This is a genomic window from Pseudomonas sp. ICMP 8385 (assembly GCF_002699915.1).
Classification (GTDB): domain Bacteria; phylum Pseudomonadota; class Gammaproteobacteria; order Pseudomonadales; family Pseudomonadaceae; genus Aquipseudomonas; species Aquipseudomonas gessardii.
Genome location: NZ_LKBY01000146.1, coordinates 115,343 through 215,118, shown reverse-complemented (window position 1 = coordinate 215,118; position 99,776 = coordinate 115,343). Strand labels below are relative to the sequence as shown.

Annotated in this window: 67 protein-coding genes and 1 pseudogene; 34 read left to right on the top strand and 34 right to left on the bottom strand. The window is 60.6% G+C overall.

What is annotated here, in order from left to right; all coding sequences use genetic code 11:
• Positions 1-203: 203 nt before the first annotated feature.
• From AO268_RS29405 to AO268_RS29390, 3 genes are all read right to left on the bottom strand, one after another.
• The gene (locus AO268_RS29405; protein ID WP_141562857.1) at positions 204-3,977 is read right to left on the bottom strand and encodes a hypothetical protein; all 3,774 of its coding nucleotides are present in this window, start codon (positions 3,975-3,977) and stop codon (positions 204-206) included.
• A gap of 113 nt (positions 3,978-4,090) precedes the next feature.
• Positions 4,091-4,996 (bottom strand): AraC family transcriptional regulator, encoded by a 906-nt coding sequence (locus AO268_RS29395; protein ID WP_076961007.1) that lies wholly within the window; start codon positions 4,994-4,996, stop codon positions 4,091-4,093.
• A gap of 72 nt (positions 4,997-5,068) precedes the next feature.
• On the bottom strand, positions 5,069-6,361 hold the full coding sequence (locus AO268_RS29390; RefSeq protein ID WP_099170693.1) for a glycosyltransferase: 1,293 nt from the start codon (positions 6,359-6,361) through the stop codon (positions 5,069-5,071).
• A 168-nt stretch (positions 6,362-6,529) separates the two neighbouring features.
• On the opposite strand from AO268_RS29390, the gene tpx reads away from it, so the two are divergent.
• The 7 genes from tpx (at position 6,530) to AO268_RS29355 (ending at position 19,352) form a co-directional block, all read left to right on the top strand.
• Entirely contained in the window at positions 6,530-7,030 is a 501-nt protein-coding gene (gene tpx, locus AO268_RS29385) for a thiol peroxidase (protein WP_099170692.1), read from the top strand.
• A gap of 233 nt (positions 7,031-7,263) precedes the next feature.
• A complete protein-coding gene (locus AO268_RS29380) occupies positions 7,264-8,568 on the top strand; it encodes an MdtA/MuxA family multidrug efflux RND transporter periplasmic adaptor subunit (protein WP_099170691.1) in 1,305 nt (434 codons plus the stop codon).
• Positions 8,565-11,666, top strand: coding sequence for an MdtB/MuxB family multidrug efflux RND transporter permease subunit (locus AO268_RS29375; RefSeq protein ID WP_099170690.1), 3,102 nt, complete (start codon positions 8,565-8,567; stop codon positions 11,664-11,666). Before AO268_RS29380 ends, AO268_RS29375 begins: the two co-directional genes overlap by 4 nt.
• On the top strand, positions 11,663-14,770 hold the full coding sequence (locus tag AO268_RS29370) for an efflux RND transporter permease subunit (protein ID WP_099170689.1): 3,108 nt from the start codon (positions 11,663-11,665) through the stop codon (positions 14,768-14,770). Before AO268_RS29375 ends, AO268_RS29370 begins: the two co-directional genes overlap by 4 nt.
• A complete protein-coding gene (locus AO268_RS29365) occupies positions 14,767-16,218 on the top strand; it encodes an efflux transporter outer membrane subunit (protein WP_076961001.1) in 1,452 nt (483 codons plus the stop codon). Before AO268_RS29370 ends, AO268_RS29365 begins: the two co-directional genes overlap by 4 nt.
• A gap of 206 nt (positions 16,219-16,424) precedes the next feature.
• A complete protein-coding gene (locus tag AO268_RS29360) occupies positions 16,425-18,518 on the top strand; it encodes a putative bifunctional diguanylate cyclase/phosphodiesterase (protein WP_099170688.1) in 2,094 nt (697 codons plus the stop codon).
• Between the two features lie 87 nt (positions 18,519-18,605).
• Positions 18,606-19,352: an SDR family oxidoreductase gene (locus AO268_RS29355; protein ID WP_099170687.1), complete on the top strand. Its 747-nt coding sequence runs from the start codon at positions 18,606-18,608 to the stop codon at positions 19,350-19,352.
• Positions 19,353-19,384: 32 nt separating this feature from the next.
• Here AO268_RS29355 and AO268_RS29350 read toward each other — a convergent pair whose 3' ends face one another.
• The 4 genes from AO268_RS29350 to AO268_RS29335 all read right to left on the bottom strand — a co-directional run bounded on the left by AO268_RS29350 (position 19,385) and on the right by AO268_RS29335 (position 23,733).
• On the bottom strand, positions 19,385-19,846 hold the full coding sequence (locus AO268_RS29350) for a hypothetical protein (protein ID WP_257154480.1): 462 nt from the start codon (positions 19,844-19,846) through the stop codon (positions 19,385-19,387).
• A gap of 97 nt (positions 19,847-19,943) precedes the next feature.
• Positions 19,944-21,353 carry a GntR family transcriptional regulator MpaR gene (gene mapR, locus AO268_RS29345; protein WP_076960998.1) on the bottom strand — a complete coding sequence of 470 codons (1,410 nt, stop codon included), beginning with the start codon at positions 21,351-21,353 and terminating at the stop codon, positions 19,944-19,946.
• A gap of 122 nt (positions 21,354-21,475) precedes the next feature.
• Positions 21,476-22,891: a cytochrome c oxidase accessory protein CcoG gene (gene ccoG, locus AO268_RS29340; RefSeq protein ID WP_099170686.1), complete on the bottom strand. Its 1,416-nt coding sequence runs from the start codon at positions 22,889-22,891 to the stop codon at positions 21,476-21,478.
• 224 nt (positions 22,892-23,115) lie between these two features.
• Positions 23,116-23,733 carry a hypothetical protein gene (locus AO268_RS29335; RefSeq protein ID WP_076960996.1) on the bottom strand — a complete coding sequence of 206 codons (618 nt, stop codon included), beginning with the start codon at positions 23,731-23,733 and terminating at the stop codon, positions 23,116-23,118.
• 594 nt (positions 23,734-24,327) lie between these two features.
• Between AO268_RS29335 and AO268_RS29330 the strand changes: the two genes are divergently transcribed.
• The 4 genes from AO268_RS29330 to AO268_RS29315 all read left to right on the top strand — a co-directional run bounded on the left by AO268_RS29330 (position 24,328) and on the right by AO268_RS29315 (position 36,389).
• A complete protein-coding gene (locus tag AO268_RS29330) occupies positions 24,328-26,301 on the top strand; it encodes an alpha-1,4-glucan--maltose-1-phosphate maltosyltransferase (protein WP_099170685.1) in 1,974 nt (657 codons plus the stop codon).
• Positions 26,302-26,456: 155 nt separating this feature from the next.
• Positions 26,457-29,771, top strand: coding sequence for a maltose alpha-D-glucosyltransferase (gene treS, locus AO268_RS29325; RefSeq protein ID WP_099170684.1), 3,315 nt, complete (start codon positions 26,457-26,459; stop codon positions 29,769-29,771).
• Between the two features lie 43 nt (positions 29,772-29,814).
• Positions 29,815-32,043: a 1,4-alpha-glucan branching protein GlgB gene (glgB, locus tag AO268_RS29320; RefSeq protein ID WP_099170683.1), complete on the top strand. Its 2,229-nt coding sequence runs from the start codon at positions 29,815-29,817 to the stop codon at positions 32,041-32,043.
• Positions 32,044-32,222: 179 nt separating this feature from the next.
• Positions 32,223-36,389, top strand: coding sequence for a hypothetical protein (locus AO268_RS29315; RefSeq protein ID WP_141562856.1), 4,167 nt, complete (start codon positions 32,223-32,225; stop codon positions 36,387-36,389).
• A 9-nt stretch (positions 36,390-36,398) separates the two neighbouring features.
• Here the strand turns inward: AO268_RS29315 and AO268_RS29310 are convergent, their stop codons facing one another.
• The 9 genes from AO268_RS29310 to AO268_RS29270 all read right to left on the bottom strand — a co-directional run bounded on the left by AO268_RS29310 (position 36,399) and on the right by AO268_RS29270 (position 52,392).
• Positions 36,399-38,975 carry an autotransporter family protein gene (locus tag AO268_RS29310; RefSeq protein ID WP_099170681.1) on the bottom strand — a complete coding sequence of 859 codons (2,577 nt, stop codon included), beginning with the start codon at positions 38,973-38,975 and terminating at the stop codon, positions 36,399-36,401.
• Positions 38,976-39,216: 241 nt separating this feature from the next.
• Entirely contained in the window at positions 39,217-39,978 is a 762-nt protein-coding gene (locus AO268_RS29305; RefSeq protein ID WP_099170697.1) for a PIG-L deacetylase family protein, read from the bottom strand.
• 230 nt (positions 39,979-40,208) lie between these two features.
• Positions 40,209-42,350 carry a glycogen debranching protein GlgX gene (gene glgX, locus AO268_RS29300; RefSeq protein ID WP_076960990.1) on the bottom strand — a complete coding sequence of 714 codons (2,142 nt, stop codon included), beginning with the start codon at positions 42,348-42,350 and terminating at the stop codon, positions 40,209-40,211.
• 96 nt (positions 42,351-42,446) lie between these two features.
• Positions 42,447-42,677, bottom strand: coding sequence for a DUF2934 domain-containing protein (locus AO268_RS29295; RefSeq protein ID WP_076960989.1), 231 nt, complete (start codon positions 42,675-42,677; stop codon positions 42,447-42,449).
• Between the two features lie 23 nt (positions 42,678-42,700).
• On the bottom strand, positions 42,701-45,454 hold the full coding sequence (locus AO268_RS29290; RefSeq protein WP_099170680.1) for a malto-oligosyltrehalose synthase: 2,754 nt from the start codon (positions 45,452-45,454) through the stop codon (positions 42,701-42,703).
• Positions 45,451-47,535, bottom strand: coding sequence for a 4-alpha-glucanotransferase (malQ, locus tag AO268_RS29285; protein ID WP_099170679.1), 2,085 nt, complete (start codon positions 47,533-47,535; stop codon positions 45,451-45,453). The genes AO268_RS29290 and malQ overlap by 4 nt, the downstream gene beginning before the upstream one ends.
• A complete protein-coding gene (treZ, locus tag AO268_RS29280; RefSeq protein ID WP_099170678.1) occupies positions 47,532-49,289 on the bottom strand; it encodes a malto-oligosyltrehalose trehalohydrolase in 1,758 nt (585 codons plus the stop codon). The genes malQ and treZ overlap by 4 nt, the downstream gene beginning before the upstream one ends.
• A gap of 14 nt (positions 49,290-49,303) precedes the next feature.
• On the bottom strand, positions 49,304-50,863 hold the full coding sequence (gene glgA / locus AO268_RS29275; protein ID WP_099170677.1) for a glycogen synthase GlgA: 1,560 nt from the start codon (positions 50,861-50,863) through the stop codon (positions 49,304-49,306).
• A 515-nt stretch (positions 50,864-51,378) separates the two neighbouring features.
• On the bottom strand, positions 51,379-52,392 hold the full coding sequence (locus tag AO268_RS29270; RefSeq protein WP_076960984.1) for an alpha/beta fold hydrolase: 1,014 nt from the start codon (positions 52,390-52,392) through the stop codon (positions 51,379-51,381).
• A 77-nt stretch (positions 52,393-52,469) separates the two neighbouring features.
• Between AO268_RS29270 and AO268_RS33590 the strand changes: the two are divergent.
• Positions 52,470-52,628 (top strand): annotated as a pseudogene (locus AO268_RS33590) (CopG family ribbon-helix-helix protein); the annotation flags it as partial.
• 25 nt (positions 52,629-52,653) lie between these two features.
• On the opposite strand, the gene AO268_RS29260 reads toward AO268_RS33590, so the two are convergent.
• From AO268_RS29260 to AO268_RS29250, 3 genes are all read right to left on the bottom strand, one after another.
• Complete coding sequence (locus AO268_RS29260) at positions 52,654-53,085, bottom strand: YqaA family protein (protein WP_099170676.1); 432 nt, start codon at positions 53,083-53,085, stop codon at positions 52,654-52,656.
• 3 nt (positions 53,086-53,088) lie between these two features.
• Positions 53,089-53,535: a DUF411 domain-containing protein gene (locus AO268_RS29255; protein WP_099170675.1), complete on the bottom strand. Its 447-nt coding sequence runs from the start codon at positions 53,533-53,535 to the stop codon at positions 53,089-53,091.
• A gap of 166 nt (positions 53,536-53,701) precedes the next feature.
• Positions 53,702-54,151 carry an SRPBCC family protein gene (locus AO268_RS29250; protein WP_099170674.1) on the bottom strand — a complete coding sequence of 150 codons (450 nt, stop codon included), beginning with the start codon at positions 54,149-54,151 and terminating at the stop codon, positions 53,702-53,704.
• Between the two features lie 230 nt (positions 54,152-54,381).
• On the opposite strand from AO268_RS29250, the gene AO268_RS29245 reads away from it, so the two are divergent.
• The gene (locus AO268_RS29245) at positions 54,382-54,807 is read left to right on the top strand and encodes a hypothetical protein (RefSeq protein ID WP_141562855.1); all 426 of its coding nucleotides are present in this window, start codon (positions 54,382-54,384) and stop codon (positions 54,805-54,807) included.
• Between the two features lie 55 nt (positions 54,808-54,862).
• Here AO268_RS29245 and AO268_RS29240 read toward each other — a convergent pair whose 3' ends face one another.
• The 12 genes from AO268_RS29240 to arnC all read right to left on the bottom strand — a co-directional run bounded on the left by AO268_RS29240 (position 54,863) and on the right by arnC (position 67,889).
• Complete coding sequence (locus tag AO268_RS29240; RefSeq protein ID WP_099170672.1) at positions 54,863-56,014, bottom strand: acyl-CoA dehydrogenase family protein; 1,152 nt, start codon at positions 56,012-56,014, stop codon at positions 54,863-54,865.
• Between the two features lie 3 nt (positions 56,015-56,017).
• Entirely contained in the window at positions 56,018-57,124 is a 1,107-nt protein-coding gene (locus AO268_RS29235) for an enoyl-CoA hydratase/isomerase family protein (protein ID WP_099170671.1), read from the bottom strand.
• A gap of 159 nt (positions 57,125-57,283) precedes the next feature.
• Positions 57,284-57,988, bottom strand: coding sequence for an HPP family protein (locus tag AO268_RS29230; protein WP_076960977.1), 705 nt, complete (start codon positions 57,986-57,988; stop codon positions 57,284-57,286).
• 223 nt (positions 57,989-58,211) lie between these two features.
• Complete coding sequence (locus AO268_RS33405) at positions 58,212-58,439, bottom strand: type VI secretion system contractile sheath small subunit (RefSeq protein WP_236309876.1); 228 nt, start codon at positions 58,437-58,439, stop codon at positions 58,212-58,214.
• A gap of 153 nt (positions 58,440-58,592) precedes the next feature.
• A complete protein-coding gene (locus AO268_RS29220; RefSeq protein WP_099170670.1) occupies positions 58,593-60,200 on the bottom strand; it encodes a glycosyltransferase family 39 protein in 1,608 nt (535 codons plus the stop codon).
• A 3-nt stretch (positions 60,201-60,203) separates the two neighbouring features.
• Complete coding sequence (locus AO268_RS29215; protein WP_099170669.1) at positions 60,204-61,577, bottom strand: UDP-glucose dehydrogenase family protein; 1,374 nt, start codon at positions 61,575-61,577, stop codon at positions 60,204-60,206.
• Complete coding sequence (arnF, locus tag AO268_RS29210; RefSeq protein WP_099170668.1) at positions 61,574-61,978, bottom strand: 4-amino-4-deoxy-L-arabinose-phosphoundecaprenol flippase subunit ArnF; 405 nt, start codon at positions 61,976-61,978, stop codon at positions 61,574-61,576. The genes AO268_RS29215 and arnF overlap by 4 nt, the downstream gene beginning before the upstream one ends.
• Positions 61,975-62,322, bottom strand: coding sequence for a 4-amino-4-deoxy-L-arabinose-phosphoundecaprenol flippase subunit ArnE (arnE, locus tag AO268_RS29205; protein ID WP_076960973.1), 348 nt, complete (start codon positions 62,320-62,322; stop codon positions 61,975-61,977). The genes arnF and arnE overlap by 4 nt, the downstream gene beginning before the upstream one ends.
• Positions 62,319-63,974, bottom strand: coding sequence for a lipid IV(A) 4-amino-4-deoxy-L-arabinosyltransferase (gene arnT / locus AO268_RS29200; protein WP_099170667.1), 1,656 nt, complete (start codon positions 63,972-63,974; stop codon positions 62,319-62,321). The genes arnE and arnT overlap by 4 nt, the downstream gene beginning before the upstream one ends.
• Positions 63,971-64,858, bottom strand: a complete 888-nt coding sequence (arnD, locus tag AO268_RS29195) for a 4-deoxy-4-formamido-L-arabinose-phosphoundecaprenol deformylase (protein ID WP_373562160.1) — start codon at positions 64,856-64,858, stop codon at positions 63,971-63,973. Before arnD ends, arnT begins: the two co-directional genes overlap by 4 nt.
• Positions 64,855-66,858 (bottom strand): bifunctional UDP-4-amino-4-deoxy-L-arabinose formyltransferase/UDP-glucuronic acid oxidase ArnA, encoded by a 2,004-nt coding sequence (gene arnA / locus AO268_RS29190; protein WP_099170665.1) that lies wholly within the window; start codon positions 66,856-66,858, stop codon positions 64,855-64,857. The genes arnD and arnA overlap by 4 nt, the downstream gene beginning before the upstream one ends.
• Positions 66,855-67,889, bottom strand: coding sequence for an undecaprenyl-phosphate 4-deoxy-4-formamido-L-arabinose transferase (arnC, locus tag AO268_RS29185; RefSeq protein ID WP_076960969.1), 1,035 nt, complete (start codon positions 67,887-67,889; stop codon positions 66,855-66,857). Before arnC ends, arnA begins: the two co-directional genes overlap by 4 nt.
• 451 nt (positions 67,890-68,340) lie before the next feature.
• Here arnC and AO268_RS29180 point away from each other — a divergent pair, with 451 nt between their 5' ends.
• The 11 genes from AO268_RS29180 (at position 68,341) to AO268_RS33400 (ending at position 83,558) form a co-directional block, all read left to right on the top strand.
• Positions 68,341-69,141 (top strand): M949_RS01915 family surface polysaccharide biosynthesis protein, encoded by an 801-nt coding sequence (locus tag AO268_RS29180; RefSeq protein WP_099170664.1) that lies wholly within the window; start codon positions 68,341-68,343, stop codon positions 69,139-69,141.
• A 108-nt stretch (positions 69,142-69,249) separates the two neighbouring features.
• Complete coding sequence (locus AO268_RS29175) at positions 69,250-70,164, top strand: site-specific integrase (protein WP_099170663.1); 915 nt, start codon at positions 69,250-69,252, stop codon at positions 70,162-70,164.
• Positions 70,165-70,305: 141 nt separating this feature from the next.
• A complete protein-coding gene (locus AO268_RS29170; protein ID WP_076960966.1) occupies positions 70,306-70,848 on the top strand; it encodes a fimbrial protein in 543 nt (180 codons plus the stop codon).
• A gap of 99 nt (positions 70,849-70,947) precedes the next feature.
• A complete protein-coding gene (locus AO268_RS29165) occupies positions 70,948-71,718 on the top strand; it encodes a fimbria/pilus periplasmic chaperone (RefSeq protein WP_099170662.1) in 771 nt (256 codons plus the stop codon).
• A 148-nt stretch (positions 71,719-71,866) separates the two neighbouring features.
• Positions 71,867-74,449 (top strand): fimbria/pilus outer membrane usher protein, encoded by a 2,583-nt coding sequence (locus AO268_RS29160; RefSeq protein ID WP_218927893.1) that lies wholly within the window; start codon positions 71,867-71,869, stop codon positions 74,447-74,449.
• A 10-nt stretch (positions 74,450-74,459) separates the two neighbouring features.
• On the top strand, positions 74,460-75,614 hold the full coding sequence (locus AO268_RS29155; RefSeq protein ID WP_099170660.1) for a fimbrial protein: 1,155 nt from the start codon (positions 74,460-74,462) through the stop codon (positions 75,612-75,614).
• Positions 75,615-75,754: 140 nt separating this feature from the next.
• Positions 75,755-76,972, top strand: a complete 1,218-nt coding sequence (locus tag AO268_RS29150; protein ID WP_076960963.1) for an EAL domain-containing response regulator — start codon at positions 75,755-75,757, stop codon at positions 76,970-76,972.
• A gap of 95 nt (positions 76,973-77,067) precedes the next feature.
• Positions 77,068-79,926 carry a response regulator gene (locus tag AO268_RS29145; protein WP_099170659.1) on the top strand — a complete coding sequence of 953 codons (2,859 nt, stop codon included), beginning with the start codon at positions 77,068-77,070 and terminating at the stop codon, positions 79,924-79,926.
• A 55-nt stretch (positions 79,927-79,981) separates the two neighbouring features.
• A complete protein-coding gene (locus AO268_RS29140) occupies positions 79,982-82,276 on the top strand; it encodes a hybrid sensor histidine kinase/response regulator (RefSeq protein ID WP_099170658.1) in 2,295 nt (764 codons plus the stop codon).
• Positions 82,273-82,923 (top strand): response regulator, encoded by a 651-nt coding sequence (locus AO268_RS29135; protein ID WP_186353216.1) that lies wholly within the window; start codon positions 82,273-82,275, stop codon positions 82,921-82,923. Before AO268_RS29140 ends, AO268_RS29135 begins: the two co-directional genes overlap by 4 nt.
• A gap of 389 nt (positions 82,924-83,312) precedes the next feature.
• Positions 83,313-83,558 (top strand): hypothetical protein, encoded by a 246-nt coding sequence (locus tag AO268_RS33400; protein WP_257154479.1) that lies wholly within the window; start codon positions 83,313-83,315, stop codon positions 83,556-83,558.
• A 210-nt stretch (positions 83,559-83,768) separates the two neighbouring features.
• On the opposite strand, the gene AO268_RS29125 is transcribed toward AO268_RS33400, so the two are convergent.
• Positions 83,769-84,605 carry a hypothetical protein gene (locus AO268_RS29125; RefSeq protein WP_076960958.1) on the bottom strand — a complete coding sequence of 279 codons (837 nt, stop codon included), beginning with the start codon at positions 84,603-84,605 and terminating at the stop codon, positions 83,769-83,771.
• A gap of 452 nt (positions 84,606-85,057) precedes the next feature.
• On the opposite strand from AO268_RS29125, the gene AO268_RS29120 reads away from it, so the two are divergent.
• The 7 genes from AO268_RS29120 to AO268_RS29090 are packed head-to-tail and all read left to right on the top strand — an operon-like array spanning position 85,058 to position 94,925.
• A complete protein-coding gene (locus AO268_RS29120; protein ID WP_090412700.1) occupies positions 85,058-85,741 on the top strand; it encodes an HpcH/HpaI aldolase family protein in 684 nt (227 codons plus the stop codon).
• Between the two features lie 18 nt (positions 85,742-85,759).
• Entirely contained in the window at positions 85,760-87,865 is a 2,106-nt protein-coding gene (locus AO268_RS29115) for a TonB-dependent receptor family protein (RefSeq protein ID WP_099170657.1), read from the top strand.
• A gap of 23 nt (positions 87,866-87,888) precedes the next feature.
• Positions 87,889-89,085 carry an ATP-grasp domain-containing protein gene (locus AO268_RS29110; protein ID WP_099170656.1) on the top strand — a complete coding sequence of 399 codons (1,197 nt, stop codon included), beginning with the start codon at positions 87,889-87,891 and terminating at the stop codon, positions 89,083-89,085.
• A complete protein-coding gene (locus tag AO268_RS29105; protein ID WP_257154478.1) occupies positions 89,082-90,851 on the top strand; it encodes an IucA/IucC family protein in 1,770 nt (589 codons plus the stop codon). Before AO268_RS29110 ends, AO268_RS29105 begins: the two co-directional genes overlap by 4 nt.
• Positions 90,836-91,978 carry an MFS transporter gene (locus AO268_RS29100; protein ID WP_099170654.1) on the top strand — a complete coding sequence of 381 codons (1,143 nt, stop codon included), beginning with the start codon at positions 90,836-90,838 and terminating at the stop codon, positions 91,976-91,978. The genes AO268_RS29105 and AO268_RS29100 overlap by 16 nt, the downstream gene beginning before the upstream one ends.
• Positions 91,975-93,744: an IucA/IucC family protein gene (locus tag AO268_RS29095; RefSeq protein ID WP_099170653.1), complete on the top strand. Its 1,770-nt coding sequence runs from the start codon at positions 91,975-91,977 to the stop codon at positions 93,742-93,744. Before AO268_RS29100 ends, AO268_RS29095 begins: the two co-directional genes overlap by 4 nt.
• Positions 93,741-94,925: a type III PLP-dependent enzyme gene (locus tag AO268_RS29090; protein WP_076960952.1), complete on the top strand. Its 1,185-nt coding sequence runs from the start codon at positions 93,741-93,743 to the stop codon at positions 94,923-94,925. Before AO268_RS29095 ends, AO268_RS29090 begins: the two co-directional genes overlap by 4 nt.
• A gap of 62 nt (positions 94,926-94,987) precedes the next feature.
• On the opposite strand, the gene AO268_RS29085 is transcribed toward AO268_RS29090, so the two are convergent.
• Entirely contained in the window at positions 94,988-95,452 is a 465-nt protein-coding gene (locus AO268_RS29085; protein WP_076960951.1) for a transketolase, read from the bottom strand.
• A gap of 39 nt (positions 95,453-95,491) precedes the next feature.
• Entirely contained in the window at positions 95,492-96,508 is a 1,017-nt protein-coding gene (locus AO268_RS29080) for a 1-aminocyclopropane-1-carboxylate deaminase (protein WP_099170652.1), read from the bottom strand.
• Positions 96,509-96,706: 198 nt separating this feature from the next.
• Here AO268_RS29080 and AO268_RS29075 point away from each other — a divergent pair, with 198 nt between their 5' ends.
• The 3 genes from AO268_RS29075 (at position 96,707) to AO268_RS29065 (ending at position 99,710) form a co-directional block, all read left to right on the top strand.
• Positions 96,707-97,192: an Lrp/AsnC family transcriptional regulator gene (locus AO268_RS29075; protein ID WP_099170651.1), complete on the top strand. Its 486-nt coding sequence runs from the start codon at positions 96,707-96,709 to the stop codon at positions 97,190-97,192.
• Positions 97,193-97,259: 67 nt separating this feature from the next.
• Complete coding sequence (locus AO268_RS29070; protein WP_076960948.1) at positions 97,260-97,634, top strand: RidA family protein; 375 nt, start codon at positions 97,260-97,262, stop codon at positions 97,632-97,634.
• A 72-nt stretch (positions 97,635-97,706) separates the two neighbouring features.
• Positions 97,707-99,710 (top strand): peptidase U32 family protein, encoded by a 2,004-nt coding sequence (locus AO268_RS29065; RefSeq protein ID WP_099170650.1) that lies wholly within the window; start codon positions 97,707-97,709, stop codon positions 99,708-99,710.
• Positions 99,711-99,776: the final 66 nt, after the last annotated feature.

Below are 99,776 nucleotides of genomic sequence, written 5' to 3'. Positions count from 1 at the left end.
CTCGTCGAATTGATTGTTTTTTGATCATTTGGCGAGTTTAAAAGTTGCGCTAGGTGGTATGCCGGGGAAATACATGGCTACTTCAGACCATCCCTAGTGGGCAGGAGTTTGATGAGGGCATTGGAAAGTGCCAGTGATACCCTGCAGTTACACCGAGGCCCCAGCATTTTCGCTGGGGCCTCGGTCTTTTAACACCGCAGAAATTACTCCTCCAGATCGGTCCCCGATGGATAAGGACGCTGTTGTACTTTGATGTCATCAAAATCGTAGATGCCACCGTCTGCCGGGTTGACTACAGAGATTGAAAGTTCAAAGGATTGACCCGGCACAAAGCCCGTCTGCACATCGGCATTGAGCCATGTATTGATGCTGGGGATGACAACATTGTTTTGCCAGTTTCTGGTATGCACCAAGATACTGGTCGGCCCACCAATATTGGCAAACTTGCTGATCTTGTATCTAAATCTAATTCGATAGTATCCCGCTGCATAAGGGAAATAGACCTTGTAGATCCTGACACCACTGCCCGTATAGGGAACGGATTGCAGGTAATAGTTGGCATTTGTCTCGCGGCGGATGCCCACATTGGGCCATTGGCTGAGCCAGTGATTGAAGTAGTATTCGTCGAACGTGGTCTCGTCGTTAATCATCCGGCTGCGTATGCTGTACACCACCGGCGGGAACTCAATGGCCTTCGATTCATCGGTACTGCTCGTTAACGCCGCCTTGAGTTGCATGGTCAGTTGGGTCGCATTGCCCAGATCAATCAGGTACGTATTCAGTATCGCTTTCTGCTGATACCCAAGGTTCAACCAGGCATCGGTCACCCGATCACCGTCGGCACCGTTGAGCAGGGTCAGGTTATGGGCCGCACCGTTGGGTTTGTTACCGAACAAACGTAGCCACACGGGCTGGTTCCTGGCAATGAACGGCCAGGTTCCCACCGTTGCCGTTGCATTACCGACCAATTCACCCACATCGAGTACACCGCCGATCGCTTCATCGATACGCAGCAGGGTTCTTTTCAGCTCTGCTTGGGGAATTGCCTTGAGCGTTACGGTCAACACTGCTGACGGCTGGAAGGTGCCATTGCGCAGGACGGTATATTTCACGGTGAAGAGGGTGTCTTTATTGCCTATGTTTGCGGCAATAAGCGCCTCCGACAAGTTGAAGGTGACCGTGCCGTCGGCTTCTCCGTTGATTGGCCCCTGTTGCCCCGAACCCGCTCCTGGGGCCCCCATCACCTCCAGGGTAATGAAGTCGGTGACATACATCGGGCTGTAGGACACGTCTACCGTTGCACCGAATCGCGCATCCAGCGGGGCTAAGGTCACTGAAGAGCCAGAGCCCGTGGCCTGTCGCAACGTCGGCACCGGGAACTGGGCCGGGATGGCCTGAATGGTGTACCGGCGTTCCGGGAACCACAGGGCATTGGACTCAATGGCCGTTTGGTCAAAGGTCACCCCGAAGCGCATCAGCAATTGCGAGCCATCCTTGAGTTGACGCAGCTCGCTCACTGGCGCCGTTGGGCGGATACCGTTCTGCTCGCCGTTAAAGGTCACCGGGTCGCCGTTGTAGAAGGTTGCGTAGAAATCTGTGCCATTGGCATAGGTGCCCCGCAATTCAAACCACATCCGTTGATTGCGGTTGATAAAGCTCCAGCGATCGACCATGGCGCGCTCGCTACCGAGCAAGGTGCTGATGTTCAGCACGCTGCTGGTATGGCCTTCGATGTAGGGCTGCGGGAGGACGGGAGGCAGCAGGTTCAGGCTCAGCACGGGCGAAGGTGTTTGATGGACACCCAAGAGCACGAAGTACTGCACCTCGATATAGCGTCCATATCCATTGAGGCTGGCGCCAATGACCTCTGCGGGCACCTCGAAGTGCAAGGTTTTGGACGTATTGCCATCCTTCGTTTCGCAATGGGTACCTATCCCGGGAATACCGGTCCAGCAGGCCTGGATGCGATGACTGGGCAGCATCTGTAGATAGGAGACGGCGATGGTCGCCCCGGACAGCGCGGCTTCGGGGACCAGTTGGTCGGGGTAACGCTGGGCTTGCAATACCTCTGGCCGCAACAGGTCCAGGGCCTCCCCCACAGTGACGATCAAGACTTGCGAATAGCGTGTGCCACCACCACTTGCAGGCACCAGCGAATAACTGAGGCGAATTTCGCCATTCTTGCTGGCAACAATCAGCGCCTCCTCCAGGTAGAACTGCACGGGCCTGCCTGCCGTTCCGGTGTTGAGGGGGATCTCCTCACTGGCGGATCCGTTGCTGTTAGCCCCCAGCAAGGTCCACTTGAAAATATCGTCTGGCACCGTCCGCGTATACGGCAGGGTCACCTGGAGCTGGCCGCCCTTTATGCGTGCCGGGTCCAGATTATTGAACTCGTCCACATATTGCAGCTGCGGCTCTGGCAGTTCGGCATCGCGCTGGCCAAAGGTCACTTCCAGCACATCGGACTTGCGGATGGTCTGGATGCCGGGGCTCATGATCCGCACCTTGCCATCATCTACCAGGTAAAACACCTGGACGGCGCCAATCCCGACAAAACGCGCGAAGTTTTCCTGGGTGACAATACGGTAACGCTCCGGCGGTGGCTCCTGGCCTGCCAATGCGCTCTCTTCATAAAACACCAGGCCGCCCCCTGGCCGTACCGCCTCCATCCGCAACGTCACATTGTAGTGGCGATCATAAGGGGTGTAGCGCGGAAAGAAGACTTTGATAAAGGGATGCGCAGGGTCAATGTTGCCGCCTTCGTTCTGCTCGATGATCATCGCCGGCATCGTGCTTTTGGTGCCGAAGACCGTGATATTCCGGCGCCGGGATTTGCCCAGGGGCACGTGGGTGGCCGTGGTCAGCGTGTATTCAAACTGCATATGGCCGTTGAGCACCGCCACCAGGTGTTTGCGGTCCACTGGGGCCGTGGCCGACAGCCCAATACGTGCCGGAAACGCTGGCAATGTGGTTTCAAAGGGCAAGCCCTCGGCATCGGCGCCTTTCAAGGTCATGATGATCAAGGCACCAGCAGGGGTCAATGTTCCACTTGGCAGCCTTCTGGGAATAACCACTTCGACCTCGAAGAAGGCATCGCCATGGGTGTCGAGGTTCAGCTTCATGACAGACTCCCCATCCACCACAAAGTGTGGAATAGGGAGCAGGAGGGGGTCCAGATCGCTGTCCACCGTGACGTGATCCGACCACTGTTGGACCTCTCCGGAAAAGTTGAACACCTTGTCATACAGCCGGAAGCGAATAATGACGTCGCCGCTGCCACCATCAATGATGGTCGACTCAGGGATCAATACCGTAATGGGTTTGATGCCGGCGACATGCTCGTCATCAATCCGAAGGATCGTCAGATGGCCGTTCCAATACACCTCGGCGGTGTCGCCTTCCGTGATATTAGGGTAGCGGTCGATCGTCAGTTCTACTCCCTCCTTGGCGCGCTCGGGGTCCAGCACGTTGCCCACCAGGTCCGGCGGCAGGTGTATCACCAGTTCGGTGTGATAGGGCAATGCCGGGTCTTTACTGACCCCACCCGGGCGAGTGCGTTTGACATACCAGGTTTCACGGGGGGAAGTACTGGGGGTGCCACTGCCTCTGCGGATAACCTCGCAAAACGTAGGGTAGGTAAACCCCTCCGGAATATGCTCGGGCAGGATGACCAACCGCAAAACAGCCTTGTCCAGATCCTCTGCCCTGATCTCATCCGAAGCAATGGCAAAGCGATCATTGCCCATATAGAACTTATAGGTATCGCCTGGACTGAGACTGGTCCAGCGTGGAAAATTTACCGTCATCCAGGGCATCGTATGGCGAATACCCAGCCCACGTGCGGCTCCCGGCAGCGGGATCACCTCGTCGCTGACGAAGGGGGGGAGCAGTTCGTCTGCATCACTCGGTTGTCCGGGGGCCGGGTGATGAGGCAGGCAAGGTAACGAGGGCGGGGTGGATGGCGCAGGCTTCTTCATCGTGGATGCTCCTTGGGCGGGCAACTGAACAAGGACATCACACACCCAAGGCGGGGGCGCATATAACTGTCAAGATTGACAGTGGCGACGAATGGTTACCCATCCACGGCGGCTCAGGCCAGGTTCTGCTCCGTCAGGCGCTGGACCGCCAGGCGCCGGTAGTGCGAGGGCGTCATGCCTTTGAGCTGTTGGAAGCGCCGGTTGAAGTTGGAGATATTGTTGAACCCCGACTCAAAGCACACCTCGGTCACGGCCTTGTCGCCATCGGCCAGCAACTCGCAGGATTTGCTGATGCGCAGGCGGTTGACGAACTCGATGAAGGTGCGTCCGGTGGCCTGCTTGAACACCCGGGAGAAGTAGGTGGGTTTCATCCCCAGGTACTGCGCGACCTCTTCCAGCGGCAGCTCCCGGGCGTAATGGGCAAAGATGTAGTCCACGGCACGGTTGGTCCGGTCGATGCTGTGCTCATCGGCCAACTGCGCCGTGGTCCCTCCTGACAGCAACTGGTAGTCCTCACACGCGCTGAGGGCCTCCAGCAAGATAAAGAAGTGCCCCAGTCGCGCCATGCCTCGGGCGTCCTCGATGTGTTGCATCAGGGTCATGGCCTGGGCGATGGTCTTTTTGCAGCGGAATTCGATGCCGTACTGCGCCCGTTCCAGCAGCGGTGCCAGGCTCTTGAGCTCAGTGAAGATCTGGCTGGCGCCCTCCAGCAATTCATCGGTGAAATTCACCAGCATGTCGCGCTTGGGCACCACTTCGTCTTCCGCCACCTGGCTGATCCAGTTGTGGGGCAGGTTGGGGCCGGTGAGGAACAGGCTTTCCGGGTGGAAATTGCCGATATAGTCGCCGATAAACACCTTGCCGGCGCTGGCGATAATCAAGTGCAGCTCGTATTCCTTGTGAAAGTGCCAGCGCACCAGCGGGCAGGGGAAGCCATGCTGGCGATAGATGATGGACAGGCCGTTGTGGTCGTCCATCAGCTCGTAGGAAGGGTCGGTGATTCGCGCTGCCCGGGTCATGCTGCCGTCGCTTTTAGTGGAGGTGCGCAACCGATAATGCCCCGTTGCACGCCACCTCGCCAGCGCCGCTGCCTACAGCGCGCGGTTTTTTGCTTCGATCCACTGCGCCATGTACTGGGTACTTTTGTGCAGATGGTGGCGCAGCATGCTGCCGGTAAAGTTGTTGCGTCGATGTTGCGCCAGTGTCGCGCGGCAATGTTGCAGGCGCTCCACCAGCGCCGGGCCGTGGATCTGTGAGGCATAGCGACGGGCCAGTAGCGCACGCCCCTGTTCCTGGGCCTGGGTCCAGGCGTGCCGGTCTTCGTACAGGGCCACGGCGGCAGCGGCCAGGGCCGTGGTGCTGTGGGCGACCGCCCCGGGCCAGGGCTGCCCGTCGCCCATGCCTTCGGCGCCGATGGGCGTGGTGATGCTCGGTGTACCACAGAGCATGCCATCGGCCAGCTTGCCCTTGATCCCGGCGCCAAAGCGCAGCGGCGCCAGGCAGATACGCGCGGCCGACATCACTTGCAGGGCGTCCTCGGCCCAGTTCATCACATGAAAGCCCTGGGCCGGGTTGTGCAAGGCCGTGGCCTTGGGCGGCGTGTAGGCGCCATAGATATGCAGCTGGGCGCCAGGCAGTTGCTGGCGAATCAACGGCCAGAGGCTGTTTTTCATCCACAACACGGCGTCCCAGTTGGGGGCATGGCGGAAGTTGCCGATGCTCAAGAAATGCGCGCGATCCTCATAAGGGGTAAAGGTCTCGCTGGGCGCATCGACCATCAAGGGGCACCAGTGGAGCAGGGCGGCGGGCACCTTGAAGTGTTCGGTGAGCAACTGGATCTCCACATCGGAAATCATCAGGCTGATATCACAGCGGTAGATCGCCGCGATCTCGCGCTTGGCCAGGTCGGTGTCGGCCATCATCTGGAACGCTTCGTCCAGGGCGGGGGCGAATAACGGGCTGAAGTCGTCAGCATCCGGCTGATGCTTGAGGTAATCCTTGAGGCGCTGCTGGCGGGCATCGCGCAGGCTCTGCAAGTCCGAGGTTTCCAGCACGCGCAGGGCCTGGGGGCAATGCTTTTCCACGCGCCAGCCGAATTGTTCCTCCATCATGAAACGGTCGAACAGCACAATGTCCGGGGCCAGTTCGCGGATAAAGTCGTCGAAACTGCTGCTATTGAGCTCGATGGCGCATTCGCCGATGCCCAGTGCCGCGAGGTCGGCCTTGTGCTCGCCGATAGCGGCCGGGCTGCTGAAGGTGATCTTCCAGCCTTGGGCCAGAAAACTTTCCAGGATCTGCATCATATGCCCGCCGGCAGCCGAGGAGCGGGGCTCCGGCCAGACATAACCGATGACCAGGACGTGGGTGGCAGGCGGAGTGTTCAACGATGGATTCCTTCAAGGGCAGGGCGACAGCGGCGCAATTAAACCACAGCGGCCCGGCGCGGGCGCAGTCATGACATTTTGTGTTAGGGCATAGGTGTCAATCGCACTTTGTGGTTAACTTCGGCCTCTCGAATTCGTTTCATCCAACTCAGCATAAGGATTCCGTTCATGGCTCAAGTCACCCTCAAAGGCAACCCGGTCCAGGTTGAAGGCCAGTTGCCGCAAGTTGGCACCCAGGCCCTCGACTTTTCCCTGACGGCAGGCGATCTGTCGGACGTCACCCTGGCGACTTTCGCCGGCAAGCGCAAAGTACTGAACATCTTCCCAAGCGTTGACACCCCGACCTGCGCCACATCGGTGCGCAAGTTCAATGCCCAGGCCAACGCGCTGGATAACACCGTTGTACTGTGCATCTCCACCGACCTGCCATTCGCCCAGGCCCGCTTCTGCGGTGCCGAAGGCCTGGAAAACGTGAAGAACCTGTCGGACTTCCGCAGCGCCGACTTTGCCGTTGACTACGGTGTCTCCATTGCCGATGGCGTCCTCAAGGGCCTGACCGCTCGCGCCGTGGTGGTCCTGGACGAAAACGACAAGGTGCTGCACAGCGAGTTGGTGGGCGAAATCGCCGAAGAGCCAAACTACGACGCGGCCCTGGCTGTACTGAAGTAATTGCGGCTGCGCATTACTGTCGCTTTGCAGTAACACGTATGATGCATGCTTGCGGCCTGGCCTAGTCCAGGCCGTTTTTATTTGTGCTTCAGCGGTTTAGGTCAAATAGCTGATGTTTCACCGCGAAAAGTAAATGTTTGTAAGCCCGAAGGTAAATAGCCGGTAAAGGCGCTTTTCTAAACGCGCCCCAGTGCTTATCTTTCAGCCTCCCACAGTAGAAGCCCTCGCCTCCAATGGTTGATCAATCCATGCAATCGTCCCCCCGTAGTTCCCGCCGCTGGCTGTTTGGCTTGCTCGTGCTGTTGGTTGTTGCCTTCCTGTGCTGGAAATTCTGGCCGACCGGCACCGCCCAAAAGGACGCGCCAGCCGCCAGGACCAGCAAGACCGGGATGATGCGTCCCGGCTTCGGTGGCTCCGGTGCGGCAGTGCCGGTGCGTGTCGCGCCGGCGGTCACGGGGGACTTCCCGCTGTACTACAAGGCGCTGGGGACCGTGACGGCCTTGAACACCATCAACGTGCGCAGCCGGGTCGGGGGAGAGCTGGTCAAGATCGCCTTTGAAGAAGGGCAGATGGTCAAGGCTGGCGACCTGTTGGCGCAAATCGACCCGCGCAGCTACCAGAACGCCTTGCTCCAGGCCCAGGGCACGCTCCTGCAAAACCAGGCCCAGCTCAAGAACGCCCAGGTTGACCTGGAGCGCTATCGCGGCCTGTATGAACAAGACAGTATCGCCAAGCAGACCCTGGACACCGCCGCCGCGCTGGTCCTGCAATACCAGGGCACGGTCAAGACCAACCAGGGCGCGGTGGATGACGCCAAGCTCAACCTCGAATTCACCCGCATCCGCGCGCCGATTTCCGGGCGTGTCGGCCTGCGCCAGTTGGATGTCGGCAACCTGGTGGCGGCCAATGACACCACCGCCCTGGCGATCATCACCCAGACCCAGCCGATCAGCGTGGCCTTTACCTTGCCGGAGAACAGCCTGCAAACCGTATTGGCCCGCTACCGCAGCGGCAACAAGTTGCCGGTACAGGCCTGGGATCGTGGCGATGTGCAATTGCAAGCCACCGGGGTGTTGCAGAGCCTGGACAACCAGATCGACGTCACCACCGGCACCCTGAAATTCAAGGCACGCTTCGATAACCAGGACCAGGTGCTGTTCCCCAACCAGTTCGTCAATGTGCGCCTGTTGGCCGACACCCTGAAAAACGTGGTGCTGGTGCCTTCGGCGGCGATCCAGTTCGGCACCAATGGCACCTTTGTCTACGCCCTGGACGGTGACAAGAAGGTCAAGATCCGCCCCCTGGTCATCGGTGATACCGATGGCCAGAACACCGTGGTCAAGGAAGGCCTGGCGGCAGGCGATCGCGTGGTACTGGAAGGCACCGACCGTCTGAAGGACGGCACCGATGTGGAAGTGGTCAACGACGGCAACCAGGTCCCCACCACCCCGACCGAACACTTGCAGGGCAAGCCCGCGGCACCAGGCGACAGCAGCCCGGCGGCGGATGCCGGCAAGGCGCCAAAGGCCGGCGCATGAACCTGTCACGCCTGTTTATCCTCAGGCCCGTCGCCACCACCCTGAGCATGCTGGCCATTGTCCTGGCCGGCCTGATTGCCTATCGCCTGATGCCGGTGTCGGCCTTGCCCCAGGTGGATTACCCGACCATCCGCGTCATGACCCTGTACCCCGGTGCCAGCCCGGACGTCATGACCAGCGCGGTCACCGCACCCCTGGAGCGCCAGTTCGGGCAAATGCCCGGCCTCACGCAGATGGCGTCCACCAGTTCCGGTGGCGCCTCGGTGCTGACCCTGCGCTTCAGCCTGGACGTCAATATGGACGTGGCCGAGCAACAGGTGCAGGCGGCGATCAACGCGGCCAGCAACCTGCTGCCCTCGGACCTGCCGGCGCCACCGGTGTACAACAAGGTCAACCCGGCCGATACCCCGGTGCTGACCCTGGCCATCACCTCCAAGACCATGCTGCTGCCCAAGCTCAATGACCTGGTCGATACGCGCATGGCGCAAAAGATCGCGCAGATCAGCGGCGTGGGCATGGTCAGCATCGCCGGCGGCCAGCGCCAGGCGGTGCGGATCAAGGTCAACCCCGAGGCCCTGGCCGCCAATGGCTTGAACCTGGCGGACGTGCGCAGCCTGATCGCCGCCTCCAACGTCAACCAGCCCAAGGGTAACTTCGACGGCCCGACCCGGGTGTCGATGCTCGATGCCAACGACCAGTTGGTCTCGCCCGAGCAGTACGCCGAACTGATCCTGGCCTACAGCAACGGCGCGCCGCTGCGCCTCAAAGATGTCGCACAGATTGTCGATGGTGCCGAAAACGAACGCCTTGCCGCCTGGGCCAATGAAAACCAGGCCGTGCTGCTCAATATCCAGCGCCAGCCGGGGGCCAACGTGATCGAGGTGGTGGACCGCATCAAGGCGCTGCTGCCGAGCATCACCGACAACCTGCCGGCCGGCCTCGATGTGACGGTACTCACCGACCGCACCCAGACCATCCGCGCCTCGGTCACCGATGTGCAGCATGAATTGCTGATCGCCATTGCCCTGGTGGTGATGGTCACGTTCCTGTTCCTGCGCCGTTTCAGCGCCACCCTCATCCCCTCGATTGCCGTGCCGTTGTCCCTGATCGGCACCTTTGGCGTGATGTACCTGGCCGGGTTCTCCATCAACAACCTGACCCTGATGGCCCTGACCATCGCCACCGGGTTTGTGGTGGACGATGCCATCGTGATGCTGGAGAACATCTCCCGCTATATCGAGGAAGGCGAGACACCGATGGCGGCCGCGCTCAAGGGCGCCAAGCAGATTGGCTTTACCCTGGTGTCCCTGACCCTGTCGCTGATCGCGGTATTGATCCCGCTGCTGTTTATGGCCGATGTGGTTGGGCGGCTGTTCCGCGAATTTGCCATCACCCTGGCGGTGGCAATCCTGATTTCCCTGGTGGTGTCCCTGACCCTGACGCCGATGATGTGCGCGCGCCTGCTCAAGCGCGAACCCAAGGAAGAAGAACAGGGCCGCTTCTACAAGGCCAGCGGCGCCTGGATCGACTGGCTGGTCGCCGCCTACGGCCGCAAGCTGCAGTGGGTGCTCAAGCACCAGCCGCTGACCCTGCTGGTGGCCATCGCCACCCTGGGCCTGACAGTGGTGCTGTACCTGGTAGTGCCCAAGGGTTTCTTCCCGGTGCAGGACACCGGGGTGATCCAGGGTATTTCCGAGGCGCCGCAGTCGATTTCCTTCGCGGCCATGAGCCAGCGCCAGCAGGAACTGGCGAAGATCATCCTCGAAGATCCTGCGGTGGAAAGCCTGTCTTCCTACATTGGGGTCGATGGCGATAACGCCACCCTCAACAGTGGCCGCCTGCTGATCAACCTCAAGCCCCATAAAGAGCGGGACTTGAGCGCCGTCGAGGTGATCGCACGCCTGCAACCGACGCTGGACAAACTGGTAGGCATCCGCCTGTTCATGCAGCCGGTGCAGGACCTGACTATCGAAGATCGCGTCAGCCGCACCCAGTACCAGTTCAGCATGTCCTCCCCGGATGCCGACCTGCTGGCCCTGTGGAGCGGCAAACTGGTACAGGCCCTGAGCCAGCACCCGGAACTCACCGACGTGGCCAGCGACCTGCAGGACAAAGGCTTGCAGGTGTACATGGTGATCGACCGCGATGCCGCCTCGCGCCTGGGCGTGTCGGTGGCCAATATCACCGACGCCCTGTACGACGCCTTCGGCCAGCGGCAGATTTCCACGATCTACACCCAGGCCAGCCAGTACCGCGTGGTGCTGCAGGCCCAGTCCGGCGAAAGCCTGGGGCCGGACGCGCTGAACCAGATCCACGTAAAGACCACCGACGGCGGCCAGGTGCGCCTGTCGAGCCTGGCCCGCCTCGAACAGCGCCAGGCGCAGTTGGCGATTACCCATATCGGCCAGTTCCCGGCGGTGATGATGTCGTTCAACCTGGCGCCCGGTGTGGCCCTGGGCAAGGGTGTGGAGCTGATCAACCAGGTGCAGAAGGAGATCGGCATGCCGATCGGCGTGCAGACCCAGTTCCAGGGCGCCGCCCAGGCGTTCGAGGCGTCGCTGTCGAGCACCTTGCTGCTGATCCTGGCGGCGGTGGTGACCATGTACATCGTGCTCGGCGTGCTGTACGAGAGCTATATCCACCCGATCACCATCCTCTCGACCTTGCCGTCGGCCGCGGTGGGGGCGTTGCTGGCGTTGTTGCTTACGGGCAATGACCTGGGGATGATCGCGATCATCGGCATCATCCTGCTGATCGGCATCGTGAAGAAGAACGCGATCATGATGATCGACTTCGCCCTCGACGCCGAACGCAACCAGGGCCTGGACCCGCAGACCGCGATCTACCAGGCGGCGCTGCTGCGCTTCCGGCCGATCCTGATGACCACCCTGGCGGCGCTGTTCGGGGCCGTGCCGTTGATGCTGGCCACGGGCTCCGGCGCCGAGTTGCGCCAGCCCCTGGGCCTGGTGATGGTGGGTGGCTTGCTGTTGAGCCAGATCCTTACGCTGTTTACCACGCCGGTGATCTACCTGTACTTCGACCGCCTTGGCCGTCGCTGGCGCAAGAGCCCCGAAGCGCTGGAGCCGGTTGAACCATGAACCTGTCCGGACCTTTTATTCGCCGGCCGGTAGCCACCATGCTGCTGAGCCTGGCGATCATGTTGCTGGGCGGTGTCAGTTTCAACCTGTTGCCGGTGTCGCCGTTGCCGCAGATCGACTTCCCGGTGATCGTGGTGTCTGCCAGCCTGCCTGGTGCGAGCCCGGAAGTGATGGCGTCTACCGTGGCCACGCCCCTGGAGCGTTCCTTTGGCGCGATTGCCGGGGTCACCACCCTGAGCAGCTCGTCCAGCCAGGGCTCGACCCGGGTGATCCTGGCCTTTGACTCCGACCGCGATATCAACGGCGCGGCGCGGGAAGTGCAGGCGGCGATCAATGCCTCGCGCAACCTGCTGCCCAGCGGCATGCGCAGCATGCCCACCTACCGCAAGATCAACCCGTCCCAGGCGCCGATCATGGTGTTGTCGCTGACCTCGGACGTATTGCCCAAGGGGCAGCTGTACGACCTGGCCTCGACCATCCTCTCGCAAAGCCTGTCCCAGGTGCAGGGGGTGGGCGAAGTGCAGATCGGCGGCAGCTCCCTGCCAGCGGTGCGCATCGAGCTGGAACCCAAGGCCCTGGACCAGTACGGCGTGTCCCTGGATGAAGTGCGCGACACCATTGCCAATGCCAACGTGCGCCGGCCCAAGGGCTCGGTGGAAGATGGCGAGCGCAACTGGCAGATCCAGGCCAACGACCAGCTGGAAAAAGCCAAGGACTATGAGCCGCTGCTGATCCGCTACCAGGACGGCGCCGCCTTGCGCCTGAGTGACGTGGCGAAGATCAGCGATGGCGTCGAAGACCGCTACAACAGTGGTTTCTTCAACAATGATGCGGCGGTGTTGCTGGTGATCAACCGCCAGTCCGGCGCCAACATCATCGAGACCGTCAAGCAGATCAAGGCCCAGTTGCCGGCGTTGCAGGCGGTGCTGCCGTCCAGCGTCAAGCTCAACCTGGCCATGGACCGTTCGCCGGTGATCACCGCCACCCTGCATGAAGCGGAAATGACCCTGCTGATTGCCGTGGCCCTGGTGATCCTGGTGGTGTACCTGTTCCTCGGTAACTTCCGCGCCTCGCTGATCCCTACCCTGGCGGTGCCGGTGTCGCTGGTGGGCACCTTTGCCATCATGTACCTGTATGGGTTTTCCCTGAACAACCTGTCGCTGATGGCCCTGATCCTCGCCACCGGCCTGGTGGTGGACGACGCCATTGTGGTGCTGGAGAACATCTCCCGGCATATCGACGACGGTATCGCGCCGATGAAGGCGGCGTACCTGGGGGCCAAGGAGGTCGGTTTTGACCTGCTGTCGATGAACGTGTCGCTGGTGGCGGTGTTCCTGTCGATCCTGTTTATGGGCGGGATTGTCACTAGCCTGTTCCGTGAGTTCTCCATCACCCTGGCGGCGGCGATCATCGTGTCGCTGGTGGTTTCCCTGACCCTGACCCCGATGCTCTGCGCGCGCTGGCTCAAGCCCCATGTCAAAGGGCAGCAGACTGGCTTGCAGCGCTGGAGCCAGAAGGTCAACGACCAGATGGTCGCGGGTTATGCCCGCAGCCTCGACTGGGTGCTGCGACACAAGCGCCTGACCCTGCTCAGCCTGCTGCTGACCATCGGCGTGAATATTGCGCTGTATGTGGTGGTGCCCAAAACCTTTATGCCGCAGCAGGACACCGGGCAACTGATCGGTTTTGTGCGCGGCGATGACGGCCTGTCATTCAGTGTCATGCAGCCGAAGATGGAGATCTTCCGCAAGGCCGTGCTGCAAGACCCGGCCGTGGAAAGCGTGGCCGGCTTTATCGGTGGCAGCAACGGCACCAACAACGCGGTGATGCTGGTACGCCTCAAGCCGATCAAGGAACGCAAGCTGTCGGCCCAGGCGGTGATCGAGCGCCTGCGCAAAAACGTGCCCCCGGTGCCCGGTGGCCGCTTGATGCTGATGGCCGACCAGGACCTGCAATTTGGCGGTAGCCGCGACCAGACGTCCTCGCAGTATTCCTACATCCTGCAAAGTGGCGACCTGGCCGCCTTGCGCCTGTGGTACCCGAAAGTGGTCGCCGCCTTGCGCGCCTTGCCAGAGCTGACCGCCATCGACGCCCGCGAAGGCCGGGGCGCGCAGCAGGTGACGCTGATTGTCGATCGCGACCAGGCCAAGCGCCTGGGCGTGGACATGAACATGGTCACCTCGGTGCTGAACAACGCCTACAGCCAGCGGCAGATTTCCACCATTTATGACAGCCTCAACCAGTACCGGGTGGTGATGGAGGTCAACCCCAAATACGCTCAGGACCCGATTACCCTCAATCAGGTGCAGGTGATTACCGCTGACGGCGCGCGGATTCCGCTGTCGACCATCGCCCACTACGAAAACAGCCTGGCCGACGACCGCGTCAGCCACGAAGGGCAGTTTGCCTCTGAAGACATTGCCTTCGACATGGCGCCCGGGGTCACGGTGGAGCAGGGCACGGCCGCTATCGAGCGGGCGATTGCCAAGGTCGGCTTGCCCGAAGATGTGATCGCCAAGATGGCCGGCACCGCCGACGCCTTCGCCGCCACCCAGAAAAGCCAGCCGTTCATGATCCTCGGCGCGTTGGTGGCGGTGTACCTGGTGCTGGGGATTCTCTATGAAAGCTACATTCACCCGCTGACCATCCTTTCGACCTTGCCCTCGGCCGGGGTCGGCGCGCTGCTGTCGATCTATGTGCTGGGCGGCGAGTTCAGCCTGATCTCGTTGCTGGGCCTGTTCCTGCTGATCGGCGTGGTGAAGAAAAACGCGATCCTGATGATCGACCTGGCCCTGCAACTGGAACGCAAGGAAGGCATGCAGCCCCTGGAATCGATTCGCAGCGCTTGCTTGCTGCGCCTGCGGCCGATCCTGATGACCACCCTGGCGGCGATCCTCGGTGCCTTGCCTTTGCTGCTGAGCAGCGCCGAAGGCGCGGAAATGCGCCAGCCCCTGGGCCTGACCATTATCGGCGGCCTGGTCTTCAGCCAGATCCTGACCCTTTACACCACCCCGGTGGTTTACCTCTATCTCGACCGCCTGCGCCATCGTTTCAACGACTGGCGCGGGGTGCGTACCGACGCTGCCCTGGACACTCCGTTATGACCGAATCAACTGTTTTCCGGGCCCCTGCATTGGCGGTGATTGTGTGCGGCGCGCTCCTCAGCGCCTGCGCCGTAGGCCCCGATTACCAGCGCCCGCCAGTCGCCGAGCCGGCGCAGTACAAACAAGCCCAGGGCTGGCGCCAGGCCGCCCCCAGCGATGCCCTGGCCCGTGGCGCCTGGTGGGAGTTGTATGGCGACCGGCAACTCAACAGCCTGGTGGACACACTCAACACGGCCAACCAGACCGTGGCCCAGGCCGAAGCCCGCTACCGCCAGGCCCAGGCCACCGCACGCAGCGCCCGCGGCGCGTTCTTCCCGACCGTTGACCTGAGCGCCGGGAAAACCCGCGCCAGCCAGGGCACCGGCAGCAGTAATGCGAGCTTGAGCAGCTCCAGCAGCGGTATCCGCAACACCCTCAACACCCAGCTGGGGGTGAGCTGGGAGGCCGATATCTGGGGCAAGTTGCGCCGTGGCCTGGAGGCCAGCAATGCCAGTGAGCAAGCCAGCGCCGCCGACCTGGCCGCCATGCGCCTGAGCCAGCAGTCGGAGTTGGTGCAGAACTACTTGCAGCTGCGGGTCATGGACGAACAGACGCGCTTGCTGCAAGCCACCGTCGAGACCTACCAGCGCTCGCTGCAAATGACCCAGAACCAGTACCGCGCCGGCGTGTCCGGCAAGGACGCCGTGGCCCAGGCCCAGACCCAGCTCAAGAGTACCCAGGCCAGCCTGATCGACCTGATCTGGCAGCGTGCGCAGCTGGAAAACGCCATCGCGGTGCTGATCGGCGAGCCCCCGGCCACGTTCAACCTGGCGGTGAGCCAGGACATTCCCGCCTTGCCGCAGATTCCTGCCAACCTGCCATCGCAACTGCTGGAGCGCCGCCCGGACATCGCCTCGGCCGAGCGTGCGGTGATCGCTGCCAACGCCAATATCGGCGTGGCGAAAACCGCCTACTACCCGGACCTGACCCTGAGCCTGGCCGGTGGTTATTCCAGCAGTACCTACGCCGACTGGATCAGCCTGCCCAACCGTTTCTGGTCGGTGGGGCCCAAACTGGCGATGACCTTGTTCGACGGTGGGCAACGCTCGGCGGAAGTCGACCGTGCCGAAGCGTCCTACGACGAAACCGTGGCCAAGTACCGCCAGACCGTGCTCGACGGTTTCCGCGAAGTGGAAAACTATATGGTTCAGCTCAAGGTCCTGGAGGACGAGGCGGGCGTGAGCAACGAGGCCCTGGAGTCCGCGCGCGAATCCCTGCGCCTGACCCAGAACCAGTACAAGGCGGGCCTGATTGCCTATCTGGATGTGGTTAACGTGCAGGCCACGGCCTTGAGCAACGAACGCACGGTCTTGACCTTGCTGCAAACCCGGCTGGTGGCCAGTGTGCAACTGATCGCGGCGTTGGGTGGTGGTTGGGATGGCCAGCTGGAGCCGCAAGAAAAACCCTGACCCCTGCGGGAGCCAGCGCCCACAGGGGGATCGGCCACACCGCCGTTACCGCAACCACGGATATGTACTGTTGGGGCCCGTTACGCGATACATTGCCAGTAATGGCGTTATGGCAATATTCCAACTGCCCAAGAATTATTCTCGCTACAATCTCCAGCTTTTCCACGGCATGGACGCCGTTCGCATTATCAGCCTCGAGAAGACCCATGCTGACCGGCAGTTATTCCCCCGCACTGGTGCTGATCTCCCTGTTTGTGGCGATCCTGGCTTCCTATACCGCCCTGGACATGACCGGGCGTATCGCCACCGCCAAGGGCCGGGCGGCGCAATTGTGGATGGCCGGTGGCGCCCTGGCCATGGGGATTGGCGTCTGGTCGATGCACTTTATCGGAATGTTGGCGTTTCGCCTGCCCATCACCCTGGGCTATGACATCGGTATAACGGCGCTGTCGCTGCTGATCGCCGTGTTGTCCAGCGGGTTCGCCCTGTGGCTGGTCAACCAATCGCGCCTGCCGGCCTGGCAACTGGGCCTGGGAGCCTTGATCATGGGCGCGGGCATCAGTGCCATGCACTACACCGGCATGGCCGCTATGCGCATGATGCCGGGCATCGACTACGATCCCACGTTATTTGGCGCCTCGCTGCTGATTGCCGTGGGCGCCTCGGCCGCCGCGTTGTGGATTGCCTTTAAGCTGCGGCGCAATACCCCCTATGTGCGCCTGGCACGGGGCGGCGCGGCGGTGGTGATGGGCGTGGCCATCGTCGGCATGCATTACACCGGCATGGCGGCGGCGCGCTTTGCCGATGGCAGCTTTTGCGGGGCCTCGGTGGATGGCCTGAGCGGCAGCGGCCTGGATAACCTGGTCTTGGTGACCACCCTGGCGGTCTTGGCCATCGCCCTGTTGACCTCGTTGCTCGACGCCCGGCTGGAAGCGCGCACCGCCGTGCTGGCCGACTCCCTGACCCAGGCCAACCAGGAGCTGACCCACCTGGCCCTGCACGATACCCTGACCGGCCTGCCCAACCGCACGCTGCTGGCCGATCGTATCCAGCAGGCAACACAGCTGGTGGCGGAGCAGGGTGGCTGTTTTGCCTTGATGTTTATCGACCTGGACGGCTTCAAGCCAGTCAACGATGCCTTTGGCCATCATCTGGGCGACCAGTTGTTGCGCGAGGTCGGCCTGCGCCTGCGCGAAGACCTGCGCAGCCAGGACACCCTGGCGCGGATCGGCGGCGATGAGTTTGTGCTGCTGGTGCAACTGAGCCAGCCCGACGATGCACTGCGCCTGGCCGAACGCCAGGTGGGGCTGATCAACAAGTCGTTCCGGGTGGCCGAGCATGATTTGAACATCTCCGCCAGCGTCGGCATTGCGATGTTCCCCGGCAATGGTGCCACGCCCCAGGAACTGCTGATGAATGCCGATGCGGCGATGTATCACGCCAAGAGCATGGGCAAAAACGGCTACAGCTTTTTCGATGTGTCGATGAACACCAACGCACGCAAACAATTGCAGCTGCTCCAGGATTTGCGCATTGCGGTGGAGCAACAGCAGTTCCGCCTGTATTACCAGCCCAAGTTCGATGCCCTCAGCGGCCGCGCCATCGGCGCCGAAGCCCTGTTGCGCTGGGAGCATCCACAACACGGCCTGTTGTTGCCGGACAAGTTTATCGAGCTTGCGGAAAAGACCGGCCTGATCATCGCCATCGGCGACTGGGTGCTCAACGAAGCCTGCCGGCAAATGCAGCTGTGGTTTGCCCTGGGCTACCGTGACTGGCGCATTGCGGTCAACCTGTCGGCCCTGCAGTTCTGCCATGCCGGGCTGGTCACCAGCGTTGCCAAGGCCCTGCAACGCCACCAGCTACCGGCCAATAGCCTGACCCTGGAAATCACCGAAACCACGGCCATGAGCGATGCCGATGCCAGCATGACGGTGCTGCAAAAACTCTCGGAAATGGGCGTGGACCTGTCTATCGACGACTTTGGCACCGGTTACTCCAGCCTGATGTACCTCAAGCGCCTGCCCGCCAATGAGCTGAAGATTGACCGCGGGTTTGTCCGTGACCTCGAACATGACAGCGACGATGCGGCTATCGTCTCGGCGATTGTTGCCCTGGGCCAGGCCCTTGGCCTGCGCATTGTGGCCGAAGGGGTGGAGACCGACATGCGGCAGAACTTCCTCACCCGCCTGGGGTGCGACTCGCTGCAAGGCTACCTGCTGGGCCATCCGTTGCCGCCAGACACTTTTATGAGCGCCATCGTCGCCAAGGAACAACAGGCGCCGCCGCCGGCCGCCCCCTGACCGGCATTGACCCCGGTCCATGCAAAACCTGGCAGGCACAGGTATTCTTGGGCCCAACAGCTGAAGTTGAATGGGGAGTCAGTACAGATGGACAAAGTTGTCGTCATCACCGGTGCCAGCCGTGGGATCGGAGCCGCCACGGCCTTGCTGGCGGCCCGGCAGGGCTATCGCATCTGCATCAATTTCCAGTCCGATGAAGACGCCGCGCTACGGGTACTGGAACAGGTACGCGCCCTGGGCGCCCAGGCCATTGCGGTGCGCGCCGACGTCAGCATCGAAGACGAAGTGATTGGCCTGTTCCACCGGGTCGACGCCGAATTGGGCCGCGTCACTGCGCTGGTCAACAATGCCGGCACTGTCGGGCACAAGTCCCGCGTCGATGAGATGTCCGAATTCCGTATCCTGAAAACCCTCAAGACCAATGTGCTGGGCCCGATCCTGTGTGCCAAGCACGCCTTGTTGCGCATGTCGCCCCGGCATGGCGGGCAGGGCGGCAGCATCGTCAACGTTTCCTCGGTGGCCGCACGCCTGGGCTCGCCGGGCGAGTACGTGGACTATGCGTCGTCCAAGGGCGCACTGGACACCTTCACCATCGGCCTGGCCAAGGAAGTGGCGGGCGAGGGGATTCGGGTAAATGCCGTGCGCCCCGGGTACATCTTCACTGATTTCCATGCCTTGAGCGGCGATCCTGAGCGGGTCAGCAAGCTCGAATCGGCGATTCCCATGGCCCGTGGCGGGCGGCCGGATGAAGTGGCGGAGGCGATTGTCTGGCTGCTGTCGGACAAGGCGTCCTATGCCACGGGGACGTTTGTTGACCTGGGGGGCGGGCGATAACACGGGCCAAACTCCTTGCCACCGCTCGAACCTCAAAAAGCGCGCAACGCCGCGTAGCCTTCGCGGGCGAACTGGTCCAGGCAGTCCGCCTCCGAGTTGTGCTGGATGATGACCCCCCTCTCGGCAAAACCGTCTATGTTACCGTTGCGCTCATCGCTACCGTCGAGCTTGCGCTCGTCCAGGTTATCGATAAAACGCAACACTCTTTCCAGGTCATAGGCCGCATTGGCGCGTGATTCCGGGTCTGGATTGGCTTGCGTCCAGTCACCCACATGCTGCTTGAGATCATGCTCCAACTGCCAGCGGTGATGCCCGTCGAGGAAGTGCTTCAAGACCGTGCTCTGTTCGATAATTTTTTGCGCCGAACGCTGATCCCCGACAGGACGTCCCATTGGCCCAGCCAGTTGGCGCACTTCGTGCTGTTCTGCGACACGCATGTAGTTGGGCGGGATGGGCAATGGAAAATAAAAAAATGGCGGCAGGAGATTATTCATGGCGTCTGGCTCTGTTTTAATGAGAACGCGCTGATCCTAAACCGCTAAATGGCAGCTTCCAACGGGATTATTTGGCCGGTTTATTTCAAGCCTGCCCTCAAAACGAACGCACAATCCGCCCCAGCGTTTCCATGGCCTTTTCCGCCGCCTCATCCCAGGGGCTGCCGTAGTTCAGACGGATGCAGTTACGAAAGCGCTGGGTCGGCGAGAAAATCGGCCCCGGCGCGATGCTGATACCCTGGGCCAGGGCCATCTGGAACAGTTTCAGCGAATCGGTCTGCTCCGGCAGCTCCAGCCACAAGAAGTAGCCGCCGGCGGGCTGGCTGACCCGGGTCTGCGCCGGGAAATAGCGAGCAATGGCGGCGAGCATCGCGCTTTGCTGCTCTTCCAGGGCATAGCGCAGTTTGCGCAGGTGCCGATCGTAGCCACCGTGTTGCAAATAGTCGGCAATCGCTGCCTGGGCCGGCATCGAGGCGCAGAGCGAGGTCATCAGCTTCAGGCGCTCGATTTTTTGCGCATAGCGGCCGGCCGCCACCCAACCGACGCGATAGCCAGGGGCCAGGCTCTTGGCAAAGGAGCCGCAGTGCATCACCAGGCCTTCGGTGTCAAAAGCCTTGGCCGGCTTGGGCGCCTGCTGGCCGTAGTACAGTTCGGCGTACACATCGTCTTCGATCAGCGGCACCTGATGCCCGCGCAACAACTCGACCAACTCCTGTTTCTTGACCTCGGGCATGGTGGCGCCCATGGGGTTCTGGAAACTGCTCATGCACCAGCAGGCCTTGATCGGGTAGCGCTCCAGGGTCTGGGCCAGCACCTTGAGGTCAAGGCCGTCACGCGGGTGCACCGGGATTTCCACGGCCTTGAGCTTCAAGCGCTCCAGCACCTGCAGGCAGGCATAAAACGCTGGGGCTTCGATGGCCACCAGGTCGCCCGGCTCGGTCACTGCTTGCAGGCACAGGTTCAGTGCTTCGAGGGCGCCATTGGTGATCAGCAGCTCCTCCATGGGCAACATCAAGCCGCCGACCATGTAGCGCAGGGCGATTTGCCGGCGCAGTTGCGGGTTGCCCGGCGACATGTCGGTGACCACCATGCGCGGGTCCATTTCGCGGCTGGCGCTGGCCAGGGAGCGGGCCAGGCGTTGCAGGGGGAACAGCGTCGGGCTGGGAAAGGCCGAGCCAAAGGGCACGGTCTGCGGGTCCTTGATCGAATCGAGCACGGAAAACACCAGTTCACTGACGTCCACCTCGGTGGACTCGTGCACATGGGCGCTGACCGCCGGTTCCGAGAACGGGCTGGGGGCATGGGTATTGACGAAATACCCGGAGCGCGGCCGCGCCCGGATCAAGCCACGGCGCTCCAGCAGGTAATAGGCCTGGAACACCGTGGACGGGCTGACGCCATAGGTCTGGCTGGCATAGCGCACTGACGGCACCCGCTGGCCCGGTCCGAGGACGCCGGAGCGGATCAGTTCAGCGATGTCGTCGGCAAATTTCTCGTAGCGTTTCATCGTGATCCTAGGGTCTACACAGGTAAAAATGTGGGAGCGGGCTTGCCCGCGATGGCGGTGTGTCAGTAGCCAATAGTTCGACTGACACACCGTAATCGCGGGCAAGCCCACTCCCACCTGTCTCAGCGGTTCAGCGGCGCCACAAAACGGCTCTCGGCGACACTATAAACACTTGGCTCATCCCTATCCGTCACCTTGAAACGGATGGTTTGCGAGCTGCTGCTCGGTTTGTCACGGGTCAAGGCTACAGACACCGGCACATCGGTGATTTCCCCGGGGGCCAGGCTGATCTGGGTCTTGCCTTGCAGTTGGAAGCCTTCGCCATCCACCAGCTCTACGTGGTAATCCTGGCGCAGTTGGGTCTTGTTGATGATCTTCAGGCTGTAGATGTTCTCGATCAGCCCCTGGCTGTTTTCGCGGAACATACCACGGTCCTTGGTCACGTCCAGCGACACCATCGGCCGCTGCACCAACGCCATCACCAACGCGGCGATCATCACCAGCAACACCGCACTGTAGCCGATCAACCGTGGCCGCAGCAGGTGGGTCTTGCCACCTTGCAACTGATGCTCGGAGGTGTAGCCCACCAAACCCCGCGCATAGCCCATCTTGTCCATGATTGAATCACAGGCATCGATGCACGCCGCACAACCGATGCATTCCATTTGCAGGCCGTCGCGGATGTCGATGCCGGTGGGGCAGACCTGCACGCACAAGTGGCAGTCGATACAGTCGCCCAGGCCGACCTCGGCCGGGTTTACATCACGTTTGCGCGGGCCACGGCTTTCGCCACGGGCGGCGTCGTAGGAAATGGTCAGGGTGTCCTTGTCGAACATCACGCTCTGGAACCGCGCATACGGGCACATATGCATGCACACCGCTTCGCGCAGCCAGCCGGCATTGATGTAGGTGGCGCCGGTAAAGAACAGCACCCAGAACAGGCTGACACCGCCCATCTGCCAGGTCAGCAGCTCTTCGGCCAGGGGGCGGATCGGCGTGAAGTAGCCGACAAAGGTCAGGCCGGTCAGCACGCTGATGGCCAGCCACAGGGTGTGCTTGGCGGCCCGGCGCGCCAGCTTGTTCACGCCCCAGGGCGCGGCCTGTAGCTTGATCCTTTGGTTACGCTCGCCTTCGGTGATCTTTTCGCACCACATAAACAGCCAGGTAAACGAACTTTGCGGGCAGGTGTAGCCACACCACACACGGCCGGCAAACACGGTGATCGCAAACAGGCCGAAGGCACAGATGATCAACAGCGCCGACAACAGGATGAAGTCCTGGGGCCAGAAGGTCGCGCCAAAGATATGGAACTTGCTTTCAGCCAAGTCCCACAGTACCGCCTGGCGTGAATCCCAGTTCAGCCACACGGTGCCAAAAAACGCCAGGAACAAAAAGCCCGCACCGCTTATGCGCAAGGTACGGAACAGGCCGGTGAAACTACGGGTATGGATCTGGTTGTCGCTGGCCTTGGCCTTCATCTTCTTTGGATGTGCAGGCTCGAAGTTTTCTACTAATCGGACGGGGATTCTATCGCTCATGGTCTTTCGCTCATCAGCCTCCATCAGGCCGACAAACTATGGGCCGCGATCTGTTTGCATAACAGACTCAGGTAAAACGATAAAAAGCGGATCAGATGGGTTTTTAAGGCGCGCCTGCGACAATGTGCAGCACCCCGCAAGCCGTGGGGCTCGTGCCTGGATCAACAGCGCTGGGGGCATGCTGATCCAGGTCAATCAAATCACCGAATCACCGGTGCTGGCCTTCAACCGTCGGCGTTCTTACTGATTCTGCTCTTGCTCAAGCGAGAGCCGACTTCTAAAAAGATGCCTGCTGTCTTATCACTTTGCTGGAAACCTCGCTGCAGACTGTCCATCGTATGCTGCCATTCGGTTATGAGATTCAGGACGCCATTGTCACCGTCAGTGCCGACAGAGATCAGTTGGTAATACATGTTGTATCTTCTTTCTTCGTTTTCATCCTTCATCCTCTTGAGCACTTCCTCCCCAATAGTGAGAAGATCGTTATTGATTTTGTCTGTAAATAGAGAGGCTAATTCTGTGAGGATTTTGCCATTTTCTTTGGCATAGGGGCCCCGTAGCAATGAGTTGATACTCTGCGCAGTCAATAGATCATTAATCTTCTTCAAGACTTCAGCGTTCTTTTTAGAGCTGGGGTTACGCAGTAACTCAATGACATTCTCGGGTGTTATAAAGGCGTGCAGTTCTCTGAGACTTTTCTCGCGTATAAATTCACTTATCGCGGTGCGCGTGGGTGAAGTACCGTCTGGCCCTCGGTCCCGCCCTGCGCTCTGGGCGTCGGATGGGGGCTCAGTTGTGTGGATTGGATGAGGGGCTCTGGGTTGGTTACTGATGATCGACATGGTCAGTCCTTTAGGTGTAGCACCTACTACGGATATGAAGTTGCAGGTATGTGTGAAATCAGCCTAGAGCACCGAGGCAAAGCAAACGTTAATCCTTGTCTACCCTGTTGGTGGGAATGTTCTCCTTAAGGTGTTGGAGGATTCTGTGCCAGAGGAGTGGACACACCGCGGTACTGAGCACCGTACTGGCGCCAGTGGTATTCAGCAGTGAAGCGACTGGACAAGCCTTAGCTTCGGGCTCCTATACGATAACCGGCGGCAGAGTCGTCGGTGGTTCTTCCTTTGCCGGTGGCACGCTTTCCGGAGGCTCCTGCTCAGGGATCGGCTCTGGCTCGGTCTGTGGCAAGGTGGGGTGATCAATATTCGGGTCTGGGGTTTGGGCGGGAATCGGGATATTCATCGCGGTGGCCTCGTTTGTGCTTTGCTCAATCGGTGGACAACCGCCATGGCCGATTGATTCCCGCCCAGTGGCGGCACATCCATCTGAACTTTGCGCCGGCCACCGGGCTCGGACCTTATGTGGCCGGCTCAGCAAGAGCCCGCCTGCAGCAATCAAGCACAAGAGCGTCCATGGGGCGTAAGGGGAGATGCTCGATGACGGCTGAAATATCCGCATTACCGCTGTCCCAGGCACTGTTGCTGCCCAGGATCGCCATTGAAGACACGATGCCGGTGATTGATGCCGGCGCATTCGCGGTCAAGGCCGTGCAAGGGCAAGCCATCCACGTTACCAGCAAGGTATTCGCTGACGGGCATGACCAGTTGGCCGTGTTGATTCGCTGGCGGTCGTTGAGTGACGACAACTGGCAGCGCGAAGTCATGGCAGACAAGGGCAACAACACCTGGGAAGGCACTTTCGACGTCACCCTGCAGGGCCCGCACCAATATTGCATCGAGGCGTGGATCGACCATTTCGCCAGTTTCTGCTACGAACTGGGCAAGAAACACACCGCCGGGGTTCCCGTCAGCCTGGAGCTGCAGGAAGGTCGCCAGCAGGTCTTGCAAGCCGCTGAACGCAGTGAAGGTGAGCTGCAGGAGCACTTGCAGCAATTGCATCAACAATTGTCCGGGCTGCTGGAAACCGAGCAGGTCGCGTTGTTTCTGCACGAACACAGTGCACAGCTGATGGCCGAGGCCGATTTGCGCCCCTACCTGAGTATCAGCCCGGTGTATCCACTGGATGTGGAACGCCCCCAGGCGCTGTTTGCCAGTTGGTACGAGCTGTTCCCACGCTCGATCACCGACGATCCGGCGCGCCACGGCACCTTCAATGACGTGCATGGGCGCCTGGCGATGATCCACGACATGGGCTTTGACGTGCTGTACTTCCCGCCGATCCACCCCATCGGCCGCAGCCACCGCAAGGGCAGGAACAACGCACTGAGCGCCGGCCCCGACGATCCCGGCAGCCCCTATGCGATTGGCAGCGAGGAGGGCGGCCACGATGCAATCCATTCGCAACTGGGCAGCCGCGAGGATTTCCGCCGCCTGGTGGCGGCTGCCGCCGAGCATGGCCTGGAGATTGCCCTGGACTTTGCCATCCAGTGTTCCCAGGACCACCCATGGCTCAAGCAGCACCCCGGCTGGTTCAACTGGCGCCCGGACGGCACGATCAAATACGCGGAGAACCCGCCGAAAAAATACCAGGATATCGTCAACGTCGATTTCTATGCCGCCGATGCGATCCCCAGCCTGTGGCTGGAGTTGCGCGATATCGTGCTGGGCTGGGTCGAGGAGGGCGTGAAGACCTTCCGCGTCGACAACCCCCACACCAAGCCGCTGCCATTTTGGCAGTGGCTGATCAGCGACGTACGGGCCCGGCACCCCGAGGTGATCTTCCTCGCCGAAGCCTTTACCACCCCGGCGATGATGGCGCGCCTGGGCAAGGTCGGCTACTCCCAGAGCTACACCTATTTCACCTGGCGCAACACCAAGGCCGAACTCAGCGAGTACTTCACCCAACTGAACCAGTCGCCCTGGCGTGAATGCTACCGGCCGAACTTTTTCGTCAATACCCCGGATATCAACCCAGGCTTCCTGCATGAGTCCGGCCGCCCTGGGTTCTTGATCCGCGCGGCGCTGGCCACCATGGGCTCGGGCCTGTGGGGCATGTATTCGGGCTTTGAACTGTGTGAAAGCGCGCCGGTGCCGGGCAAGGAAGAGTACCTGGACTCGGAAAAGTACGAGATCCGCCCTCGGGACTTCAGCGCCCCCGGCAACATCATTGCCGAGATCGCCCAGCTCAACCGCATCCGCCGGCAAAACCCGGCGCTGCAGACACACCTGGGGCTGACGCTCTACAACGCGTTCAACGACAACATCCTGTACTTCGGCAAGCGCAGCGAGGATGGCAGCAACTTCATCCTGATCGCCGTCAGCCTCGACCCGTTCAACCCCCAGGAGGCGCATTTCGAGCTGCCGCTGTGGGAGATGGGCCTGCCGGACGACGCCCAGGTCCAGGGCGAAGACCTGATGAATGGCCATCGCTGGACCTGGTACGGCAAGACCCAATGGATGCGCATCGAGCCCCACCTGCCGTTTGGCATCTGGCGCGTCACCCAGTCTTGATGCTGGCGGCGATCGAATGTGGGAGCGGGCTTGCCCGCGATAGCAGTGTTTCAGTCACGTATCCATCAACTGATCCAGCGCTATCGCGGGCAAGCCCGCTCCCACATTGAGCACGTCCTGTCTGTCAATTTTTTTGAATTATCCAGGAGTTTCCAATGGCGAAGAAACCCAAGGCTGCCACCTTTATCAAGGACCCGCTCTGGTACAAGGACGCGGTGATTTACCAGGTTCACGTCAAATCCTATTTCGACGCCAACAACGACGGCATCGGTGATTTCCCCGGGCTGATCGCCAAACTCGACTACATCGCCGACCTGGGCGTGAACACCATCTGGCTGTTGCCGTTCTACCCCTCGCCACGCCGCGACGACGGCTATGACATCGCCGAATACCGTGGCGTGCACAGCGACTACGGGACCCTGGCCGACGCCAAGCGCTTTATCGCCGAGGCGCACAAGCGCGGCCTGCGGGTGATCACGGAGCTGGTGATCAACCACACCTCCGACCAGCACCCGTGGTTCCAGCGGGCGCGCAAGGCCAAGCCCGGCTCCAGCGCCCGGGACTTCTACGTGTGGTCCGACGACGACCAGAAATACGACGGCACCCGTATCATTTTCCTCGACACCGAAAAGTCCAACTGGACCTGGGACCCGGTCGCCGGTCAGTACTTCTGGCACCGCTTCTATTCCCACCAGCCAGACCTCAACTTCGACAACCCGCAAGTCATGAAAGCCGTGTTGTCGGTGATGCGCTACTGGCTGGACATGGGCATCGATGGCCTGCGCCTGGACGCGATCCCGTACCTGATCGAGCGCGACGGCACCCACAACGAAAACCTCCCCGAAACCCATGACGTGCTCAAGCAGATCCGTGCCGAGATCGACGCCAACTACCCCGACCGCATGCTGCTGGCCGAAGCCAACCAGTGGCCGGAAGACACCCAGTTGTACTTTGGCGAGCAGAAGGGCGACGACGGCGATGAATGCCATATGGCCTTTCACTTCCCGCTGATGCCGCGCATGTACATGGCCCTGGCCCAGGAGGATCGCTTCCCGATCACCGATATCCTGCGCCAGACCCCGGAGATTCCGGCCAACTGCCAATGGGCGATTTTCCTGCGCAACCACGATGAGCTGACCCTGGAAATGGTCACCGACAAAGAGCGCGATTACCTGTGGAACTACTACGCCGCCGACCGCCGCGCGCGCATCAACCTGGGCATCCGCCGGCGCCTGGCGCCCTTGATGGAGCGTGACCGTCGGCGCATCGAGCTGCTCAACAGCCTGCTGCTGTCGATGCCCGGCACGCCGACCCTGTATTACGGCGATGAAATCGGCATGGGCGACAACATCTACCTGGGCGACCGCGACGGCGTGCGTACGCCGATGCAATGGTCCATCGACCGCAACGGCGGGTTTTCCCGCGCCGACCCGGCCAGCCTGGTGCTGCCGCCGATCATGGACCCGCTTTACGGCTACCAGTCGGTCAACGTCGAAACCCAGGCCCAGGACCCGCATTCGCTGCTGAACTGGACCCGACGCATGCTGGCGATCCGCAAGCAGTCCAAGGCCTTCGGGCGCGGCAGCCTGAAAATGCTCTCGCCCAGCAATCGCCGGATCCTGGCCTACACCCGCGAATACACCGGCGTCGACGGCAAGCCTGAAATCATCCTGTGCGTGGCCAACGTCTCGCGCACGGCCCAGGCGGCGGAATTGGACCTGTCAGCGTTTGCCGGCATGGTCCCGGTGGAAATGCTCGGCGGCAACGCCTTCCCCCCCATTGGCCAGCTCAATTTCCTGCTGACCCTGGCCCCTTATGGCTTCTACTGGTTCGTGCTCGCCGCCGAAAACCAGATGCCCAGCTGGCATGTGGAACCGGCCCAGAGCCTGCCGGACTTCACCACCCTGGTGTTGAAAAAACGCCTCGAAGAATTGCTCGAAGCGCCGTGCCGCACCACCCTGGAGCAGACCTCGTTGCCTAGCTGGCTGCCCAAGCGGCGTTGGTTTGCCAATAAGGGCTCAGCCATCGAGCGCGTGCATATCGCCTATGGCGTACGTTTTGGCGATGCCCAGCATCCGGTGCTGCTCAGTGAGATTGAAGTGACCAGTGGCGGGCAGACCAGCCGTTACCAACTGCCATTCGGCTTGTTGGGCGAAGACCAGTTCAGCGGCGCCTTGGCGCAGCAACTGGCCCTGGCGCGGGTGCGCCGGGTACGCCAGGTGGGCTTGATCACCGATGCCTTCAGCCTCGACAGCTATATCCGTGCGGTGCTCGAGGGCCTGCGCGCCCAGACCGTGCTCAGCAGCAGCGACGGCGAGATCCGTTTCCAAGCCACCCCCCAACTGGCCGACCTGCCGCTGGGGGATGAATTGCCAGTACGTTACCTGGCGGCCGAACAGTCCAACAGTTCGGTGGTGGTCGGCGAAAGCCTGGTGCTCAAGTTGATCCGCAAGGTCAGCGCCGGGGTTCACCCGGAACTGGAAATGGGCGCCTACCTGACCGCCGCCGGCTATGGGCATATCTCGCCGCTGCTGGGGTCGGTGATCCGTCGCGATGCCGAGGGCCAGGACACTCTGTTGATGATTGCCCAGGGCTATCTCAGTAACCAGGGCGACGCCTGGGGCTGGACCCAGAACAACCTGGAACGGGCCATCCGCGATGAGCTGGCCGAGGCCATGTCCGAGCAGGAGCAGCACTACAACGCCCTGGGTGAACTGGCGGATTTCGCCGGGCTGCTCGGGCAGCGGCTGGGGGAAATGCACCACGTCCTGGCTGCGCCAACGGCCAACCCGGACTTCCAGCCGCAAGTCACCTCGGTCAAGGACAGCCAGGGTTGGGCCAAACAGGTGGGGGCGCAGATCGCGCGTGCCCTGCAGTTGCTCAAACAGCACCAACCTGAATTGAACCCGGCCGACCAGGTCCTGGTCACTCAACTACTGACCCAGGAAAAGGCGATTGCCAGCCATGTACAGGCCCTGGCGAAAGCCACGGTAGGCGGTTTGCGCATCCGCGTGCATGGTGATTTGCACCTGGGCCAAGTGCTGGTGGTCAAGGGCGATGCCTACCTGATCGACTTTGAAGGCGAGCCCGCACGGCCGCTGCACGAGCGCCGGGGCAAACACAGCCCATACAAAGACGTCAGCGGCGTGTTGCGTTCGTTCGACTATGCCGCCGCCATGGCCCTGAATGTGCAAGGCCAAGGCCTGGAGCACTCGGCCGCCGCCGATGCGGCATGCCAGCGCGTGGCGGAGCGTTACCTGAATCAAGCGCGCCAGGCGTTTATCCAGGCGTATCAACAGGCTACGTCTACACTGGCGCATGACTGGCAGGATGCCAAGGGCGCGCAGGCGGCACTGGCGTTGTTCAGCCTGGAGAAGGCCGCGTACGAAGTGGCCTACGAGGCAGAGAATCGTCCGACCTGGCTGGCGGTGCCATTGCGCGGATTGCACGGGTTGTTGGAAGGTTATTAATGACGGTCAGCCCAAGCGCGCGAACCTCAAGGTGGGAGAAACCATGAGCTTTACACATAAAGAACCGCTGCAATCGAAGTTCGCTGTCATGCCTGCGCCCAAGGACATTGAAGCCCTGGTGCGCGCCGAACATCCAGATCCTTTTGCGATCCTCGGCCCCCACGACGATGAGCAGGGCGGCCAGGTTATCCGCGCATTCCTGCCGGAGGCCTTGAGTGTACAGGTGCTGGCCCGGGACCGCGGCGAAGTGCTTGGCAGCCTGGATACCACCCCGGTGCCGGGCTTGTTTATCGGGCATTTCGCCACGCGCCAGGGCTACCTGTTGCAGATCCAGTGGGCCGGTGGCGAGCAGATCACCGAAGACCCCTACAGTTTCGGCCCGTTGCTCGGCGAGATGGACCTGTACCTGTTTGCCGAAGGCAATCACCGCAACTTGAGCGGTTGCCTGGGGGCCCAGGTGATGAGCGTCGATGGCATCCAGGGCGTGCGCTTTGCGGTGTGGGCGCCGAATGCGCGGCGGGTGTCGGTGGTGGGCGACTTCAATATCTGGGACGGGCGCCGCCACCCGATGCGCCTGCGGCATCCCGCCGGGGTCTGGGAGATCTTTATCCCGCGCCTGCAAGCCGGCGCCGCCTACAAATACGAAATCCTCGGCGCTGCCGGCATCCTGCCGCTCAAGGCCGACCCCATGGCCCTGGCCACGCAACTGCCACCTGACACCGCGTCGAAAGTCGCCGCGCCGTTACAGGTGGACTGGGCCGATGAGGCCTGGATGCAGGCCCGTGGCGCGCGCCAGGCGGCCAGTGCGCCGTTGTCGATCTATGAACTGCACGTCGGCTCCTGGCAATGCGAGCTCGATGAGTTGGGCGAAGTGGCGCGCCAATATAGCTGGCGCGAACTGGGGGAGCGGCTGATTCCCTATGTGCAACAACTGGGCTTTACCCATATCGAGCTGATGCCGATCATGGAGCACCCCTTCGGTGGCTCCTGGGGCTACCAGCCGCTGTCGCAATTCGCGCCCAGTGCGCGTTTTGGCTCGCCCGATGAGTTCGGCGCCTTCGTCAATGCCTGCCATCTGGCGGGTATCGGCATCATTCTCGACTGGGTGCCGGCGCATTTCCCCACCGATGCCCACGGCCTGGCCCAGTTTGACGGCACCGCGCTGTACGAGTACGGCAACCCGCTGGAAGGCTTCCACCAGGATTGGGACACGCTGATCTACAACCTGGGGCGCACCGAAGTCCACGGCTTTATGCTGGCCTCGGCGCTGCACTGGCTCAAGCATTTCCATATCGATGGGCTGCGGGTGGATGCGGTGGCGTCGATGCTGTATCGCGACTATTCACGCAAGGCCGGCGAGTGGGTGCCCAACCGCCACGGTGGGCGCGAGAACCTCGAAGCCATCGACTTCCTGCGGCATTTGAATGACGTGGTCGCCCTGGAAGCCCCCGGGGCCCTGGTGATCGCCGAAGAGTCCACTGCTTGGCCGGGCGTCAGCCAGCCGACGCAGCAGGGTGGCCTGGGCTTCAATTACAAATGGAACATGGGCTGGATGCACGATTCGCTGCATTACATCCAACAGGACCCGGTGTACCGCGCCCATCATCACAATGAGCTGAGTTTCGGCCTGGTGTACGCCTGGTCGGAACGCTTTGTGCTGCCGATTTCCCACGATGAAGTGGTGCATGGCAAACACTCGCTGATCGACAAGATGCCCGGCGACCGCTGGCAGAAATTCGCCAACCTGCGGGCCTACCTGAGCTTTATGTGGATGCATCCCGGCAAAAAACTATTGTTCATGGGCTGTGAATTCGGCCAGTGGCGCGAGTGGAATCACGACGAGCAACTGGACTGGTACCTGCTGCAATACCCGGAACACCGCGGCGTGCAGAAACTGGTGGGCGACCTTAACCGCCTGTACCGCCAAGAGCCGGCGCTGCATGAACAAGACGCCGCGCCCCAGGGCTTCCAGTGGTTGATTGGCGACGATGCGATCAACAGCGTCTATGCCTGGCTGCGCTGGAGCAAGGACGGCAAGGCGGTGCTGGTGGTGGCCAACTTCACTCCGGTGCCCCGTGAGGCGTACCAGGTGGGTGTGCCCTTTGCCGGCAGTTGGAAAGAGCTGATCAATAGTGATGCCGGCACCTATTGCGGCTCCAACTACGGCAATGGCGGCGAAGTGTTCACCCAGGATGAGCCTCACCATGGGCAGCCGGTGTCGCTGGCGTTGAACTTGCCGCCATTGGCGGTGCTGATACTGAGCCAGGCGTGAAGGGGGGCGGCTAGGCCATCGTGGTTTAACCACAATGGCCTGACGAACGCGGTTACCAATCCGTCTGGAACATTTTCTTACGTGTGCGCCACATAAGAATGACCAGCGATCAGGCGTAGTTCCCCAGTCCTAATCGTTTTGTCGCTGGGCCGGTGTATCACTGCCAGAGACGAATAATCATGACGCCTGTCCACCTGAATACACGATTTTTGCCTGCTGCCGCTCCCACCTTACAACGCTCCGACACGCCACCCGCTTCCGAAGGCAATGCCAGCCTGACGTTGGTGCAACCGCCTGCGCCAGCGGCCACCTCACACCAGGCGCAAGTGCGGGGAAAACTCGGTGATCTGGATGAAATACTGCGGGTGCTGCACACGCTGAACACCCCCAATGCCGTGGTCAATAAAAGTTTGTTTCTCAACAAAGACTCGCCGCTGATACCCGCCAATGGCTCCACCCAACCGGGTACCAATCGGCTGGATAACATGCTCGCGTTTTACGGGATAGTGCCCTCCAACCCCAAGACATCGGAGCAGGTGCAAGCGGCGATTAACGCCGTGGAAGACGCCCGCAGCGAAATTGCCCTGGGCCTGGATGATGCTTCCAGTGATGTGGATGGCTTGTTGCGCAAGAGCAATGATCCAGCGATCCAGGCCTGGGTCGCCGCGCAAGAGGCCAAGTACAAAAAACCTTTGCTCAGCCAGTTGACCGAAGAACTCTCGCCACAGGCCCTGAAAAAAGCCCAGGGCACGCCGGCCGCCGTGCTGGAACTGATACTCAAATCGCCCAAGGCCAATGAACGGGTTCAGCAGTTGTTAGGAACCCTGGGTGGGGCCGATTTCCCCCTGGATGGCGTGATTACGCCCGGCGTCAAGGTCAAGCTGTTGCTCAAGGCCCTGACCTTGAGCCTGGACCCGCTGCAGGCGCGTAAACCCGGGGAGGTGGCCGGCTTTAATCTGGCCTCAAGTGACCATTGGGGCCAAAGCTACCCGTCGATAAAGTCCGCGTTCAGGCAACACCTGGTCGATTCAAAGCAGTTTTCCAGCGATCAGGCGTCTCTGGCGGCCTATATTCTGCAACCCCAGTTCCCGGTCGACTTTGCCGTGCGTGATATGCCGGCGGACCTGCCTTACCGGGGTTCGGCGGTGTGGGTGAACTTCCAGCATGGCGTCAATCTGGCCGAAACAATCAAACCGGGCTCGTCGCGGGGCATGGGTTTTCAACAACTGGTCGATCTGCCTGGCAAGCTCAGTGAGCAAGCGACCACGGACAACGACTGGGCACTTATAACGTCGACCCGGACCCAGGCGACCTTGGAGTGGGCGGTGGCACAAGGTGTACTCGCGCAAAAGGAAAGCTATTCGCCGGAGGATATCAATAAGGCGGCCACTGCATTTGATGAGCACAGTGCCGGTGTGGTCGCGGCAACCGAGCAGATGATGGCCGATGTGCCGATGCGCAAGGACTATTTCGAGCGTATGGAGAAGGGCACTTCCCGTACCGAATTACTGAGCCTGATCAGCCCTATTTTTGCGCTGTACAGGCATGCCAGCGGCGAGAAAATCACCCCCTCGGACATTCTCTATCAATACCCTGTTTATGATGAAGGACAGTTCCAGGGGGCGTTTGACAAATACCTGGCCGACACCAAGGTCGCCTACGGAACGCTTATCCACAACCAATTGGCCCAGTTGCCGCTAAAGGACCGCGAGGCGATTGAACGGGGTGACGTAACGCTGTATGCCCTGCGGACAAAACCCGGCACCGATGAGACAGACGAGGAGAAAAAGGCGGCAATCACACGTCCGGCGTTTATTCTCAAGGCGGTACACCAGGGTGAGACAAACTATTACGAAATGAACCCGGTCAAGGGCATCGCCCGCCGGCGCGACGACTTGAAGCCGATCCTGGAGTCCTACAACCCCACCGATAAAAACTATGGCAAGGATTTTATTTCAATTGACCATACCGCTGATGGTACGCCTTCTGAAGAGTTGGTAGTGCGCCATACCCGCCCCGACAGCAAGGTCGAATTCAAGCAACAGTGGGCAGACTACAAGGCCGGCAAGGGCCCCAAGCCCAAGAGCTTTTCCATCGTGGTACCGCAACAGCTCGCGCACTTTCCAGCGGCGGGCAATCCGTCTAAAGGTGCGGTGCCGCACACCCTGGCGTCCGAACGTTCAGTGGCGATCACCAAGGCCATTACCACGGATCTGTTTTATGTCGATGAGGACACGCTGAAAAAATGGGCCGAGTCCGACCCTGCCCGGGAAAGCGCGGCACATAAAAACGATGACGCATTTTGGGAGCGGGTCAAAGGCGTCGGCCAGATGGTTATTCCGTTCTGGAGTGGCATCGAGAACCTGATCAAGGGTGATACCAAGCAGGGCATCAAAGACCTGATCACCGATGGGCTGCTGACGTTCGCCGGCCCGGCGGGCAAGTTTGCCGCAGGCTCAGTGCGCCTCGTGTCCACGGCAGGCAAGATTGGCGTGCGGGCCCTGCTGCCAAAATTTGCACCGTTGGTGAAAAAGTTCGCAGGTTCCGTTGCGCGCAACCTCAACCCTCTCGACCCGTTGATGCCCGTGTTGAGTAGCAGTGGGCGTCGTGTGCTGAAGTATCAGGGCGAGGGCCTGAAAAATCTCCAGGCCAGCCTCGGCAAGTTCAAACAGTCTGCGGCCCTTAAACTGCCTGGCCGAGGCCGTTACGACGTTACCCCACAAATTCCCCTGACGCCCAGGCCCATTGGGCAAGGGAAGACGTTGCGGGTGCCCGAAGGGATCTCCAGTGACCAGGCCCGGGTTCTGCAGAGGCACAACCACAGCGACGTGATAATCGGTGACGATGTCTATCGCTATGACCCGAAAAAACCCGAGAGCCTGATCAAGCTCGGCGGCCCCGACGATAGCGGGCTATTTGAAGGGTTTGTGCTGACGTGTGGCGGCGGCGGCCGGCGCTTGAAACGCGACCTCAACGACCTGTGCTACACCAAACAGATCGAGCCAGGAGGAACGTCGGTCTTCCAGGACGCCCAGGCCCTTGAACATCGGCGACTGATTCCGGGGGCCGGGCCTGGAAAAGGGCCGCGCACGGTGATCCACGAGCACCGTCGTTACCGCGTCAATGAAGCGGGAAACCAGGAACTACTGCCGATGGCGAGTGTAGAACCCGTGACCTACAAGCCTCGCACAAGCGGCACGCTGGTCAACGAGCCGGATTTTGGCTATGACGATTTCGGTGTGCCCCGGGCGATCAACCAGGATACGGTGGTGGTCAAGATGGATGCGATCAGCGATATGAGTAACGATCAGCGTGTCATCCGGGGGATCAAGATCAACCATGGCGGCCACCAGTACGTAGTGGTCGAAGCGGATACCGGTGTTCACTATTACGCCGAGCTGACAGGCAACGGGCAACTCGATTTTCACCGGATGACCCGCAATGATGCGCTGGATGTTCAATTCATCAAGCAGTATGACCAATACAAGGATGTCTACGGTTTCGTGGCGCAGGGGCTTCCGGACAATCCGTTGGTGGTGCTGCCCAGCCTTGAGAGCCTGATCAAGAAAATCGTGGCTGACGAACCCATGTCGCCCGCGGAAATCACCCATCTTGCCAGTGTCTTGCAGGGGCTTTCCCCCGAGAAACAGCGCGAAGTCCTGATGGGGGTGTACGCGGCGGGCAACAACCCCGGGCATGTGGTGATCGCGGCAAAACCGATTCGCCTGGCGCCGGTCAAGAAGCCGGCTGACTTTGCCCAACTGTCGGCCGAACAACAGAACCGCGTGTATGCACAAGGGGCGAGAAAAGCGGTTGACGAGCAGTTCCAGGCCACGGGCATCCGCTCAGCCAACCAACAGGTCCCTGGGCTGGCCGGTGAGGCCGCGCGCAGCGAGACGGCGACGGAAATGGTGGGTTGGCTTTATACACGTACGGGCGCGCCGAACTATTCCGAAATGGTCCTGAAGACCGGTGCCGGCAATTGTGACCAGATGGCCAAGGTCGCCGTTGATACGATCAATGCCAGTGGCGGCAGTGCGCGGATCGCCCAGGTCAAGGGCCATACCTTCGCGATTGTCGGCGGGCCGCCGGGGCAACCGCGCAGCAAAGGCTTTGTGGGGCCGGAGTGGGACGACGCCTGGGTCGTCGACCCCTGGGCCGGTATCACCTGCCGGGCAGCCGATTACCCGGCTGCGTTCAAGGCGCGGATGCAGGAGTGGAGCCAGTCGGGCAGGCGCATCCTGATCAGCGATGGAGGGACGCCGCCCCGTTCGGTATGGAGCGATCCCATGGAGCCACGCTGGATCAGTGCAACCGTCGATGGCGAAGCCCAAGTGTTCCAATAGTCCATCGTGCTAGAACGCCATCCCGACGCCAACAGTGCCCTGGTGCCCATCCAGGGCATTGCTGTCCAGGTTGCCTTCATAACCCAACTCGCCATACAGGCTGACCTGCCTGGAAACCTGCAACGTGGCACCGGCACTCAGGCCCAGGGTGGTGGATTTCTGCTTGGTATCGATATCCGTGACGTCATTGAAGCGCACCCGGTTGGTCCCGGAGGACGCGTGCCAGACATTGGCGCGGACATAGGGCTGGATCGGCATTGAAGCCAGCAGATAGCTGCCCCGCAGCCTGACCCCGAGCCGGGTGGTGAGGGCCGTGTCGGCTGAAAACGCCACCTCGGAGACCCCATCATGCTCGCGATCGAACCGGGTTTTATTGGCGATCAGTTGCAGTTGCGGCTCCAACTCCCAGTTTTGCGTGATGTGCAGCGGCATGCCCACTTCCACCGAACCCAGTACATCATGCCCCTTGGTCTTGAGCTTGAGCCCCCGATCAGACTCGCTGCTGCCTTTGAGGCGGGTGCCCATCAGCACCACATCGACGTACCAGCCATAAGGGTCGATCAGGGTCCAATACAGGCCCAGGCTGTCACCGCGCAAGGTCGTCTTGCCGGCATCCAGGTGCTGCCAACCTCGGTTGAAGCCATCCACATTACCCCTCAAGCGGCTATGGCCGACGAAGAACCCCAGGCGCTGCACCTGGTCATTGGCGGTGGTCCAGGCATGCAGGTCGCTGCCCACCTGGAAACCGCTGACCGAGCTGTCCAACCGTGGGCTGACCGTGCCGGCATAGGCCTGGCGGCGGCTGTTGCCATAGACCCGGCCCCAGCCCGCCGGGAATGAGCCGGTGCCGGTCTGGCGGCTTTGGTCGCCCATGCGCTCGTGGTAGGTCCCGAGCATGGCCCGTACCGTCTGTTGGGCCGCCGGAAACAGTGTCGAATACACCGGCACTTCGGGGCGATAGAGCGGGATCGGGTCGGCACCGGGCACGGACGTTGGCAAGTCCACCGGTGTGCCCACGGCGGGAACCGGCGGCGGCACCACCGGGTCCTCCGGGTCGGGCAGCGGTGGCGCGACAACGGCAGAGCGCAGGTACCACTGCTGTTCGGAGCCTGCGGTGACGCCGCCCTTGAACAGGAAGTACTCAAACGCCCCGGCGGACACCGAGCCGCCCGCCAGGCTGAAAGCCCGGTCGCTGCCCGTCGCACCGTTGAGGGCCTCGACCAGCTGGATGCCATTGCTCAGGGTCTGGGCCCCAGGCCCGCCCAGGTTGCTGACGTCAAGGCGGGTGGTGCCCTGTAGCGTGCCCTGGCTCACCACCAGCTTGTCACTGGCCGAGCCGTCGCTGCCCAGCACGCTTTGCAGCGCAATCTGGCCATTGTTGCCGGTGTAGTTGCCATTGACCGTCAGGCTGTCGGTGGCGCTGGTACTGGCGCTGGTCATATCGATCAGGCCGCTGTTGTTAAGGGTGGCCAACTGGCCAGCGGTGAATGGCGTGATGGCTCCCTGGCTGACCAGCAGCACACTGCTGGCGTCGATATTCAAGGCGCCTGTGGCGCTGGCGCTATCACCGAGCTTGAAAGCGCCGGCCAGGGTAAAGCGCGAGCCGTTGTTGAGATTGACCGTTTCCCAATTGATGTAGCGTTCTGCGGTGGCCGATTGGGTGTTGTCAAAGGTCAGGGTGTCGCTGCCCAGGCCGCCATCGATCAAGGGCGTAGGGGCAAGGATGGCTTGCGTCAGGTTCTGCAGCAGCGCCGTATCATTGTCCGCGCCCATATTGACCGTGGAATTGATCGTGCCGGCGCCAATCCAGTTGAACTGGTCGTTGCCGAAACTCATGAGGATCTGGCCATTGATCACGCCGCCGCTGAGGGTCATCAGGTCGTTGCCCCCGCTGACACTGACGTTGCCGCCAATGTAGCCCCCGGAAACGGTGATGGTGTCCAGGCCGAAGCCGGTCACCAGGTTGCCGTTGATCCGCCCGTTCAGCAGGGTGTAGAAGTTATTGTCGAGCTTCATATCAACGCGGCCGATGGTGCCCCCGGACTGGGTGGCCACATCGCCATCTTCAAAGGCGCCAACAATCTCGCCATCACTCATCATGAACGTATCCCGGCCATCGCCCTGGGCCACGCTGGTCACGCGGCCGCCGCTTTGCGTATAGGTGTCGATGCCAGCGCCCTGGTTGATCGCACCGACGCTGCCGCCGCTGATTTGTACGCTATCGGCCCCATCGCCCTGGGTTACCGGGCCCACCACGGCATTCAGTTCCACGCGCAAAGTATTCGCCCCGTTGCCCATGTTCAGGGCACCCATGCTGCCCGAATGGGCCTGCACCCGATCGTTGCCATCGCCAAAGGTCACCGCGCTGGTGATGGCGCCATTGCCACCGGCGGGCAGGTTGAGGGTGTTATGGCCATTGAGGTCGGTAAAGCCTGGCGTGGTGCCACTGTCGCAGGTGGTGGTGTCGTCGCCGGCGGTGACTGCCGGCGTACACGCTGCGTCGGCCGGTGGCGCGAGGGGGAACATCAGTGTCGCGCTGGCCATCCAGATGCCCAGGTACAGCAGGGAATATCGCCGTGTGCTCATGATCCACCCTCGTTCGATGGGAGATGACGTCTTGCCGCCTGCAAGGGCAGGCACGCTCAGGGCCATGGCAACGTGAAGCACGATAACGAGAAGGGACAGCAGGTTTCCTGTTCGTAAAACATCGCCAGTGCAAGGAGTTGGCATGGCTTTCTCGACTGCACCTGAACCTGTGCAGCGCTTGTTTCACGTTAGCAACCGGCGGGAAGGCCCGCTACTGTCAGAATTAACAGGTATAGACTAGTTACAGGAACACAATCTCATAGGGTTCGCGCATGCGCTCCAGCAGCACCGGCGGTAGCATCGGCGCCAGGCCGATCAGCGGGTCGCCAAGCAACTGGCTGGCATAAGCGTGGGCTGCGTGGCGTTTGCGCGCCACGCTCCAGGTGTCGAGGCGCACCTTGCGCGCGCACTGCCAGGGCATGAGGCCGGCGTCGCGGGCGGGCCAGTGCCAGGCCCAGATCGGCAACTCCAGCAGGCGCGCGCCGGTCTGCGCACAAGCGATGGCGGTAGCCCGGCCGACAGCATCATGGTCGTCATTGCCATCATTGCGCCAGGTGGTAAACACCACATCACCGGGTTGCAGGTAGCGTGCAATAAATTGGCTCAAGGCGGGTTCACGGGCGGCCAGGGCGTTGTCGCAAAAGCCGCCGCGAATCCACTTCAGGCTGTGCAGGGGCAAGCCAAGGCGGCGCAGGGCCTCGACACTTTCCTGGGGGCGAAACACGCTCAGGCGCTGCGCCGACCACTGGTTGGAACCCGGATGGCTGGCACTGCCGTCGGTGATCGAGATCAGCTTCAAGGGGTAATCGAGGGTGCTGAGCAGTTGCAGCAAACCGCCGCAGGCCAGCACTTCATCACCGGGGTGGGGGGCAACGACAACAACGCGTGAGCCAGGAGGCACCAATAGGGAAGGGCTGATGGTGGGGATTTGCGCCAGCTGCGGCGCACTGTTCCAGATTTGCGCCGGCAGGCGGCGACTGTCGTGCAGAGGGGCGGGTTTGATCAATGTCACGTCCTTGTCCTGATGATGCAGGTCGTACCCCGTTGACGGGTCGACTCTCCTTTTTGTCGCTATGGCGCAAGGCCATTACGGCACGCTGGCGCTCCGAATCCTGGATTGCCGTCTATGAGTATTGTTCATAGCCGGGGATTCGTCGCGCCGTCGTCGGGCAAAATCGTATTTTTTTCAGGGTGAGTGCATCAGGCCCTTGGTAGAAACACGTCGAGCCCTTTTCACGCCGCTGGCTCATGCTGCAGTTCAAACAGCAGCAGCGAACGCCCGGTCACGGCGTATTCGTGGTCAAAATCGAAGCGCTCCTGGCCGCTTACGGCCGGCTGGTGGGTGTCGACCATGCAGGTCCAGAAGCCGCCATCCGGCACCTGGGGCAAGCGGAAATTCACCAGGTCGTGGTGCGCGTTGACCACCAGCAGCAGCGTGGCATCGGCGCCTGGCCGGCGAATCCCGGTTTCCTGGGCGCGGCCATCCATCAGCATCCCCAGGCAACGGCCCTGGCTGTCTTGCCACTGTTCAATGGTCATTTCGTTGCCGTCGGGGGCCAGCCACGTCACGTCTTTGACCCCAATGTCTTCGTTGTAGTCGCCCACCAGGAAGCGCCCGCGCCGCAGGATGGGGTAGGCCAGGCGCAGCTTGATCAGGCGCTTGACGAACGTGAGCAGCGACTTGCCGTCTTCATCCAGGTCCCAGTTGACCCAGCCGATTTCACTGTCCTGGCAGTAGGCGTTGTTGTTGCCGTGCTGGGTGCGCGCGAATTCGTCACCGGCCACCAGCATCGGCGTGCCCTGGGCCAGCAGCAGGGTGGCGAAGAAGTTGCGCATCTGGCGCAGGCGCAGCGCGTTGATCGCGGGGTCGTCGGTCGGGCCTTCGACGCCGTGGTTCCACGACAGGTTGTTATTGCTGCCGTCCTGGTTGTTTTCGTCGTTGGCTTCGTTGTGCTTGTCGTTGTAGGACACCAGGTCGTGCAGGGTGAAGCCGTCGTGGGCAGTGATGAAGTTCACCGAGCTATAGGGCCGGCGCCCGCGCTGGTTGAACATCTCGCCGGAGGCGGTCATGCGCCCGGCAAAGTCCGCCAGTTGGCCGTCATCGCCTTTCCAGAACGCGCGCACGGTGTCGCGGAAACGGTCATTCCATTCCACCCAGCCCGGCGGGAAGTTGCCCACCTGATAGCCGCCGGGGCCCACATCCCAGGGCTCGGCGATCATTTTTACCTGGCGCAGCACCGGGTCCTGGCGGCAGGCGACGAGGAAGCTGTGGCGCTCGTCAAAACCGTCGTGATAACGCCCCAGGATAGTCGCCAGGTCAAAGCGGAAACCATCCACATGCATCTCCGTGGCCCAGTAACGCAGGGAGTCGGTGACCATTTGCAGCACGCAGGGGTGGCTCAGGTCCAGGGTATTGCCGGTGCCGGAATCGTTGATATAGAAGCGTTTGTCATCGGGCATCAAGCGGTAGTAGGAGGCATTGTCGATACCGCGCATCGACAGGGTCGGGCCCTGCTCGTTGCCTTCGGCGGTGTGGTTGTAGACCACATCGAGGATCACCTCCAGCCTGGCTTCGTGCAGGTGCGCGACCATTTCCTTGAACTCGGCGATCTTGCCGCTGGCCAGGTAGCGCGGGTCGGGGGCAAAGAAGGCGATGCTGTTGTAGCCCCAGTAGTTGGTCATGCCTTTTTGCAGCAGGTGCTGGTCATTGACGAAGGCGTGGACCGGCAGCAACTCCACCGACGACACGCCCAGTTGGCGGATATGCTTGAGCACATCGTCGACCATCAACCCGGCGCAGGTGCCACGCACCGCCTCCGGGACCGAAGGATGGCGCATGCTGATGCCGCGCAGATGGGTTTCGTAGAGGATGGTGCGGTCCCACGGCGTGCGCACCGGCTGGTCGTTGCCCCAGGTATGGGCCGGGTCGATGACTTTGCATTTGGGCACGAAGGGCGCGCTGTCGCGTTCATCAAAGCTCAGGTCGGCATCCGGGTGGCCGATGGTGTAGCCAAACAGCGCTTCGGACCACTTGAGCTCGCCCACCAGTTGCTTGGCATAGGGGTCGATCAGCAATTTATGGTGGTTGAAGCGATGGCCATTGGCCGGGTCATAGGCCCCGTACACGCGGTAGCCATAGATCAGCCCCGGGTGGGCGTCGGGCAAGTAGCCGTGGAAGGTCTCGTCGGTGTATTCCGGCAGTTCGATACGCTCCAGCTCGACTTCGCCGGTGTCGTCGAACAGGCACAGCTCGACCTTGGTGGCGTTGGCCGAGAACAGCGCGAAATTGACCCCCAGACCGTCCCAGGTCGCGCCGAGGGGGAAGGGTAAACCTTCACGAATCCGCGACGGCTCGGTATCGGGTGTCTTGCTCATGGTGGTGCTCCTGCAAGGTTTTTTCAGGCCAAACGGGGCCCGTGCTGACATCAGGTCAGGTCAATCATTGCGTTGTGTACCGGCGCCTGAGGTGGGTCAGCCGGCGGGCTTGCGCGGGGCCCGGGGTTTCTTGGCCACGGCGGGTTTTTCCGCAGGCGGTTTGGCCTTGGGCTTTGTGCTGGCCTTGGGTTTGCTGGGGGTCTGGGCCTCGGCTTCGGCCAACTTGCGGGCCATTTCCCAATGGCGGGCTTCCTGGCCTTCGGGCTTACCTTCAGACTCCCAGATCTGATACGCGAATTCACGAATGCGTTTGTCTTCGGTGCTCATCGCAATGCTCCTCACAGAGAGTTTCAGCTTTCTTGATCGTCAGAATGGATAAAGACATTCACCGGTATATCCCTCAGGGCAGCGCTGATCAGTAGCTCCTTGTTGGGTGTGACTGCACCGGTTTGCAAAAGTCCCTTCCAGTTTTGCAACGTGACGTCGAACGGTAATGTGATCCGGGTATCGCCCCACACTTGCGCATCCACCTGGGGGCACGCGCTGTTTTCAAGCAGGGTGTGGGTCCAGCGTGGCACCACCACCAACAGCCACTGGCCCTGATACTCGCGGCTGAAGGTGACAATCCGTTGGGCATGCCTGCCCAGCACGGGCAGCGGCACATAGCGCCCCCTGGCAAACAGCAGCGGGTGGGCTTTGCGCAGGTTCAACACCTGGGCGATCAGCGCCTGCTTCAAGTGCCCGTCACGCCAGCGCTCAAGCAAAGCGTGCGGGGCTGTCGCCAGTGCCCGTTGCCGGGCATTGAAATCCACGGCCCGCCGGTTGTCGGGGTCCACCAGGCTCAAGTCCCAGAACCCATCGCCCTGATACAGGTCCGGCACGCCTGGCACGGTGTTGCGCAGCAAGGATTGCGCCAGCCCGTTCAAGGCGCCAGCGGGGGCGATGGCCTGGGCGGCCGCGTGGATCGCCGTGCGCAAGGGCAAGCCGCTGGGCTCGAGCAGCAAACGGCTGAGGAAGGCGTCGACACCCTGCTCGTAGCTATCGTTGGGCGCACTCCAGCTGCTGTGCAGCTTGGCTTCGCGCAGGGCTTTTTGTTGCCACTGCCAGAGGCGCCGCTGATAGTCACCGGTGTCCTGCAGATCCAGGTCCAGGGGCCAACTGCCCAGCAGCACCTGATAGAGAATCAGCTCATCAGCGGCCGACGGAATGGCTAGGTCATCGCGCAAGGGCATGGCCAGGGTGCGCCAGTGCTGCACCTGCTCGGCATACCACGGCGCGCACTCGCTGAGCACCGCCAGGCGCGCGCGGCTGTCTTCGCCGCGCTTGTGGTCGTGGCTGGCCGTGGCCAGCAGATTGTCGGGGAAGGTCTGCAGGCGCTGCTGGTTGGCGGCATGGAAGTCGGCCAGGGGCGCGCTGAACTGTTCGGTATTGAACCCCACATCATTGCGCGCGAGCAGCACCGCCGAGCGATAGAGCGCAGTGTCTTCCACGGCCTTGGCGGCTGTCGGCGAGGTCAGTTGCTGGAAGCGCACGCAGGCATGCTTGAGGCGCTTGCGTGGTTGTCCCCAGGCGCGCTCGCGCCAGGGTTGGCCGCCGAGCCATTGTTGCAGGTAGTCGAGCACCGGCCAGTCGGCCTCGCTCAAGGTTTCACGGGCACCGGCCAGGGCCTGTTGGAACACCACCTCGTCAGCCGCACTGCGGCCACAGGCGCTGATATAGGTGCGGTACACCGGGAAGTGCACAACCAGCGCCTGCAAGGCGCGACGGATCGCACCCAGGGTCAGGTCACGGCTCATCACATCGGCACGGGCCACTTGCAGCAGGGCCTGGGCCACGCTTTCAAAATCCCCGGCCAGGGAGCCGTTGAGGATCTGTTGCCGAGCCAGGTACGCTTCCTCGATAAATGCCGAGGGCCGCTCGCTGGTGGCGCTCCACAGCCGGGCCAATGCCTCGAACCCTTGGGGATCGTGCTGCATCAGCGACACCTGGTTCATGAACTCATAGCCGGTGGTGCCGTCGACCCGCCAGTCTTCGCGCAGGGTTTCGCCGCTGCCGAGGATCTTCTCGACAAAGATCGGCAAGTGCCGGGTTGGCGACAACCCGTCCACGCGCCGGCGCAACTTGCGGCAGTAGCCACGGGGATCGGCCAGGCCGTCGATATGGTCGATACGCAGGCCATCCACCAGGCCCTCGCTGATCAGCTGGAAAATCTTGCCGTGGGTGGCCTCGAACACCATGGCCCGTTCGACCCGCAGGCCGCCCAACTCGTTGACATCGAAAAAGCGCCGCCAATTGATGTCATCCGCCGCCGTGCGCCAACTGGCCAGGCGATAGGCTTGCTGTTCCAGCAACTGATGCAGGCGCGCGAAACCTTCGCCCTGGCGCCCATCAAACAGGCCCAGGGCGTGTTCGATGGCGGCCAGGTTCAAGGGGCTGCGGGCCTGTGCGGCCAGTTCCTGTTTCAGGCTGGCGGCCAGGGGCCAGGCATCGGCCTGATAGGCCAGGGCGCTGAAGCGGTCGGCGAGGTCTTTGAGGGGAGGGTGGCTGCGCAGGATAGCGCCATAGTCACGGGGGCAGATCGGAAAATGGTGCTCGTAGTGCTCGACAAAAAAACGGCCCTGGCCCGGATCGAAGCGCAGGGGCAGCGTGCCGCTTTGCAAGGCTTCGCCGTAGTCGCTGCCGAGAAAGGGCAGCAACAGTTGGCCCTTGAGCAGCGGGTCCGGCGAGTGCCACTGGATATCGAAGAATTCGCTGTAGGGGCTCAGGCGTCCCCATTCCAGGAGGTCCAGCCACCAGGGGTTGTCGCTGCCGCCAACCGCCATATGGTTGGACACGATGTCCAGAATCAGCCCCATGTCGTGCGCGCGCAGGGCCGCCACCAGGCGGCGTAGCGCCGGCTCGCCGCCCAGCTGCGGGTTGAGCGTGGTCGGGTCCACCACGTCGTAGCCATGCATCGAGCCGGCGCGGGCCTTGAGCAGGGGCGAGGCGTACAGGTGGCTGATGCCCAGGCGGGCAAAGTACGGCACCAGCGGCACCGCGTCGTCAAGGGTAAAGCCCTGGTGGAATTGCAGGCGTTGGGTGGCCCGTAGCACAGGGGCGTTCATCGGTCACGCTCCAGGGCCTGCTGGCGCGCCACCGCCAGCAGTTCCAGGCGGCGTGCGGCGTTGTCATCGTCGAGCAGGTGCGTGGCATCCCCCGGCAGGCGGCGGCGCCAGTTGGGATGGGTGTCGAGGGTGCCGGGCAGGTTGGCTTGCTCCAGGGTGCCCAAGGCATCTTCCAGGGGCAGCAAGACCAGGGGCGCCCGGGTATGGCCGAGGTAGCGCACGCTGGCATCGAGCAGGGCGTCGGTTTCGTTGCGCAGCGCAGCGCCAAAGTTCTGCGGATCCTGGCCCAAGGCCTGGCGCAGTGCCGCGCGTTCACGCTGGCGGTGTTCGCTCCATTGCTCCACCGTGGGCGTATCGATCAGCCCCAGCTGTACATTCCACTCGATATCACGGTGGTGCCACCAGCCATTGAGTGTCGGCAGGTCATGGGTGCTGGTGGTGGCCAGGGCGTTGTCCGGCCAGTCGAGGATCGGCGTGAAGCGCCCGCCATGGTCCTGCTCGAATAACAGCACGCGCATGCCGAGCATGGCGCGGGCGCTGAGTTTTTCCCGCAGGCCCTCGGGCACCGTGCCCAAATCCTCGCCCAGCACAATCGCCCGGTGGCGGCTGGACTCCAGAGCCAGCAGGCGCAGCAGGTCGTCCACCGGGTAATACAGGTACGCGCCTTGTCTGGGCGAGGCGCCCCTGGGGATGACCCACAGCCGTTGCAGGCCCATCACATGGTCGATCCGCAAACCGCCGGCATGGGCGAAGTTGGCCCGCAGCATTTCGATAAACGCGCGGAACCCGTTGCGTTTCAGGCCTTCGGGGGAAAACGCAGAGATGCCCCAGCCCTGGCCGGCGCGGTTGAGGATATCCGGTGGTGCGCCCACGGTGAGGTCGGCCAGCAGTTCATCCTGGCGGCTCCAGGCCTGGCTGCCGGCGCCATCGGCCCCCACCGCCAGGTCGGCAATCAGGCCGATACCCATGCCACTGCCGCGAGCGGCTTGTTGGGCGCGCTCCAGGCAGCGGGCGATCAGCCATTGGGTGAAGGCGTAGAAGCCAATCGCTTCGCCTTGCTCGGCCGCAAACTGCGTGAGCGTGGCGCTGCCCGGGTCGCGCCAGTCTTCGGGCCATTGGCGCCAGTCGAGGCTTTCGCCCTGGGCGGCGCGCTCGGCCTGCACGGCCTCGAAGCGGCAGTGGTTTTCCAGGGCCTCACCGCCGGCCTGGCGAAAGCTCAGGAAGTCGGCCTGTTGCGGGTGCTCGCCCTGGCGGAAGTCGTCGTACAGGGCACGCAGCAGGCGCTGCTTGGTCTTGGCGGCGGCGGGCCAGTCGATCAGGCTTTGTTGTTCCAGCTCTTGCAACTCATCGGCCAGCCCCGTGGCCTCAATGGCGCTGCGCCACGCCCGTTCACCGAGGATGCACGCCGGCGAGGCATACAGGCTGTTGAGGAACAAGCGACTGGAAGGCGAATACGGGCTATAGCGCTGGGTATCGGCACTGAACATGGCGTGCAGGGGGCTGATGGCCAGGGCATCGACACCGCGCTCAGCGGCTGCGCGGGCCAGTTGCTCCAGGGCCTGGGTATCGCCAAAGCCACCATCGCCACTGCGGCGCAAGGCATACAGCTGCACGCTCAGGCCCCAGGCGCGGGCGGGCTGGCAGCCCACCGCCTCGGCGACGCTGAAGCAACGCTGGGGGGCAACGGCCAGGGTGAAGGGTTGCCCGGCGACCTGCACCCGCTGGTAGCCCACGGGCAGGGTGCCGGGCAGCCTGGCCTGGGCATCCAGCTCAAGGTCCAGGGTGCTGCCGTCCTCCAGATAAACCTGGCACGGCGTGCCGGGGGCAAAGTGCGCGGCCAGGTCGAGGCTGCTGCCCACGTCTACGGTCAACAGCGGTGCAAGATGGCGGTCTTGCTGCGCGCGTTCCAGGGCTTGCAGGCTGGCGGCGATGGCTTCGTCGGTGTCGGCGGGGTGGCCAAGGCCATTGAGCACGGCGCGCAGCGCGTCGGCGCTGACCTGCTGCGCTCGGCCATTGGCGTCGATCCAATCCACCGCCAGGCCTGCACGGCTGGCGAGGCGTTGCAATTGCGCGTCGCTCAAGGGTGTTCTCCAACAGAGGATGAGGGGGCGCCCGGCGTCAGGCTGGCGTGGGCAGAGAAGGGCGTGAGCACCCCAGGGGCACCGCTGGTGCTGAACAGCGCGATAGGGCCGGCCGGGTGGTGCAGGGTGGCCGGGCTCAGGTTGAGGTCGATCTGCAACACGCGGCCATTGCCCAGGCGCCAGCGTGCCGACAGCGCGCCCGGGCCCAGGACCTGCGCGCCGAGGGCCATACTGCCGGGCAGATGGGGCACGATATGTTGCCGGCGCAGGCCCAGCAATTGCCGATACAACGCCGCAGGCGCCTGGGTAAACCGTGGAATGGAGCGTTCAAAGGTCTGCAGCGCGTTGGGGTCGGGGATCTGCGCGCGGCGCTGGGGGTCGCTGAAGGCCGCGAAGTCGGCAAACTCATTGCGCCGGCCTTCGCGCACGGCCTCGGCCAACGCACCGTGGTAGTCGGTAAAAAACAGGAAAGGCTGTGCGGCGTTGACTTCCTCACCCATAAACAGCAACGGGATCATCGGCGACAGCAACAACAAGGTCGTGGCCGCCTGCAACGCCTGGGGCGAGCACAGTTGGTGCAGGCGCTCGCCCAGGGCGCGGTTGCCGACCTGGTCGTGGTTCTGCAAAAACAATACAAAGGCACTGGGCGGCAAATGCCCGCTGGGCTCGCCGCGCCGGGTGCCGTGGCGTGTGGTCTGGCCCTGGTAGATAAAACCTTCGCCCAGGCAGCGGGCCAGTTTGGCGGTGGGGTCATCGGCAAAGTCGGCGTAGTAGGCGTCGGTCTCGCCGGTCAACAGCACGTGCAGGGCGTTATGCCCGTCGTCGTTCCATTGCCCATCGAAGCCCTGCTGCAACAGGCTGGCCTGGTTGAATTCATTTTCCAGCACCAGCCACACATGGCGGCACGGGTCCACCTGTTCGCGCACCCGTCGGGCCAGTTCCTGGAGGAATGGCGGGTCGTTGATGGCATGCACCGCATCCAGGCGCAGGCCGTCGAAACGGTATTCGAGCAACCACATCAGGGCGTTTTCGATAAAGAAATCGCGCACTTCGCGGCGACGAAAGTCGATCCCGGCGCCCCAGGGGGTGTGGGTGCCTTCGCGGAAAAAACCTTTGGCATACTGGCCCAGGTCGTTACCGTCGGGGCCGAAGTGGTTGTAGACCACATCGAGGATCACCGCCAGGCCATGCTCATGGGCGCTGTCGATCAGGTGCTTCAACTGGTCCGGCGTGCCCAGGGACGCTTGCGGCGCATAGGGCAGGACCCCGTCGTAGCCCCAATTGCGCTCACCGGGGCATTGCGCCAGTGGCATCAGCTCAATGGCGGTGACACCCAGTTCGGCCAGGCGTGGCAGATGCTGCTCCACTGCGGCATAACCACCGAGGAGCCCCACATGCAGCTCATAGATCACCGCTTCATGCCAGGGCCGCCCTTGCCAGGTGCCGTGGCGCCAGGAGTAGGCCAGCGGGTCGACCACCACGCTGTCGCCATGCACTCCCGCGTACTGGAGGCGTGAGGCCGGGTCCGGCACATCGCGCTCACCCTCGATGTTGAAGTGGTAGCGGGTGCCGGCCAGGCAGGGCAAGGTGACAACAAACCACCCCTCGGCCTGGGGCAGCATGGGCACCGACTGGCCACCTTGCAGCTCGACGCTGACGTAAAAGGCATCCGGCGCCCACAGGGCGAAGCGGGTGTGTTGCGCATCCTGCAGGATCGCGCCGTGGGGCCATGTTTCCAGAGTCCGTGACGGCATCTATCCCAACCTCTTTAGACTTTCCCCGATTTTCCCAGCCCTTTCGCTACCAGTTGCTCGTAAAGTTCGGCATAGGGTGCAACGGCCTGGCCCCAGTTGAAGGGGGCGGCCATGGCCCGGCAGCGCATGGCGTTGAGCAGGTCGGGGAAGGCGAATACCTTGAAGGCGCGATTGAGGGCCGCTTCATAGCTTGGCACGGTGGATTCATCGAACAGGAACCCGGTCACGCCGTCTTCGATGGTGTCGGCCAGGCCGCCGGTATTGCGCGCCACCGGCAGCGAGCCGAAGCGCTGGGCGTACATCTGGCTCAAGCCGCACGGCTCGTAGCGCGAGGGCATCAGCAAAAAGTCGCTGCCGGCGAACATGCGGCGGGCGTCGGTTTCGTTAAAGCCGATGCGCACGCCGATGCGGCCGGGGAAACGCAGGGCCAGGGCGCGCATGGCCTGTTCTTCTTCCGGCTCGCCACGCCCGATGATCGCAATCTGCCCGCCATGCTCGACGATAAAACCGGCCACGGCTTCGGTCAGGTCCAGGCCTTTTTGGTACACCAGGCGCGACACCACGGCAAACAAGGGGCCGGTGGATTCATCCAGGCCGAACAGCTGGCGCACATGGCTGGCGTTGACCGCCTTGCCTTGCCAGTCGCCGATATTGAAGGGGTGATCCAGGTGCGGGTCGGTGGACGATTCCCAGCTCTCATCGATGCCATTGGGGATGCCACTGAGCAGGCCTTGCTGGGTCTTGCTGGCGAGGAAACCGTCCAGGCCGCAGCCGAACTCGGGGGTGGTGATCTCCCGGGCGTAGGTGGCGCTGACCGTGGTGATATGGCTGGAATAGGCCATGCCCGCCTTGAGGAACGACATCTTGCCGTAGAACTCCATGCCTTCCTGTTGCAAGGCATGGTCGGGAATCCCCAGTTCCGGGCACGAAGCCAGGCTGACCACGCCCTGGTAGGCCAGGTTATGGATGGTAAACAGGGTGGGCGTGCGTGACCCACGCCAGTGCATATAGGCCGGGGCCAGGCCCGCCGGCCAGTCATGGGCGTGCACCAGGTCCGGGCACCAGTGGATTTGCGCGAGGTTGGCGGCAATATCGGCAGCGGCCAGGCCCAGGCGGGCGAAGCGGATATGGTTGTCGGGCCAGTCGCGACCGTTGTTGGCGCCGTAGGGCGTGCCTTCACGCTCGTACAGCTCGGGGCAGATCAGCACATAGATGACCAGGCCGTCCTTGAGGTCCATGCGCCCGATCTTGCACGGCGGCAGCGCAGCATGGCCCCCCAGTTCGCCGATGATATGGATCGGGTTGTCGCTGTCGAGCACTTGGCGGTAGCCCGGAATCAACACCCGCACATCATGCAGATGGGCCATGGCCCGGGGCAGGGCGGCGGACACATCGCCCAGGCCACCGGTTTTCACCAGGTCAGCCAGTTCCGAGGTCACAAACAGGACTTTCTTGCGATTGGGGTTTTGAGACGAGACCGGCCGCACTGTGCCGGGAAGGTCAACCAGAGTGGTTGGCCCATCGACCGGCTGACTGAAACGCTGTCCCTGAATTCCCGAAGCGGCACTGATCATCGTTATCTCCCATGTGTTGGTCAGCCGAGAGCCTGGCGCCCTCGGCGAAAGTCAACCGCGTCCTGCGGTCACGCGCACTAGCACTGCACAGACTGGCAAGGCTTATGCCAATTGCACCGAACTGATAGATAGATTGGATGGGCGGACGTCCGGCTGGTGCCGGTGGCGTGCGCCCTACCTTAAACCTGACCTGCGGCAGAGTTGGAAAGTTTCGATTTTTTGCGGGGGCTTTTATTCTGATCGATGACCCATCGTTCTTCAGTCTAGGACAGAGCCCAGGGCCTGCAAGGGTTGTAGGACAATTTAATTTGCAACACCCGTGTCGGCGGGGGTTGCCTCTTGATGGGGCGTCGGGGGCGGGCTGCTCGATAGCAGTGCAGCAGGCTACTTAAAGTGATTTATCAAGATATAATTTATATATAAATCATGAAGTTAAATTATATTCATGAAGTCAAATATCAAAATTTTTCATGCAAGCACCGCCCGCCCGCCATGCCTGGATACCCTTAAGAAGCTCAGAGCGCCTGCAACCCTTGCAACAGCGCCTGATGAAAGCGCACAGGCTCTTCCATCTGTGGTGCATGGCCCAGGCCCGGGAACTCCACCAAGGTCGAGCGGGGGATCAGCTTGGCCACCTGCTTGCCCAGTTTGTCGTAGTGACCGAGCCTGGCCTTGACCTCGGGCGGTGCGTTATCGCTGCCAATGGCGGTAATGTCCGATGTCCCAATCAACAGCAGGGTTGGCACCTGCAGGTCCTTGAATTCGTAGTACACCGGCTGGGTGAAGATCATGTCGTAAATCAACGCCGAGTTCCACGCCACCCGCTTATGGCCAGGCCCCTGGTTCAGGCCGACGAGCATGTCCACCCAGCGTTCGTATTCAGGCTTCCAGCGGCCATCGTAGTAGGTCTTGCGCTCGTACTCGCGCACGCCATCGGCGCTCAGTTGCAACTCGCGCGCATACCATTGGTCGACGCTACGATAGGGCACGCCCAGGGCCTTCCAGTCTTCCAGGCCGATCGGGTTGACCAGTGCCAGTTGCTCGGTCTGTTTGGGGTAGAGCAGGGCGTAGCGGGTAGCCAGCATGCCACCGGTGGAGTGGCCGACAAGGGTGGCCTTGGGAATGCCGAGCTTTTGCAGGAGCTGATGAGTGTTGATTGCCAACTGCTGGAAGCTGTACTGATAGTGCTCAGGCTTGCTGGAGGTGCAGAAGCCGATCTGATCCGGGGCGATCACCCGGTAGCCGGCCTCGCTCAGGGCCTTGATCGAGGCCTCCCAGGTCGCACCGCAGAAGTTCTTGCCATGCATCAACACCACGCTGCGGCCATTGGCGGGGCTTTTGGCGGGCACATCCATATAACCCATTTGCACGGCCTGGCCCTGGGACTGGAAGTCGAAGTGTTCGAGCGGATACGGGTATGGGAAGCCTTGCAACTGCGGGCCATAGCTTGGGTTTTGTATGGCTGCCAAGGCAGGCAGGGCGCAAGTGGCCAGCAGGCCGGTAAAGAGAAACGAGCGTGTCAGCGGCATGGGAAGGCTCCTGGGGCGATGCTCCCGGATGCTGTGGCGGGTGGATTAAGCGGGGATTAACCTGTTACAGCAAGCTACAGGCTCTGTCCGTTTGGATCGACCAGGAAGAAGAGCGTAGCCGCCTGACACGCGAAGCCTTGGATGATGTTGACGCTGGGCGCGTCATTGACCACCAAGCGGTCCAGGCCTGGGCAGATAGCCTCAGCACAGACACCCCGTTGCCGGTACCGCGCTAACTTGAAGCCCTCGCGACTGGCGGTGTTACATCCAGTGCAGCGTGACCATTGCCACCATGGCATAACGGGCCGCCTTGGCCAGGCTGACGATCAGCACAAAACGCCACAGCGGTTCCTTCATCACCCCGGCCACCAGGGTCAGGGGGTCGCCGATGATCGGCAGCCAACTGAGCAGCAGTGACCAATGGCCCCAGCGTCGATAATGGCGGCGGGATTTTTCCAGCTGCGTGGCGCTGACGGGGAACCAGCGGCGGTCCTTGAACAGCTCGACCGAACGCCCCAGCAACCAGTTGACCCAAGAGCCCAACACATTGCCCAGGGTCGCGATGCCGAGCAGCAACCACAGTGAGTAGCTGCCATTGAGCAGCAGCGCCACCAGCACCGCCTCCGATTGCAGAGGTAACAGTGTGGCGGCGCCAAACGCGCTGAAAAACAGCCCGGCATAGCCCGCGAGCATTGCTCAGCGGGCCGGGTATTGGGCTACCACTACGTCTTTGCCTTCGCGGGTCAGGCCAATGACTTGATACGCGTCGCTCATGCCCTCGGTTTCCATCCCCGGCGAGCCCATGGGCATGCCCGGGGCCGCGATGCCCAGCAGGTCGTTGCGCTTGCGCAGGGCCAATACCTGGTCGGCAGGCACATGGCCTTCGACGAACTTGCCGTCGATCACGGCGGTATGGCACGAAGCCAGGCGCGGAACCACGCCCAGGCGCTGCTTGACCGCGCTCATATCGGCTTCGACATGGTCATTGACCTTGAACCCGTTGCTTTCCAGATGGCTGATCCATTGCTTGCAGCAGCCGCAGTTGGCGTCGCGGTGCACATCAATCGGGATCAACTCGGCCGCCTGGGCCAGGGTGGTCATGAACAGGGCGGATAGTAAAGTCAGGCGCAGGGTGGTTTTCATAGACAGGTCCCATCGGTTACGGAGTGCGCAAAGAGGGCGCATTGTCCGTGCTTTTGCGCATCAGGTGAGGTGGTTATGTTTCTAAATTATACGGGCACGCGACAAGCACGCAGCTTAGCGTCCGTAGCTGTCGGCAAACTGAGACAAAGATGACAGTTTTGTCAGCTCAAGACGCTTCCAGGCGCTGCTTGAGTTGATCCATGGCCTGATTCGACAGCTCGACCATGCGCACTTGCAAGGCCTGCAGTTGCAGTTCGGTCTCATAGCTCAGCACCCGGGTGAACAAGGTGCCGCTGCCGCGAGCCTGGAGAAAGTAGTGAATGCTGCCATCGACGGCGAGTGAGGTAAAAACGGTCTTGAACTCCCGGGGCGGCACGGCGATCTGCACCCGGTAGCTCATGGGCACGCGCACGCCCATCAGGTCGATTATCTCGGTGAAGCGCTGACCGGCGGGCAGTGAACCACGGGTGCCGGTGTCTGCGCTCAATGAGGTGGGGTGCCACTCGTGCCAGCGATCCGGCTGGGTCACGTAGTCGTAGACGGCTTCGATGGGGGCTTGGATGTAACGCTCCTGACTGATCCGCTCGGCGTGGATCCGATGATCGACGGCACTCATGGCACACCTCCTGTGTGGCGGGAACGGGCACTGGGCGCTAGTCAGAATAGTCGGCGTTACGGGCATTGCACGGGCAGGCTGCCGGGCACCACTGGCAGAAGGGCACCAACTGCGATGAAAAGCAATAAAAAACAACTTTTTAGACTGTCAGATTTGACAGTTTTTAATATTCACCACTCGTTATCTAATGGGCGCACACCCTACTAATCAGTCACTTGGATGGTGAGAATATGTATATCGATACGCGTAGAAAAAACCCAAACGACAGTGTCTGTTTAAAAGGAACAATGACGGCAAAAATAACAATAGGAGGCACTTCTGAACCGGATTTTGTGGCGGACTATGTTTGGTATGGCAACCTCCAGAATTCAGTTCACCTATACGGTGACCGAGGGATATCACCCAATCTTACGGCTATAGAGGCGGCTTTGGAGGGAGGCACTCCCACTGGCAAGTATGAGTACGATGACAAGGAGCTCCGCTCCTTGGATTATTATTCGTTGGATTCATTAAAACCCTGGCTGACAAAAAGCGGCCACATTGACGTTACGTTTTCTTCAGACAGAAAGCGTGCTCACGGAACGATGCTGATTGAGGCCGAACGGGAAAACACGAAGTTGACGGCGAATGTGAAGTTCGACATAGAAAACTTATGACCGTCTCTTATGTGCCAATGGCTCCCTTATATATAAAGGGAGCGATCCTTTCCGATCAGAGCTGATAGTGCTTCAGCTCCCGGGCAATCACCATGCGCTGGATCTCACTGGTGCCCTCATAAATCTGGGTGATCCGCGCATCCCGGTAGTAACGCTCCACCGGGTAGTCTTCGAGGTAGCCATAGCCGCCATGGATCTGCATCGCCGAAGAGCAGACCTTCTCGGCCATTTCCGACGCGAACAGCTTGGCCTGGGAGGCCTCGGACAGGCACGGCTTGCCGGCACTGCGCAAACGCGCGGCATGCAGGATCAGCAGGCGGGCGGCATTGAGGCGGGTCTGCATGTCGGCCAGCAGGTTGGCCACGCTCTGGTGCTCGATGATGGCCTTGTCGAACTGCACCCGATCCCGGGCGTAGGCCAGGGCCGCTTCAAAGGCGGCGCGGGCGATGCCCAGGGCCTGGGCGGCGATGCCGATGCGCCCGCCTTCGAGGTTGGACAGGGCAATGGCCAGGCCCTTGCCGCGTTCGCCCAGCAGGTTGGCCTCAGGCACGCTGCACTGGCTGAGGGTCACGGCGCAGGTGTCCGAGGCGCGGATGCCCATCTTGTGTTCGGTGCGGTCCACGGTAAAGCCTGGGGTGTCGGTGGGCACCAGGAACGCCGAAATGCCTTTTTTGCCCAGCTCCGGGTCGGTCACCGCAAACACGATTGCCAACTTGGCCCGCTTGCCATTGCTGACAAACTGCTTGGCACCGTTGATGACCCATTGGCCATCGCGCAGTTCGGCGCGGGTGCGCAGGTTGTGGGCTTCGGAGCCGGCCTGGGGTTCGGTCAGGCAGAAGCAGCCGATGGCCTGGCCACTGGCCAACTCGGCCAGCCAGGTCTCTTTCTGCGCGGGTGTGCCGTAGTTGAGGATCGGCCCGCAACCCACTGAATTATGGATACTCATCAGCGCGCCGACCGCACCGTCGCTCGCCGAGATTTCCTCGACAGCCAGGGCATAGGCTACGTAGTCCACATAGGTGCCGCCCCATTCTTCCGGCACCACCATGCCCAATAGGCCCAGTTCGCCCATCTTCGCCACCAGGCCGTCATCGATCCAGCCGGCTTTTTCCCAGGCCTGGGCATGGGGAGCGATTTCGCCACGGGCAAAGTCGCGCGCCATGTCGCGAATCATGATTTGTTCTTCTGTAAATTCAATGTCTTGCATGAGTTAGTTCCCGTTCTTCGCGAAGTCTTGGAAGAAGCTGTCGACGTGTTTTTGGTCCAATGCCGCTAACGTGGGCGGGTTCCAGCGCGGGGCTTTGTCCTTGTCGATCAATAGCGCGCGCACGCCTTCGATCAAGTCGCCGCGGGCGAACCACTGGCGGTCCAGGTGCAGCTCCAGGGCAAAACAGTCTTCCAGTGCCAGGTGGCGTCCGCGTCGCAGCATTTGCAGGGTGACGGCCATGGCCAGCGGCGAACGGGTGTGCATGAGTTGGGCGGTACTCACGGCCCATTCATGGCTGTCGGCCACGGTCACTTGCTGCAGTTGCTCGACAATGCTCGGCACATCCGGCTGGGCAAAGAAGTGGTCGATGGCCGGGCGCAGGGCCGCCAGCGGCGCATCCGGTAATTGTTGCAGCGCAAGCTTGGCCAGCAGGCCCTGCAGGTCTTTGAGCGGCGAGTCGTGCCATTGCAGGTGGTCGAGCTTCTGGTCCAGTTCGGCCAGCCTGGCGCTGTCGAGATACCAGTCGGCCAGGCCGCAATACAAGGCGTCGGCAGCGCGGATCTGCACCCCGGTCACCCCCAGGTAAATCCCCAGTTCGCCGGGAATGCGCGGCAGGAAGTAGCTGCCACCCACGTCCGGGAAATAACCGATGGCCACTTCCGGCATGGCCAGGCGGCTGCGCTCGGTGACTACCCGCAGGTCGGCACCCTGGACCAGGCCCATGCCGCCGCCCAGGACAAAGCCGTCCATCAGGGCGAGGATCGGCTTGCGGTAATGATGAATGGCCAGGTCGAGGGCATATTCCTCGACGAAGAAGTCTTCGTGCAGGGTGTCGCCGCGCTTGAAGCTGTCGTACAGCGAGCGGATATCGCCACCGGCGCAGAAGGCCTTTTCACCGGCGCCGCGCAACACCACGGCGTGCACCTGCGGCTCATCGGCCCAGGCGCGCAGGTGCGCCGAGAGGCTGCGGACCATATCCAGGGTGATGGCGTTGAGGCCGGCGGGGCGGTTGAGGGTCAGGTGGCCGATGTGGTTGCGTACTTCGGCCAGGACGCTGTCCTGGGAGGACTCGGTGCTGCATGTCGCCTGGGACTGAGCCTGAGCGGTCATCTGTAACTCCCTGCTTTTATTGTTCTTTATCAAAATGATTCGGGGGCGAACCCTCGCTCGATCGTACCAGTGCAAATTTGCCCAGTACAACCTGGAATCCTGCAGGTCATCTTTGCATTTATGCAGCAGGTCATGGATAAAAAACCAGGGCGTGTACGCCTAGACCCGACTGGCCAGCACCTGGCCAATACTGCGGCGGCGGGCATGGTCTTCGGCGATATGGATCAGCTCTTCCAGTTCGCTGGGGGTGACATCGAAAAACTGCTCCATTTGCGCCAACGCCTGCTCCAGGTCCACGGCGGTGATTTTTGCGTCCACCTCCTGGGGCCGCAACGGCACCATCAGCGGCGCCTCGCTGGGGCCCTTGGGGTAACGGGTGCGGGTCAGGTTGTTGTAGGCCAGGGCCGAGAGCAGTAAAGTGCCAGCGCCGAGCATTACCGGCCCGACTTCCTGCCAGCCCAGGGCGATAGTTGCCGGGTCCGCGAGGACCAGGGTCATGGCCAGGCCGCCCGAGGGCGGATGCAGGCAACGCAGCCAACACATCAGGATCACCGCCAGGCCCGCCGCAAGGCAGGCGCTGCCCAGGGTACGTCCCAGGACACGGACCACCAGCAAGGCCACCACACTGGCACACAGGTAGCTGCCGACGATCGACCATGGCTGGGCGAGGGCCCCCGATGACACCGCAAACAACAGCACGGCGGAAGCCCCCAGCGGGCCCAGCAGGTGCATGGCCACTTCCAGGCCAAATACCTGGGCGCAGAGCCATACGGTCAACAGGGTGCCCAGGGCCATGCCGATGGCGGCACGGCTCCATTCGGCGGGACGGGTATTGATAGTAGCGGGTAACCAGCGAGCGAGCATTGCGGGGCAATCCAATCTAAATATAAGGAGGGGGGTAAGAAGAGGGGGCCAGACAAGGGCCCACCCAGTGGCGAGCGGGCCTCAGGCAAAAAGAAGGGCTTTGCGGTTTCCCGTAAAGCCCTTCAAAAGTTCCCACATCAGGGGGAGGAACCGGCGCAGTGTGCCGATCAAACAAAACGGCCGCCAATGCATATTAATGCAGGTTAAGTGCAGTAATTTTGCATCAATACGGCTCCCGCCCCGGGCTGATCTTGCCCAGCACCCGGTCGTGGTTCTCTGCGTTGATCAGTAGCTTGTGTACGCTTTCCCGCAGGTGCGGGTTGTTGGCCAGCGGCCCCTTGAGCGCCACGAGGGCGTCGCGCAGCTCCATCAGCCGGTCGAGGGTGACCGGGATATAGCCGACATGTACAGGCTCGATGGCAGCGGCAACAGGCGATAGCTCGTCAGGCACGGCAGCGGTCCTCTGAGGCGTCTTGTGAACGCATGGCGGTAACTATGTAGCGCAGATGTAAAACGAGTTTACCGTTGGGGTCATGGGGCCGGTAGGGGAGTCGCTACCGGCATTTACGGATACAAACGTAGGAGCTTTCTTGATAGTGCCCACTCAGGGCGCCACTTTGTCCAAGCGCAGCAGCACATAGGTGTTTTTATCGAAGGGCCCCGTAAGGACCGGCGTCAATCCGCGCCAGCGCGGCGCGTCGAGGCGCTCGAAGTCGGCCTTGTCCATCACCAGCCACGCCGGCGCCGGCAGCGCTGCCAGGTCGGCCGGCGCCTGGGTGAACAGCGGCACCCGGTCACACGTCACGTTGACCATGAACTTGATGGCCTTGGCATCTTTACCCAGGCCATGCAACACCAGCGGCGCCGGGTGCTGCTGGATCAGCGCATGGGCCTCGCGACTAAAGGTGCGGGTGTCGTACAGGCGGCGCTCCAGGGGTTCGACCACCAGGATATAGACGCCCCACACCGCCAGCACCGCGCAAAACGCCGGGCCTACAGGGCGCCAGCGCCACTTGAGGAGGAGCCCGGCGCTGAGGACCTGCAAGCCGATCAGCAAGCCCAGCACACCCTGGAAGTGCTCCAACTGCGCCCCAAAACGCTGGCGAGCGACCAGCAGCGCCCCGATCAACAGGCCCGGTGTCAGCGCCCACACCCCCAGCATCAAGCCCCGCAGCCCTTGGAACAGGCGCCCATCGGCCCGCTGGAACGGGTACGCGGCGATGATCGCCACCATGGGCAACATCGGCAACACATAGCGCGCTTTCTTCGCTTCGGGGATCGACAGGCCCACCATCACCATCAACCCTGCGGCCATGCAACCGAGCAACAACGGCCAGCCGCTCTGCTCAGTGCGCCGGCCACTGAGCAGCAGCGCAAGCAGGGTCAGCAGGGCCAACGGGTACGCCAGGGCATAATTGCCCAGGGAGCTGGTGAAGTAATACCACCCGCTGCTGGACCCTTCGCGGCCGTCCAGGCGCCCGAGGAACTGCATACGGATCACGTCTTGCATAAAGGTTTCGCCACCACTGAGCTTGGCCAGCAGCAACAGCAGGCCGACGCAGGCCCCCAGTAACGCCAGGGCCAGCAGGCCGACGCTGAACAACCGGCGCCACTGGCGGTTGAGCAGGTAATAGCTGCACAGCACCCCCGTGGGGATCACCAGGCCGATGGGTCCACGAATCGCAAAGCCGAGCAATAACAGGAGCAATAGCCAGGGCAGGCGCCGCGCGCTGGCGAAATGATCGTGGGCATAGCCCAGGTAAAAGACGCCCAGGGTCACCGCCGCCAGCATCTGGTCCAGGGACACCGCGCGGGTTTCGCTGATAAACGTGCTGCTGAGCAACAACAACGCGATGCTCAGCAGCGCCCAGCGCTGGGAGTAAGGCGCGGTCAGGCGGTAGACCAGCACGACAATGAACGCCGATGCAACGGCGGTCGGCAGCCAGGCACTGAGGCTGGTGACGCGCCCCAGGGGCAGCGATAACAGCCAGGTCAGCAGGGTCGAGGTCGACAGGTAATCGGCATACGGCTGGCCATAGGTGGTGGGGAAAAACCCCGGGCCGTGGCGCAGCATCTCCTGGGCAAACAGCACAAAACGCGAGTCGAAACCAATGATCGCCTGGTTCCAGTTGCCGGCGATAAACAGCAACAGCGCCAGCAGGCCGAGGCCCCAGGACTGGCGACGCAGGGCAGGGTCGAGCCTCTTGTCCACGCCTCAGGCCTCCAGCAACCGTGGCACCCACTGTTGTTGGGGGATCGGTAAGTCACAGGACTGCCCACGCCCCATCGGGAAGTAATCGAAGCCCTTGCGCGCCAGGCGCTCGGCGTCATACAGGTTGCGCCCGTCAAAGATCACCGGAGCCTTGAGGCGCGCGTGCAGCAGGTCGAAGTCCGGGGCCTTGAATTGCTGCCACTCGGTGCAGATGATCAAGGCATCGGCGCCGCCCAGGGTCGATTCCGGGGTGCCCATCAGCATCAGGCGCGGATCATCGCCGTACAGTTTCTGGGTTTCCTGCATGGCCTCGGGGTCGAAGGCCCGCACGTTGGCCCCGGCGGCCCACAGCGACTCCATCAGCACGCGGCTGGGCGCATCGCGCATGTCGTCGGTGTTGGGCTTGAACGCCAGGCCCCACAAGGCGAAGGTCTTGCCGCGCAGTTCGCCTTTGTAGAACGCCCGGATCCGCTCGAACAGTTTGCTTTTCTGGCGCTGGTTGATGGCTTCCACCGCTTCGAGCAGGTCACTGGAGCAATTGGCCTGCTGGGCGCTGTGGATCAAGGCGCGCATATCCTTGGGGAAGCACGAGCCGCCGTAGCCGCAGCCCGGGTAGATAAAGTGGTAGCCAATCCGCGAATCGGCACCGATGCCCAGGCGCACCGACTCGATATCGGCCCCCAGGTGCTCGGCCAGTTCGGCGATCTGGTTGATAAAGCTGATCTTGGTGGCCAGCATGCAGTTGGCGGCGTACTTGGTCAGCTCGGCGCTGCGCACGTCCATGAAGATGATGCGGTCGTGGTTGCGGTTGAAGGGCGCGTACAGGTCGCGCATCACCTCGCGTACTTCCTCGCGCTCGCAGCCGATGATGATCCGGTCGGGGCGCCGGCAGTCAGCCACGGCGGAGCCTTCCTTGAGGAATTCCGGGTTGGAGACGATATCGAACACCAGGCTGCGCCCGGCCAGAGCCTTGTCGATATGGGCCCGCAGGGTGTCGCCGGTGCCCACCGGGACCGTGGATTTTTCCACCAGGATCACCGGTTCGACGCGGTGGCGGGCCACCGCATCGCCCACCGACAACACGTATTTCAAGTCCGCCGAGCCGTCTTCGTCCGACGGTGTACCGACCGCGATAAACAGCACTTCGCCATGCTCGACCGCGAGTTTTTCCTGGCTGGTGAAGGTCAGCCGGCCGTTCTCCAGGTTTTCCCGCACCAGGCTGGCCAGCCCCGGCTCGAAAATACTCACATGGCCCTGTTGCAACAGGCGCACCTTGTTTTCGTCAACGTCCATGCAGATCACATCGTGACCGACTTCGGCCAATACGGTGGCCTGTACCAGGCCAACGTAACCACTACCAAATACGCTGATTTTCATGGGGTATTCCTGGGGCTTATAGGGCCGATACGACGGGAGTTGATGGTCAGGACGCCAAGGATGACCAGGGCCACCCCCAAGGTCCGCGACAGGGAAAAGGGTTCGTTGAAGCCCGGCAGGCTGGCCGCCAGCAGGTACACCAGGACGTAGCTGATACTCAGCAACGAATAGGCGCGGCCCAAGGGCAGGTGCTGCAATGCGCCGAGCCAGCAGAGCATCGACAGGGCGTAGGCCACGATAGCCAGGGCCACCACGCTCAGCGCCTGGGGATCAACCAGCGGAGCGTTGAGCCACTCGGCCGGCAAGGGCAGGCGTGTCATGCTCCAGCGCATGCCCAACTGGGCCGCACTGACTAGCGCCACGCTGGATAACGCCAGGGTGAAACCGCGTAACCGGCTCATACCTGGCCTCCCAGCAGCAGCACGCCGCCCATCACCAGGGCCACGCCGATCCAGTGGCGGCGATCCACCGGCTCATGGAACACAAAGCGCGCCACCAGGGTGATCAATACAAAATTCAAGCTGAGCATCGGGTAGGCAATCCCCACCTCCAGGCGTTGCAGCACCAACAGCCACACCAGCAGGCCCAGGCCCAGGCACAGCAGCGCCAGCCACAGCCACGGCGAGCGCAGTTTCAAGGCCCAGCCAGCCGGCTGCCCACGCCAGCCTTCCACGGCATACTTTTGCGCGATCTGGCCCAGGCAGGTCAGCAGGCACGCGGCCAGGAGCAGCAGCAGGGTGATCAAGGCGCCACCTGTGGGAACACCAGGATCACCATGTTGCCTTGCTCATAGCGCTGGCCGTCCTTGGGCAATAACTCGACTTCGCGCACTTCGCTCTCGCCCTTGACCCGCATCACCACGCCCACCGAGCCCTGTTTACGGGCCTCGGTCATCCATTGCTGGACTTGCGCGGTGTCGACCCGGCGCGCAGCGCTGTCGGGGTAGGCCAGGCCGTATTTGACTTCGCCCTGGGTGTCGTACAGCGTCACGTCCGGGCGCTTGAGCCGCCACGCCAGGGCCGAGGCCGCGCCCAGGTCGTTACTCAGCAAACGCTGGGTGCCGGCCAGTGCTTGGGCGTGGTCGGCAATGAAGCGGTCCGGGGTCTTGTTATAAACCACCGACTGCGGCAACGCTGCCGGCACCAGGGCCACCAGCAACCAACTGCCCACGGCGGGCGCCGCCCACAGGCGCAGCGGGCGGGCGGCCTGCAACAGGTTGGCGATGATCCAGCCCAGCAACACGATAAACACCAGCACCAGGCTCGACAGCTCCTGCTGCGGGGTATAAACCGGCTTCTTCAATTGGAAATACACGATGGCCAGCAGGCCCACTACCCCGAGGATCAGGTTGAGCCAGCCATTGACCTGCAACACCCGGCCACGGGCCTGGGCCAGCTTGTCGGCCAGGGTATGGCCCATCAGCAATGCCAAAGGCAGCAGGCACGGCAGGATATAAGCCGGCAGCTTGCCCTTGCTCAAGCTGAAAAACGCCAGGGGCATCAACAGCCACAACAACAGGAAGCCGATCTTGTGCGTGCGTTTTTCCTGCCACGCCTGCTTCAGACTGGAGGGCAGCAGGGCCAGCCACGGCAAGCTGAAGGCGGCCAGCAAGGGCAGGTAGTACCACCAGGCCTCTTCATGCTGGGCATCCTCACCGGCAAACCGCTGGATGTGTTCGTGCCAGAAGAAGAAGTTCCAGTAGTCCGGTTCCTGGGCATGCACCATCAGCGCCCAGGGCAGGCTGACCCCAATTGCCACGGCCACCGCCACCAGGCCATGGCTCAGCAGTTCGCCAAAGCGCTTTTGCCAGATCATGTAGGGCAGGGCGATCAACACCGGCAGCAGCCACGCCAGAAAGCCCTTGGTCATGAACCCCATGGCGCAGGCAAACCCCAGCAAGGCCCAGGCGCCCAGGCGGGCGCGCCGGCTGTGGCTGTCGATACACAGCCACAAGGCCACCCCCGTCAGGTTCATCCAAAAGCTGAACTGCGGATCGAGGTTGGCGTAGCCGCCGGACATCGCCACGCTGACAAAACTCATGTACAGCACGGCGCTGACCAGGCTCTTGCGCGGGTCGTTCCACAGGCGCCGGGCCATGAAGTACACCAAAAGGATGCTCAAGCCCGTAGCCAGCGCAGAGGCCACGCGCACGCCAAACAGGTTCTGCCCGAACAGGGCCTGGCCCAGGGCGATCATCCAGTAACCGGCCGCCGGTTTTTCAAAATAACGGATGCCCATAAAGTGCGGAGACGCCCATTTGCCGGTCAGCAGCATTTCCTGGCTGATCTGCGCGTAGCGGGTTTCGTCCGGGATCCACAGGCCATGGGTGACCATCGGCAGCAGGTAACACAGGCCGAAGACCAACAGGAGCAGGGGCAGGGCCCAACGTCGGATCATGCCTTTTGCACTCCCAGCCAGCCTTCGCGGCCGTCGAGTACGCCGCGTGTCAGATGCGCCAGGGGCAGGCTCGCCGGGTCGGCCGGCAGCAAGTCGCCCAAGGGCTGGAATTGGATGCCGCGCTGCCCGGCCTGGGCGAGCAACTGGCGAAATTCATTGGCCATCAGAATCCCTTCTACTTCTGCGTGGATCGTATAGACGTTGAGTGTCGATTCGGTGAACCGATCAAGAATGAAGCCGTTGAAGTCCTTGGCCGCGACCTGTGGCCCGACCACTTCGTCGAAGGTCGGCAGGTCTACCGGGATCTGTGGCGTGCCGGCGCGGCCATCGGCGAGGAGCGGGCGGAACAGGCCGCTGCCGCGACAATCGCTGTTGTAGCGCAAGCCAAAGCCTTGCTTGGCCTGCACCACACGCTCATCGGCCCGCCAGCCGGCGGCGGCGGAACATTGCACCGGGGCGCCGAGGATATCGCCCAGGGTGTCGAGCCCACGGCGTACCTGCTCCACCAACTGCGCCTCGCTCCAGCGCCCGGCATTGGCCTGCCAGCCATGGTGATCCCAGGCATGCAGGCCCACTTCGTGCCCGGCCGCCCTGGCCTGGCGCATCAGGTGCCCCAGGTCGCGGCCAATCGGTTTGCCCGGCCAGGCGGTGCCGGCCAGCAGGATGTCCCAGCCATACAGCCCGGCCGCGTTGGAGCGCAGCATCTTCCACAGGAACTGCGGGCGGATCAGGCGCCACAAATGCCGGCCCATATTGTCCGGGCCGACACTGAAGAAGAACGTCGCCTTGATGCCGGCCTCATCCAGCAACTCCAGCAACCGTGGCACCCCATCACGGGTGCCGCGGTAGGTGTCGACGTCGATGCGCAAACCTGCCTTCATTATTTGCCCGCTTCGCGGGTCTGGGCGACTTCCAGCATCGCTTCACGCAGGAAGAAGTCCAGGGTGTTGCCGATGGTCTCGCTCATGGCCACGCTCGGCGCCCAGTTCAGCAGGCGCTTGGCGTTGGCAATGCTCGGTTTGCGGTGCGCCACATCCTGATAACCGGCGCCGTAGAACGCTTTGCTTTCCACTTCGCGAAAGCCGGCGAACGGTGGGAAGTTGCCACGCAGCGGATGGGCCTCGAACTGGCGCAGCAGTTCTTCGCCCAACTGGCGGATGCTGGCTTCGTTGTCCGGGTTGCCGATGTTGATGATCTGGCCGTTGCACACGTCGTTATCGTTGTCGATGATCCGCGCCAGGGCTTCGATGCCGTCGGCAATGTCGGTGAAGCAGCGTTTCTGCTCGCCGCCGTCAAACAGGCGGATTGGCGTGCCTTCCACCAGGTTGAGGATCAACTGGGTAATGGCGCGGGAGCTGCCGATACGCGCCGAGTCCAGGCGGTCGAGGCGCGGGCCCATCCAGTTGAACGGGCGGAACAGGGTGAAATTCAGGCCCTTGGCACCGTAGGCCCAGATCACCCGGTCCAGCAGTTGCTTGGAGACCGAGTAGATCCAGCGCTGCTTGTTGATCGGGCCGACCACCAGGTTGGAGGTGTCTTCGTCGAAGTTCTGGTCCTGGCACATGCCATACACTTCAGAAGTCGAGGGGAAGATCACGCGCTTGTTGTACTTGACGCAATAGCGCACCAGCTTGAGATTTTCTTCAAAGTCCAGCTCGAACACGCGCAACGGGTTGCGGGTGTATTCGATGGGCGTGGCAATGGCCACCAGCGGCAGGACCACGTCGCATTTCTTGATGTGGTACTCGATCCACTCGGAGTGAATGCTGATATCGCCTTCCACATAATGGAAGTTGGGGTGGCTGCGCAGGCGCTCGATGGCGTCGGAGCCGATATCCAGGCCATAGACCTCGTAGCGATCGTCACGCAGCAGACGCTCGGACAGGTGGTTGCCGATAAAGCCGTTGACCCCCAAGATCAACACCCGGGTGCGCCGTGGTTTACCGCCCGACTCGGCGCCGCGCAGGATCGAGCCGTCCACCAGGCCCAGTTCATCGGCCAGGGCCGGGCCGGTCAGGTACAGGCCATGGTCATTGCGCTGGCCGAAGTGGATGACCAGGGAGTCTTCACCGCAGGCAATGCGCAGTGGGTTGACGCTGATCACGCGCCCCGGCGCCTGGCCTTCATTGCCCTTAAGCACTTCGGCTTGCCACACGATCAACTTGTGCTCGCCCACCGCACAGAACGCGCCGGGGTACGGCTGGGTCACGGCACGTACCAGGTTGAACAACGTTTCTGCGGGTTTGCTCCACACAAGCTTGCCGTCCGCCGGGGTGCGGCGGCCAAAGCAGCTGGCCTGGCTTTCGTCCTGGGCGGTTTCGCGCAATTTGCCCTGGGCCAGTTGCGGCAGCGCGTCACGCAGCAACTGGGTGGCGGCCTCGCGCAGTTTGGCGTGGAGTGTCAGGCCGGTGTCGCTGCGTTCGATCATGACTTTTTGCTGGGCGAGAATCGCACCGGCGTCGGCACGCTTGACCATGCGGTGCAAGGTCACGCCGGTTTCGGTTTCGCCGTTGACCAGCACCCAGTTGGCCGGGGCGCGGCCACGGTATTTGGGCAGCAGCGAACCGTGCAGGTTGAACCCGCCCTGGCGCGCGGTGGCCAGCAGCGCCTCGCCCAGCAGGTTGCGGTAGTAGAACGAAAAGATGAAGTCCGGGTTCAGCTTGGCCACACGCTCGACCCACAGCGGGTGGTTGGCGTCTTCCGGGGCATGCACCGGGATGCCACGGCGTGCGCACAACTGGGCGACGGAACCGTAGAAGGTGTTTTCCTTGGGATCATCGGCATGGGTGAACACGGCAGCAATTTCGTAACCCGAATTGAGCAGGGCTTCGATGCCTGCACAGCCAATATCGTGGTAAGCGAAGACAACAGCTTTTGAACTCATGACTGAACCTGACTGGAAGAGGAAGGGGAAGACTGGGAGGAGGGCAGGCCATCGACGATGACCGTCGGGGCCGGCGTGGTGGGCGCGTTGCGCAGCACCTTTTCAATAAAGAAGCGTGGGCGGGCGCGCACATCGCTGTACATGCGGCCCAGGTATTCGCCCAACAGGCCCATGCCGATGAACTGGCCACCGGTAAACACAAACAGCACGGCGAACAGCACGAACAGGCCATCGCCGGCCCAATCGGCACCGAAGGCCAGGCGCATGATGATCAGGGAAAACGCAAACAGCATGCCCAGGGCCGCCAGGCTGAAGCCGACAATGGACAACAGGCGCAAGGGCGTGGTGGTCATGCAGGTCAGCAGGTCGAACATCAGGCTGATCAGGCGCATGGCGCTGTATTTGGACTCGCCATGTTCGCGCTCGGCGTGGTGCACCAGGATCTCGGTGGTATGGCGCGCAAAGCCGTTGGCCAGGATCGGGATAAAGGTGCTGCGTTCACGGCAGGCCAGCATGGCGTCAACGATGGTGCGTCGGTAGGCGCGCAGCATGCAGCCATAGTCGGTCATGGCCACGCCGGTGGAGCGCTGCACCGCCAGGTTGATCAGGCGCGAAGGCCAGCGGCGAAAGGCCGAATCCTGGCGATTGTTGCGCACGGTGGCGACTACGTCGTAGCCCAGGGCTGCTTGCTCGACCAGGCGCGGAATCTCTTCCGGTGGGTTTTGCAGGTCGGCATCGAGGGTAATCACCACCTCGCCCCGGCATTGCTCGAAACCGGCCATGATTGCCGCATGCTGGCCGTAGTTGCGGTTGAGGATCACTGCCACCACATGGCTGCCGGGCTCGCCTGCCGCGTCTTCCAGCAGTTGGGCGGAGGTGTCGCGGCTGCCGTCGTCCACCAGGATGATTTCATACTCATAGGCCAACTGCGCGCACGCAGCCCGGGTACGGCGCAGCAGTTCGGGCAGGCTCTGTTCTTCGTTGTACACCGGGATAACGATCGACACGCAATGAATAGGGTAGGGTTTCAAAGATTCATGACCTCGGGTTAGAGCAACTTTGAGCGTAGAGATGACAACCAACAATGGATGAAAGTGCAGGCAACTCATTAAAAAGAGCAGCTTGCAGAGCCGCCCTGAGTAAAGCCCATAACGGCCAAAGGTAAAGGATTATCAAGGAGTTAGTCATCAAAACACGACGCCCCCCAATGATTGCGGCCAAGGTTAAGCGTAAATTTGTCCAGCGAATATGAAAGGCAGATGAAAAACTCGTTTATTTGGTGGGCAGACAGCTAGTGTTCAGCTAGACAATAACGAGCGCAGACAAACGATAACGGTTTGCACCGTAGTCCTTATCTGTAAGTGTTTTGATGTGAACTCGGTGTGAATCAATCGGGTTTTCAATCCAGGGCGCCTGCAGAATCTTCTCTGCATCACCCGGCAAGTCCCGGTAAAATGAGCGATCTCTTGCCTGGGTAGTCGGATGAATAGCGTGCAGTTTTTACGCGGCCAGTTACGGCCGGCGTTGATGGTGGTGTGGATGACACTCGGGGCCGCCCATACCGCTGGGGCTGCCGGGGACGTCAGCCTGACGCCGCTGGCCCAGGTGCCTGCCGGGGTCGAGGTCCGGGGCCGGCAGGTGGCCGCCTATAGCTGGGATGACCGGCAAGGCCACAACCTGCTGGTACTCGCCGAGCAGGAAGCCGGCGAGCGCGATGACGACGGCACGCAATCGGCCTCGATCTATGCCGCCCAGTACCTGCTGGAGGGCGACCGCCCCAAGCGCCTGTGGATGCTGCATGACGATGTGCAGCGCTGCGAATTCGACGCTGGCCTGCACTTCGATAACGCCGCGACCCGCGTCACTGACCTGCTGGGTGACGGCCTGAGCCAGGTGACCGTGGGCTATTCGCGCACCTGCACCAGTGATGTCAGCCCCCGTGAGTTCAAGCTGATCATGCATATCGGCAAGGTGCACAAATACGGGCTACGTGGGGTCGACCGCCATGGCGCCAGTTGGTGGGACGAGGAAGCCGGCGCCCTGCGGGGTATGCCGCTGCCCACCGATTGCAGCGTTGCCGGGCAGCAGGCGTTGCTCAGCCAGTACCAGGAGCAGGGCACCGACCTGCCATTGCCCGGCTGCTACAACGACGAACATGACTTCGCCAAGGCACCCGCCAAGCTGCTGGTGTTTATGCGCCAGCAGTGGTTTGCGCTGATGCAAAAACAGGACGCCGACTGGAGCCAGCAACAGAGCCCGGCGCCCGCCGAGGATGAGCCCTAGTTTGGTATGCCGCGCCGACCTGCGTTAGACTCGGCGCTCGCCAAACCAATAAATACCGAGATTAAACATAGGCTTAGTCTCGATATTTAATCTCAAGGCTGATCTATTTTGACCGAGACTTCCCGCAACCCCCTGACCCTGTATCTGGCGCGCCTGGCGCCCTCCAGCCAATTGACCATGCGCTACGTGCTGCAAGATGCCGCCGACCGCCTGGGTTTTGAAGAACTCAACCTCGAAGATATCGACTGGCACCTGCTGCAACCCGAACACGTGATGGCCCTGGTCGCCGTATTGCGCGAAGACGGGTACGCGCCCAATACCTCATCGCTGTACGTCAACGCCGTGCGAGGGGTGATGAACGAAGCCTGGCGCATCAGCTTGATCAGCCAGGAGCACCTGCTGAAAATGCGCTCGGTCAAGGCCACCGCCGGCACCCGCTTGAGCCAGGGGCGTAACCTGCGCCGCACCTTGATCCGCGAACTGATGGATGCCTGCGCCGCCGACCCCAGGCCACAGGGTTTGCGGGATGCGGCGGTGATCGGGATCCTGTATGGCTCGGGGATGCGCAAATCAGAGTCGGTCAACCTCGACCTGGCCCAGGTGGACTTTGCAGAGCGCAGCCTGCGGGTGATCGGCAAGGGCAACAAAGAGCTGGTCAAGTACGCCCCGGCCTGGGCGTTTGCCAAGTTGCAGGCATGGCTGGAATATCGCCGTGAACATTTGAAGGAAGGGGAGCAAGACGATAGCTTCCTGTTCAACCGCATCCGCCGGGGCAGCCACATCACCCGCGAACGCATCACCAAACATGCGATTTACTACATCGCCCGCCAACGCGGCGAACAGGTGGGGGTAAAAATCATGCCCCATGACTTCCGGCGGTCGTTTATCACCCGGGTGATCGAGGAGCATGACCTGTCGATTGCACAGAAACTGGCGCACCACACCAATATCCAGACCACCGCCAGCTACGACGTGCGCGATGACAACGAGCGGCGGCGGGCGATTGATCGGTTTGATCTTTGACGTGTGCCTGGCTTTAAGATCAGCCGTGATAGCGGTGCTTGGGGCTCATTTTGAGAATCCTCTGATACTTGCATCAGATTACTCCGACTAAATTGGCATCGTTGTCCATGAGGACACGATTCCTTTCAAGCGGAGCACATCATGAACACCTCAAACAGCCTTATCGCGTCGATTTTTGCCGTCAGCGCCATGGCCTCCCAGTTCGCATCGGCGACGCCAACCACAGGTACCATTACCTTCACGGGTGCACTCGTTGCGGATACCTGCCTCATCGGCGGTGGCAGCAATGACCTCAGCGTGTCCCTGCCATCAGTCCAGACAACCAGTTTGGCCGCAGCGGGCCAGACCGCCGGCGATACGCCTTTCAGCATTGTACTGAGCGGTTGCTCGCCTTCAGTTCCCGTGCGCGCTTTTTTCAGCTCTGCCAGCAGCGGCATTGATGGTGCCACCGGACGCCTGAAAAATACTGGCCTGGCTACCAACGTACAAGTCCAATTGCTCAACAGCGCGAGCGCGCCAATTGCACTCAATAATGCAACTGCCGCGGCCCAGGGCGACACGCTGAAAACCACCAATGCAACGGGTGCTGCCACGCTGACCTACACCGCTCGTTACTTCGCAAGCGATGCCACAGGTGCAGGCTCGGTGAACTCCAGTGTGATGTACGAGATTGTCTACAACTAAGGCTAAGGCCCCAACCAGACCGCGTTGTATCGACACGGATGATCGCGATTGTTGTCGCCGCGCTCATCCAGCTTTCTCAGGCGACATCAGTGACAGGTCATGAACATCAAAAGCAAATTTTACGTCGTTCTGGGTGCCAGCCTGCTAGCGCTGGGGCTGGTGGCTGGTTCTTCTGCGAATGCATCGGTGGTGATTGCTGGAACCCGGGTTATCTATAACGCACCAGAGCACGAAACCACGTTGAAAATCAGCAACAAAGGCCAGGAGCCAGCACTGATTCAGGCGTGGGTGGACAACGGCGAGGCGAATGCAGAACCGTCTGAAATCGATGTTCCCTTTACCGTGACGCCTCCACTGGCACGCCTTGATCCGCAAAAGAGCCAGACGTTACGCATTTTCTACACCGGTGAGGCACTGCCCAAGAATAAAGAGTCGGTCTTCTGGCTTAACGTTCTGGAGGTTCCACCCAGGCCGGCTGCAGATAAAGAGGATAAAAACCACCTTCAGCTTGCTATCCGTTCTCGGATCAAACTGTTTTTCCGGCCTGCCGACCTCAAGGGTGATGCCGCACACACTCCGGGCAGCATCACCTGGCGCTTGATTCGGGATGCCGGAGGCAGCGCCCTGGAAGCGCATAACCCCAGCGTATTTCACGCCTCGTTCGCCAGTCTTGAGGTCGGCAGTGGAGGCAAGACGGCCACGTTTGAGGAGGGTGGCATGCTCGCCCCCGGCGAAACGCGCAGCTTCCCGTTGAAAGGGCAGGTTAGCTCGGGTATCGACGCCAAGGTCCACTACCGCGCGATTAATGATTACGGCGGTATCACCGAGGGGGATGCCAGCTTGATCAGTACTGCCAGCCAGGCCAAGTGACAAGGGCCTCTTACCGTCACTGACTGCTGACTGACCCTTCCCAAGAACTCCAGGAATTGCTGAACGATAGCTGCGTGTAGCGCTGCGACGGCTTTGCTGTTCCTGTCATTTCGGTAGTACTGCGATGCAAATCCGCGTGAGTCCTCGTTTGTCCCTTCGCCAAGGCTCGATCAGTCTTTTGATGCTGCTTTGTGTCAGTGGCCTGGTGGCCGCCGAACCGGCAAATACAGCGAAAGAAGTCCAGTTCAGCGATGACTTTCTGCGCGCCGGGAAACAGGCGATCGATACCCGCCGTTTTAGCAAGGGCAATGTGGCTCCGCCGGGACAGTATCGGGTCGATTTGTACGTCAACAAGAGTTGGCTGGCGAAGACCGACATTACCCTGCGGGCAGTGGGCGAGGACAAGGGCGATGCACAACCGTGCTTCGACCGTGATTTGCTTGAGCGGATCCATGTCGATCTTGGCAAGCTCAGCCCACAAGCCAGCGCGCTTCTGGCCCAAGGGAGCACATGCGCCTGGTTACCGATGTTGATTCCAGATGCCACGGCGGTGTTTGACTTCGGTGAGCAAAGGCTCGATATCAGCGTGCCCCAGATCGCCATGAGTCGCAGTGCTCGCGGTTATGTCGACCCGCAGTTCTGGGATGAGGGCGTGACGGCAGCGCGCCTTGGTTACAACGCGAACCTGTATCGCAGTGATTCGGCGGGCATGTCATCGACACAAAGCTATGTGGGATTAAATAGCGGCGTGAACATGGGGGCCTGGCGTCTTCGTCATGATGGCAACTATAGCCAGAGCCCTTATCTGGGGGGCAAGTATCAAAGTATCCAGACCAATCTGCAGCGCTCGGTGGCACCGCTCGACAGCCAGTTGGTGATCGGTCAGGCCTATACCGATGGGTCCATGTTCGAGAGTGTGGGATTGCGGGGTGTGCAACTGGCGACCGATGATCGTATGCGTCCCGACTCTCAACGTGGGTACGCACCGATCATTCACGGTATTGCCCGCAGCAACGCAGTGGTACAGATCCGCCAGAACGGCAATCTCATCTACGAAACCAACGTGGCCCCCGGCGCTTTTGAAATCAACGACCTATATCCCACCGGTTACGGGGGTGATCTTGAGGTCGTGGTGACTGAAGCCGACGGTAGCGTCCATCTATCCAAAGTACCGTATGCCGCCCCGGTAAACTCGGTTCGCGAGGGCGTCACACGCTACAGCTTGAGCAGTGGCAAGTATGACAATCCGGGCGTTGACGAGTCGCCTTGGCTGGTGCAAGGCACGCTTCAACACGGGTTTACCAACATGCTCACGGGCTATGGCGGTGTCAGGGTCGCAGAGGGCTATTCGGCGACGCTGGGCGGCATGGCGCTCAACACCCGTCTCGGTGCGTTCGGCGTGGACATCACACATGCCGTTGCCCAACTGTACAACCAACCTGGGCAGACAGGCCAAAGCGTGCGTTTGAGCTACAGCAAGCTCCTGGCACCGACCAATACCAATATTGCTGTCGCCGCCTACCGCTATTCAAGCAGCGGTTACCTCGATTTTCAGGACGCCGTGATGCTCAACGAGGCGCAACGCAAGGGTACGCCCCAGACCTGGGACTCGCTGATGCGCCGTCGCGGCCAAATGCAAGTCACTGTCAACCAGAGTCTGCCTGAGGGCTATGGCAACTTTTATGCTTCGGGTTCCAGCCAGGACTACTGGGATCGTAGCGGTCGCGATGTGCAATATCAGTTCGGCTACAACAACAACTACAAACAAGTGAGTTATAGCGTTTCGGCCTCCCGGCAGTTGGATATCACCCAGGATCGATGGGACAACACGCTGATGTTGACGATCGGTTTTACCCTTGGCTCCGGTGGGCACCCACTCTACTCGACAACGACCGTACAGAAGAGCTCTAGCGGTCATAGCAGCCTCCAGGAGGGGGTCAGTGGCACCTTGGGCAAGGACAACAATTTCAGTTACGGGATGAACGCCAGCCGTAGCGACAACCAGGGCGCCTCCGGCAGTACCAATATGGGAGGCAATGCCAGCTACATCTCTTCAATGGCTCGTGTCAGCGGCAGTGTCAGCCATAGCAGCGGCTACAGCCAGATGGGGGCCAGCCTGTCGGGAGGTGTGGTGGCTTATGACGGCGGTGTGGTGTTTACGCCAAGCCTGGGTGAGACCAGCGCCATCGTGGAAGCCGATGATGCCGTTGGTGCGCGCATCACCAACGCCAGCGGTTTACGCGTCGATCCATGGGGACATGCGGTGGTATCGGGCCTGACGCCTTATGCGCGAAACCAGGTGGAGATCGATCCGAAAGGCTTGCCCGTTAACGTAGAGATGAAGTCAACCATGGAGCAAGTGGCGCCGACCGCAGGGGCGGTGGTCAAGCTGAAATTTGAAACCGTCAATAGCGGTCGTGCGGTGTTCCTGCGCTTGACCACCGCGCAAGGCCAGTCGCTACCGTTCGGGGCGCAAGTGTTCGCGGCAGATGGCAGCACTATCGGGACGGTTGCGCAAGGCGGCCGCCTCATTGCACGAGGCCTGAAAACCGACAGCGGCGTGTTGAACGTCAAGTGGAGTGACGCGAGTCCGCACGCCTGTCGAGTGGATTACCAATTGCCAGCACGGGTCAAGGGCGACGAGCCGAGCACTGTCGCCATCAGCGCGGTTTGCCAACCCATTGCCGCAGACAGCGGCACTGCGACGCTGGCTAGCCAATCGAATGAGTAACGGGAGAGTCATGCTTGTGCAAACCCTCAATATGAACCAGACCGCTGTCAGCTTGCCAAGCCCGGCACTGGCTATTCGCGCCCATCTTCAACGCTGGATCCTCGCGGTGTCGTTGATCCTCTGTTGCGGTATCGCACAGGCTTATCAGTGTGGGGGCGGCTATGCGCTGGACCCGACTGTTCCCGTCACGATCGGTGGCAATGTCATCACCTCGTCGGCGGATACGCCAGTCAACGGCTGGATCGGTGACTGGTCGGGGTACAACAAAACATTCCGAAACTGGTGGTGCTATGCCTCTACGGGCGATGTGTTACGACCACAGCTCAGGGGCACCGGGCAACTGGCTTCACCGTCCTCGCTGACCCTTGACGGGGTCACTTACAGCGTGTTCAAGACCGGGGTCAGCGGGCTTGGCATCGTATTTCAATGGCATCCGATCTACGGGACTGCCGATAGCTCGGGAAATTACACCGGTACGGTCTATGAGCCAGCCACTGATGTGCCGTTGACCAACACGTATAACAATTCAGCACCGGCCTGGAACTTCTCACTGGCGTACCAACAAACGGATATCGGCATTGCAATCAGTGCACGCTACGTCAAGATCGGCCCCATTGCCGCAGGAAGCACCCTCGTTGCGCAAAGTGCTGTGACCATTGGTACTACTACGATTCAATACAACGGGGCTGTATTCGGTACGAACAACATCACCTTGACCCAGCTCAAATCCACATTTCCAGTTCTTGGTTGTACACCCACGACCAACGTATCCGTGAATATGGGGGTCCATTCGGCATCAGAGTTTAAGGGCGTCGGCACGACTGTCGGAAAACGCAGCTTCACTCTCCCATTGAACGATTGCCCGGCGGGTATTGGCACGATCAGGTTCACTTTGCACCCGGTCAGTGGCAGCGTCGGGGACATCGCAAACGGTGTCGCACAGTTGACACCGGGGGCAGGGGCGGCCAGTGGGATCGGCTTGCAAATCACGACGACGCAAGCAGGGACCGTGGTCGGGTTTGAGATGAACTATCGCTTTTCCGGTTACACCGGGATGGCGGGTAATTATCAGATCGGACTGGACGCGGCCTATTACCAGACACAGGCCAATGTCACTGCGGGCACGGCCAACTCACTGATCGAGTTCACCATTGACTATCAGTAAAAGGCATATTGCGAACTGTCTCATTTTTACCCGTCAGACCAACGCTTAGGCTAAGGGCATGTCGATCGTGCATGCAGGACACAAGCAGGGCGCATGCAGGAATACTTAACCAGTAACGGGTAACCCACCGAGGGCAATGTATGAGTCAGTACGATGCATCGAACAGACACAGAGCAGAGTCAACCTCTGTACTTTTGGTCGAAGATCATGTTTTTCAGCGCGAATACGTGGCGCAACAATTGCGTACAGACATCGGCGTTGAGGTGGAGTGTGCTTCAAATGGCATTCAGGCCCTGGAGATGCTGAGGGTCAAGCGCTACGACTTGATTATCTGCGATCTGGCCATGCCCGACATGGACGGGATTGTATTTATCAAGCGCCTGGCGGAGCTGAACGAAAAGCCAGATCTTGTCGTGCTTTCGTCACAACCCGTCGCGCTTATTCAGTTGGTAGAGCGCCTGGCCAGCTCATTGGGTTTCAGGCAGTTGAGTGCATTGAGCAAACCGCTTGATACGGGCGAGCTCAGCGCTGCCATGCGTGGTTTCGATAGCACACGTAGCCTGTTGGCCGTGGCGTCGCCCGGCGCAGTCTCATCACCGATGCCCACTGACTCTGTGGACGTGCTGGAAGGGTTGATCGGCAAACAGTTTACCGCGTGGTATCAGCCGCAACATGATCTTGAGACCTCCAGGATCGTTGGGGTCGAGGTGCTGGCGCGCTGGAATCATCCTTCAAGAGGCATTCTGTTGCCCTCGGTATTCTTGAACACCATCATCTCGTCGGGCTGGATCAACCACCTTAACTCGATGCTGTTGGAAAAAGCCCTGAGGGCCCAGAGTGCTTGGCGCAAGATGGGCTGGCCGCTCACCTTGTCGTTTAACATTCCTGTTTCATTGCTCGCGGAGGAGTCGCTTCCCGAGCGTTTACTGGCGATTGTCGAACAGTGTGGAGGCGACCCGGCGACACTGATGCTGGAGTTGACCGAGACGACCGAGACCGACGACTACAGTGACTACCTTGCAGGGGCGGCACGCCTCAAATTAAAGGGCTTCAAGTTGTCTATTGACGATTATGGGACAGGGTACTCGTCGCTGTTGAATTTGATGTCGGTACCCTTCGACGAAATCAAGATAGATCGTGTATTTGTTCACGGTGCACATAAGAACCCTGTCACTCAGGCCGCCCTTGAAAGCAGCCTTTCCCTGGCTGAACGGTTAAATATAAAAGTGGTTGCAGAGGGCGTTGAAGACCCTCAGGACTTGGCGCTGCTTAAAAAACTGGGCTGCCGTACTGTGCAAGGTTATCTGTTTAGCAAACCCATGACGGCGTCGGCGCTGGAGCAGCGGTTGCTTGGTTGAATGGTGGAGGGGCGAAGCCTGCGGCCTCCTGTTTTTTGCTTGAGTTTAAGAATCCTCTCATTCTAGAGGTTTGGTTCGGCGAATAGTATTTCGTCATGATGAAGCATACTGAACGCCTTCCAGATAATTGGGTTTTACATCCGAAATTTGCTTATAAGCTGATTGGTTGCCTAGCGATTGCATTTATACTCGGGGTACTGGGCGCTGTCGTCATGTATTTTTATGTTTCGGTGATATCCGAAGCCTCGGAGTACCGTAAGAATTTTAATAACGGTTACACTCAAAGCCGAGACTTCTTTGAACAAAATGAGCTTCTGCTTGCTGGGATGATCAAAAGTGTAAATTTTGTAAGCGGCTTGGCTGCTCCCGCTTCAAACCCGGGAAAAGAGCGCTTTTATTTGCAGCCCTTGCCGGCGCCAGATAGCCATAATGGAATATTAAATCTGTCTGCGCAGATGCGTAAGGAGCTTCGCGAGTCGAATGTCAATATCATTTGCGTTGACATGGCCGCGGGCGTTGCACGCTATGTATTCAAATCCGATACAAGTAATAGCAATAAGCTAAAACAGATTTCTGAGCAACTTCAGGATGTTGACGGATCCAAACAATTGGAGAATGGGCTGCACGTATTTCAATTGGGGACCGGCAACGAGAAAAAGTCATATATCTTTGAACCGGTTTCATCGCGACTGATGCCGCATGCCTGGCTCGGAATAGAGGTGCCTCATGCGCGCGTTCAAAAATCAATAATGAGCGAAATGAACGCGGCGCCGCAGTTGGGTATCAAGTACATGATTCTTGATAAGAACGGGCGAATAATAAGTAGCGTTCCAGAGCTGGACTTGAACGACCATCGTACTATTGAGTTTTTGAATGCGATGAACAATAAGGGGGACGGTTTTGAAAGCTATGGCGCCCCTGTATTCAAAGTGTCATTGAAAAAAGAATTGGGCGGCGGGCAGCGCTGGGTTGTTTATTATGCAAGTTATAGTGATGTGTTGTGGCAGGTGCGTTATTCGGTGGTTTTCGGCTGTTTGGTTTTTATTGCTTCGCTGGGGTCGGCTTATATTGTCATGCGCTACGTGCGCCGCGCAGTGTTTCTTCCAGCACAAGAGCAGGCCGTACAACTTATGGAGCGAGAGGCGTTCAACCGTACGATGTTGGAACTGGCCCCAGTCGGGATCTGCGTATTCAGCCGGGAAAGTGGAAAATTATTGCTTCAGAGTGAAAAAGCCAAGGCAATGCTCGCATCGTATGTCGAAATGGGCGGGTGCCGTGCAAGCCTGCGTGAGTTCTTTATGAGTGTCCCGCTGAAAGGCGGTGAAACGTCCTATCGCACGGGTGTGACAACATTTACCCCTCATGAAAGTACCCAACGCTACATTCATGTTTCGTTGGCAGAGTTGCAATACAACGATCAGCCTGTTCTTTTCTGTTCATTTGTCGATGACAGCGAACGCAGACGTGCGGAATTGATGATGGCTGCCGCCAAAGAAGCCGCCGACGAGGCCAATGCGGCCAAATCTACGTTTCTGGCGATGATGAGTCATGAAATTCGTACTCCGTTGTATGGCGTGTTGGGCACACTGGAGTTGCTGGGAAACACGACGTTGCTACCGCAGCAGCGGGGTTATCTGGGCACCATCGAACACTCCTCCAGTAACCTGCGGCACATCATCGATGACATTCTGGACTTCTCCAAGATTGAGGCAAATCAGCTCGCCTTGGAGTTGGGGCAATTCAACCTGATTGAACTTGCACAGCATGTGGCCAGAAGTTTCGTATCGCTGGCACAAAAAAAAGGCGTGGAACTGTACTGCTGCTTGCAACCGGATTTACCGCTACTTGTTGGGGACCGCAACCGTCTGCAGCAAGTGCTGAGTAATCTGTTGAGTAACGCGGTGAAGTTCACCGACAGCGGCAAGATCGTCATTCGTATCGGTGGCGTTAAAAATGCGGCAGGCAGGTTCGATGTGCGGATACAGGTTTCGGACTCGGGCATTGGCATCGCAAAAGCGTCGCAGGCCAAGCTGTTTGAACCGTTTATCCAGGCTGACCATTCGACGGCCCGGCGTTTTGGGGGGACGGGGCTGGGGTTATCAATTTGTCGAAAACTCGTGGAGTTGATGGGGGGAGAAGTCAATCTGGTCAGCGAGTTGGGCCTGGGGAGCAGCTTTAGCTTGTTGCTTGATCTACCGATTGCCGGGACGCTGCAGCCGATCAGCCTGGCGGGACTGTCTACCGTCCAGGTATTGGCGGGTGCCAACGAACAACGTGAAACATTGCTCGCGCTCATCGAGCATGCCGGCGGCCGGGCGTACCCCCTGACGGGAGTCTTGCCCGCGTCAGCACACAACGACGTGTTGCTCGTGACCTGGCCGCACCGGCCTGAAATGACCTTCGCAAACAGATTTGCAGGTGTCGTCTGGCTTGACCCGCAAGGTGCGTCGATACCTGAATGGCGTGAAGACGGTTGGCATGTGAGCAGTCTGTGCCAGCAGGGAATTGTGCAAGCCCTGCAACGGGCGGGCGGAAATGAACTCGGCGGGGTCCGGGCATCACCGGTCTTAGTGCCTGCGGTGCCCAAGACGTTGCACGTGCTGGCGGTTGAAGATCACCCCATCAACCAGCGGGTTCTGACCGAACAACTGCAGCAATTGGGCTGCCAGGTAACGATGACCTCGGATGGTCGTGAAGCTTTGCAGCGCTGGCAACGTGGTGAATCCTTCGATGTGGTCTTAACTGACGTGAACATGCCAGAACTGGATGGTTACCAGTTGACCCGACGATTACGGGCAGAGGGAATAAAAGTGCCGATCGTCGGCGTGACGGCCAATGCCCAGACCGACGAAACAGAACGCTGCTTGCAGGCAGGTATGGACGGCTATCTGGCCAAGCCTGTTTCCCTGGCGGGGCTCAAGCAGGAACTCCTGCGAATTGGAGGGTTGCGCTAGCAGGTGACTCACCGACGACACCAGAGAAAGGTGGTCTACGCCAAGAGTTTGAGCAATGTTTGATCAGGTCACACTCATTGAGGAGGGCGCAGTGAATTGGCTAGCCATTATTTTCTCGTCATGCGCGCTGGCGTTGGGGCTGGCGAGTGCCGTGTGGGCAGCAAGAAGAGCTCGGCGTCGAATACCTGTTTCGGAACAGCCAGACTCAATGAACATGCTTGAAGTGCGTGACCTGGTCCAGGTAGTGATGGATCGATCGCTGGTGGGGTTGTGCCTGCTGCGCAAGAGCGATGGTGAAGTACTGATTCAGAACGAGCTGTCTGGCGAGCTGATAACCGTTGATGTCGAGTACGAAGGGCGGCGCTGGGGGTTGCGCGACTATTTTTTGATGCTGTTTGACAAGGAGGTAACTGCAACCGATCTCCTTGAAATTGATGCCAAAAGGCCGGGCACCGGGTGCTCAGTGCGTATTCTGGCTCACCTGGTCGAGGTTAAGTATCACCACGAGCCGGCACTGTTTTGTTCGTTTGGCGATGACAATAAGCGCAGGAATGCGGAGTTGATGCTGGCCTCGGCCAAAGACGCCGCCGATGAGGCAAGCTTGGCTAAATCAACCTTCCTGGCGATGATGAGTCATGAAATTCGCACCCCTTTGTACGGCGTCTTGGGCACGCTGGAGCTACTGGCAAACACTACGCTGCTACCACAGCAGCGAGGCTACCTCAGCACCATTGAACATTCCTCCAGTAACCTGCTGAATATCATCGATGACATTCTGGACTTCTCCAGGATTGAAGCGAATCAGCTGACTCTGGAGTTTGCACCGTTCAATCTTGTTGAATTGGCTGAGGGTGTGGCGAGGAGCTTCGTCTCTTTAGCGCAAAAAAAAGGGGTGGCGTTATATTGCTGTCTACAACCGGATCTACCGCTGCTCACAGGGGATCGTAACCGTCTGCAGCAAGTGCTGAGTAATCTGTTGAGTAACGCGGTGAAGTTCACTGACAGCGGCAAGATCGTCATACGGATCGAAGGCACGGAAAATACGGCTGGCCAACTCGATGTGCGGATCCAGGTCTCGGATTCGGGTATTGGCATCCGTAATACCTTGCAGGCCAAGCTGTTTGAACCGTTTATCCAGGCTGATAATTCCACGGCCCGGCGTTTTGGGGGGACGGGGCTGGGGTTGTCGATTTGCCGCAAGCTGATGGAGTTGATGGGCGGGAAAATAGAACTGGTCAGCGAGCTGGGCCTGGGCAGCAGCTTTACCTTATTGCTTGAGCTTGCGATTGCCGAAAAGCTGCAACCGACCAGCCTGGCAGGGCTGCCTATCGTCCACGTGTCTGCGGGCGCCAACGAGCAACTTGAAACATTGCTTGCGCTAGTCAAGCATGCCGACGGCCAGGCGCAGCTCCTTACCGAAACCCTACCGGACTCAGCACACCACGACCTGTTGTTGGTGACCTGGCCGCACCGACCAGAAACAGCTTTGGACAACCGGTTTGCAGGCATTGTCTGGCTTGAACCGCAAGGTGCGCCAACACCGGAATGGCATGAAGACGGTTGGCATGTGAGCAGTATGTGCCAGCACGGAATTCTGCAAGCCTTGCAACGGGCGGCCAGAAAGGAGCCCGGCGGGGTCCGGGCATCACCGGTCTTAGTGCCTGCGGTGCTCAAGACGTTGCACGTGTTGGCGGTTGAAGATCATCCCATCAACCAATTGGTACTGACCGAACAACTGCAGCAACTGGGCTACCAGGTCACGATGGTCTCGGATGGTCGTGAAGCCTTGCAACGCTGGCACCGTGGTGAGCACTTCGACATCGTGGTGACTGACGTGAACATGCCAGAACTGGATGGCTACCAGTTGACCCGGCGGCTACGGGCAGAAGGGGTCAACGTACCTATTGTCGGGGTGACCGCCAATGCCCAGACCGAGGAAGGAGAGCGCTGCTTACAGGCGGGCATGGATGATTATCTGGTCAAACCGGTTTCACTCGCGGCACTACGAGAGGCATTGCAAGCCGTTGGCGTTTCAATTGCAGGGGGCTCAAAGGCCAATGTGATGGCAAAATTGGACGAGATCAAACCGGCCATGCGCGATTTGTTTGTTTCAACAACCAGGCACGATTGGGCGGCTATGATGAACTCACTGTCAGAGGGTAATGCCACGGCAGTCACTCAGTATGCCCATCGCATCAAGGGCGCCCTGGTGACGATCGGCGCTATGGACGCGGCAGAGTTTTGTTCGCACCTTGAAGAGATCGCCGCTTCTGGTCACCTGTCCCGGGTTGACCCGTGCCTGGGTCGTTTGAAGGAGTATTTGGATCCTATATTGGAGGCGTCATCATGACCCTTAAAGTGGTTCTGGCAGACGATCATCCAATTGTTTTGTTTGGGGTTCGTATGGCCCTTGAAAATGAACCCGGCATTGAAGTCTCAGGGGAGGCGCAAGACTCGACTGCCTTGGTCGAGTTGATGGACAAAGTAAAGCCCGATGTTTTGATCAGTGATTTTTACATGCCTGGCGGTAAACATGGAGACGGGTTGACGTTGGTTTCGTTTGTCAAGCGGCGCTATCCAGACGTCAAATTGATCATTCTTACCATGATGACCAATCCATCAATATTGGACAATATCGTTACTGCCGGGGCAGAGGGTGTACTGCTCAAGAGTAGCGGACACGATAACCTTGTTGATGCGATTCGGGCTGTTGTCCAAGGCAGAAAGTACATAGGTGCTGCGGTCCAGGCCCTGCTAAATGAAGTCAAGGTCAACAACTTGAATTCGCGTGGGGACGGGGGGCAAAAGGCACTGTCGAGTAAAGAGTCGGAGGTCATGCGGCTATTCGTGAACGGGCACACGGTTTCTGAAATCGCCAATATGCTCAATCGAAGTGTGAAAACCATCAGCCATCAAAAAATATCAGCTCAGCAAAAGCTGGGGGTTGCCAATGACAAGGAGTTATACGAGTACGCGTTACGAAACGGCCTGCTTTGATAGCCATCTGGATGAACGATGAAATTAAAAGCAGGGTGGGAAGTATTTAAGGTTTGGAGTTAACTCATCTAAATAGTCATTTAGTTTAGTTATATTTAATAGTTATTAAGGGAGGAGGGTAGGTCATCCTTATATTCACTATAAAGGGCAATGAATTATGGATTATGAGCGTTTGCCGAGTACCTGGGTTATCGAGGAAGCGCGTGCTTTTTTGAGGGCCGCACAGATCCTCGAACAAGGTGCCTCAAACGGTGATTTCCATCTCTACTGGCCAGCCGTGATGAATTCGGCGCTCGCGTCTGAGCTGCTTCTAAAGTCATTCCTTGTTGAGGCTGACCCTCGATTTCCAAGGTTTGGTCGCCGGCTTGCCAGGAAACAGGCATGGCCTGATGGATCTGTACAACGCTATTCCTATTGAGCTGGCTAACCAACTGCGTGAAACATCGAAGAGATTGGCTCCAGGCTTTCAACTGGAAAAATGGATCACGGCTAGCTCGAAGCTTTTCGTTGGCACCCGGTATCCATATGAAGCCAACTCGGTTCAAGCCGTTGACCTGGATGTGTTGAAGCTCGCGCCGCACTTGGATCAGGTGCTGGAGGAAATGACTCGTCAACCAGTCAGTGCCAGGCTTTAAATCTGACCACAGAGCCCGCCAGCTCCGTATATGATACTTCGCATAATGTATATTATGTTAAATAAAGGAATATGTCAGAGATGCTCCTGAGCCGCCTAAACCACTGATTCTACAAACCTGCCTCTGACGCCCACCGCCAATTCGTACTCAACTTGTGAGACACCAGCGCAGAAGCTGCAACACAACTGCGGGCTCAGCAGACGCATCCGATTAGCTGTCACACGCCACTTCCGACTCGGGAACCTTGACTCGCTGAGCCTTGAGTTGGCACCCTTTAAGGAGAAGTAGCTCATCGAGTCGAGTCACGAATTCGCTGCTAGCATCTTCTGGTATAAGAACGGCTGCTAGCAATTGGGTGAATGGTGCGCTGAGAATAAAACCAGACTCGTCGACATATCGGAATAGCTTCTCGGAGGCCACGCCACCATTACGATAGTTTTTGCCATCCTTAGAAACATCGAGCCCTTCATGCCGTTTAATCCACTTGAAGTCTGGCAGAATTTTCTGATTAAAAAATATCAACTGCCGGACATCAAGAGCTACGCGATACTCTCTCTCAACACCGAACTTAGGATCTTTTGTAAAAAAGGCTTCTCTCTGACCTTGTTTATTCACAACATACCTAACGGGTTCAAATCTATATCCGATGGGCAGTACGTGATCCAAATAATCTCCAAGCTTGAGTCTATCAGCCACAAACAGGACGCAATCGGCTGATTTTGCGTAGCCCCCATAACTATCCCACATGAATCGAGACATATGCTTATCCCAATACCAACTCTGGATAAACTGGTCTTTTTTCTCACTGACCATCTGACCGTGAGTGAGGTTCGCAGCCTCTTGCTGAGACAGCCGCAACGCCTCAGGCACCTTCATATTCAAAATTTCCAGAATACGCTTTTCGTTGTGCCCAAAGTGCTCACGATCACCTTCGGTGGGGTCGTCGGGATATTCGTCTGTCCTCCGGAGATACAACCCCTCGTCCCTTAGAACTTTTAGTGCTCGCTCTCCGGGCATGTAACGCTGCAGGTGAGTTTGATGAAACATGTCTTCTAATGTCCTTATCCGCGTAGCGACGCATATTAGCCATGATCACTGACAGGTTCCAACCACTACACTGGTCGGAACCCACACGACATCACCAACACTGAGGTTTCGCCTGGGCCCTCCTTGTTCTAGCTCCCTCCTCCCTGACGGTGACGCGTACGCGTCAACGATCAGATTGCCTATAAGGCCGTCTCGCTTTAGCCCCTCAACCCCCAAATTGCATAGGGTGCAGCCAACCCAGCCCCATTCAGCAGGAGCGGTTCTATAGGGTTCGTTATAAATATCACCTAACGGTCACATAAAAATTGTTTACTTACGTTTGGGAATAATTATTATTAGCAACCTCATCCGAGCCGACAGGACCTGTGCCAGTGATACGAACCTCCCAGGTATTTTCCCGATTAAACGAAGGAAAAAGCGTCTACGGAGTACTCAACTCTCTGCCCTCGCCCATGCTCTGCGAGATGCTCGCGTTTGCGGGCTATGACTTCGTCATTCTCGACCTTGAACACTTGCTGCGCTCCGAAGAAGACATCATGCATTGCATCCGCGCATGTGAGGCTGCTGGCATTTCGCCTTGGTTGCGCCTGCCGCAAGTGGACGAAAAACTGATTGGCCGGGCACTGGATGCTGGCATTGAAGCCATTGTTCTTTCACGTATCGAAAGTGCTGCGCAAGTTCAGCGCGCCATCGAAGCGGCCTTCTTCCCCCCCTTGGGAAAACGCGGAATAACCGGTGGGCGTATCACCGGATTCGGCCGCCTGCCTTTACCTGAATACATTGATCTGGCTAATCGCCAGGCCCCAATTATTCCCATGATCGAAAGCCGCGCCGGGGTCGAGGCGCTCAGCGAGATTCTGCAACTGCCAGGGGTCGGCATGATCATGGAAGGAGCACTGGATCTGTCGCTCGATCTCGACCTAGGGCCCGCCCCGCTCCACCCCCAAGTCTGGCAAGCGCTGCAAGGCATGGCCGATGCCTGTCTTGGCGCTGGAATACCGTTTTGCGCCAATCCCCGCACCCCCGAACAAAACGCGCTGTGGCGCGCTCGTGGGGTCCGCAGCTTTCTGGCCGGTGAAGACAGGGGCTTGTTGCATAACGCATTGAAAGCCCGCCTACATTCTCTCCAGCAGTAACATGAGACAAATAGTCCAATGAAAACAACAACCTCACTGCACTTTTCCCTCAGCCTTATCACGTTGGGCATTTGTCACAGCGCCATGGCTGCGGATCAACCAGCCGACTTGCCCGCCGCCCCCACGGGCAGCGTGATCCTGGCGCCGATGACGATTCAGGGAGACGTTCTCGGCACGGCCAGCGATCAGGAAGTGCGCACTTATGCCGGCAGCCGTAGCGTTATCGACTCCAGCGCCCTGGAAAAGGCCAGTGCCCGCGGTCTGGACGATGCGCTGCAACGGGTACCGGGCGTCAAGATCTTTGACGAAACCGGCACCGGCGCCTTGCCACAGATCTCGGTACGCGGGCTGTACGAGAGCCGTAGCGGCCGGATTCAAGCCTTGTCGGATGGCATTCCACTGGCACTGGCACCCTACGGCCAGACCGGTTTGTCACTGTTCCCAATGACCATGGCCACCGTCGACCGCATTGATATCGTGCGCGGGGGCGCCGCCGTGCAATATGGTCCAAACAACGTTGGCGGTGTGATCAACTTCATCAGTAAGCCGATTCCCCGCGAGTGGGAAACCACGTTGCAAGAGAAATTGACCCTCAACGCCGGCGGGCGCCAGTTGTGGGATAGCTACATGGGCACCGGCGGCTACCTGACCGACAACTTCGGTCTGCAACTGGACATCAACACCCTGAGTGGCGAATACGGTCGCGAGCACTCTGACACCGATGTGCAGAACTACCGTCTGCGCGGCCAATGGAACATTGATGACAATCGCGACCTGAGCTTCGGTATCCAGCGCTACAAAGCCGATATGGACCTGGCCGGCGCCCTCAGCGTGAAGGATTACAAGCAGGACCCCCGGCAATCGACGCGTCCGCTGGACCGCTTCGAGGGCGACACCAATCGCGTCTGGGGTACTTACACCCAGCGTCTGGGCGCCATGGGCCCCTTCGACACGGTAGAGTTCAGCTGGACCAACTTCGCCCACGACAGCTACCGCAACTTCGTGGTCGGCCTGCCGTTCACCCCAAACGGTACGGCGGTCACCAAACAAGACGGCCCCCGCAACTTTAAGGTCTGGGGCACGGAGCCACGCATCAGTGCCACCATCGATGGCGACACCGTTGGCCAAACCTGGTTGCTGGGCGCCCGTTATGTCAGCGAAGACATCGATTACAAAGTTAATCGCCAGAACGTTGCCAGCAGCGTGACGACGCCGTTCCGGGACTGGAAGTTCAATGACGATGCCCGTGCGTTCTACCTCAGCAACGCCATCAGCCTGCTCGATCGCCGCCTGACCATCACCCCCGGTGTGCGCTATGAAAATGCTCGTATGGATTACGGCGATGGCATCACCGGGTTCTCGCGCGAGAACAAATCCGAAGAGTGGCTGCCGGGCTTGACGGTCGGTTATCAGGCGACCGACGCCTGGTACGTCTATGCCAATGCCCAGAAGTCCCTGCGCCCACCGCAAGTCACACAGATCGTCAAGGAAGGCGATGTCGCCGCCGAGTTGGCGTGGAACTACGAGACCGGAGTGCGCTATACGCCGTGGGACGGCATGCGCGTCGACTTCAATCTGTATCGCATCGATTTCGATGACCAGATCGCCTACAACGCCACGACCGACCGCTTCAACAACCTTGGAAGTACACGTCACCAGGGATTTGAAACCGAGATTTTCTGGACGCCAGAAGCCCTGCCCGATCTGGACCTGCATGCCAGCTATGCCTACCTCGATGCCAAGCAACGCAATGGCACCTACAGTGACAACGAAGTCCCGTACTCCTCGCGCAATCAGTTCACGGTTGACGGCCGTTACCGTTTTGCCGAGCACTGGACTTACAACCTTGACGGCCTGTACGTCAGCAGCGCTTACACCGATGCAGCCAACTCGCGCAATGAAGATGCCACTGCCAGTGTAGGCAAACTGCCAGCCTACTGGGTCTGGAACACCGCCATTGCCCGTGAGTTCAAACTGGGCAACAAGAGCGTCCTGACCGCGTCTGCCGGCGTCAGCAACCTGTTCAACCGCGAATACTATTTCCGCGGCATCGATACCAGTCCATGGGGGCGTCAGCCCGCGCCAGAACGCTCGCTTACTCTAGGCGTCAACTATCGCTTCTAAACGTCGATCCCAGGAAAACTGTTATGCAACGGCCATTTGTCATTCTTGCCCATGTCGTCCACCCTGCCATTCTCGAGGGTTTCCTGCCGGCCGCGCACAAACGCGGGTTGCCGATCGTGATCATTACTGACCATGCTCAGGAACACCGATGCCTGCTCGCCACGTCACCGATCGCAGCACAAGTGCACGTTATCGAATGTGATGTGTTCAACCCGCTGGCGGTCATCGAGACGCTCAACAGTCAGGGCTTGCAACCGGTTGCCGTGTTTTCCAACAGCGATCACCTGCAGACCGCCACAGCGATAGTGGCCGAGGCATTCGAGTGCCCTGGCAAGGACTGGCGCTTATGCTATGCGGCCAAGAACAAAGCGGTCATGCGCGAGCGCATGCAACGTCTGGGCTTGCCTGGCCCTTGGTTTCAGGTGCTCACACCGCACGCCAAACTGCCGAGCGATGCGCCTTGGCCAGTAGTTGCCAAGCCTCGTGAAGGGGTTGCCAGCCTGGATGTCCGGTTGTGTCACAACGCCGCCGAACTGAGCCTTTACTGCGAGCAGTTCTGGCAACAACAACCGGGCCGGGCACTGTTGCTGGAAGCGTACATGGAAGGCCCCCTGTTCACCCTCGAAACCCTGGGTGACAGGCACAGCCTGCACGTGATTGGCGGCTTTGACGTCACCCTCTCGCCACCGCCGCATTTCGTAGAGCTTGCCGCTCGTTGGGATGGGCCACTGAGCCGCGCCCATCGTACCGCCGCGCTGGCTCAGGTCGCCGCGTTCGGGGTCGGTTTTGGTGTGTGCCACAGCGAATTCATTCTGACCGCCCAAGGCCCGGTGCTGGTTGAAATCAACTACCGCAGCATCGGCGATGGTCGCGAGTTCCTGCTGGATCGGCTGCTGCCACAGGGCTGGTTCGAGCGCATTGTCGCGCTGCACCTGGGAGGCGAGCTGGCCGACCCACAGCCGGCCCAGGCCGCAGCAACCGTTCACTACCTGGTAGCCGACCGTTCGGGGCGCCTGGATCAGGCCAGCGCCAGCTTCAACATCGAGGGTGAGGGCCATTGGTGCGATTATCGTGCACTGCACACTACCGGCGATACCATCACCCTCAGCCACTCCAACAAGGACTACATTGGCGTACTGAGACTGATCGCCCCCGATGACGTGGGTCTCGAAGCGCAGTTGAATGCAACCCTGCACGACCTGAAGTGGGTGGTGGTATGAGCCTGCAGGACCAGGCGTTCATGACTCGACGCATCATCGATTGCTGCCTGCGCGAAGATATCCGCGGGATTGTCAGCCAAGGGCAGATTTGTCCGCTTGCGCCAGACCTGAGACAATACGTGCCGCAGCAACCCGATACCCACTGGTTGCGAATCGCCCATCTGGGCGGTGACGAACTCTGGTTGCCGGTGGCCAAGGCGTATCCGCTACAGGACTGGATCGGTACGGGCGAGGCCTGGATCAAAGTGTCGCCGCAGCGTCACATCGAGGTGCAACACGGCTACCGGCTCTGGCTGGGCCACCTGAGCCACGGCCTGGATGACGATAGCCTGAACCTGTTCGCGGCGTATCTGCAAGAAGCCGATTGCGCGGCTGAACACCGAGCCCTGTGCAACCAGGCGTTTCACCAGCATGCGCCGATGCTGAGCGCCGCGATTGATTTGCAGGACTGGTCGCAGAGGCTGCTGAAGATCGATCAATTGGCCAGTTACCTGGATCACCCGTTTTATCCAACGGCACGGGCCAAAAGCGGCTTTGATGCCGCCGCGCTCAAAGGCTACGCGCCAGAGTTTGCGCCGCGCTTTGAACTCAACTGGCTGGCGATTCCCAGCCATGCGCTGACCCTGACCGGCTCACAGCCGCCGCATTGGCCGGATTTCGCGGCAGTCGGCTTGCCATCGAGCTTGAAAAACAGCCATTTATTACTGCCAGTACACCCGTTGACCTGGGGCGAACTGGAGCAATTCGGCCTGCCTGAAGGCACATTCAAGGCGCCACGCACTGCCATGCAGGTCGAGCCTACGTTGTCCGTGCGCACAGTGGTCTGCGTCCATCAACCTCAGTGGCACATCAAATTGCCGTTGCTGGTCAGCACGCTCGGCGCGCGTAATCTACGCCTGATAAAACCCAGCACCCTCTACGACGGCCACTGGTTCCAAACCACCCTGATGACCTTGGCCCAGCGCGATCCCGCCCTGGCCTCACGTTATCTGCATGTCGATGAAAAACACGGTGGCCATGCCGCCGAAAGTCGCCATCTGGCCTATATCGTGCGCCGTTACCCGACGGGGCTGGAGAACACCACCCTGGTCCCTGTCGCCGCACTGGCCAGCCCGCTTGCCGACGGGCGCCTGTTTCTCGAACAACTGGTCGAGCGCTTCCATGGCGGTTCGCTGCAACACTGGCTGGAGGAGTATCTCGATCTGTTGCTACAGGTCCATTTGCGACTGTGGCTGCAGTACGGCATCGCACTGGAAGCCAACCAGCAGAACGCCGTCTTGATGTTCGAGCAAGGTCAGCCATTACGCCTGCTGATGAAGGACAACGACGCCGCTCGCCTGTGGCCGCAGCGCTTTTCGACGGCGTGCCCGGATCTTGCTGACCTACCGGCAGCCTTGCAAGACGAGCGCATTCGCGTCGACAGCAGCCAGCCCCTGGCCGAGATGTTCTGCACCATTACCTTGCAGTTGAACATCATTGCGATCCTGGAAGCGATAGCCGCTGCGGGCCTGGCCTCCCGGTCCAGCCTGTACGGCACGCTGCGTCAGCGTCTCATGGGATGCCTGCAACAACTCCAAGCGCAAGGCATCGATTGTCACGATGCACACCACTGGCTGCTCGACCGCCCGAAATTGCCGGTCAAATACTTGCTCAGCGCCGGCAGCCTGTTCAGCAAGGCGCATTCCGGGGCCAGCGACATCAATAAGTTCTATGGCTACAGCGCAGCCAACTTCCTGCTGGAGGGGCCTGCATGCAACGGCGCCTGATCACCAGCGTCTTGCTGGGGCATTACCTGTCGGCCTTTACGGCACTGGGGATTCCGTTGTACCTGCCGCGCATCCTCACCGACCTTGCACCTGGCACACCCGGCTGGGCCATTGGTGTGCTGTTCGTGCTGCCGACCCTCTGCACCGCACTGGCGGCGCCGATGTGGGGGCGCTGGGCCGATCGCAACGGTTGTCGCCTGTCGTTGCTGCGTGCGCATGCCGGACTGTTTGCGGGTTTTCTGCTGGCCGGCTTCAGCCCTAATCTGACGGTATTTGTCCTGGCGTTGATCATCCAGGGCACCTTTGGCGGTGCAATGGCGGCGTCCAACGCCTACCTGTCGACCCAGTTCAAGGGTGGCGATTTATCTCGCGCCCTGAACTGGACACAGTATTCAGCACGCCTGGCGATGATCAGTGGCCCGATCCTGTTGGGGCTGTTGACCGCGCAGGGTCTGGGGTTAGGCCTGTATCGCTACCTGGCCTGGTTACCCCTGCTGGCTTTCGTACTCATCCTGCCGCTGCCCAAGGACGCCCCTAGACACGCCTTGGCTAACAAAAAAGCAGGCCCTTTGGGCGAGCTACCGCAAGACATGCCGCGATTACTGGCAGTGCAATTTCTGTTCAGTTTCGCGATGGTCGTTACCTTCCCTTATTTCGTACCCTTCGGCGAGCAACTGAACATTGGCAACGATGCCTTGATCGGCATGCTCTACAGCCTGCCGCACCTGGTTTACCTGCTGGCCCTGCCCTGGGTTCAGAAACATCGGGGCAACCTGCTGTTGCCGGGGCTGGCGTTGCTGGCCATCAGTAACGCCCTGCAATTCTGGAGCGTGCAGGCAGAGCCGTTGTTCGCCCTGCGTCTGCTCAACGGCGCCGGCATGCTGCTCAGTTTTGTCGGGCTGCACCGCTGCCTGAGCCAGCGCAGCCAAAAAGGCAGCGCCGGCCGCCTGTTTGGCTGGTTCGACTCCAGCGGCAAATGGGCCGGCACCGCGGCCGGGATCACTGCGGCGCTGGTCAGTCAGGCCTGCGGCATCGCCTCCCCCTTTCTCGTTGCGTGCCTGGCGGCCATCACCGCCATGGTGCTTGCCCGTCCGCTCTTGATCGCCTCCCGGGAGATTCCAGCATGACGCTTGCTCTGACCACCTCACTGAACACTGTCTCCCTGCATGACCATGTACTCGATGGTGAAGCCGAACGACATGCCATCGAATGCCTGCTCAATTGCTATTTGCGCGAATACGCCTTGCCGCGCAACGAAGCGAATCTGAACTATCAGGCACAGGATCTGCCGATGAGCCTGCGCCAGGCCAACGCCCGCTGCATCAGTATTCGCCTGCCCAGTGGCCGGCTGATTGTACGCATCGACCGCTGCAGCCTGCTGGGCCGTTGCCATTACCTCAGCGGCCCTTATTTCAAAGGCAACCACCAGAGCTGGCGACCGCTGAGTGCCGCCGAACTGGCCCGCTTGCTCTGCACCCCACTGAGTGGCGCCGAGCGCGTTGGCGAGCTGCTGCAACAGATCGCTAACAGCTTGCAGATCACCCGCACCTTTTTGCGCCACTCGCGCCCAACCGAAGCCACCGACAGCCTGCTGGCCTCCGAACAACACCAGCTGTGGGGCCACGCTCTGCATCCGACGCCAAAAAGTCGCGAGGGCATTTCCCATGATGATTTGCTGGCCTGCTCGCCGGAAGTCGGAGCCCACTTTCAATTGCACTGGTTCAAGGTCGCCCCGAGGCTGATTCGTCATCAGGGCGAGGACCCGCGCAGCACGCTGCAGCAACTGTCGGGGCGCGACGATGCCTATCCATGCCACCCCTGGGAAGTCGCCCGCGTGCTGGCCGACCCGCTGGTACAGCGTGCGCAACAACAGGGTTTGATCGAATACCTCGGCCCCCTGGGGCAGGCCATGTACCCGACGTCATCGGTACGCACGCTCTACCATCCGCAAATGGCCTATTTCATGAAGTTCTCGATGCACGTGCGCCTGACCAACTGCGTGCGCAAGAACGCCTGGTATGAACTGGACAGCGCCGTCGCCCTCACCCGCCTGCTCCGCCCGGTCATGGACGCGCTGGCGACGCAACAACCCGGCTTCAGGCTGATGCCCGAGCCCAGCGCCACCAGCCTGGACCTCAGTGCTCTGGGTACGCTGGAGCAGGCCCGAGAAGTCACCGAGTGCTTCGGTATCGTTTACCGGGAGAACCTTCCCCACGCTGACCGCCAGCGATATCAACCGCAAGTGGCCATGGCGCTGTTTACCTGGGATCGGCAAGGTCGCAGTATTTGCCGCCCACAGCTGCAGCGCTATGCCGACAACACCGGCTTGAGCATTGAGCAAGCCACGCTGGACTGGCTGCAAGCCTATGCCGGCCTGATGCTCGGCGGCGTGCTGTATTGCCTGTTCCGTCAGGGCCTGGCGCTGGAGCCGCACTTGCAGAACACCGTCATCGGTTTCGCTGAAAACGGGCTACCCAGCCAGGTCTGGATTCGCGATCTGGAAGGCACCAAGCTGGTGCCTGAAATCTGGCCCACCGAACGACTGAGCGCACTGGATGAGCGTACCCGCAGCTCTGTGTACTACAGCGCGCAAAAGGCCTGGCAACGAGTGGGCTACTGCGCACTGGTGAACAATCTCGGCGAAGCGATCTTCCATCTGGCCAATGGCAGCGGCTCGCTGGAGCAGCAGCTGTGGGCACAGGTCGGCGACCTGCTGCACGTGCAATCCGCACGCCTGGGCCACCCGACAGAACTGCGTGAGCTATGCGCCGGCGCACCTTTCCCCAGCAAGGAAAACTTCATGACCCGCCTGATGATGCGTGCCGACCGCGAAGCGGGTTACACCTGGTTACCCAGCCCGCTGGCGATGCTTGAAAAGAGGAAACGCGCATGAGCCTTCCTGTTGCCGTTACCCAACGCATCCAGCAGCTCAGGGCTGAGCACGACGCGCCTTTATGCGCCTATGTCTACGACCTGCCGGCCCTTGAACGTCACATAAAGGCGATGCGCCAGGTATTGCCGGAAAACTGCGAATTGTTCTACGCAGCCAAGGCCAACCCGGAAGCCCAGGTGCTGAAAACCCTCGCGCCGTGGGTGGACGGCTTCGAGGCAGCCTCCGGTGGCGAACTGACGTGGCTGCATGAACAGTGCCCCGACCAGCCGCTGATCTTTGGCGGCCCTGGCAAGCTCGATCACGAACTGGATATCGCCCTGCAATACCGGACCTCAGCCTTTCATGTCGAGAGCGTGACCGAACTGCGCAGCCTGGCACGCATCGCCCGCGAACGCGGTACGCAGGCTCCGGTCATGCTGCGGCTGAACCTGAAGCTGGCCCAGGCCCCGCAAAGCCGCTTGGTCATGGGCGGCAAACCCACACCGTTCGGCCTGGATGAGGACGGTCTGGCAAGCGCCCTGCAGTTGTTGCGCGAAGAACCGTCTCTGGCACTCAAGGGCCTGCACTTTCATCTGCTGTCGCACCAGTTGGATGTCGACGCCCATCTTGAATTGATCCGCAGCTACTTCTTGACCTTCCGCCAACTGTGCGCAGATCACAACCTGCAACTGCCGCTCTTGAATGTCGGCGGAGGAATGGGCATCAATTATCAGGACGCAACGCAGTCCTTCGACTGGCCACGCTTCTGTCAGGGCTTGCAGACGCTGATCAATCAGTACGACATGGGCGCGACCCGCGTACGTTTCGAGATTGGCCGCTTCGTCAGCGCCGCCTGTGGCTACTACGTGATGCAGGTGCTAGACATCAAAAGCAGCCACGGCGAACTTTTTGCCATCGGCCGCGGCGGCACTCACCACTTTCGCACACCTGCGGCTCAAGGCCATGACCATCCATTCACGGTACTGCGGGGGCCTCGGCCGGCCCAGATCAGCAATCAAACCATCACCCTGGTGGGGCAACTGTGCACGCCAAAGGACGTTCTTGCCAGGCAGCAGCCGGTGGCACAACTGGCGATTGGCGACTTGTTGGTGTTCACCCTCGCGGGTGCCTATGCCTGGAACATCTCGCACCAGAACTTTCTGATGCACGAACCACCGTTGAAAGTCTTTATCGAGGGCTGATGGTTTGTCAGCCCCCGAACTTTCGCCTCTTCCCCGTTAAACTACCGCTGCGAGGACATCAGTCAAATGACCCCACGTGCCTGCAGCACGCTTTTCGCCAGACACCGGGTCGCCGATAACACCGCCTCCACTTGTCGATCCATCTGCACAGTTGAGGACGCGATTGCTCCAAGTTCGACAACGCGCAACGGGTGACCGCAGACGGATCCCAGCCAAGTCATACCGGGATCCGTGCCCATTTCGACATCCAGTAAAAAGCTTCCGTGGGAGACCGAGCGCAACAGTTGGCTGGCATGGCACACGTAGCCCCCAGCAGAGGGCTGCGGGCTGGACCCGTCCCGCAACCAGTCGGCCCTCAACGCCGCGGCTTGCTTGACGGCCAAATAAGCTACCTGGTCCCACTCATCAATAGCCACGTGCAGCCTGTCGATCATGTATTGGGGCAATGTGGCGCTGGTCACGATCACCACAGCGACATCCGCCGAAGGCGCCTTGATCCAGACTGCAAATTGCGTGATCCCATGCATGGCGATACTCCCGGCGGTTTGGTAGGAGCAGCTTGGTCATCAGCCGTTGCGAAACAGGAAGCTGTAGGCATTCAGTGCAGGCACCCCGCCCAAGTGCGCATAAAGCACCTTCGAGCCTTCGGGGAACTCACCCTGGCGGACCATTTCAATCATCCCGTGCATGGACTTCCCTTCGTACACCGGATCGGTCAGCACGCCTTCCAGGCTCCCGCATAGACGAATGGCTTCCAGCGTGCCTTCGTTGGGCAATCCGTATTCCGGGTAGGCGAAGCGTGTATCGAGCACGACGTCGTCTTCGGTGATCTCACGCCCCAGTTCCACCAGCTCGGCAGTGTGCCGGGCGATACGCAGGATCTGTGCCTTGGTTTTCTCTGGCTTGGCCGAGGCATCAATGCCGATAACGTTCTTCGAGCGGCCGTCTGCGGCGAAACCGACGATCATGCCGGCCTGGGTACTGCCGGTCACGGAGCAGACCACGATGTAGTCGAACGTGAACCCCAGTTGTTTTTCCTGCTCGCGCACTTCCTCGGCAAAGCCGACGAACCCAAGGCCGCCGTAGGGATGTTCGGAACAACCCGCCGGTATCGGGAATGGCTTGCCACCCCGCTCCAGCACATCGTTCATGGCCTTCTCCCAACTGGGCCGAATACCGATGTCGAACCCGGCGGCGTCCAGTCGGACGTCCGCCCCCATGATGCGGGACATCTCGATATTGCCGACCCGGTCATACACGGCATCGCTGTAGTTCACCCAGTTTTCCTGCACCAACACACACTTCATGCCCAGGTGAGCGGCAACGGCGGCCACTTGGCGGGTCTGGTTCGACTGGATGCCGCCGATGGAAACCAGGGTATCGCAGCCCTGCTCGATCGCTTCGGGAATCAAATATTCGAGCTTGCGCGTTTTGTTCCCGCCGAAGGCCAGGCCACTGTTGCAGTCTTCACGCTTGGCATACAACTCGACCTTGCCCCCCAGGTGTTGACTGAGGCGCTTCAAGGGCGTGATGGGCGAAGGGCCGAAGGTCAACGGATAACGTTCAAAACGATTCAAGTTCATGACTCTGCTCCTTGATTATTGGATATCCAAGCGCCAGGCCGAACGGCAAAGGTTGCATTCCAGGTTCTTTCAGGCAGGCTTCGATGAGTTCAATAGTAAGAAAATTTCTAAAAACATGTGTTGCAATCTTTTATTATTTAAAGAAACATAATTTCTTATTATAAAAATCAAACCTAATTTAATTGCGAATTAATCACCATGAACGCAATAAAAGATTCAACGCCACAGCCACTGGATCGAACCGACCGCGCTATTCTCAAGGCTCTGCAGCGAGATGCCTCCATCTCCAACGTGGCGCTGGCAGAGAAGGTGAAATTGAGTGCGCCGGCTTGCCTCAGGCGCGTCGAACGGCTCAAGCAAGCCGGCCTGATCAAGGGCATCGTCGCTCTGCTGGACACTGTAGCGCTGGATGCGGGGATGGTGGTCTTGATCGGCGTGGTGCTGGATCGCTCTACACCGCAATCTTTCGCGGCATTCGAGGCGGCCGCACAAAAAGTGTCCGGCTGCATGGAGTGCCATGTGGTGACCGGGGAGTTCGACTACTTCATGTTGTTGCGCACCAAGGACAGTAACAGTTTCAACCGGCTCCACGCGGAGCAACTGCTTTACCTGCCTGGGGTGCGCCAGATCCGATCGTTCATGGGGCTGCGCCAGGTCTTGTCGACCACCCACATTCCTCTTTGACGCTCCAACACAGGTTGCGCCCGGTTAAACTGCCGGCCTGATCCACTTTTTGCATAAGAGAACCGCCATGTCCCACCTCGACTACACCCCCGACCTCGACCCCGATTCCATCTCCTCTGACGTCATCGGCTTCAACGGCATCCTGGTCTCCACGCAGATCCCGGTGCGCGCTGATGGCAGCCTGGAACTGGGCGATATCACTGCGCAAAGCGAATGCACCCTGCAAGCCCTGAAGGTGGCCCTTGAGCGTGCCGGCAGCACCATGGACCGGGTCATGCACCTGACGATCTACCTCACCGACATGGCCGACCGCGCCGCTTTCAACGAGGTGTACAAGCGTTTCTTCGCCAAACCCTGGCCGGTCCGCGCGGCGGTTGGCGTGGCGGCGCTGGCGGTCGAAGGCATGCGGGTTGAAGTCACGGCGATGGCGGCCCAGGGATAAGTCCGGCGCACTATCAGACAAATCGCAGCTACAATGCGCACCTCAACCGTGACAAGCCTGACTAAAAAAACTATGTCCTTGCCCAAACATCATCTGGAATTGCTCAGCCCTGCCCGCGATGTCGCCATCGCGCGCGAGGCTATCCTGCACGGCGCCGACGCCGTGTACATCGGCGGCCCGAGCTTCGGTGCGCGCCACAACGCCTGCAACGACGTGAGCGAGATCGCCCAACTGGTGGAATTCGCCCGTCGCTACCACGCCCGTGTGTTCACCACCCTCAACACCATCCTGCATGACGATGAACTGGAACCGGCGCGCAAGCTGATCCACCAGTTTTACGATGCCGGCGTGGATGCGCTGATCGTCCAGGACCTGGGGGTGATGGAACTGGATATCCCGCCCATCGAGCTGCATGCCAGCACCCAGACCGACATCCGCACCCTGAACCGGGCCAAGTTCCTCGACCAGGCCGGCTTCTCCCAACTGGTGCTGGCCCGCGAGCTGAACCTTCAGGAAATCCGCGCGATTGCCGATGAGACCGATGCCGCCATCGAGTTCTTCATCCACGGCGCGTTGTGCGTGGCGTTTTCCGGGCAGTGCAATATTTCCCACGCGCAAAATGGCCGCAGCGCCAACCGTGGCGATTGCTCCCAGGCCTGCCGCCTGCCCTACACCCTCAAGGATGACCAGGGTCGCGTGGTGGCCTTTGAAAAACACCTGTTATCGATGAAAGACAACAACCAGAGCGCCAACCTGCGCGCCCTGGTGGACGCCGGCGTGCGCTCGTTCAAGATCGAGGGCCGCTACAAGGATATGGGCTATGTGAAGAACATCACTGCCTATTACCGCCAGCGCCTGGACGAGATCCTCGAAGACCGCCCGGACCTGGCCCGCGCCTCCAGCGGCCGCACCGCGCACTTCTTCCTGCCAGACCCGGAAAAGACCTTCCACCGCGGCAGCACCGACTACTTCGTCAGTGACCGCAAGATCGATATCGGCGCCTTCGACACCCCGACCTTTACCGGCCTGCCGGTAGGCGTGGTGGAAAAAGCCGGCAAGCGCGACTTGCAGGTGATCACCCACGAGCCGCTGTCCAACGGTGATGGCCTCAACGTGCTGATCAAGCGTGAAGTCGTGGGGTTTCGCGCCAATATCGCCGAGCCCAAGGGTGAGTTTGAAGAGGACGGCGAAAAGCGCTATCGCTACCGGGTCGAGCCCAACGAAATGCCGGCGGGCCTGCACCCGCTACGGCCCAATCACCCGCTCAACCGCAACCTGGACCATAACTGGCAGCAAGCATTGCTCAAGACCTCGGCCGAGCGCCGGGTTGGCGTGGCCTGGCAGGCCAGCCTGCGCGAAGACCAGCTGCAACTGACCGCCACCAGTGAAGAAGGCGTGAGCGCCAGCACCACCCTGCCCGGCCCGTTCGGCGTGGCCAACAAGCCGGAACAGGCACTGGACACCTTGCGTGACCTGCTTGGCCAACTGGGCACCACCCAGTATCACGCCACCGCCATCGAGCTGGATGCGCCGCAGGCGTACTTTATTCCCAACTCGCAACTCAAGGCCTTGCGCCGTGATGTGATCGAGGCGCTGACGGTGGCCCGTGTCGAGGCCCACCCCCGGGGTGGCCGCAAAGCCGAAACTTCGCCGCCGCCGGTGTACCCGGAGTCGCACCTGTCGTTCCTGGCCAACGTCTACAACCAGAAGGCCCGCGACTTCTACCATCGTCATGGTGTGAAGTTGATCGACGCGGCCTACGAGGCCCACGAAGAAACCGGTGAAGTGCCGGTGATGATCACCAAGCACTGCCTGCGTTTCTCCTTCAACCTGTGCCCCAAGCAGGCCAAGGGCGTGACCGGCGTGCGCACCAAGGTCGCGCCGATGCAACTGATTCACGGCGATGAAGTACTGACCCTGAAATTCGACTGCAAGCCGTGCGAAATGCATGTGGTGGGCAAGATCAAGGGGCATATCCTCGACCTGCCGTTGCCGGGCAGCGGTGTGCAGCAGCAGGTTGTGGGGCATATCAGCCCGGCGGACCTGCTCAAGACCATCCCGCGCGCGCCGCACTAAGGCCTTGACGATAGAGCGCGGAGATACTTGCCGCGCTCTTCGGTGAGTAATCATCAATATCGCTAT

Coding starts and splice junctions, on each gene's coding strand:
- AO268_RS29405 (WP_141562857.1), bottom strand. CDS start 3,977: ATGAAGAAGCCTGCGCCATCCACCCCGCCCTCGTTACCTTGCCTGCCT.
- AO268_RS29395 (WP_076961007.1), bottom strand. CDS start 4,996: ATGACCCGGGCAGCGCGAATCACCGACCCTTCCTACGAGCTGATGGAC.
- tpx (WP_099170692.1), top strand. CDS start 6,530: ATGGCTCAAGTCACCCTCAAAGGCAACCCGGTCCAGGTTGAAGGCCAG.
- AO268_RS29380 (WP_099170691.1), top strand. CDS start 7,264: ATGGTTGATCAATCCATGCAATCGTCCCCCCGTAGTTCCCGCCGCTGG.
- AO268_RS29375 (WP_099170690.1), top strand. CDS start 8,565: ATGAACCTGTCACGCCTGTTTATCCTCAGGCCCGTCGCCACCACCCTG.
- AO268_RS29370 (WP_099170689.1), top strand. CDS start 11,663: ATGAACCTGTCCGGACCTTTTATTCGCCGGCCGGTAGCCACCATGCTG.
- AO268_RS29365 (WP_076961001.1), top strand. CDS start 14,767: ATGACCGAATCAACTGTTTTCCGGGCCCCTGCATTGGCGGTGATTGTG.
- AO268_RS29360 (WP_099170688.1), top strand. CDS start 16,425: ATGCTGACCGGCAGTTATTCCCCCGCACTGGTGCTGATCTCCCTGTTT.
- AO268_RS29355 (WP_099170687.1), top strand. CDS start 18,606: ATGGACAAAGTTGTCGTCATCACCGGTGCCAGCCGTGGGATCGGAGCC.
- AO268_RS29350 (WP_257154480.1), bottom strand. CDS start 19,846: ATGAATAATCTCCTGCCGCCATTTTTTTATTTTCCATTGCCCATCCCG.
- mapR (WP_076960998.1), bottom strand. CDS start 21,353: ATGAAACGCTACGAGAAATTTGCCGACGACATCGCTGAACTGATCCGC.
- ccoG (WP_099170686.1), bottom strand. CDS start 22,891: ATGAGCGATAGAATCCCCGTCCGATTAGTAGAAAACTTCGAGCCTGCA.
- AO268_RS29335 (WP_076960996.1), bottom strand. CDS start 23,733: ATGTCGATCATCAGTAACCAACCCAGAGCCCCTCATCCAATCCACACA.
- AO268_RS29330 (WP_099170685.1), top strand. CDS start 24,328: ATGACGGCTGAAATATCCGCATTACCGCTGTCCCAGGCACTGTTGCTG.
- treS (WP_099170684.1), top strand. CDS start 26,457: ATGGCGAAGAAACCCAAGGCTGCCACCTTTATCAAGGACCCGCTCTGG.
- glgB (WP_099170683.1), top strand. CDS start 29,815: ATGAGCTTTACACATAAAGAACCGCTGCAATCGAAGTTCGCTGTCATG.
- AO268_RS29315 (WP_141562856.1), top strand. CDS start 32,223: ATGACGCCTGTCCACCTGAATACACGATTTTTGCCTGCTGCCGCTCCC.
- AO268_RS29310 (WP_099170681.1), bottom strand. CDS start 38,975: ATGAGCACACGGCGATATTCCCTGCTGTACCTGGGCATCTGGATGGCC.
- glgX (WP_076960990.1), bottom strand. CDS start 42,350: ATGAGCAAGACACCCGATACCGAGCCGTCGCGGATTCGTGAAGGTTTA.
- AO268_RS29295 (WP_076960989.1), bottom strand. CDS start 42,677: ATGAGCACCGAAGACAAACGCATTCGTGAATTCGCGTATCAGATCTGG.
- AO268_RS29290 (WP_099170680.1), bottom strand. CDS start 45,454: ATGAACGCCCCTGTGCTACGGGCCACCCAACGCCTGCAATTCCACCAG.
- treZ (WP_099170678.1), bottom strand. CDS start 49,289: ATGCCGTCACGGACTCTGGAAACATGGCCCCACGGCGCGATCCTGCAG.
- glgA (WP_099170677.1), bottom strand. CDS start 50,863: ATGATCAGTGCCGCTTCGGGAATTCAGGGACAGCGTTTCAGTCAGCCG.
- AO268_RS29270 (WP_076960984.1), bottom strand. CDS start 52,392: ATGCCGCTGACACGCTCGTTTCTCTTTACCGGCCTGCTGGCCACTTGC.
- AO268_RS29260 (WP_099170676.1), bottom strand. CDS start 53,085: ATGCTCGCGGGCTATGCCGGGCTGTTTTTCAGCGCGTTTGGCGCCGCC.
- AO268_RS29255 (WP_099170675.1), bottom strand. CDS start 53,535: ATGAAAACCACCCTGCGCCTGACTTTACTATCCGCCCTGTTCATGACC.
- AO268_RS29250 (WP_099170674.1), bottom strand. CDS start 54,151: ATGAGTGCCGTCGATCATCGGATCCACGCCGAGCGGATCAGTCAGGAG.
- AO268_RS29245 (WP_141562855.1), top strand. CDS start 54,382: ATGTATATCGATACGCGTAGAAAAAACCCAAACGACAGTGTCTGTTTA.
- AO268_RS29240 (WP_099170672.1), bottom strand. CDS start 56,014: ATGCAAGACATTGAATTTACAGAAGAACAAATCATGATTCGCGACATG.
- AO268_RS29235 (WP_099170671.1), bottom strand. CDS start 57,124: ATGACCGCTCAGGCTCAGTCCCAGGCGACATGCAGCACCGAGTCCTCC.
- AO268_RS29230 (WP_076960977.1), bottom strand. CDS start 57,988: ATGCTCGCTCGCTGGTTACCCGCTACTATCAATACCCGTCCCGCCGAA.
- AO268_RS29215 (WP_099170669.1), bottom strand. CDS start 61,577: ATGAAAATCAGCGTATTTGGTAGTGGTTACGTTGGCCTGGTACAGGCC.
- arnF (WP_099170668.1), bottom strand. CDS start 61,978: ATGAGCCGGTTACGCGGTTTCACCCTGGCGTTATCCAGCGTGGCGCTA.
- arnT (WP_099170667.1), bottom strand. CDS start 63,974: ATGATCCGACGTTGGGCCCTGCCCCTGCTCCTGTTGGTCTTCGGCCTG.
- arnA (WP_099170665.1), bottom strand. CDS start 66,858: ATGAGTTCAAAAGCTGTTGTCTTCGCTTACCACGATATTGGCTGTGCA.
- AO268_RS29180 (WP_099170664.1), top strand. CDS start 68,341: ATGAATAGCGTGCAGTTTTTACGCGGCCAGTTACGGCCGGCGTTGATG.
- AO268_RS29170 (WP_076960966.1), top strand. CDS start 70,306: ATGAACACCTCAAACAGCCTTATCGCGTCGATTTTTGCCGTCAGCGCC.
- AO268_RS29165 (WP_099170662.1), top strand. CDS start 70,948: ATGAACATCAAAAGCAAATTTTACGTCGTTCTGGGTGCCAGCCTGCTA.
- AO268_RS29155 (WP_099170660.1), top strand. CDS start 74,460: ATGCTTGTGCAAACCCTCAATATGAACCAGACCGCTGTCAGCTTGCCA.
- AO268_RS29150 (WP_076960963.1), top strand. CDS start 75,755: ATGAGTCAGTACGATGCATCGAACAGACACAGAGCAGAGTCAACCTCT.
- AO268_RS29145 (WP_099170659.1), top strand. CDS start 77,068: ATGATGAAGCATACTGAACGCCTTCCAGATAATTGGGTTTTACATCCG.
- AO268_RS29140 (WP_099170658.1), top strand. CDS start 79,982: ATGTTTGATCAGGTCACACTCATTGAGGAGGGCGCAGTGAATTGGCTA.
- AO268_RS29135 (WP_186353216.1), top strand. CDS start 82,273: ATGACCCTTAAAGTGGTTCTGGCAGACGATCATCCAATTGTTTTGTTT.
- AO268_RS33400 (WP_257154479.1), top strand. CDS start 83,313: ATGGATCTGTACAACGCTATTCCTATTGAGCTGGCTAACCAACTGCGT.
- AO268_RS29125 (WP_076960958.1), bottom strand. CDS start 84,605: ATGTTTCATCAAACTCACCTGCAGCGTTACATGCCCGGAGAGCGAGCA.
- AO268_RS29120 (WP_090412700.1), top strand. CDS start 85,058: ATGCTCTGCGAGATGCTCGCGTTTGCGGGCTATGACTTCGTCATTCTC.
- AO268_RS29115 (WP_099170657.1), top strand. CDS start 85,760: ATGAAAACAACAACCTCACTGCACTTTTCCCTCAGCCTTATCACGTTG.
- AO268_RS29110 (WP_099170656.1), top strand. CDS start 87,889: ATGCAACGGCCATTTGTCATTCTTGCCCATGTCGTCCACCCTGCCATT.
- AO268_RS29105 (WP_257154478.1), top strand. CDS start 89,082: ATGAGCCTGCAGGACCAGGCGTTCATGACTCGACGCATCATCGATTGC.
- AO268_RS29100 (WP_099170654.1), top strand. CDS start 90,836: ATGCAACGGCGCCTGATCACCAGCGTCTTGCTGGGGCATTACCTGTCG.
- AO268_RS29095 (WP_099170653.1), top strand. CDS start 91,975: ATGACGCTTGCTCTGACCACCTCACTGAACACTGTCTCCCTGCATGAC.
- AO268_RS29090 (WP_076960952.1), top strand. CDS start 93,741: ATGAGCCTTCCTGTTGCCGTTACCCAACGCATCCAGCAGCTCAGGGCT.
- AO268_RS29085 (WP_076960951.1), bottom strand. CDS start 95,452: ATGCATGGGATCACGCAATTTGCAGTCTGGATCAAGGCGCCTTCGGCG.
- AO268_RS29080 (WP_099170652.1), bottom strand. CDS start 96,508: ATGAACTTGAATCGTTTTGAACGTTATCCGTTGACCTTCGGCCCTTCG.
- AO268_RS29075 (WP_099170651.1), top strand. CDS start 96,707: ATGAACGCAATAAAAGATTCAACGCCACAGCCACTGGATCGAACCGAC.
- AO268_RS29070 (WP_076960948.1), top strand. CDS start 97,260: ATGTCCCACCTCGACTACACCCCCGACCTCGACCCCGATTCCATCTCC.
- AO268_RS29065 (WP_099170650.1), top strand. CDS start 97,707: ATGTCCTTGCCCAAACATCATCTGGAATTGCTCAGCCCTGCCCGCGAT.